The 115343-nt window shown below is 71.3% G+C and carries 102 protein-coding genes, 2 tRNA genes and 1 pseudogene (1 of these 105 cut by a window edge); 69 read left to right on the forward strand and 36 right to left on the reverse strand.

Translation table 11 applies throughout. The features are described 5' to 3' along the window. Positions 1-458: the 5' end (the start) of an FkbM family methyltransferase gene (locus ACRQ4C_RS07365; RefSeq protein WP_439690671.1), read on the reverse strand. It extends 517 nt beyond the left edge of the window; only the first 458 of its 975 coding nucleotides appear in the window; its start codon is at positions 456-458; its stop codon lies beyond the left edge, outside the window. Between the two features lie 48 nt (positions 459-506). Between ACRQ4C_RS07365 and hisD the strand changes: the two genes are divergently transcribed. The 3 genes from hisD to ACRQ4C_RS07380 are packed head-to-tail and all read left to right on the forward strand — an operon-like array spanning position 507 to position 3379. Continuing rightward, the gene (gene hisD, locus ACRQ4C_RS07370) at positions 507-1814 is read left to right on the forward strand and encodes a histidinol dehydrogenase (RefSeq protein WP_439690672.1); all 1308 of its coding nucleotides are present in this window, start codon (positions 507-509) and stop codon (positions 1812-1814) included. 12 nt (positions 1815-1826) lie between these two features. Then, a complete protein-coding gene (gene nrdR, locus ACRQ4C_RS07375; RefSeq protein ID WP_290132081.1) occupies positions 1827-2306 on the forward strand; it encodes a transcriptional regulator NrdR in 480 nt (159 codons plus the stop codon). Beyond that, the gene (locus tag ACRQ4C_RS07380; RefSeq protein ID WP_439690673.1) at positions 2303-3379 is read left to right on the forward strand and encodes a quinone-dependent dihydroorotate dehydrogenase; all 1077 of its coding nucleotides are present in this window, start codon (positions 2303-2305) and stop codon (positions 3377-3379) included. The genes nrdR and ACRQ4C_RS07380 overlap by 4 nt, the downstream gene beginning before the upstream one ends. Before the next feature lie 591 nt (positions 3380-3970). Here ACRQ4C_RS07380 and ACRQ4C_RS07385 read toward each other — a convergent pair. After that, a complete protein-coding gene (locus ACRQ4C_RS07385) occupies positions 3971-4546 on the reverse strand; it encodes a DUF3043 domain-containing protein (RefSeq protein WP_290132079.1) in 576 nt (191 codons plus the stop codon). Between the two features lie 52 nt (positions 4547-4598). Between ACRQ4C_RS07385 and ACRQ4C_RS07390 the strand changes: the two genes are divergently transcribed. The 6 genes from ACRQ4C_RS07390 (at position 4599) to ACRQ4C_RS07415 (ending at position 11569) form a co-directional block, all read left to right on the forward strand. Continuing rightward, positions 4599-6047, forward strand: coding sequence for a dipeptidase (locus ACRQ4C_RS07390; RefSeq protein WP_439690674.1), 1449 nt, complete (start codon positions 4599-4601; stop codon positions 6045-6047). Between the two features lie 241 nt (positions 6048-6288). Further along, the gene (locus tag ACRQ4C_RS07395; protein WP_058725877.1) at positions 6289-6669 is read left to right on the forward strand and encodes a HesB/IscA family protein; all 381 of its coding nucleotides are present in this window, start codon (positions 6289-6291) and stop codon (positions 6667-6669) included. A 234-nt stretch (positions 6670-6903) separates the two neighbouring features. After that, positions 6904-7803, forward strand: a complete 900-nt coding sequence (ctaC, locus tag ACRQ4C_RS07400) for an aa3-type cytochrome oxidase subunit II (RefSeq protein WP_290132076.1) — start codon at positions 6904-6906, stop codon at positions 7801-7803. Positions 7804-7815: 12 nt separating this feature from the next. Next, positions 7816-9555 carry an aa3-type cytochrome oxidase subunit I gene (gene ctaD / locus ACRQ4C_RS07405; protein ID WP_290132075.1) on the forward strand — a complete coding sequence of 580 codons (1740 nt, stop codon included), beginning with the start codon at positions 7816-7818 and terminating at the stop codon, positions 9553-9555. 4 nt (positions 9556-9559) lie between these two features. Further along, positions 9560-9979 (forward strand): cytochrome c oxidase subunit 4, encoded by a 420-nt coding sequence (locus ACRQ4C_RS07410; RefSeq protein ID WP_290132074.1) that lies wholly within the window; start codon positions 9560-9562, stop codon positions 9977-9979. A 216-nt stretch (positions 9980-10195) separates the two neighbouring features. Further along, entirely contained in the window at positions 10196-11569 is a 1374-nt protein-coding gene (locus tag ACRQ4C_RS07415; protein WP_439690675.1) for a glucose-6-phosphate dehydrogenase, read from the forward strand. Positions 11570-11662: 93 nt separating this feature from the next. Here the strand turns inward: ACRQ4C_RS07415 and ACRQ4C_RS07420 are convergent, their stop codons facing one another. Then, entirely contained in the window at positions 11663-13558 is a 1896-nt protein-coding gene (locus tag ACRQ4C_RS07420) for a glycoside hydrolase family 15 protein (protein WP_439690676.1), read from the reverse strand. Positions 13559-13650: 92 nt separating this feature from the next. Then, the gene (locus tag ACRQ4C_RS07425) at positions 13651-14700 is read right to left on the reverse strand and encodes an App1 family protein (RefSeq protein WP_290132071.1); all 1050 of its coding nucleotides are present in this window, start codon (positions 14698-14700) and stop codon (positions 13651-13653) included. Between the two features lie 199 nt (positions 14701-14899). Between ACRQ4C_RS07425 and ACRQ4C_RS07430 the strand changes: the two genes are divergently transcribed. The 13 genes and pseudogenes from ACRQ4C_RS07430 to holA all read left to right on the forward strand — a co-directional run bounded on the left by ACRQ4C_RS07430 (position 14900) and on the right by holA (position 32147). Next, complete coding sequence (locus ACRQ4C_RS07430) at positions 14900-15547, forward strand: TetR/AcrR family transcriptional regulator (protein ID WP_290132070.1); 648 nt, start codon at positions 14900-14902, stop codon at positions 15545-15547. A 180-nt stretch (positions 15548-15727) separates the two neighbouring features. Then, positions 15728-16642, forward strand: a complete 915-nt coding sequence (locus ACRQ4C_RS07435; RefSeq protein WP_439690677.1) for an ABC transporter ATP-binding protein — start codon at positions 15728-15730, stop codon at positions 16640-16642. Next, complete coding sequence (locus ACRQ4C_RS07440) at positions 16639-17355, forward strand: ABC transporter permease (protein WP_290132068.1); 717 nt, start codon at positions 16639-16641, stop codon at positions 17353-17355. Before ACRQ4C_RS07435 ends, ACRQ4C_RS07440 begins: the two co-directional genes overlap by 4 nt. Further along, the gene (locus ACRQ4C_RS07445; RefSeq protein WP_290132067.1) at positions 17352-18080 is read left to right on the forward strand and encodes an ABC transporter permease; all 729 of its coding nucleotides are present in this window, start codon (positions 17352-17354) and stop codon (positions 18078-18080) included. The genes ACRQ4C_RS07440 and ACRQ4C_RS07445 overlap by 4 nt, the downstream gene beginning before the upstream one ends. After that, positions 18077-18997: an ABC transporter substrate-binding protein gene (locus tag ACRQ4C_RS07450; protein WP_290132066.1), complete on the forward strand. Its 921-nt coding sequence runs from the start codon at positions 18077-18079 to the stop codon at positions 18995-18997. The genes ACRQ4C_RS07445 and ACRQ4C_RS07450 overlap by 4 nt, the downstream gene beginning before the upstream one ends. Before the next feature lie 279 nt (positions 18998-19276). Beyond that, the gene (locus ACRQ4C_RS07455; RefSeq protein WP_290132065.1) at positions 19277-20689 is read left to right on the forward strand and encodes a cytochrome ubiquinol oxidase subunit I; all 1413 of its coding nucleotides are present in this window, start codon (positions 19277-19279) and stop codon (positions 20687-20689) included. Next, positions 20689-21693, forward strand: coding sequence for a cytochrome d ubiquinol oxidase subunit II (cydB, locus tag ACRQ4C_RS07460; RefSeq protein WP_290132064.1), 1005 nt, complete (start codon positions 20689-20691; stop codon positions 21691-21693). The genes ACRQ4C_RS07455 and cydB overlap by 1 nt, the downstream gene beginning before the upstream one ends. Before the next feature lie 40 nt (positions 21694-21733). After that, positions 21734-23383, forward strand: coding sequence for a thiol reductant ABC exporter subunit CydD (gene cydD / locus ACRQ4C_RS07465; RefSeq protein WP_439690678.1), 1650 nt, complete (start codon positions 21734-21736; stop codon positions 23381-23383). Beyond that, positions 23380-25068, forward strand: a complete 1689-nt coding sequence (gene cydC / locus ACRQ4C_RS07470) for a thiol reductant ABC exporter subunit CydC (protein WP_439690679.1) — start codon at positions 23380-23382, stop codon at positions 25066-25068. The genes cydD and cydC overlap by 4 nt, the downstream gene beginning before the upstream one ends. Before the next feature lie 84 nt (positions 25069-25152). After that, on the forward strand, positions 25153-27708 hold the full coding sequence (leuS, locus tag ACRQ4C_RS07475) for a leucine--tRNA ligase (RefSeq protein WP_439690680.1): 2556 nt from the start codon (positions 25153-25155) through the stop codon (positions 27706-27708). 240 nt (positions 27709-27948) lie between these two features. Further along, a complete protein-coding gene (locus tag ACRQ4C_RS07480) occupies positions 27949-28617 on the forward strand; it encodes a helix-hairpin-helix domain-containing protein (protein WP_439690681.1) in 669 nt (222 codons plus the stop codon). A 724-nt stretch (positions 28618-29341) separates the two neighbouring features. Further along, positions 29342-30352: pseudogene (locus tag ACRQ4C_RS07485) on the forward strand (ComEC/Rec2 family competence protein); the annotation flags it as partial. 775 nt (positions 30353-31127) lie between these two features. Further along, on the forward strand, positions 31128-32147 hold the full coding sequence (holA, locus tag ACRQ4C_RS07490) for a DNA polymerase III subunit delta (RefSeq protein ID WP_439690682.1): 1020 nt from the start codon (positions 31128-31130) through the stop codon (positions 32145-32147). A 338-nt stretch (positions 32148-32485) separates the two neighbouring features. Here holA and rpsT read toward each other — a convergent pair whose 3' ends face one another. Then, positions 32486-32746 (reverse strand): 30S ribosomal protein S20, encoded by a 261-nt coding sequence (gene rpsT / locus ACRQ4C_RS07495; protein WP_022904294.1) that lies wholly within the window; start codon positions 32744-32746, stop codon positions 32486-32488. Between the two features lie 236 nt (positions 32747-32982). On the opposite strand from rpsT, the gene ACRQ4C_RS07500 reads away from it, so the two are divergent. Both ACRQ4C_RS07500 and lepA read left to right on the forward strand, forming a co-directional pair. Further along, a complete protein-coding gene (locus ACRQ4C_RS07500; protein WP_439690683.1) occupies positions 32983-34149 on the forward strand; it encodes a pyridoxal phosphate-dependent aminotransferase in 1167 nt (388 codons plus the stop codon). Positions 34150-34379: 230 nt separating this feature from the next. Beyond that, on the forward strand, positions 34380-36227 hold the full coding sequence (gene lepA, locus ACRQ4C_RS07505; protein ID WP_290132055.1) for a translation elongation factor 4: 1848 nt from the start codon (positions 34380-34382) through the stop codon (positions 36225-36227). Between the two features lie 4 nt (positions 36228-36231). On the opposite strand, the gene ACRQ4C_RS07510 is transcribed toward lepA, so the two are convergent. Beyond that, positions 36232-36720, reverse strand: coding sequence for a hypothetical protein (locus ACRQ4C_RS07510; protein WP_439690684.1), 489 nt, complete (start codon positions 36718-36720; stop codon positions 36232-36234). 328 nt (positions 36721-37048) lie between these two features. On the opposite strand from ACRQ4C_RS07510, the gene ACRQ4C_RS07515 reads away from it, so the two are divergent. Further along, positions 37049-37696, forward strand: a complete 648-nt coding sequence (locus tag ACRQ4C_RS07515) for a DUF1990 family protein (protein ID WP_439690685.1) — start codon at positions 37049-37051, stop codon at positions 37694-37696. A 118-nt stretch (positions 37697-37814) separates the two neighbouring features. On the opposite strand, the gene ACRQ4C_RS07520 is transcribed toward ACRQ4C_RS07515, so the two are convergent. Continuing rightward, positions 37815-38507, reverse strand: a complete 693-nt coding sequence (locus ACRQ4C_RS07520) for an HAD family hydrolase (RefSeq protein WP_439690686.1) — start codon at positions 38505-38507, stop codon at positions 37815-37817. A gap of 28 nt (positions 38508-38535) precedes the next feature. On the opposite strand from ACRQ4C_RS07520, the gene hemW reads away from it, so the two are divergent. Continuing rightward, the gene (gene hemW, locus ACRQ4C_RS07525; protein WP_439690687.1) at positions 38536-39753 is read left to right on the forward strand and encodes a radical SAM family heme chaperone HemW; all 1218 of its coding nucleotides are present in this window, start codon (positions 38536-38538) and stop codon (positions 39751-39753) included. Positions 39754-39776: 23 nt separating this feature from the next. Here hemW and ACRQ4C_RS07530 read toward each other — a convergent pair whose 3' ends face one another. Further along, positions 39777-40175 (reverse strand): DUF4870 domain-containing protein, encoded by a 399-nt coding sequence (locus ACRQ4C_RS07530; RefSeq protein WP_439690688.1) that lies wholly within the window; start codon positions 40173-40175, stop codon positions 39777-39779. A gap of 109 nt (positions 40176-40284) precedes the next feature. On the opposite strand from ACRQ4C_RS07530, the gene hrcA reads away from it, so the two are divergent. From hrcA to era, 8 genes are all read left to right on the forward strand, one after another. Continuing rightward, positions 40285-41304 (forward strand): heat-inducible transcriptional repressor HrcA, encoded by a 1020-nt coding sequence (gene hrcA / locus ACRQ4C_RS07535; RefSeq protein ID WP_439690689.1) that lies wholly within the window; start codon positions 40285-40287, stop codon positions 41302-41304. 87 nt (positions 41305-41391) lie between these two features. Beyond that, positions 41392-42501 carry a molecular chaperone DnaJ gene (gene dnaJ / locus ACRQ4C_RS07540; protein ID WP_290132048.1) on the forward strand — a complete coding sequence of 370 codons (1110 nt, stop codon included), beginning with the start codon at positions 41392-41394 and terminating at the stop codon, positions 42499-42501. After that, positions 42501-43238, forward strand: a complete 738-nt coding sequence (locus ACRQ4C_RS07545; RefSeq protein ID WP_290132047.1) for a 16S rRNA (uracil(1498)-N(3))-methyltransferase — start codon at positions 42501-42503, stop codon at positions 43236-43238. Before dnaJ ends, ACRQ4C_RS07545 begins: the two co-directional genes overlap by 1 nt. A 34-nt stretch (positions 43239-43272) precedes the next feature. Further along, positions 43273-43626 carry a histidine triad nucleotide-binding protein gene (locus tag ACRQ4C_RS07550; protein WP_439690690.1) on the forward strand — a complete coding sequence of 118 codons (354 nt, stop codon included), beginning with the start codon at positions 43273-43275 and terminating at the stop codon, positions 43624-43626. Further along, positions 43616-44740, forward strand: coding sequence for a PhoH family protein (locus ACRQ4C_RS07555; protein WP_400415114.1), 1125 nt, complete (start codon positions 43616-43618; stop codon positions 44738-44740). The genes ACRQ4C_RS07550 and ACRQ4C_RS07555 overlap by 11 nt, the downstream gene beginning before the upstream one ends. Then, entirely contained in the window at positions 44737-45198 is a 462-nt protein-coding gene (ybeY, locus tag ACRQ4C_RS07560) for an rRNA maturation RNase YbeY (RefSeq protein WP_290132045.1), read from the forward strand. Before ACRQ4C_RS07555 ends, ybeY begins: the two co-directional genes overlap by 4 nt. A 4-nt stretch (positions 45199-45202) precedes the next feature. After that, positions 45203-46525: a hemolysin family protein gene (locus ACRQ4C_RS07565; RefSeq protein WP_439690691.1), complete on the forward strand. Its 1323-nt coding sequence runs from the start codon at positions 45203-45205 to the stop codon at positions 46523-46525. Then, the gene (gene era / locus ACRQ4C_RS07570; RefSeq protein WP_439690692.1) at positions 46522-47451 is read left to right on the forward strand and encodes a GTPase Era; all 930 of its coding nucleotides are present in this window, start codon (positions 46522-46524) and stop codon (positions 47449-47451) included. The genes ACRQ4C_RS07565 and era overlap by 4 nt, the downstream gene beginning before the upstream one ends. A 42-nt stretch (positions 47452-47493) precedes the next feature. Here the strand turns inward: era and ACRQ4C_RS07575 are convergent, their stop codons facing one another. Next, positions 47494-49518 (reverse strand): acyltransferase family protein, encoded by a 2025-nt coding sequence (locus ACRQ4C_RS07575; protein ID WP_439690693.1) that lies wholly within the window; start codon positions 49516-49518, stop codon positions 47494-47496. A 93-nt stretch (positions 49519-49611) separates the two neighbouring features. On the opposite strand from ACRQ4C_RS07575, the gene ACRQ4C_RS07580 reads away from it, so the two are divergent. The 7 genes from ACRQ4C_RS07580 (at position 49612) to ACRQ4C_RS07610 (ending at position 57749) form a co-directional block, all read left to right on the forward strand. Further along, entirely contained in the window at positions 49612-50847 is a 1236-nt protein-coding gene (locus ACRQ4C_RS07580) for a sensor histidine kinase (RefSeq protein WP_439690694.1), read from the forward strand. Further along, a complete protein-coding gene (locus ACRQ4C_RS07585; RefSeq protein ID WP_290132041.1) occupies positions 50844-51530 on the forward strand; it encodes a response regulator in 687 nt (228 codons plus the stop codon). The genes ACRQ4C_RS07580 and ACRQ4C_RS07585 overlap by 4 nt, the downstream gene beginning before the upstream one ends. Before the next feature lie 173 nt (positions 51531-51703). Beyond that, positions 51704-52456, forward strand: coding sequence for an ABC transporter ATP-binding protein (locus ACRQ4C_RS07590; protein WP_290132040.1), 753 nt, complete (start codon positions 51704-51706; stop codon positions 52454-52456). 5 nt (positions 52457-52461) lie between these two features. Then, positions 52462-53856 (forward strand): ABC transporter permease, encoded by a 1395-nt coding sequence (locus tag ACRQ4C_RS07595; protein WP_439690695.1) that lies wholly within the window; start codon positions 52462-52464, stop codon positions 53854-53856. 361 nt (positions 53857-54217) lie between these two features. Next, positions 54218-55993 (forward strand): 2-isopropylmalate synthase, encoded by a 1776-nt coding sequence (gene leuA / locus ACRQ4C_RS07600; protein ID WP_439690696.1) that lies wholly within the window; start codon positions 54218-54220, stop codon positions 55991-55993. A 122-nt stretch (positions 55994-56115) separates the two neighbouring features. Continuing rightward, complete coding sequence (gene recO, locus ACRQ4C_RS07605; RefSeq protein ID WP_290132037.1) at positions 56116-56955, forward strand: DNA repair protein RecO; 840 nt, start codon at positions 56116-56118, stop codon at positions 56953-56955. Further along, positions 56952-57749, forward strand: a complete 798-nt coding sequence (locus tag ACRQ4C_RS07610) for an isoprenyl transferase (protein WP_290132036.1) — start codon at positions 56952-56954, stop codon at positions 57747-57749. Before recO ends, ACRQ4C_RS07610 begins: the two co-directional genes overlap by 4 nt. A 196-nt stretch (positions 57750-57945) precedes the next feature. Here the strand turns inward: ACRQ4C_RS07610 and ACRQ4C_RS07615 are convergent, their stop codons facing one another. Beyond that, positions 57946-58953 (reverse strand): LysR family transcriptional regulator, encoded by a 1008-nt coding sequence (locus ACRQ4C_RS07615; protein WP_439690697.1) that lies wholly within the window; start codon positions 58951-58953, stop codon positions 57946-57948. A 70-nt stretch (positions 58954-59023) separates the two neighbouring features. On the opposite strand from ACRQ4C_RS07615, the gene ACRQ4C_RS07620 reads away from it, so the two are divergent. Further along, positions 59024-60073 carry an aminotransferase class V-fold PLP-dependent enzyme gene (locus ACRQ4C_RS07620; protein WP_290132034.1) on the forward strand — a complete coding sequence of 350 codons (1050 nt, stop codon included), beginning with the start codon at positions 59024-59026 and terminating at the stop codon, positions 60071-60073. A 66-nt stretch (positions 60074-60139) separates the two neighbouring features. On the opposite strand, the gene ACRQ4C_RS07625 is transcribed toward ACRQ4C_RS07620, so the two are convergent. The 3 genes from ACRQ4C_RS07625 to ACRQ4C_RS07635 are packed head-to-tail and all read right to left on the reverse strand — an operon-like array spanning position 60140 to position 63257. After that, the gene (locus ACRQ4C_RS07625; protein ID WP_439690698.1) at positions 60140-60883 is read right to left on the reverse strand and encodes an ABC transporter ATP-binding protein; all 744 of its coding nucleotides are present in this window, start codon (positions 60881-60883) and stop codon (positions 60140-60142) included. Further along, entirely contained in the window at positions 60799-62838 is a 2040-nt protein-coding gene (locus ACRQ4C_RS07630; RefSeq protein ID WP_439690699.1) for a hypothetical protein, read from the reverse strand. Before ACRQ4C_RS07630 ends, ACRQ4C_RS07625 begins: the two co-directional genes overlap by 85 nt. A 53-nt stretch (positions 62839-62891) precedes the next feature. Beyond that, complete coding sequence (locus ACRQ4C_RS07635) at positions 62892-63257, reverse strand: lactococcin 972 family bacteriocin (RefSeq protein WP_439690700.1); 366 nt, start codon at positions 63255-63257, stop codon at positions 62892-62894. Positions 63258-63425: 168 nt separating this feature from the next. Here ACRQ4C_RS07635 and ACRQ4C_RS07640 point away from each other — a divergent pair, with 168 nt between their 5' ends. The 3 genes from ACRQ4C_RS07640 (at position 63426) to ACRQ4C_RS07650 (ending at position 65838) form a co-directional block, all read left to right on the forward strand. Beyond that, positions 63426-64811, forward strand: coding sequence for a glycine--tRNA ligase (locus ACRQ4C_RS07640; protein ID WP_439690701.1), 1386 nt, complete (start codon positions 63426-63428; stop codon positions 64809-64811). A gap of 77 nt (positions 64812-64888) precedes the next feature. Continuing rightward, positions 64889-65623 (forward strand): DsbA family oxidoreductase, encoded by a 735-nt coding sequence (locus ACRQ4C_RS07645; protein WP_439690702.1) that lies wholly within the window; start codon positions 64889-64891, stop codon positions 65621-65623. After that, entirely contained in the window at positions 65620-65838 is a 219-nt protein-coding gene (locus ACRQ4C_RS07650; RefSeq protein ID WP_439690703.1) for a hypothetical protein, read from the forward strand. The genes ACRQ4C_RS07645 and ACRQ4C_RS07650 overlap by 4 nt, the downstream gene beginning before the upstream one ends. A gap of 31 nt (positions 65839-65869) precedes the next feature. On the opposite strand, the gene ACRQ4C_RS07655 is transcribed toward ACRQ4C_RS07650, so the two are convergent. Further along, positions 65870-66355, reverse strand: coding sequence for an aminoacyl-tRNA deacylase (locus ACRQ4C_RS07655; protein WP_439690704.1), 486 nt, complete (start codon positions 66353-66355; stop codon positions 65870-65872). Between the two features lie 47 nt (positions 66356-66402). On the opposite strand from ACRQ4C_RS07655, the gene dusB reads away from it, so the two are divergent. The 11 genes from dusB to ACRQ4C_RS07710 all read left to right on the forward strand — a co-directional run bounded on the left by dusB (position 66403) and on the right by ACRQ4C_RS07710 (position 80432). Further along, on the forward strand, positions 66403-67557 hold the full coding sequence (dusB, locus tag ACRQ4C_RS07660; protein ID WP_439690705.1) for a tRNA dihydrouridine synthase DusB: 1155 nt from the start codon (positions 66403-66405) through the stop codon (positions 67555-67557). Further along, entirely contained in the window at positions 67554-68843 is a 1290-nt protein-coding gene (locus ACRQ4C_RS07665; protein WP_439690706.1) for a deoxyguanosinetriphosphate triphosphohydrolase, read from the forward strand. Before dusB ends, ACRQ4C_RS07665 begins: the two co-directional genes overlap by 4 nt. A gap of 166 nt (positions 68844-69009) precedes the next feature. Next, complete coding sequence (dnaG, locus tag ACRQ4C_RS07670) at positions 69010-70947, forward strand: DNA primase (protein ID WP_439690707.1); 1938 nt, start codon at positions 69010-69012, stop codon at positions 70945-70947. A 922-nt stretch (positions 70948-71869) separates the two neighbouring features. Then, positions 71870-73486 carry an ABC transporter substrate-binding protein gene (locus tag ACRQ4C_RS07675; protein WP_290132024.1) on the forward strand — a complete coding sequence of 539 codons (1617 nt, stop codon included), beginning with the start codon at positions 71870-71872 and terminating at the stop codon, positions 73484-73486. Between the two features lie 70 nt (positions 73487-73556). Further along, positions 73557-74663 (forward strand): ABC transporter permease, encoded by a 1107-nt coding sequence (locus tag ACRQ4C_RS07680; protein WP_439690708.1) that lies wholly within the window; start codon positions 73557-73559, stop codon positions 74661-74663. Between the two features lie 2 nt (positions 74664-74665). Then, a complete protein-coding gene (locus ACRQ4C_RS07685) occupies positions 74666-75661 on the forward strand; it encodes an ABC transporter permease (protein WP_439690709.1) in 996 nt (331 codons plus the stop codon). Beyond that, positions 75658-77364 (forward strand): ABC transporter ATP-binding protein, encoded by a 1707-nt coding sequence (locus ACRQ4C_RS07690; RefSeq protein ID WP_439690710.1) that lies wholly within the window; start codon positions 75658-75660, stop codon positions 77362-77364. Before ACRQ4C_RS07685 ends, ACRQ4C_RS07690 begins: the two co-directional genes overlap by 4 nt. Before the next feature lie 146 nt (positions 77365-77510). Further along, complete coding sequence (locus ACRQ4C_RS07695) at positions 77511-78497, forward strand: ATP-binding cassette domain-containing protein (protein WP_290132021.1); 987 nt, start codon at positions 77511-77513, stop codon at positions 78495-78497. Beyond that, on the forward strand, positions 78494-79522 hold the full coding sequence (locus ACRQ4C_RS07700) for a D-isomer specific 2-hydroxyacid dehydrogenase family protein (protein WP_439690711.1): 1029 nt from the start codon (positions 78494-78496) through the stop codon (positions 79520-79522). The genes ACRQ4C_RS07695 and ACRQ4C_RS07700 overlap by 4 nt, the downstream gene beginning before the upstream one ends. 111 nt (positions 79523-79633) lie before the next feature. Further along, positions 79634-79706: transfer RNA gene (locus ACRQ4C_RS07705), tRNA-Asn, on the forward strand. A gap of 243 nt (positions 79707-79949) precedes the next feature. After that, complete coding sequence (locus ACRQ4C_RS07710; RefSeq protein ID WP_439690712.1) at positions 79950-80432, forward strand: hypothetical protein; 483 nt, start codon at positions 79950-79952, stop codon at positions 80430-80432. 51 nt (positions 80433-80483) lie between these two features. On the opposite strand, the gene def is transcribed toward ACRQ4C_RS07710, so the two are convergent. After that, a complete protein-coding gene (gene def, locus ACRQ4C_RS07715; RefSeq protein ID WP_290132018.1) occupies positions 80484-81059 on the reverse strand; it encodes a peptide deformylase in 576 nt (191 codons plus the stop codon). Between the two features lie 39 nt (positions 81060-81098). Between def and ACRQ4C_RS07720 the strand changes: the two genes are divergently transcribed. The 6 genes from ACRQ4C_RS07720 (at position 81099) to ACRQ4C_RS07745 (ending at position 86068) form a co-directional block, all read left to right on the forward strand. Continuing rightward, positions 81099-82013 (forward strand): DMT family transporter, encoded by a 915-nt coding sequence (locus ACRQ4C_RS07720; protein WP_290132017.1) that lies wholly within the window; start codon positions 81099-81101, stop codon positions 82011-82013. 120 nt (positions 82014-82133) lie between these two features. Continuing rightward, positions 82134-83345: a glycosyltransferase gene (locus tag ACRQ4C_RS07725; RefSeq protein WP_290132016.1), complete on the forward strand. Its 1212-nt coding sequence runs from the start codon at positions 82134-82136 to the stop codon at positions 83343-83345. Positions 83346-83359: 14 nt separating this feature from the next. After that, positions 83360-83434: transfer RNA gene (locus ACRQ4C_RS07730), tRNA-Ile, on the forward strand. Between the two features lie 53 nt (positions 83435-83487). Continuing rightward, positions 83488-84618 (forward strand): AI-2E family transporter, encoded by a 1131-nt coding sequence (locus ACRQ4C_RS07735; protein WP_290132015.1) that lies wholly within the window; start codon positions 83488-83490, stop codon positions 84616-84618. Then, complete coding sequence (locus ACRQ4C_RS07740) at positions 84615-85421, forward strand: DUF1684 domain-containing protein (protein ID WP_439690713.1); 807 nt, start codon at positions 84615-84617, stop codon at positions 85419-85421. The genes ACRQ4C_RS07735 and ACRQ4C_RS07740 overlap by 4 nt, the downstream gene beginning before the upstream one ends. A gap of 167 nt (positions 85422-85588) precedes the next feature. After that, positions 85589-86068 (forward strand): DUF3145 domain-containing protein, encoded by a 480-nt coding sequence (locus ACRQ4C_RS07745; RefSeq protein ID WP_290134250.1) that lies wholly within the window; start codon positions 85589-85591, stop codon positions 86066-86068. A 418-nt stretch (positions 86069-86486) separates the two neighbouring features. Here ACRQ4C_RS07745 and fabF read toward each other — a convergent pair whose 3' ends face one another. The 6 genes from fabF to aceE form a co-directional block, all read right to left on the reverse strand. Continuing rightward, complete coding sequence (fabF, locus tag ACRQ4C_RS07750) at positions 86487-87731, reverse strand: beta-ketoacyl-ACP synthase II (protein ID WP_290132013.1); 1245 nt, start codon at positions 87729-87731, stop codon at positions 86487-86489. A 178-nt stretch (positions 87732-87909) separates the two neighbouring features. Then, entirely contained in the window at positions 87910-88158 is a 249-nt protein-coding gene (locus ACRQ4C_RS07755) for an acyl carrier protein (protein WP_022903951.1), read from the reverse strand. Between the two features lie 83 nt (positions 88159-88241). Continuing rightward, positions 88242-89231, reverse strand: coding sequence for a beta-ketoacyl-ACP synthase III (locus tag ACRQ4C_RS07760; protein ID WP_290134249.1), 990 nt, complete (start codon positions 89229-89231; stop codon positions 88242-88244). Positions 89232-89275: 44 nt separating this feature from the next. Then, positions 89276-90217 (reverse strand): ACP S-malonyltransferase, encoded by a 942-nt coding sequence (locus ACRQ4C_RS07765; protein WP_439690714.1) that lies wholly within the window; start codon positions 90215-90217, stop codon positions 89276-89278. 133 nt (positions 90218-90350) lie between these two features. After that, a complete protein-coding gene (locus ACRQ4C_RS07770) occupies positions 90351-91553 on the reverse strand; it encodes a PucR family transcriptional regulator (protein WP_290132011.1) in 1203 nt (400 codons plus the stop codon). A 28-nt stretch (positions 91554-91581) separates the two neighbouring features. Next, positions 91582-94326, reverse strand: coding sequence for a pyruvate dehydrogenase (acetyl-transferring), homodimeric type (aceE, locus tag ACRQ4C_RS07775; protein WP_439690715.1), 2745 nt, complete (start codon positions 94324-94326; stop codon positions 91582-91584). 241 nt (positions 94327-94567) lie between these two features. On the opposite strand from aceE, the gene ACRQ4C_RS07780 reads away from it, so the two are divergent. Then, complete coding sequence (locus tag ACRQ4C_RS07780) at positions 94568-95056, forward strand: peroxiredoxin (RefSeq protein ID WP_439690716.1); 489 nt, start codon at positions 94568-94570, stop codon at positions 95054-95056. Between the two features lie 167 nt (positions 95057-95223). Further along, positions 95224-96039 (forward strand): alpha/beta fold hydrolase, encoded by an 816-nt coding sequence (locus ACRQ4C_RS07785; protein ID WP_439690717.1) that lies wholly within the window; start codon positions 95224-95226, stop codon positions 96037-96039. Positions 96040-96138: 99 nt separating this feature from the next. On the opposite strand, the gene ACRQ4C_RS07790 is transcribed toward ACRQ4C_RS07785, so the two are convergent. From ACRQ4C_RS07790 to ACRQ4C_RS07810, 5 genes are all read right to left on the reverse strand, one after another. Then, positions 96139-97710, reverse strand: a complete 1572-nt coding sequence (locus ACRQ4C_RS07790; RefSeq protein ID WP_439690718.1) for an alpha/beta hydrolase — start codon at positions 97708-97710, stop codon at positions 96139-96141. After that, positions 97707-98672, reverse strand: coding sequence for an amino acid--[acyl-carrier-protein] ligase (locus ACRQ4C_RS07795; protein ID WP_439690719.1), 966 nt, complete (start codon positions 98670-98672; stop codon positions 97707-97709). The genes ACRQ4C_RS07790 and ACRQ4C_RS07795 overlap by 4 nt, the downstream gene beginning before the upstream one ends. After that, positions 98669-100027 (reverse strand): acyl-CoA dehydrogenase family protein, encoded by a 1359-nt coding sequence (locus tag ACRQ4C_RS07800; protein ID WP_439690720.1) that lies wholly within the window; start codon positions 100025-100027, stop codon positions 98669-98671. The genes ACRQ4C_RS07795 and ACRQ4C_RS07800 overlap by 4 nt, the downstream gene beginning before the upstream one ends. After that, positions 100024-100311, reverse strand: a complete 288-nt coding sequence (locus tag ACRQ4C_RS07805) for an acyl carrier protein (protein ID WP_290132004.1) — start codon at positions 100309-100311, stop codon at positions 100024-100026. Before ACRQ4C_RS07805 ends, ACRQ4C_RS07800 begins: the two co-directional genes overlap by 4 nt. 133 nt (positions 100312-100444) lie before the next feature. Then, the gene (locus ACRQ4C_RS07810; RefSeq protein WP_439690721.1) at positions 100445-100822 is read right to left on the reverse strand and encodes a holo-ACP synthase; all 378 of its coding nucleotides are present in this window, start codon (positions 100820-100822) and stop codon (positions 100445-100447) included. Positions 100823-100954: 132 nt separating this feature from the next. Between ACRQ4C_RS07810 and ACRQ4C_RS07815 the strand changes: the two genes are divergently transcribed. Both ACRQ4C_RS07815 and ACRQ4C_RS07820 read left to right on the forward strand, forming a co-directional pair. Next, positions 100955-101992: a hypothetical protein gene (locus ACRQ4C_RS07815; protein ID WP_439690722.1), complete on the forward strand. Its 1038-nt coding sequence runs from the start codon at positions 100955-100957 to the stop codon at positions 101990-101992. Further along, entirely contained in the window at positions 101989-103575 is a 1587-nt protein-coding gene (locus ACRQ4C_RS07820) for a phenylacetate--CoA ligase family protein (protein WP_439690723.1), read from the forward strand. The genes ACRQ4C_RS07815 and ACRQ4C_RS07820 overlap by 4 nt, the downstream gene beginning before the upstream one ends. A gap of 30 nt (positions 103576-103605) precedes the next feature. On the opposite strand, the gene ACRQ4C_RS07825 is transcribed toward ACRQ4C_RS07820, so the two are convergent. The 7 genes from ACRQ4C_RS07825 to ACRQ4C_RS07855 form a co-directional block, all read right to left on the reverse strand. Continuing rightward, positions 103606-104202, reverse strand: a complete 597-nt coding sequence (locus ACRQ4C_RS07825) for a hypothetical protein (protein WP_439690724.1) — start codon at positions 104200-104202, stop codon at positions 103606-103608. Continuing rightward, positions 104199-105179, reverse strand: coding sequence for an aldo/keto reductase (locus ACRQ4C_RS07830; protein ID WP_439690725.1), 981 nt, complete (start codon positions 105177-105179; stop codon positions 104199-104201). Before ACRQ4C_RS07830 ends, ACRQ4C_RS07825 begins: the two co-directional genes overlap by 4 nt. A 105-nt stretch (positions 105180-105284) precedes the next feature. Next, a complete protein-coding gene (locus ACRQ4C_RS07835) occupies positions 105285-105812 on the reverse strand; it encodes a hypothetical protein (protein ID WP_439690726.1) in 528 nt (175 codons plus the stop codon). 154 nt (positions 105813-105966) lie between these two features. Further along, the gene (locus tag ACRQ4C_RS07840; protein ID WP_412880536.1) at positions 105967-106791 is read right to left on the reverse strand and encodes a carbohydrate ABC transporter permease; all 825 of its coding nucleotides are present in this window, start codon (positions 106789-106791) and stop codon (positions 105967-105969) included. Further along, positions 106788-107744 (reverse strand): carbohydrate ABC transporter permease, encoded by a 957-nt coding sequence (locus ACRQ4C_RS07845; protein ID WP_439690727.1) that lies wholly within the window; start codon positions 107742-107744, stop codon positions 106788-106790. The genes ACRQ4C_RS07840 and ACRQ4C_RS07845 overlap by 4 nt, the downstream gene beginning before the upstream one ends. Before the next feature lie 11 nt (positions 107745-107755). Further along, positions 107756-109114: an extracellular solute-binding protein gene (locus ACRQ4C_RS07850; RefSeq protein ID WP_439690728.1), complete on the reverse strand. Its 1359-nt coding sequence runs from the start codon at positions 109112-109114 to the stop codon at positions 107756-107758. A gap of 51 nt (positions 109115-109165) precedes the next feature. Beyond that, positions 109166-110131, reverse strand: coding sequence for a carbohydrate kinase family protein (locus tag ACRQ4C_RS07855; protein WP_290131992.1), 966 nt, complete (start codon positions 110129-110131; stop codon positions 109166-109168). A gap of 173 nt (positions 110132-110304) precedes the next feature. Here ACRQ4C_RS07855 and ACRQ4C_RS07860 point away from each other — a divergent pair, with 173 nt between their 5' ends. Together ACRQ4C_RS07860 and ACRQ4C_RS07865 are read left to right on the forward strand one after the other, a co-directional pair. Further along, the gene (locus ACRQ4C_RS07860; protein WP_439690729.1) at positions 110305-111114 is read left to right on the forward strand and encodes a DeoR/GlpR family DNA-binding transcription regulator; all 810 of its coding nucleotides are present in this window, start codon (positions 110305-110307) and stop codon (positions 111112-111114) included. Beyond that, complete coding sequence (locus ACRQ4C_RS07865; protein ID WP_439690730.1) at positions 111111-112469, forward strand: 6-phospho-beta-glucosidase; 1359 nt, start codon at positions 111111-111113, stop codon at positions 112467-112469. Before ACRQ4C_RS07860 ends, ACRQ4C_RS07865 begins: the two co-directional genes overlap by 4 nt. 322 nt (positions 112470-112791) lie before the next feature. Here the strand turns inward: ACRQ4C_RS07865 and ACRQ4C_RS07870 are convergent, their stop codons facing one another. Further along, on the reverse strand, positions 112792-113472 hold the full coding sequence (locus tag ACRQ4C_RS07870; RefSeq protein WP_439690731.1) for a hypothetical protein: 681 nt from the start codon (positions 113470-113472) through the stop codon (positions 112792-112794). Positions 113473-113525: 53 nt separating this feature from the next. On the opposite strand from ACRQ4C_RS07870, the gene ACRQ4C_RS07875 reads away from it, so the two are divergent. After that, positions 113526-113828, forward strand: coding sequence for a hypothetical protein (locus ACRQ4C_RS07875; RefSeq protein ID WP_439690732.1), 303 nt, complete (start codon positions 113526-113528; stop codon positions 113826-113828). A 3-nt stretch (positions 113829-113831) separates the two neighbouring features. On the opposite strand, the gene ACRQ4C_RS07880 is transcribed toward ACRQ4C_RS07875, so the two are convergent. Both ACRQ4C_RS07880 and ACRQ4C_RS07885 read right to left on the reverse strand, forming a co-directional pair. After that, on the reverse strand, positions 113832-114677 hold the full coding sequence (locus ACRQ4C_RS07880) for a PHP domain-containing protein (RefSeq protein ID WP_439690733.1): 846 nt from the start codon (positions 114675-114677) through the stop codon (positions 113832-113834). A 73-nt stretch (positions 114678-114750) separates the two neighbouring features. Then, positions 114751-115182 (reverse strand): hypothetical protein, encoded by a 432-nt coding sequence (locus ACRQ4C_RS07885; protein ID WP_439690734.1) that lies wholly within the window; start codon positions 115180-115182, stop codon positions 114751-114753. Positions 115183-115343 lie beyond the last annotated feature (161 nt).

Here is a 115343-nt window from a genome sequence, read left to right on the forward strand (position 1 = left end):
CTGTCGAGCGTCGTCGACCGGACCGTGACCGACGATGCGGTCCCGTCGGTCACGACGCGGCTCTTCCCGGACCACGAGGTGTTCGGTGCGAAGTTCACCGAGGTGTCGGGGACGCGCCCGACCGCGACGGGGCGGAGTCGCACGTCAGCCGCCAGAGCGCCGAGCGTGCGTCGGAGCGCCGGGAGGAGTCGCTCGTTCGGCTCGTACGCCAGAACCGTCTGAGCCTTCGACAGGTCGATGCTCGCGAGCATCTCGCCGTAGTTCGCGCCGACATCGACGATGCAGTCGAACTGGGCGAGTTCGACGGCCGCTCGCCACAACCGTGTTGAGGAGGGGTTGACGTCTCCGCGGGCCCGCGCAAGGGCTTCACCGCGTCGATCCGATGAGTCGTACCAGATACGGGTCCCGTCGGTGGTGATGACGTCCCGCAACGTTGAATCGTCCATGATCCCCTCCACGATCGGGAGGATAGCGTGACAGTGGTGCTCGGTAGGCTTGGCGACCTGATGATGCAGCGAATCGACCTCCGCGGCGGCCTGCCCGCCCGTGCCGAACTCCTCCGACTCATGCCCCGCGCCGCCGGCGACGTCTCGCACGCCGTCGACGCCGCTCGCGAGCTCGTCGACGCGGTCCGGGAGCACGGTGCGACGGCGCTCCGCGAGCAGGCCGAGCGGTTCGACGGGGGAGCGCCGTCGCACGTCCGCGTCCCCGCTGCCGAGATCGCCGCCGCGGTCGCCGGGCTCACCCCCGAGCTCCGCGCAGCCCTCGACGAGGCGATCCGCCGTGTCCGTGCCGCGAGTGCCGCGCAGGTGCCCGCCGGCTCGGTGACGACCCTCGCCGACGGCGCCGAGGTCCACCAGCGCTGGCAGCCGATGCGCCGCGTCGGCCTCTACGTCCCCGGCGGCAAGGCCGTGTACCCGTCGAGCGTCGTCATGAACGTCGTCCCGGCACAGGTCGCCCGCGTCGGCTCGATCGCGCTCGTGTCCCCGCCGCAGCGCGACCACGGTGGGCACGTGCACCCGACGATCCTTGCGGCGGCCGGACTCCTCGGTGTCGACGAGGTCTACGCGATGGGCGGTGCCGGGGCGATCGGCGCGCTGGCGTACGGCGTGCCGGAGATCGACCTCGAGCCCGTCGACCTCGTGACCGGTCCGGGCAACAACTACGTCGCGGCGGCGAAGCGGATCGTCCGCGGCACCGTCGGCATCGACTCCGAGGCCGGCGCGACCGAGATCCTCGTGATCGCCGACGACACGGCCGACGCCGGCTACGTCGCGGCCGACCTCGTCAGCCAGGCCGAGCACGACGAGCAGGCGGGCGCCGTCCTCGTGACCACCTCGGCGACGTTCGCCGACGCGGTGGAGGCGGCGATCCCGGAACGCACGGCGCGCGTCGGGACCGCCACGCGCCTCCAGGCCGCACTGGACGGACCGCAGTCGGCGGTCGTCCTCGTGGACTCGCTCGCGGACGCCGCGACCGTGAGCAACGCGTACGGGCCGGAGCACCTCGAGATCCAGACCGCCGCCGACGACGCGGTGCTCGCCGACATCGACGCTGCCGGGGCGGTCTTCGTCGGGCCGAGCACGCCGGTCAGCCTCGGCGACTACCTGGCCGGGTCGAACCACGTCCTGCCGACCGGTGGGCAGGCCCGCTTCGGTTCGGGGCTCTCCGCGTCGACGTTCCTCCGGCCGCAGCAGGTCATCCGGTACTCGCCGGAGGCCCTCGCCGAGGTCGCGCCGCACATCGTGGCGCTCGCGACGGAGGAGCAGCTGCCGGCGCACGGGGCCGCCGTGACGGAGCGCACGAGCCGGTAGCCTGGGTCCGACATGTTCTGCCCCTTCTGCCGCCACCCGGACTCCCGCGTCGTCGACTCCCGCACGAGTGACGACGGCACCTCCATCCGTCGCCGTCGCCAGTGCCCGAACTGCGGGCGCCGCTTCTCGACCACCGAGACCGCATCGCTCAACGTGGTGAAGCGCAACGGCGTGACCGAGCCGTTCAGCCGCGACAAGATCGTCTCCGGTGTGCGGAAGGCGTGCCAGGGCCGCCCCGTGACCGACGGTGATCTCGCGGTCCTGGCGCAGCGGGTGGAGGAGACCGTGCGCTCGTCCGGGTCGAGCCAGATCGACGCCAACGACATCGGGCTCGCGATCCTCGTCCCGCTCCGAGAGCTCGACGAAGTCGCCTACCTCCGCTTCGCGAGCGTGTACCAGGCCTTCGACTCCCTCGAGGACTTCGAGGACGCCATCGGGCAGCTCCGCCTCGACCACCACGCAGCCTCCCGCGCCGAGGGTGCTGACGCGTGAGCGTCGGCGTCGAGCGGGCCATCCGCGGCGGGTACGAGGTCGTCTTCCGCTCGGTGTTCGCGAACATGGACCCGGAACGGGCCCACCACCTCGCGTTCGCCGTGATCCGGGTGATCCCGCACGTGCCGTTCATCGGTCGGCTCGTCGAGCGGTCCTCGCGCCCGTCGGCGGCGGACGGCATCACGACGATGGGGATCCACTTCCCGTCGCGGTTCGGCCTCGCCGCCGGGTTCGACAAGGACGCCAAGGGCATCCGGGGGCTCGGGGTGCTCGGATTCGGGCACGTCGAGGTCGGCACGATCACGGCGAAGCCGCAGCCAGGCAACGAGAAGCCCCGGCTCTTCCGGCTCATCCCGGACCGCGCGCTCGTCAACCGCATGGGGTTCAACAACCACGGCGCTCCCGCGGCGTCGCGCCGGCTCGAACGGGCCCGGCGCAACCCCGGCCGCCCGGTCATCGGCGTCAACATCGGCAAGAGCCGCGTGGTCGACGTCGCGGACGCCATCGACGACTACCTCGAGTCCACCCGGCTCCTGGCGCCGTTCGCCGACTACCTCGCCGTCAACGTGAGCTCGCCGAACACCCCGGGGCTCCGCGGCCTCCAGGAGCTCGACCAGCTGCGGCCGCTCCTGACCGCCGTGCGGGACGCCGCCGGCCGGACGCCCGTGCTCGTGAAGATCGCGCCGGACCTCACGGACGAGCAGATCGACGCCATCGCCGGGCTCGCGGTCGAGCTCGGGCTCGCCGGGGTCATCGCCAACAACACCACGATCGACCGCTCGGGGCTGAAGACACCCGCGGCCGACGTCGAGGCCATGGGCGCCGGGGGACTCTCCGGAGCGCCCCTCGCCGCGCGCTCGCTCGAGGTCCTGCGCCGCGTCCGTGCGGCCGTGCCCGAGGACTTCTGCGTGATCGCGGTCGGCGGGGTCACGAGCGAGCGGGACGTGCAGGACCGGATCGACGCGGGGGCGACGCTCGTGCAGGGCTACACGGCGTTCCTCTACGAGGGGCCGACCTGGGCGGCGCGGATCAACCACCTACGTCGTCGGCGGCTGCGGCGCGCCGCGCGCTGACGCCGCCGGGGTGGGGCGGGGTGGGGTGGTCATGACACCCCGCTCGGTTCCGGCGAGTGGTCGCGGAGTGTCGCTCTCGGCGTGGTCAAGCGACGGTTCGTGACCGTCGGCCGTCTCGGTGACGGGGAGTCGCGACCGTCCGGAGGGCGGCCATGCGGCCATGCGGCCGTGCGGCCGTGCGGCCGCGTCGACGAAAGACGTCGTGCTCGCTGGCGGTCTCGTGGACGGCGAGTCGAGGAACCGCGCCGACCGACCACCGGCCGGGAGGCACGGTGCCGGTCCGCCCCGCGCCTCCCGTCCGGTGTCGTGTCGTGTCGTGTCGTGACGTGACGCGTTGTCTCGCGTTGTCCACGCCGTTTGGTCGCACGACGTGCCGTGCGCGGGTCGAGTTGGTCGCACGATCGGTCGGCCCAGCCGAACGTGAGCGGCATGTCGTGCGACCAACCCACGTCACCCGCCGGGTGCGCCCGGGCCCGCACACGACGGGCCGCCCGCGCCGCCCGCGCCGCCCGCGCCGCCCGCGCCCTCGCCCGACACGCAGGAGCGCCGCCCGACCGAGGTGGAGCGGCGCTCCGCGGGGGACGAGCCAGGTCAGACGGCGGGGTACTGCCCGCGACGCACCTGCGGCTTCGGCAGGCGGAGGAACCGCAGCTGCCACGCCCGCGTGAGGATGTAGAGGAAGGTCCCGCGCTGCATCGAGCCGAACTTGTTCGTGAGCTTCTTGCGGAGGGACAGCCAGAGGACGACGCAGTCGAGCACGAACAGCGCGACGAACGCCCACACGAGCAGCAGCGCGTACGAGGCGAGCACGGTCTGCGCGGCGGCGAACCCGAGGATGAGGAAGATCACGAGCACGGGCATCATGACCTCGCCCACGTTCCAGCGGGCGTCGATCCAGTCGCGCACGAACCGACGCTGCTCGCCGCGGTCCTTCGCCGGGAGGTAGCGCTCCTCGCCGTTGGCCATGCCGACGCGGGCCTTCTCGCGCTCGGTGTTCAGTCGGGCGCGCGCGGCCTTCTTGTCGGCGGGGGAGTTGCCGACGAGCGGACGACGGTTCGCGGCCTCACGCTCACGACGGCTCGGCGTCGGCCGGCCCTTGCCCTGCTCGAGGAGTTCGTCCTCGGTGGGGTTGACGGTCGTGTTGGTCTTGGGGGCTGCCTTCGCCACGGTGCGTTCCTGACTGCGGTTGCGTGCTGGATCGTCCTCTAGATTACGGGACATGACCGACACCGACCAGCACGCAGCAGCCACCGACCCCGCACTCCTCGACGCCCTGCGCGAACACGTGCAGGGGGCGCTGCCGGCGACCATCGCCGACCTGTCCGCCCTCGTCCGCCTGCCCTCGGTGTCGTGGTCCGCGTTCGACCCGGCGAACGTCCGGGCGAGCGCCGAGGCCGTCGCGGACCTGGCCCGGTCGACCGGGGTCTTCGCCGCGGACGACGTCCGGATCGTCCGCTCCGCGTTCGAGGGCGCCACGTCGGACGTCGCCGAGGAGCACGCGGACGAGCAGCTCGGCCAGCCCGCCGTGCTCGCGGTCCGCCCGGCACGGAACGGCAAGCCGACGGTGATGCTCTACGCGCACCACGACGTGCAGCCGCAGGGCGACGACGCGCTCTGGGAGACGCCGCCGTTCGAGCCGACCCTCCGCGGCGACCGCCTCTACGGCCGCGGCGCCTCGGACGACAAGGCCGGCGTGATGACCCACATCGCCTCGCTCCGCGCCCTGCACGCCCAGTTCGGCGACGACCTCGACCTCGGTGTGGTCCTGTTCGTCGAGGGCGAGGAGGAGTTCGGCTCCCGGTCGTTCCGCACGTTCCTCCGGGAGCAGAAGGAGCACCTCGCCGCCGACGTCATCGTCGTGGCGGACAGCGACAACTGGTCGGCCGAGGTGCCCTCGATCACGGTGTCGCTCCGCGGCAACGCCACGTTCAAGCTGACCCTCACGACGCTCGAGCACGCGAGCCACAGCGGGATGTTCGGGGGAGCGGCGCCCGACGCGATGATCCCGATGGTGCGCCTGCTCGCCTCGCTCCACGACGACGACGGCTCGGTCGCGGTCGAGGGGCTGACCTCGTACGACGCGGACGTCCCCGAGCGCACCGACGAGGAGCTCGCGGCGGACGCCGCCCTGCTGCCCGGCGTCCGCCCGGTCGGCACCGGTCCGGTCCTCAGCCGGATGTGGTTCCAGCCGTCGATCACGGTGACCGGCATGGACGTGCCGAGTGTCGCGAACGCGTCGAACACCCTGCTGCCCACGGTCTCCGCGCGGGTCTCGGTCCGGATCGCCCCCGGGCAGTCCGCCACCGACGCGTACGAGGCCGTCGAGCGCCACCTCCACGCCCACGTGCCGTTCGGCGCCCGCCTCGAGATCAGCGAGCCCGACGCCGGTGACGGCTTCCTCGTCGACACCGCCGGCTGGGCCGTGCAGGACGCGCGGACGGCGATGCGCGAGGGATGGGGCGCCGACGCCGTCGAGCAGGGGATCGGTGGGTCGATCCCGTTCGTCTCCGACCTCGCCGCGGAGTTCCCGGACGCGCAGATCCTCGTCACGGGCGTCGAGGACCCGGACACCCGCGCGCACAGCCCGAACGAGTCGCAGCACCTCGGCGTCCTGCACCGCGCGATCGCGTCCGAGACGATCCTGCTGGCGCGGCTCGCGACGCGCTGACGCGCTGCAGGACGGACGGGAGGCCCGTGGCGGCGCCGCCACCGGCCCCACGCCCGCCGGTGCCGGCGTGACGCGCCAGCGGCACGTCGGCCGTGCCGGGTGGGGAGCCTCCCGTCCGCCCGTGCTCTCCACAGGGCCGCGTCCCTCCACAGCGCGCACCCGCCTGCTGCGCGCGTCGGTGGCGCGTGCTTACAATCGTCACGAGGCGCGGTGATCCGCACCGCCCGGAGGGAGACGCGCGATGAGCGACACCATCACCGAAGCGCAGACCGCCACGGCGACCGAGACGCCGACGCACGGCGTGCAGCTGAGCGACGCGGCCGCGGCGAAGGTGGCGAGCCTCCTCGAGCAGGAGGGCCGTGACGACCTCCGCCTGCGCCTCGCCGTGCAGCCCGGTGGCTGCTCGGGACTCATCTACCAGCTCTACTTCGACGAGCGCATGCTCGACGGCGACACCACCGCCGAGTTCGAGCCCGGGGTCGAGGTCGTCGTCGACAAGATGAGCGTCCCGTACCTCGACGGCGCCACGATCGACTTCGAGGACACCATCCAGAAGCAGGGCTTCACGATCGACAACCCCAACGCGCAGGGCAGCTGCGCGTGCGGCGACAGCTTCCACTGACGCCCACCAGCCGACACGCGAGCGGGGAGTGACCGGACAGGTCGCTCCCCGCTCGCGTTCGTCCCGGTCAGAGCGGCGTCGACGGCTGCGGATCGGGGGCACGCGGGACCCGGGTTGGCACGAGCTGTCCCCGGCTGCGAGTAAGCTAGGAGTGTTCCAACCAAGCTGGGAGCGGGCCATGAGCGACCTTCGTGTCGCGGCCGCTCCGGGTTCACGTCTTTGCGAGAGGTCATAGTGCGTTCGAATCGCCGTATACGTTGGGCGGCCATCCCGGTGGCCGTCGGTCTGGTCGTCGCACTGGCTGGCTGCACGCAGCAGCAGCTCAACGGATGGCTCCCCGGCACGGAAGAGACGCGCGACGTCACGAACCACACCAGCCGCATCGTCGGTCTGTGGACCACCAGCTGGGTCGTCCTCCTCGCGGTCGGTCTGATCGTCTGGGGCCTCATCATCTGGGCCGCCATCGTCTACCGCCGCCGCAAGGGCCAGACCGGCCTGCCGGTGCAGATGCGGTACAACATGCCGCTCGAGATCTTCTACACGATCGTCCCGCTCATCCTCGTGCTCGGCTTCTTCGCCTTCACCGCGAAGGACCAGGCCGCGATCGAGCAGCCCTTCGCCAAGGCCGACGCGACGATCCACGTCTACGGCAAGCGCTGGGCGTGGGACTTCAACTACATCAACGAGGACGACAAGTCCAAGAGCGTCTACTACCAGGGCATCCAGGCCCAGGAAGAAGAGAACGCCAACGGCGCGATCGACGAGTCGCAGCTCCCGACGCTGTACCTGCCCCAGGGCAAGAAGGTGCACATCGAGCTGTCCTCGCGCGACGTCAACCACTCCTTCTGGGTGATCGACTTCCTCTACAAGAAGGACATGATCCCCGGCAAGCAGAACGACGAGTACTTCATCCCCGAGAAGCTCGGCACGTACCAGGGCAAGTGCGCGGAGCTCTGCGGTGAGTACCACTCCCTCATGCTCTTCCAGGTGAAGGTCGTCACGCCGACCGAGTACCAGAAGTACCTCGACTCCCTCGCGGAGCAGGGCAAGACGGGGCTCCTCGGCGACGAGTACAACACCAACACGAACGAACCGAACAACAAGGCGCCCGTGACGGCGTCCGAGAACGATTAGGGGCTCCGTCAGATGACCACGTCGCTCGTCGGCCAGCCGGCGGCAGGCACCACGACCCTGGACTTCCAGGCGTCGAAGGTGGGCCGCAAGGGCAACATCATCGTCCGGTGGATCACCTCCACCGACCACAAGACCATCGGGTACATGTACCTGATCGCGTCGTTCATCTTCTTCCTGCTCGCGGGTGTGATGGCGCTCGTCATCCGCGCCCAGCTCTTCGAGCCCGGCCTGCACGTGGTCGCGACGAAGGAGCAGTACAACCAGCTCTTCACGATGCACGGCACGATCATGCTGCTGCTCTTCGCGACGCCGCTCTTCTCGGGCTTCGCGAACGCGATCATGCCGCTGCAGATCGGTGCGCCGGACGTCGCCTTCCCGCGACTCAACGGCTTCGCCTTCTGGCTCTACGTCTTCGGCGCGCTCATCGCGGTCGGCGGCTTCCTCACCCCGCAGGGTGCGGCCTCGTTCGGTTGGTTCGCCTACGCGCCACTGAGTGACACGACGTTCACACCAGGACTCGGTGGGACGCTGTGGGTCTTCGGTCTCGGCATGACCGGCTTCTCGACCATCCTCGGCGCCGTGAACTTCATCACGACGATCATCACGATGCGTGCCCCGGGCATGACGATGTTCCGCATGTCGATCTTCACGTGGAACACCCTCGTGACGGCGCTCCTCGTCCTGATGGCCTTCCCGGTCCTCGCGGCGGCGCTGTTCGGCCTCGGCCTCGACCGCGTGTTCAACGCCCAGATCTTCAACCCGGCGAACGGCGGGGCGCTCCTCTGGCAGCACCTGTTCTGGTTCTTCGGCCACCCGGAGGTCTACATCATCGCGCTGCCGTTCTTCGGCATCGTGTCCGAGATCTTCCCGGTGTTCAGCCGCAAGCCGATCTTCGGCTACAAGACCCTCGTCTACGCGACCATCTCCATCGCGGCCCTTTCGGTCACGGTGTGGGCGCACCACATGTACGTCACCGGTGGCGTCCTGCTCCCGTGGTTCTCGCTCATGACGATGCTCATCGCGGTCCCGACCGGCGTGAAGATCTTCAACTGGGTCGGCACGATGTGGCGCGGCTCGGTGACCTTCGAGACGCCGCTGCTCTGGTCCGTCGGCTTCCTCATCACCTTCACCTTCGGTGGTCTCACCGGTGTGATCCTGGCGTCGCCGCCGCTCGACTTCCACGTGTCCGACTCGTACTTCGTCGTCGCGCACTTCCACTACGTGGTGTTCGGCACCGTCGTGTTCGCGATGTTCGCCGGGTTCTACTTCTGGTGGCCGAAGTGGACCGGCAAGATGCTCAACGAGCGCCTCGGCAAGATCCACTTCTGGCTGCTGTTCATCGGCTTCCACACGACGTTCCTCATCCAGCACTGGCTGGGCGTCATCGGCATGCCGCGTCGCTACGCGACCTACCTGCCGAACGACGGCTTCACCTGGATGAACCAGCTGTCGACGATCGGCTCGATGATCCTGGCGATCTCGTTCCTGCCCTTCATCTACAACATCTACGTCACCGCGCGGAACGCGCCGAAGGTCGCCGTGAACGACCCGTGGGGCTACGGCCGCTCGCTCGAGTGGGCGACCAGCTGCCCGCCGCCGCGCCACAACTTCACGTCGATCCCGCGGATCCGTTCCGAGTCCCCGGCGTTCGACCTGAACCACCCCGAGGCCGGTGTGCCGATCGGTGTGGGCCCGGCGAAGGACGCCCCCGACGCCCCGACCTACGACGCCGCGAAGGGCGAGGTGAAGTAACGCCATGCGCGCCAACAAGAACCTGTTCTGGATCCTGTTCGTCTTCTTCATCCTCGCGGATGCCGCGTACACGATCTGGTCGATCATCTACTACAACGGCGTCATCGAGTGGGTCGGCACGGTGTCGATCGGCCTCACCGGGATCATGTCCGCGTTCATCGCGTTCTACCTCGGCAAGGTCATGTCTTCGCAGGGCGGTGTCCTCCCCGAGGACCGCGCCGACGCGAACATCGAGGACGGTGACGCCGAGCTCGGGCACTTCAGCCCGTGGTCGTGGTGGCCGATCCTCCTGGCCTTCGCCGTGGGCATCTGCTTCCTCGGCGTCGCGGCCGGCCTCTGGCTCGTCCCGATCGGCATGGCGTTCGTCGCCGTGACGCTCGTGGGCTGGGTCTACGAGTACTACCGCGGGAACTTCGGACACTGACGTTCCTCAACCCCTGACGGACTTCGGGCGGCACCACATCCGGTGCCGCCCGAAGTGCGTCCGGACCACGGCCGCCGGTCGCTCGACCGAGCGGCAGCGCCCCACCCGGGCGACACACCAGAACGACTCCCCGGCCCCGAACCGGGAACAACCCGGCCCGCAAGCGGCTTGACTCGAAGCGGACCACCCCCACCACAGCGAAAGGAGTCACCTCAGGTGACCGACAAGCGCACCCTCATCATCTTCGGCGCGACGGGCGACCTCGCCTCCCGCCTGCTGCTGCCGGGCCTCGGCACGTTCCTGCAGAGCGGTCGAGCGGTCCCCGTCCAGCTGATCGGTACGGGCCGCAGCGCCCGGAGCGAGGAGCAGTGGAAGGACGTCGTCACGAATTCGTTCGCGTCGCAGGACGTGAAGGGCCCGGAGGTCGACGCGACCCTCGAGTCGACGCAGTTCATCCAGGGCGACCCGACCGACCCGAAGCACCTCGAGGCGCTCCTCGCGGCCGCCGACGCCGAGCCGATCCTCTACTTCGCGCTCCCGCCGCAGATCGCCTCGGACATCTGCGAGGCGCTGCAGGAGGTCGAGCTCCCCGAGGGCACGACGCTCGCGTTCGAGAAGCCGTTCGGCACCGACGTCGCCAGTGCCGAGGCGCTCAACAAGACCGTCCTCGAGCTCGTCCCCGAGGAGCGCGTGCACCGCACCGACCACTTCCTCGGTCGCACCACGGTGCTCAACATCATCGGCCTGCGGTTCGCGAACCGCCTCTTCGAGCCGATCTGGAACGCGGACAACATCGAGAAGGTCGACGTCTTCTACGACGAGACCCTCGGCCTCGAGAACCGCGCGCAGTACTACGACGAGGCCGGCGCCCTCGTCGACATGATCCAGTCGCACCTGCTGCAGATCCTCGGACTCGTCACGATGGACGCCCCGGCCGCCATCGACGCCGTCGAGTTCCGTTCCTCGCTCGCCCGTGTGCTGCGGTCGACGCGGCTCAAGGGCGACGACCCCAAGGTCGCGTCCCGCCGTGCCGTCTACACCGAGGGCACGATCGACGGCAAGGAACTGCCGTCCTACCAGGACGAGGACGGCGTCGACAAGACGCGCGGCACCGAGACGCTGGCCGAGATCGAGGTCGAGGTCGACACCGCTCGCTGGGCCGGTGTGCCGTTCACGCTCCGTTCCGGCAAGGCGCTCGGCGCCAGCCGCAAGGAAGTGCTCATCACCTTCAAGCCCGTCACGCGCCTGCCCTCCGGTCTGACCGGTCGGCCGAAGCAGGACACGCTGCGCATCGTCCTGAACCCGGACGAGATCGAGCTGAGCGTGTCGGCGAACGGCGGCGGCAACCCGTTCGAGATGGGCCAGGTCACGCTGTCCTCGTCGTTCGACGACGGCGAGCTCACGCCCTACGGCGAGGTCCTCAACGGCATCTTCCACGACGACCCGCTGCTCTCCATCCGCGGTGACGTGGCGGAGCGCTGCTGGGAGATCGTCGAGCCGGTCGTCGACGCCTGGAAGGCGAACGACGTCCCGCTCGAGGAGTACCGCGCCGGTTCGCGCGGCCCGGCGGACTGGGTGAGCTCGTCCTGACGGACGCACCTGTCGTGCCCTGAACGGGCGCAGGAGACGGACGGGAGGCACGGCGCCAGCTGGCACCGTGCCTCCCGTCCGTTGCGTGCGGTCTCAGGACGCGGTGCCGGCGCGCTCGCCCTCACCGGTCCAGGAGCGCGTGCCGCCGTCGTGGACGGCGAGGCGCGTCCGGTGCCCCGCCGACGCGCCGCGGGCGCGCGCGATCGCGTCGGCCGCCGAGACGAGCGTCAGGTGCGACAGCGCCTGCGGGGTGTTGCCGATGTGGTGCCCCGTCGCGACGTCGATCTCCTCGGAGAGCATGCCGACTTCGTTCGCGAAGCCGACGAGCACGTCCATGAGGCGTTCGGCGTCCTCGATCCGGCCGGAGGCGGCGTACTGCTCGACGAGCCAGAACGAGCAGGCGAGGAACGGGTGCTCGCTGCCGGACAGGCCGTCGAACCCGGCCTCTGTGCGGTAGCGGAGGACCAGTCCGTCGTCGCCGGTGCGGAGGTCGTGCTCGATCGCGGCGACCGTGCCCGTCATGCGTGGGTCGTCGGCCTTCACGTAGCCGATCTGCGGGAGCACGAGCAGGCTCGCGTCGACCTCGTCGGTGTCGTAGTGCTGCCGGTAGCTGTTCCGCTCCGGGTTCCAGCCGTGCTCCTCGATCTCGGCGCGCACCTGTTCGCGGAGCGTGCGCCAGCGGTCGACCGGGCCCTCGAGGCCGAACTCCTCGACGGCTGCGACGCCGCGGTCGAACGCCGCCCAGATCATCGCGCGGGAGTGCGTGAAGTGGCGCCGGGGTCCCCGCATCTCCCAGATGCCGTTGTCCGGCTCCTGCCAGTGCTCCTCGACGTACCCGAGCAGGGCCCGCTGGAGCGCCCAGGAGTCGGCGTTCTCCTCGACGCCGAGCTCGCGGGCGTCGTGCAGGGCCGCGAGGACCTCACCGAACACGTCGCCCTGGTACTGCGTGTAGGCCCCGTTGCCGATCCGGACCGGCGTCGAGTGCGCGTACCCGGGCAGCTCGTCGAGGGTGCGCTCGGGCAGGTCCCGCTCGCCCGCGACGCCGTACATGATCTGCACGTCGGCCGGGTCGCCGGCGATCGCGCGGAGCAACCAGCCGCGCCAGTGCGCGGCCTCGTCGCGGTACCCGTGCGCGATCAGCGAGGCGAGGGCGAGCGAGGCGTCGCGCAGCCACACGTACCGGTAGTCCCAGTTGCGTTCGCCGCCGGGGTCCTCCGGGAGGCTCGTGGTCGCGGCCGCCACGACGCCGCCGGTCTCACCGTGGGTCATGGCGCGGAGGAGGAGCAGCGACCGTCGTGTCGCGTCGACGTACCGGCCGTGCGTGCGGACCGGCGTCATCCAGTCCTCCCACCAGCGCGTGGTCCGGTGCAGTGCCGCGGTCACGTCGAGGGGCTCCGGCGGCTCGCGGTGGGACGGGTACCAGGTCAGGACGGTGTCGAGGACCTCGCCGTCCCGCACGGTCGTGGTCACCCGGTGGTGGCGGTCGTGCGAGCGGAAGCGCGGACCGCGCACGACGACCGAACCGGGGCCGGCCGTGGCGAGGAGCGCGGGGTCCTCCTCGCCGCCGATCTGCCGCACCCACGGCAGGGCCCGTGCGTAGTCGAACCGGATCGTCAGGACCTGCTCGACCTCGACCTCCCCTCGGAGTCCGCGGACGCGACGCACGATCGAGGCCCGGTGTGCGCCCATCGGCATGAAGTCCGTGACCTCGACGACGCCGGTGCTCGTCGTCCAGACCGTGGAGAGGACCAGGGAGTCACCGACGTAGCGACGGTGGACGGTGGCGTCCTGGTCGGTGGGACGCAGTGACCAGCCGCCGTGCTCGGCGGACCCGAGCAGCGCCGCGAAGGTGGACGGGCTGTCGAAGCGGGGGAGGCAGGCCCAGTCGACCGTGCCGTCCCGCGTGACGAGCGCCGCGGTGTAGGTGTCGCCGATCAGGGCGTGGTCCTCGATGCGCGCAGAGTGCATGCCCCGATCGAACCACGCCACCGCCCGGCGGACGCTGCGCTGAAGAGGTGCTCAGCCGGGTGCGCCGACGTCGTGCATGAGGTCGGGCCGCCGCGAGCGTCTCCGCGGGCGTGTCAGTCCGCCTCGACGACCCCGACGCGCTGCAACTCCGTCCAGAGTCCGGCGCCGTCCGGCGCGAACACCCACGGTGCCGCCGAGTCACGCGACCGCTCCTGCGCCTTCGAGCGGCCACCGGCGAGGACCGCCTCGCTCGTGGAGAGCTGCCGGATCGCCACCGCGGCGACGTTGTCCGGGTGCTCCCGCGAGAACTCGCCGTACAGCGACTCGTCGTGCTGGCCGTCGTCGCCGACGAGCAACCACTGCACGTCCGGGAAGTCACGGGCCAGACGCCGGAGGTTCTCCTGCTTGTGGAGCTGACCGCTCCGGAAGAAGCGGTCGTGCGTCGGACCCCAGTCCGTCAGCAGCAGGGTGCCGGTCGGGTACATGTTCCGGGTGAGGAACCGCTGCAGGGTCGGCGCGACGTTCCACGCGCCCGTGGACAGGTAGACCGTCGGGGCACCGGGGTGCTGCGCGAGCACGCGTTCGTAGAGGACGGACATGCCCGGGACCGGACGTCGTGCGTGCTCGGTGAGGACGAACGAGTTCCACGCCGCGAGCATCGGGCGGGGGAGGCTCGTCACCATCACGGTGTCGTCGATGTCCGAGAGCAGCCCGAAGCGGGTGTCCGGGTGCACCACGAAGACGTCGGCCTGGACGGCGCGCGTGCCCCCGGCGGAGAGCTCGATCGTGCGCCACCCGGGCTCGAGGTCGATCGGGACGATGGCGTCGACCACACCGCCGCGGTCCGACTGGACGACGTGGCTGCGACCGCCGGCCGTGATCGTGACCTCGGCCGAGTCGACCGCCACGCTCGTGAAGCTGCGCCACCCGCGGACCCCGATGTACGAGGCGTCCGAGGCGAGGCCGCGGCGGGTGAGCAGCACGCGCGCGAGGACGCGGACCCAGCCCGGGGCACCGTACCCGGTGTAGGGGATCACGGTGGGGACGAGTCCGCGGCGACGGGCGCGCTGCTCGCGGAACTCCTGCACGGCGTCCTCGATGCGTGCCGCTCGGTGCAGGATCGGCTCGGCCAGCGACGGCTCGTGGGGAGTCGGGTCGGGCATCGCTCCATCATTCCACGCCGGGGCGTCGCCGGACCCGAGGTTGCTCATCCTCGACCGGGAGAGTCGCAGCCGAGTTCCAGACGAAGTCTGCGACCATGGGCCGGACACCACCGTGCACCTGTCGTGTGGACGGTGAAACACAACGCACCGCGCGGGCCACCGCGTGGGGAGCGCGTCGAGGACGCGAGAAGGAGTACACGTGCTCGTCACCGAGGTTTCGAACGCACTGCCGGGGGGATCATCACTGCTCAGGAACGAGCCGGTCCAAGCCCGCAGTTCGGCGCGCCTCGCCGGTCTCCTCGACGCCGCCGCCGCGGTCATCGACGAGATCGGGTTCGAGCGCCTGACCACGGCCATGGTCGCCGAGCGCGCCGGGGCGTCGATCGGCACCGTCTACCGCTACTTCCCGGACCGCATCGCCGTGGTCGAGGCCCTGGCCATCCGCTGCACCCAGCGTCTGGCCGCGCGCTTCGTCGACGCGCTCGAGTCCAGCGGCGCGACCGACTGGAAGGCCGGCTGCGACGCGCTCATCGACATGACGGCCGAGATGTACCGCACCGAGCCCGGGTTCCGTGCGATCGGCTTCGGCGACACCGCCGACGCCGGCACGGGGGACGACGAGGACCGGATGGCCGCGCTCGGGGGCGCCGTGAGCCAGGTCATGCGCGAGCGCTTCGACCTGCCCGCGGGCGAGGCGGTGGACCGGGCGTGGACCGTCCTCGCCGAGTCGGGGCACGCCGTGCTCGCGCGGGCGCACGCCGACCGCGACCAGCCCGACCGGGCGCTGGTCGAGGCCTACCGCACGATGACGCACAGCTACCTCGAGACGGTCCTCCGCGACGCCTGAGTCGCAGCCGCCCATCCGCCGACGCCCGCGCTCCGAAGAGGAGTCGCGGGCGTCGTCGCGTCGGCGTCCCGGTCGTGCTCGCTGTCCCTGAGGCGACACGGGGCGTCACGACGGAACCCGTGTCGGTCCTCGCGGGTACTCTCGTGCGGAGTCGGGCTACCTCCGAACAGAAGGGCACCCATGATCGAGTTCCGCTCGGTACGCAAGACGTACCCGGACGGCACCACCGCGGTCGAGGACTTCCACCTCGTCATCCCCTCCCGGACCACCACGGTCTTCGTGGGGTCGAGCGGTTGTGGCAAGACGACGCTCCTCCGGATGATCAACCGCATGGTCGATCCGACCTCGGGCTCGGTGTCCATCGACGGCGAGGACGTCGCCTCCGTCGACCCGGTGCAGCTCCGCCGCCGCATCGGCTACGTGATGCAGAACGCCGGCCTCCTGCCGCACCGTCGCGTCGTCGACAACATCGCGACCGTGCCGCTCCTGACCGGCGTGTCCAAGGCGAAGGCGCGCGAACGTGCCCTCGAACTGATGGACACCGTCGGGCTCGACCGCGCGTTCGCCAACCGGTACCCCTCGCAGCTCTCCGGTGGCCAGCAGCAGCGCGTCGGCGTCGCCCGCGGGCTCGCGGTCGACCCGAACGTCCTGCTCATGGACGAGCCGTTCGGAGCCGTCGACCCGCTCGTGCGGAACGACCTCCAGGACGAGCTCATCCGCCTGCAGCGCGAGCTCGGCAAGACCGTGGTCTTCGTCACGCACGACATCGACGAGGCGTTCAAGCTCGGCGACCAGGTCGTCATCCTGAAGAAGGGCGGCGAGATCGCGCAGCAGGGCACCCCGGCCGAGATCCTCGCCGAACCCGCCGACGACTTCGTCGCGAACTTCATCGGTGCCGGCCGTGGTCGTCGCGCACTCCGGGTCGAGCAGACGCCGACCGGGCCGATCGTCGTGGACGGCGACGGCCGTGCTGCCGGGGTCCTGACGGGCCCGGTGCAGGTGGTGGACGCCGCGGCCGCGGTGCCGCAGGGAACAGAGGCCGGGGCGCGTGACACCGCCCCGGGTGCTCCGGCGCAGGGTGGGGGGCCCCGGTGAACTGGGTCCTGTCGAACCTCGACACCATCGGCGACGCGACCGTCGCGCACCTCGCGATCGCCATCCCGCCGATCTTCATCGCGTTCCTGCTCTCGATCCCGATCGGGTGGATCGTCGTCCGGTTGCAGCGCCCCGGGGGATCCCGTTTCTCGTCCGGTCTCGGCAGCGGCATCGTGACGTTCGCCGGGCTGCTCTACGCGATCCCGTCGCTCGCGCTCTTCGTCGCGCTGCCGGGCATCATCGGCACGAGCCTGACCAGTCCGGTGAACGTCATCATCAGCCTGACCATCTACGGCCTGGCCCTCATGGTGCGGTCGACGGTGGACGGTCTGACCTCGGTGGACGCCGCGACCGCTTCTGCCGCGACCGCGATGGGGTACTCGTCCGGTCAGCGGTTCTTCCGCGTCGAGCTCCCACTGGCCGGTCCGGTCCTGCTCGCCGGCCTCCGCGTCGTCGCCGTGTCCACGATCTCGCTCACCACCGTCGGTGCCGTGCTCGGCATCCAGAGCCTCGGGTCGCTCTTCACGGACGGGCTCGCCCGCGGGATCTACGAGGAGATCATCTCGGGGATCGTCATGGTGCTCGTCCTCGCGTTCGCGCTCGACGGGTTGCTCGTGCTGCTCGGGAGGCTCGTGATGCCGTGGACCCGCCGAGTCCAGACCGGTCGGCGGTCTGCCCGACGAGTGCTCCAGCAGGCGGAGGTGACGTCGTGATCATCGGCAGCGCGTTCGCTTGGGTGTTCGACCCGCAGAACTACTCCGGCTACAACGCCATCCCCGGCCGCCTCTGGGAGCACGTCTGGATCACCCTCCTCGCAGTGCTGATCGCCTCGCTCATCGCGGTGCCCCTCGGGTACGCGATCGGGCACACCGGGAAGCTCCGGGGCTTCTCCATCGCGACCTCTGGTGGCGTCCGAGCGCTCCCCACGCTGGGTGTCCTGTCGCTGTTCGGGCTCCTGCTCGGCATCGGGCTCGAAGCACCGCTCCTCGCACTCGTGATCCTCGCGATCCCGTCGGTCCTCGCCGGCGCGTACTCGGGGATCGAGTCCGTCGAGCCGGTCACCGTCGACGCCGCGAAGGCCCAGGGCATGACCGGCTGGCAAGTGCTGTGGAAGGTCGAGATCCCGCTCGGGCTCCCGCTGCTCATCGGGGGCATCCGAGCCGCCGTCCTGCAGGTCGTCGCCACCGCGACGCTCGCCGCATACGTGGGGGCCGGCGGGCTCGGCGGGTACTTCTTCCTCGGGTTGAAGACCCAGGACTACGCCGAGATGCTCGGCGCCTCAATCCTCGTGATCGCACTCGCGATCGCGTTCGAGATCGTGTTCGCCGCACTCCAGCGGGCGGCGGTGCCCAAGGGCACCGCCGACCCGTCGGCTCGGCGGCGCCAGGGGTCGCGCGAGCGGTCCCGCAATCCCATCCCGGAAGGAAATCCATCGTGATCACAGCAAAGATCCGTGCCGGCGTCGCAGCAGCGCTGGCACTGGGCGTCGCGGCAGCCCTGACCGGTTGCGCGTCGAGCAACCCGCTCGACAGCGGCTCCAGCGCCTCCAGCGACTCGAAGACGATCGTCATCGGGTCGCAGCAGTACTACTCGAACGAGATCATCGCCGAGATGTACGCGCAGGTCCTCGAGAAGGACGGCTTCCAGGTGAAGCGGAACTTCAACATCGGGCAGCGCGAGATCTACCTCCCGCAGCTCCAGAAGGGCGCGATCGACGTCATGCCCGAGTACAGCGGCAACCTGCTGCAGTACTACGACAAGAACTCCGACGCGAAGACCTCGTCGGAGATCGACTCCGCCCTGACCAAGGCGCTGCCGTCCGGCCTCCGCGTGCTCGACGAGGCCGAGGCGACCGACCAGGACAGCTACACCGTCACCAAGAAGTTCTCCGAGGACAACGACGTCACCAGCCTGGCGGACCTCAAGAACGTCAAGGAGAAGCTGACCGTCGGCGCGAACTCCGAGTTCCAGACCCGTCCGTACGGGCCGAAGGGCCTCAAGTCGGTCTACGGCGTGGACGTGGACTTCAAGGCCGTCGAGGACTCCGGCGGAGCGCTCACGGTCAAGGCCCTCAAGGACGGCACGGTCCAGCTCGCGGACATCTACAGTGCCGACCCGAGCATCAAGGCGAACGACTTCGTCTCGCTGAAGGACCCGGAGAACCTGATCCTCCCGCAGAACGTCATCCCGGTCGTCTCGAAGAAGGTCGACGACAAGGCGGCGGCCGACATCGACAAGGTCAGCAAGGTCCTCACGACCGACGCGCTCATCGACCTCAACGCGAAGAGCGTGAACGACAAGGAGAAGGCGTCCACCATCGCCAAGGACTTCCTCACCGAGAAGGGTCTCCTCTAGGCGTACCGGCACGGCACGAAAAGCGACAGGCGTCGGGCTTCGGCCCGGCGCCTGTCGTCGTTCCGCGAGACATCGTCGCAGCACGCTTGTTCCGCACAACCGTGCCGTGCAGTTCTTCTGCACGTTCGTGCAGAGGGCGGTTCTACAACTTGTCGAAGCAGGTGTCCGAACGGTAGCGTGGAGGTGTCCCAACGGCCTGTGACACCAGAAGTTCCCCCTTCCACAGGAAGCAACTGACGTGCACCAACAGCGCGCGGCGACCCGGCTCGGAAACGCCGCATGAACGACATCCTCGATCCGCTCATCCTGTCGCGGTGGCAGTTCGGTCTGACGACGATCTACCACTTCCTCTTCGTGCCCCTGACCATCGGCATGGCCGTGGTCGTCGCCGTGTTCCAGACCGCCTGGGTCCGGACGGGGCGGGCGCACTACCTGCAGCTCACCCGGTTCTTCGGGCGAATCTTCCTGATCAACTTCGCGATGGGTGTCGTCACCGGCATCGTGCAGGAGTTCCAGTTCGGCATGAACTGGTCGAACTACTCCCGCTTCGTCGGTGACGTCTTCGGTGCGCCGCTCGCGCTCGAGGGCATCCTGGCGTTCTTCTTCGAGGCGGCGTTCATCGGCCTCTGGATCTTCGGCTGGGACCGCCTGCCGAAGAAGGTGCACCTCGCGACGATCTGGTGCGTGAGCATCGGCACGATGCTGTCGGCGTACTTCATCCTCGCGGCGAACGCGTTCATGCAGCACCCGGTCGGTTTCGCGATCAACGAGGCCAAGGGCCGCGCGGAGCTCACCGACATCTGGGCCGTGCTGACGAACAAGGTGGCCCTCGCTGCCTTCCCGCACACGCTGTTCGGGGCGTTCATGGTCGCGGCGTCGGTGATCATCGCGGTCGCCGCCTGGCACCTGGCGCGCAACCAGAACCTCGAGACGATGATGCCGGCGCTCAAGTTCGGCATGTGGACGATGCTGGCGTCCGGGGCACTCACGGTCCTCACCGGCGACCAGCTCGGACTGACGATGGTCGACACCCAGCCGATGAAGATGGCGGCGGCCGAGGCGCTCTACAACACCTCGACCGGCAAGGACGCCTCGTTCTCGATCTTCACGCTCGGGACGCCGGACGGGGTGCACGAGCTGTTCTCGATCCGCATCCCGTACCTGCTGTCGTTCCTCTCGACGCACACGTTCAACGGCACGGTCGAGGGCATCAACGACCTCCAGGCGCAGTACTCGCAGGTGTACGGCGCCGGCGACTACAAGCCGATCATCTGGGTGACCTACTGGGCGTTCCGCTGGATGATCGCCCTCGGCGTGGGTGCCGTCCTGGTCTCGCTCGTCGGGCTGTGGCTGACCCGCAAGGGCCGCTTCCCGCAGCAGCGCTGGGTCTGGCGGATCGCCACGTGGGCGATGCCGCTGCCGATGGCCGCGATGATCATGGGTTGGATCTTCACCGAGATGGGTCGCCAGCCGTGGCTCGTCTTCGGGCTGCTCAAGACCGCGGACGGCGTCTCGCCGAACGTGACCGGGCTCGAGGTCCTCATCTCGCTCGTCGTGTTCACGCTCATCTACGGCGCCCTCGCGGTGGTCGAGTTCCGGCTCATCAAGAAGGTCGCACAAGAGGGCCCCGCCGCCCCGGCGGAGGTCGACGAGGAGACCGGTGAGGTCAAGCACGAAGTGACGGTCTACTGATGGATCTGCCGGTTCTCTGGTTCGCGATCGTCGCGCTGTTCTTCGTCGGCTACTTCGTCCTCGACGGCTTCGACTTCGGCGTCGGGATGTCCCTGCCGTTCCTCGGCAAGGACGACACCGACCGTCGGGTGCTCATCAACACGATCGGCCCCGTCTGGGACCTCAACGAGACGTGGGTCATCGTCGCGGGCGCCTGCCTGTTCGCGGCCTTCCCCGAGTGGTACGCCACGATGTTCTCGGGGTTCTACCTGGCGCTGCTCCTCATCCTCGCGGCGCTCATCGCCCGCGGCGTCTCCTTCGAGTACCGCCACCAGGAGAAGCACCTGGAGTGGAAGCGCCGCTTCGACCTCATGATCATCGTCGGCAGCGCGCTCCCGTCGTTCCTCTGGGGTGTCGCGTTCGGCAACGTCGTCCGGGGCATCCCGATGGACGCCGGCCACAACTTCACGGGCACGCTGTTCGACCTGCTCAACCCGTTCGCGCTGCTGACCGGCCTCGCGACCCTGATGGTGTTCTTCACGCACGGCGTCGTGTTCGTCGCGCTGAAGACCGAGGGCGAGATCCGGGTCCGCGCGAAGCGCCTCGCGACCCGTGCGGGCATCCTCACGATCGTCGTCGGTGCGGCGTTCCTCGTCGCGATGGCGTTCGTCCGGGCGACGCCGGCGAGTCTCGTGCTGTCCGTGGTGGCGGCGCTGGCCCTCGTCCTCGCGGTCCTCTGCAACGTGTGGGGCAAGGAGGGGCGGGCGTTCACACTCATGGCGGTGACGATCGCGGCGGTCGTCCTGGCGATGTTCACGGCGATCTTCCCGAACGTGATGCCCGCGTCGAACGACCCGGCCAACAGCCTGACCGTGGTCAACGCTGCGAGCGGGCAGTACACGCTGACCGTGATGAGCTGGGTGGCGCTGATCTTCGTGCCGCTCGTGCTCGCTTACCAGGCCTGGACCTACTGGGTGTTCCGCAAGCGCGTCTCGCGGGCACACATCGGCCAGGCGGCCCACTAGCCGGCAACCCGGACGAAGCACGCAGACCAGGAGGACGCTCGTGAAGCCGCTCGACCCGCGACTGCTGCGACTGTCGCGCACGGCGCGCGGCTTCATCGTCGCGGCCGCGGGCACCGGTCTGCTCCGGACCCTGGCGACCATCGCGATCGCCTGGGGCATCTCCGCTGCCGTCACGATCGGGGTCGACGCGGTCCGTGACGGTGCGCTCCCCACGACGTTCGCACAGGCGCTCGGCCTGCTCGGCGCAGCGTTCGTCGTGCGGGCACTCGCCGCGTGGGCGACGGACGACCTCGCCGCCCGTGCCGCGGCGCGCGTGAAGAGCGAGCTGCGCGCGACCGTCCTCACCCGGGCCGCCGAGCGTGGTCCGACGTGGCTCGCCGAACGGTCGAGCGCCGGGTTCGCCACGACGCTCGGGCCGGGCCTCGACGCCCTCGACGCCTACTTCGGCCGGTACCTGCCGCAGCTCGCCCTCACGGCCGTCGCGACCCCGGCGCTGCTCGTGTCGATCGGCATCGGAGACCTCACGAGCGGGCTCATCGTGCTGTGCGCGCTGCCGGTCATCCCGGTGTTCATGATCCTCATCGGCCTCGCGACCCAGGCGCTGCAGCGGAAGCAGTCGGACGCCCTCGCGACCCTCGGTGGCGCGTTCACCGAGGCCGTCGAGGGCCTCGCCACGCTCAAGGTGTTCGGGCGGGCGCGGCGCCAGGTCGGACGGATCGGGACGCTCACGGACGCGTACCGGAAGCAGACGATCGGCGTCCTCAGGCTCTCGTTCGTCAGCGGGTTCGCCCTCGAGCTCGCGGCGAGTCTCGCGGTCGCGCTCGTCGCCGTGTCGATCGGCGTCCGGCTCGTCGACGGGTCGCTCGGGCTCGGCGCCGCGATGTTCGTGCTCGTCCTCGCCCCGGAGGCCTTCGCTCCGATCCGACAGGTCGGCGCCGACTTCCACGCGGCGCAGGACGGTGTCGAGGCCTCGGCAGCGGTCCTCGACGTCCTCGACGACGACACGGCCGGTGGCGTGCACCGAGCGCCCGCGGTCGCCACCACGCAGGCGACCGCCCTCGTCCTCGACGGGCTGAGGATCCACCGTCCGGACGTCGTCATCGGGCCGATCGACCTCCGCGCCGAGCCCGGCACCGTGGTCGCGCTCTCCGGCCCCAGCGGCTCCGGCAAGTCGAGCGTCATCGCCGCGATCCGCGGCGCGCTCCCGCACGAGGGGTCCGTGACGCTCCCCGGACCGGCCGGCAGCACCGCAGCGGAGCGCACGGCCTGGGCGGACCAACGGCCGCGCCTCGTCCGCGGGACCATCGCGGAGAACGTCGCGCTCAGCGCGACCCCCGACGGAGCGGCCGTGAGGTCCGCGCTCGGTGCGGCGGGGCTGGGACTCGACCCGGGCCTCCCGGTCGGATCCGGCGGCGCCGGCCTGTCCGGCGGGCAGGCGCAGCGCGTCGCCGTCGCGCGCGCCCTGTACCGCGCCGCGCGCGCCGACACGCCGCTCGTCCTGCTCGACGAGCCGACCTCCGCGCTCGACGCGGACGCCGAGGCGCACGTCGTCTCCACCATCCGTCGGCTCGCCGCCGACGGCCGCGTGGTCGTCGTCGCAAGCCACCGACCGGCCGTCCTGGCCGCGGCGGACGTCCGGCTCGACGTCGGATCCGCGTCGGTCGCCGTGACGAGCGGGGCACGAGCATGAGCCGGGAGGCCCGACCCGCGTCCGTCCTGCGGCTCGCCATGCCCCACGGGGCCGGCTGGGGCAAGGCCGTGGCAGCCGGCGCGCTCAGCGCACTGTGCGCGGTCGCGCTGCTCGCCGCGAGCGGCTACCTCATCACGCGGGCGGCGGAGCACCCGCCGATCCTGTACCTGACGCTCGTCATGGTCGGGGTGCGCGCGTTCGCACTCGGCCGCGCCGCACTCCGCTACGTCGACCGGCTCGCGGGGCACGACGCGTCGTTCCGGCAGCTCGCGGTCGTGCGCACGGAGATGTACCGCCGGCTGTCGTCGGTCGCGCCGGCCGGGCTCGGGTCCACCGGACGCGGCGACCTCCTCACCCGACTCGTCACCGACACCGACCGACTGCAGGACCTGCCGATCCGGGTCGTCAGTCCGCTCGTATCCGCCGGGATCGTCGCCGTGCTCTCGGTGGTCGCGGTCGCGCTCGTGTCGGTGTGGGCCGCGGTCGTGCTGCTGCTCGCGCTCGCGGTCGCGGCGCTGCTCGGCTCGGTCGTGACCGCCGCGGTGGCCCGGCGCTCCGACGAGCGGACAGCGGCGGAGCGGGGTCGGGTCGCGGACCTCGTGCTCGACACGGTCCGCACCCTCGACGTGTTCACCGCGTACGGCACCCTCGGCGAGCGGCTCGACCACATCGCACGGCTCGACGCCCGCGTCACCGCAGCCGTGCGTCGTCGCGGCGCCGTCGAGTCGCTCGTGGGTGCACTCGTCGGGCTGATCGGCGGCGGTGCGGTCGTGGGGATCCTCGCGGTCGGGGCGCCCGCCGTCGTGTCCGGCGCGCTCGACGGCCCGCTCTGGGCGCTCGCGGTCTTCGTCCCGCTCGCCCTGTTCGAGGTCGTCGGGGGCGTGCCGCTGGCGGTCCTGACCCTCCGCCGGGTCCGGGCGGCAGCGGACCGCGTCGAGCAGGTCGTGCCCGCGACCGTGCCGGACGGCATCGTGCCGGAGCCCTCGGCGCCCGCCGACCCCGCCTCGCTCGAGGTCGACGGCCCGGTGTCGGTGTCGGTGCGTGACCTCTCGGTGCGCTGGCCGGGTGCGAGCGTCGACGCCGTGTCCGGGGTCTCGCTCGACCTGCGGCCCGGCGAGGTCGTGGTCCTGGAGGGACCGAGCGGCGCGGGCAAGAGCACGCTCGTGGACGCGCTCGTGCGGTTCGTCGACCACCGCGGCTCGTTCACGATCGACGGGGTGCCGGCGAAGGACCTGCACCCCGACGTGGTTCGTGCACGCATCGGGCTGATCGAGCAGGACCCGTTCGTCTTCGACCAGTCCGTGCGGCAGAACCTGCTCTTCGCGCGCGACACCGCCACCGATGCCGAGCTGCTCGACGTGCTCGACCGGGTCGGCCTCGGGTCGTGGGTCGCTGCCCGCGGCGGTCTCGACGCCGGCGTGGGGGAGCGCGGCGTCCTCGTCTCCGGTGGTCAGGCGCACCGGCTCGCCCTCGCGCGGGCGCTCCTGCACGCGTTCCCCGTACTCGTGCTGGACGAGCCCACGGCCGACATCGACCCCGACCTGGCGGACGCGCTGCTGCGTGACCTGGTCGGCGCGGCCCGGCGGGCCGGACGGACCATCCTCGTCGTGTCCCACGTCCCGGTGGCGGCCGACCTCGTCGACCGGACCCTGCGGATGCGGGACGGACGACTCGTCGGGGCCTGACGCGGTGCCCGCCCGCCACCTGGCGGGCCGGTGCCGGCGTCACGGGGCCGGGCCGTGCCTCCAGGCCTTGTAACCTTGGTGACCGTGACCACCGAGCAGTACGCCGAGGACCCGAACGCCTACGACTTCCGTCGTCTCCAGGAGAAGTGGCAGCCCCGCTGGGAGGAGCTCGGGCTCTTCACCACGGACCTCGACGACACCCGGCCGCGCAAGTACATCCTCGAGATGTTCCCGTACCCCTCCGGCGACCTCCACATGGGGCACGCCGAGAACTGGGCGCTCGGCGACTTCGTGGCGCGGTACTGGCGGCAGCAGGGCTTCAACGTGCTGCACCCCATCGGCTGGGACTCATTCGGCCTGCCCGCGGAGAACGCGGCGATCAAGCGCGGTGTGGACCCGAAGGAGTGGACCTACGCGAACATCGAGCAGCAGAAGGCCTCGTTCAAGCGGTACGCGCCGTCCTTCGACTGGACGACCGAGATCCACACCTCGGACCCCGAGTACTACAAGTGGAACCAGTGGCTGTTCCTCAAGATGTACGAGAAGGGCCTGGCGTACCGGAAGGACAGCTGGGTCAACTGGGACCCGGTGGACCAGACCGTGCTCGCGAACGAGCAGGTGCTGCCCGACGGCACATCCGACCGCTCCGGGGCCGTCGTCGTCAAGAAGAAGCTGACGCAGTGGTACTTCAAGATCACGGAGTACGCGGACCGGCTGCTCGACGACCTCAACCAGCTCGAGGGGCGGTGGCCGGCGAAGGTCATCGCGCAGCAGCGGAACTGGATCGGCCGGTCCGTCGGTGCCGACGTCGACTTCGTGATCGAGGGGCGCGACGAGCCCGTCACCGTGTTCACCACGCGGCCGGACACGATCCACGGGGTGACGTTCCTGGTCGTGGCGCCGGACTCGGACCTGGCGGCGTCGCTGGTGGCCGACCCGTCTGTGTCGTCCTCGGTCCGTGACGACTTCGACGCGTACCTGACCGCGACCCAGAAGACCTCCGAGATCGACCGGCAGAACGCCGACCGCCCGAAGACCGGTGTGCCGCTCGGCCGCTTCGCGATCCACCCGCTGACGGGGGAGCGCCTGCCGATCTGGGCCGCCGACTACGTCCTCGCCGACTACGGCCACGGCGCGGTCATGGCCGTGCCCGCGCACGACCAGCGCGACCTCGACTTCGCGCGGGCGTTCGACCTGCCCGTGAAGGTCGTGGTGGACACGAACGCTCCGGTGACCGGGGCGATCCCGGTGATCCCGGACGGCGCGACGCTCGAGGACCTGCCGGCGCTCGACCCGGTGGCGACGGGCGAGGCCCTGACCGGCACCGGTCGGATGATCAACTCCGGGCCGCTCGACGGCATGTCGAAGCAGCACGCCATCACGGCGGCGATCCGCCTGCTCGAGGAGCGCGGCACCGGCCGTGCTGCCAAGACCTACCGCCTGCGCGACTGGCTCATCTCGCGCCAGCGTTTCTGGGGCACCCCCATCCCGATCATCCACGGCGCCGACGGCACCGAGCACCCGGTGCCGATCGACCAGCTGCCGGTCCGGCTGCCGTCGACCGAGGGGCTCGACCTCAAGCCGAAGGGCACCTCGCCGCTCGGTGGTGCGACCGACTGGGTGAACGTCCCGAACCCCGTCGACGGCACCCCGGCGACGCGCGACACCGACACGATGGACACGTTCGTCGACTCGTCGTGGTACTTCTTGCGCTTCCTCGCCGCGAACGACGACACGCAGGCGTTCGACCCGGAGATCGCGCGGAAGTGGGCGCCGGTCGACCAGTACATCGGCGGCATCGAGCACGCGATCCTGCACCTGCTCTACGCGCGCTTCGTCACGAAGGTCCTGTTCGACCTCGGCTACCTCGACTTCACCGAGCCCTTCACGGCGCTGCTCAACCAGGGCATGGTGCTGTCGGGCGGCTCGAAGATGTCGAAGTCGAAGGGCGGCGTGTCCCTCGGTGACGAGCTCGACGCGAACGGTGTCGACGCCATCCGCCTCGTCATGGGCTTCGCCGGGCCGCCGGAGGACGACATCAACTGGGAGGACGTCTCCCCGTCGGCGTCCGCGCGCTTCCTCGCCCGCGCCTACCGGCTCGCACTCGACGTCACGTCCTCGAAGGACGCCGTCTGGGCCGACGGCGACCGGGCGCTCCGTCAGGTGACGCACCGGTTCCTCGCCGACGCACCCGGGCTCATGGAGTCGTTCAAGTTCAACGTCGTGATCGCGCGGCTCATGGACCTCGTGAACGTGACGCGCAAGGCGATCGACAGCGGCCCCGGCGCGGGTGACCCCGCCGTCCGCGAGGCCGTCGAGACCATCACGCTCGGGCTCGCCGTGTTCGCGCCGTACGTCGGCGAGGAGATGTGGGAGAAGCTGGGCTACGAGCCGACCGTCGCCACGTACGGGTGGCGCAAGGCCGACCCGACGCTGCTCGTGCAGGACACCCTGACGGCGGTCGTGCAGGTCAACGGCAAGGTGCGCGACTCGTTCGAGGTCTCGAAGTCGATCGAGCCGGCGGAGCTCGAGGCGCTCGCGCGGGCATCGGCGAACGTGCAGCGGTACATCGGGGACCGGGAGATCGTGAAGGTGATCGTGCGGGCGCCGAAGCTGGTGAACATCGCGATCAAGGGGTAGCGCGGGACTGCACGCCTTCCCGCATGCGTTCCTGCACTGCGGGGCGTTGCGGTGGGGTTGTCCACCGATCGCACTGACGGAGCCCGGCCGGACGGCCGGGCTCCGTAGCGTTCCGGCATGTCTTCGTCGCCGGGTCCTCAGTCGCCGGGGCCTTCGTCATCGTCGGGCTCGGGCTCGGGCTCGGGCTCGGGCTCGGGGTCGGGCTCGGGCTCGCGCTCGCGCTCGTGGTCGCGTTTCGCGTTGACGCCCCGGGCGGCGGTGCTGCTCGCCGGTGTCGTCGCCGCGGTCGCGCTGGCGGTCGTCGTCCTCGGTGGCGGTACCGGTGGGGGAGCGGGGCCGACGGAGGTCGTGGTGAGCGGGGCGTCCGGAGGTCCGGCGGCCTCGGGTCCGTCGGCATCGGGTGCTGCGGGGGCGGCCGGGTCGCCGGGATCTGGGCCAGTGGCTGCGTCGGCGTCGGTGGTCGTCGTGCACGTCGCCGGCGCGGTGGCCGATGCGGGCATCGTCACCCTGCCGGCGGGCAGCAGGATCGCCGCAGCCGTCGAACGAGCGGGAGGGGCTGCTCGTGACGCGGACCTCGGACGGCTGAACCTCGCCCGACCGGTCGTCGACGGGGAGCGCGTGTACGTGCCGCGGGTGGGCGAGGACGACCCGCCGCCCGAGGCCGCTCCGGGAGTCGGCACCCCGAGTGCGGCGGCCGGTGGCTCGGGCGCGGCGCCGGGTGTGGTCGACCTGAACAGCGCCGACGCCACCGTGCTCGAGACCCTGCCGGGGATCGGTCCGGCGCTCGCGGCACGGATCATCGCATGGCGGGCGGAACACGGGCGCTTCGCTTCGGTGGAGGACCTCCTCGACGTCAGCGGCATCGGCGACGCGAAGTTCGCGGACCTGCGAGACCGCGTCCGTGTCTGACGTCGTCACGCGTGTCGGGCGAGCAGTCGGCGCGCGGGTCGCTGACCTGCGCATCGCGGTCCCCGCGGCGTCCGCGTGGGCTGCGTCGGCGCTCCTCGTCGGCAGCCCGGACCGGGCGGTCATCGTGGCGGTCGCCGCGGGGGTGGTCGCGGCCGTCGGGATCGTGGTCCTGTTCGTCAGGTGCCTCGGGGGCGGCGGAGCCGTGTCGCTCGCGGCCGTGGTGACCGTCGTCGTGACGACCGCCCTGCTCGTCGCCCTGGTGTCGGTGGCGGTCGCCGTCGGCCAGGACCGCCGCTCGCCGGCCGTCCTGTCCGACCCCGGCGGTCGGCGTGCCGTACAGGTGACACTCGACCGTGACCTCGAACGGGGTGCACGATCGGTGACGGGGACGCTGACCGCAGCAGACGGCGCGACGTCGCTGCGCGTCCCGGTCCGGGTGGTCCCGGACGGCGACGCCGGTGCGCCGGGGCGACTCGCTGCCGGCAGTACGGTCCACGGGACGGCGTCGGTCGAGCAGGACGACCCCGGATCGCCGACCGCCTTCGTCGTGTTCCTGCGCGGCTCGGTGCGGGTGGACCGACCCACGGGCCTGCTCGCGGGCACCGATCGTTCGCGGCAGGCCTTCGTCGCCGTCACCGCGGACCTGCCCGAACCCGGGGCCGCGCTGCTCCGGGGCATGGCGATCGGCGACCGGAGCGGGCTCGACCCGGCGACCGAGGCCGCGATGGAGACCACTGCGCTCACCCACCTGACGGCGGTGTCCGGCGCGAACTGCGCCGTGATCGTCGGCCTCGTGGTGCTGCTCGGTCGGGCGCTCGGGCTGCTGCGGCTCGTCCGGGCCGTCGTCGCCGTGGGCTTCCTGCTCGCCTTCGTCGTGCTGGTACGGCCCGATCCCTCGATCGTCCGCGCCACCGTGATGGCGGTCGTCGTGCTCGTGGTGCACCTGTCGGGGCGTCCGGTCCGTGGCGTCCCGCTCATCGCCCTCGCCGTCGTGGGGATGCTCGTCGTCGACCCCTGGTACGCACGGTCGTTCGCCTTCGCCCTGTCGGTCCTCGCCACGGCCGGGATCGTCGTCCTCGCGCCGCCGCTGACGGAGCTGCTCGCCCGGCGGGTCTGGCCCCCGGTGGCCGCGGCGGTCGCGGTCCCCGTGGCTGCGCAAGTGGCGTGCTGGCCGGTGACGATCCTGCTGGCCCCGCAGCTGCCGACGTACGGGGTGCCGGCGAACCTGCTGGCTGAGCCGCTGGCACCGATCATCACGGTGGTGGGCCTCGGCGCGTGCGTCGTCGCGCCGGTGTGGCCGGGCGGAGCGGCGGTCCTCGCCGCGGTGGCGTGGGTGCCCGCGAGCATCGTCGGTCAGATCGCCCGGACGGCCTCGGCGTTCCCCGGGGCCTCGGCGCCGTGGCCGGTCGGACCGGTCGGGGTCGTGCTCGCGGTGCTGGTGTGCGCGGGCGTCGCCGTCGCCGTGTTCGTCGGGACGTCCGTGCGCGTCCGGCTGCTGCTCGTGTCGGCCGTCGTCCTGGTCGTCGGAGTCGGCGCGGTCGGCGTGCCGCGGCTCGTGGTGCGGGGGAGTGTCCCCACCGACTGGACGACCGCGGCGTGCGACGTCGGGCAGGGAGACGCGGTCCTGCTCCGTTCCGCCGGGGCGGTCGCGCTGGTCGACACCGGCGACGAACCGGAACTCCTTCGCGCGTGTCTCGAGCTCTTGCGGGTCGACCGGATCGCCCTGCTCGTGCTGACGCACTTCGACCGTGACCACGTCGGAGCCGTGACCGAGGTCCAGGCTGCGGTGACCACGGCGCTCGTCGGACCGGTCGGACGGCCCGCCGACGACGGTGTGGTGCGGGGGCTGCGACAGGCCGGGGTCGAGGTGCTCCGCGCCGCTGCCGGGACGTCCGTCGACCTCGGAGGCGTCCGCGCCGACGTCGTCTGGCCGCTGCCGACGTCGTCGGAGTCCGGGAACGACGCGAGTCTCGTCCTGCACGTCCGGGCAAGGGACGGCGACGCCGCGACGCTGTCCGCGCTGCTCCTGGGCGACCTCGGCGAGGCATCGCAGCGGCGGATGCGGACGTCGTCCAGCGGAGGAGCCGGGTCCGCGCCGGTCGACGTCGTGAAGGTGTCCCACCACGGGTCGGCGGACCAGGACGCCGGGCTCTACCGGGCGCTCCGGGCGCGCGTGGCGCTGATCGGCGTCGGCGCGGACAACTCGTACGGTCACCCGACCCGTCGGGTGCTCGACGTGCTCGCCGCGACCGGGACCGCCGTCTACCGCACGGACCTCCACGGCACGGTGGTGGTTGCGCCGGGAGTGGACGGGCCGCGCGTCTGGACCGAGCGGTCGCCCGGGCGCGCGTCGGGTGCGCCGCCCGGCACGTCGTCGGACGGTGCCCCCGTCGGCCGGGTCCGCGCGTCGCCGACGGCGTCGCTCGTCGGCCGGTCTCGGACGTCGCCGGTCGGCCGTAGGATCGTCAGCGCGACGGGAGCCCCGCCGTTCGCAGCACCGGAAGGACCGCATGCCCGCCAAGAAGCCAGCGCGCGCCGCCGCGAAGATCGACCAGGTCCCGTGGTCGGGCGTCCGACCGGCACCGGTGGTCCTCGTGACCGGGCCCGAGGCGTTCCTGGCCGATCGTGCGATCAGCGTGCTGCGCGACCTGCTCGTCGGCGAGGACCCAGCGCTCGAGATCCACGACCTCGAAGCCGACCAGTACGCGCCCGGGCTCCTCGCGACACTGGCCAGCCCGTCGTTGTTCGGCGAACCCCGGCTCGTGCGGGTGACCAACGTCGAGAAGTGCACGGACGCGTTCATCACGGAGACGATCGCGTACCTCGAGGGACCGGCGGACGACGTCACCCTCGTACTCCGGCACGGCGGTGGCATGCGCGGCAAGAAGCTGCTCGACACGATCCGCAGCGGGGTCGGCGGCGGCGTCGAGGTGCAGTGCGACGAGCTCAAGCGCGAGACCGACCGCATCGACTTCGTCAACGCAGAGTTCCGGGCCGCCCGTCGCAAGATCGCGCCGTCAGCGGTCCGGACGCTCGTCGCGGCCTTCGCGGACGACCTGGCGGAACTCGCTGCGGCGTGCCGGCAGCTGCTCGCCGACTCCGCCGAGGAGATCACGGACAAGGTCGTCGACAAGTACTACGGCGGACGCGTCGAGACGAACGCCTTCAAGGTGGCGGACATCGCCCTCGCCGGCCGGTCGGCTCCCGCGATCGTGGAGCTCCGGCACGCCCTCGCCACGGGTGAGGCGCCCGTGCCGATCGTCGCCGCGTTCGCGAGCAAGATCCGGACCATGGCGAAGGTCAGCGCGTTCCGCGGGCCGAGCGGGCAGGCCGCATCCGCGCTCGGCATGGCGCCGTGGCAGGTGCAGCGTGCGCAGCGGGACGTCGCGGGCTGGAGCGAGGCCGGGTTGGCGAACGCGATCCTCAGCATCGCCGCGGCCGACACGGCGGTGAAGGGCGGCTCGCGCGACGCCCACTACGCGCTCGAGGTCATGGTCCGCACGATCGCCCGGCGCGGCGAGGACCGCTGACCGGTCGACCCGGCGCACGGCCATCGCTGGTGGTCCTGGCCCGCTGACGTGGTGATGCTCGCCCGTGGCGCGGGTGGGCGGCGGCGTGCGCCCGACCTCGCGCGACGACCTCGAAGCCGACGATGCGCGTGTCGATCGGCGCGCGGAACGTCGCGGCCGATCATCCCCGGTCATCACGCACCACGTATGCGACCAACCAAGCGTCGATCGACCGGTGCATCGTCGAAACGCGCGCGTTTCGTCGCCCCCGCCCGAGGCCCCCCGCCCGCGCCGCCACACCCCGCGAACGACGAAGGCCCCACACCGAACGGTGCGGGGCCTTCGAGCAGGAGTCAGTCTCAGAGAGCCGAGACCTTCTTCGCGATGGCCGACTTGCGGTTCGCGGCCTGGTTCTTGTGGATGACACCCTTGCTCACGGCCTTGTCGAGCTTCTTCGACGCGAGGGCCAGGGCCGCGACGGCCTTGTCCTTGTCACCCGAGGCGATGGCCTCGTTGGTGTGGCGGATGTGCGTCTTGAGCTCCGAGCGGTACGCCTTGTTCCGCTCGGTGGCCTTGAGGTTGGTCTTGATGCGCTTGATCTGCGACTTGATGTTCGCCATGCGTGTTGCTCCTGTTCGTCTCTACGGGTGGTCGCGACCGCTGGGTAGAGGGGCCCTTGGTCGCATCGCGTTCCACCCGTGGGCGGGGAACGCGGAAGCCAGCCACCAACACTACCAGGAGCAGGCCCAGCGGCCAAAGCCCGACAGGCCGCGAACCGCCGCACGCCGACCACGACGACACGGCACCCGGACCGGCCGAAACCGCCCGGCAACACGCGGTCGCTACCGTGGCGAGCATGCCGTCCCTCGCACCACGCATCGACACCGTCCCCGCCTCCGGCATCCGGAGGGTCTTCGAACAGGCCGCACTGCTCCGCGCGGACGGCACGGACGTCACCATGCTCGTGATCGGCGAGCCCGACGTCCCGGTCGCACCGCACATCGGCGAGGCCGCCCGTCGCGCGTGGTCCGAGGACCGGACGGACTACACGCCGAACGGCGGCATCGCCCCGCTCCGGCAGGCGATCCGCGAGAAGCTCCTCCGTGAGAACCGCATCGAGGTCGACCTCGAGCAGGTCTGGATGACGATCGGCGCGACGCAGGCGCTGTTCCAGGCGATGACGCTCGTGCTCAGTCCAGGCGACGAGGTCCTCGTGCCGGACCCCGGCTACACGACGTTCACGATGAACGCGCACATCCTGGGCGCGACACCGGTGCCGTACCAGCTGACGCCGCAGCACGGCTTCGAGCCGGACCTCGCGGCACTCGAGGCGAGCATCACCGAGCGGACGCGGGCGATCATCGTGAACTCGCCGTCGAACCCGCTCGGCTCGGTGTTCGGCGAGGACACCCTGCGCGAGCTCCTCGCACTGGCGAAGCGGCACGACCTCTGGGTGATCAGCGACGAGGTCTACGAGTACTTCACCTACGGCACCCGCCACGTGAGCATCGCTGCGCTCGACGACGACGACCGGGTGTTCTCGGCGTTCTCGCTGAGCAAGACGTACGCGATGACGGGGGTCCGGGTGGGGTACCTCGTGACGCCGAAGAGCCTCGGGCCGACGATGCGCACCACCCAGGAGGCGATGATCAGCTGTGTCGCCGAACCCGACCAGTACGCCGCCCTGGCCGCGATCGTCGGGGACCACTCGGCGGTCCGTGACGCCCGGGAGCACTACCGAGCGAACCTCGAGGTGGCGAAGGAGGTCCTCGACGCCGCTGGTGTCCGCTACCTCGACCCGCGCGGCGCCTTCTACCTCTGGGTCGACGTCTCGCACGCTTCGGGAGGGGACGTCGCCGAGTGGGCGCTCGCGCTGCTGCACCGCGAGCACGTCGCGGTCGCGCCGGGGAGCGCGTTCGGGCGCACCGGCGAGGGGTGGATCCGCATCTCACTGGCCGCGACGGCGGAGGACCTGCGGAGCGGCCTGGGCGCGCTGCCCGCACCTGCCACGGCGGCCGTCTGACGAGACGGCGCGAGCAGCCGGCCATCGCCACCGCCCGAGGACACGGCGCGAGCCGCCGTGACGGCGACCATCCGTCGGCCTGGAGGCGCGGTGCGGGCCCGCCCCGCGCCTCCAGGCCGTCCTGCACAGCGTCCAGGGCCGCGCCCCGTCTCCACAGAGCGGCCCGCGGTGCGCGCCGCCGGCGCGCGGACGTGGGACAATCGTTCGACCGTCCCGACCCCTGAGGAACCGTGAGCCCACAAGCATCCGCGCCGCTCGAGCCCGCCGCGACCCCGGCCGAGGCGATCCGCAACTTCTGCATCATCGCGCACATCGACCACGGCAAGTCCACGCTGGCCGACCGCATGCTGCAGATCACCGGCATCGTCGAGGAGCGGGCGATGCGCGCGCAGTACCTCGACCGCATGGACATCGAGCGCGAGCGCGGCATCACGATCAAGTCCCAGGCCGTCCGCATGCCGTGGGAGCTCGACGGCAAGACGTTCGCGCTGAACATGATCGACACGCCTGGGCACGTCGACTTCTCGTACGAGGTCTCACGATCGCTCGCCGCGTGCGAGGGCGCGATCCTCCTCGTGGACGCCGCGCAGGGCATCGAGGCGCAGACGCTCGCCAACCTGTACCTGGCGCTCGAGAACGACCTCGAGATCATCCCGGTCCTCAACAAGATCGACCTCCCCGCAGCGGAGCCGGACAAGTACGCGGCCGAGCTCGCGCAGCTCATCGGCGGCAAGCCGGAGGACGTGCTGCGCGTCTCCGGCAAGACCGGTGTCGGCGTCCCCGAGCTCCTCGACCGCGTCGTCGGCACGGTCCCGCCGCCCGTCGGCACGGTCGACGCCCCGCCCCGCGCGATGATCTTCGACTCCGTCTACGACAGCTACCGCGGCGTCGTCACCTACGTCCGCATGGTGGACGGCACCATCTCGCCGCGCGAGAAGGTCCAGATGATGTCCACGAAGACGACGCACGAGATCCTCGAGATCGGGGTGTCGTCGCCGGAGCCGAAGCCGACGAAGGGCCTCAGCGTCGGCGAGGTCGGCTACCTCATCACCGGCGTGAAGGACGTCCGCCAGTCGAAGGTCGGCGACACCGTCACGAGTGCGCAGAAGCCCGCGACCGATCCGCTGGCCGGCTACACCGACCCGAAGCCGATGGTGTTCTCGGGCCTGTACCCGATCGACGGCTCCGACTACCCGGACCTCCGCGAGGCGCTCGACAAGCTCAAGCTGTCCGACGCCGCCCTCGTGTACGAGCCCGAGACCTCCGTGGCGCTCGGGTTCGGGTTCCGCTGCGGGTTCCTCGGCCTGCTGCACCTCGAGATCATCACCGAGCGCCTGAGCCGCGAGTTCGGCCTCGACCTCATCACCACCGCCCCGAGCGTGATCTACGAGGTCACGAACGAGGACAACTCCGTGACCGAGGTCACGAACCCCTCCGAGTTCCCCGGCGGCCGCATCGTCGAGGTCCGCGAGCCGATGGTGCGCGCGGCCATCCTCGCGCCGAAGGACTACGTCGGCGCGATCATGGAGCTCTGCCAGTCGCGCCGCGGCTCCCTCCTCGGCATGGAGTACCTCGGCGAGGACCGCGTCGAGATCCGCTACGAGATCCCCCTCGGCGAGATCGTCTTCGACTTCTTCGACCAGCTGAAGAGCAAGACGCAGGGCTACGCGTCGCTCGACTACGAGCCCACGGGCGACCAGGCGGCCGACCTCGTCAAGGTCGACATCCTATTGCAGGGTGAGCAGGTGGACGCGTTCAGTGCGATCGTCCACCGCGACAAGGCGTACGCGTACGGCACGCTCATGACCGAGCGACTCCGCAAGCTCATCCCGCGGCAGCAGTTCGAAGTGCCGATCCAGGCCGCCATCGGCGCACGCATCATCGCGCGCGAGAGCATCCGGGCGATGCGCAAGGACGTCCTCGCGAAGTGCTACGGCGGTGACATCACCCGCAAGCGCAAGCTCCTCGAGAAGCAGAAGGAGGGCAAGAAGCGCATGAAGATGGTGGGTCGCGTCGAGGTGCCGCAAGAAGCCTTCATCGCGGCGCTCTCGGGCGACGTCGAAGAGAAGAAGAAGTAGCGGCTCAGCGGGTGCGCTCGGCGCGCGCCCGCAGGGCTGCCAGGCAAACGGCCGGGAGGCACGCGGCGGCCAGTCCCGCCAGTGCGGTCCGCCAGGTGCTCCACTCCGTCATCGCGACGAACGTGGTCTGCTCGCTCGCCACCACGGACGCGACGGCCGCGCCGAGGGCGAGCAGGACCGCTCCGCCGACGAGCCAGGGGACGACCGGGCGTCGGCGGGAGCGTCGGACGACGACCACGAGCAGCGCGCCGAACAGCAGGACGCCGACGCCGATGCTCGCGACGGCGACCTGCGCGAGCAGGGTACTGACGACCGGGTACCGGTCGACGGGGAGCTCGCTCGTGTACCGGACGGGGAGCGCGGCGCTCGCCTCGTACCGGTCGAGGGCGAGCCGCGCGATGACCGCGATCGCGAAGGCGATCGCGGTGAGGGTGCCCAGCGTCCGCGGGGTGCGGCCGGTCCGAGGTCGGGGGACGGCGGTCGCGGTGGGCACGGACCGACGATAGCGGTGTGGCGGGAGCGATCCGAGCCTCCAGTTCGGGGTTCGCCCGTCAACCTCTGTGTCGTCATCGCGAGGAGGCTGGTCGGCATGCGTTCCCGCGGCAGCTGGGTCGTGACGGTTCGCACCGCCGAGGAGGCTGGTCGGTATGCGTTCCCGCGGCAGCTGGGTCGTGACGGTTCGCACCGCCGAGGAGGCTGGTCGGTATGCGTTCCCGCGGCAGCTGGGTCGTGACGGTTCGCACCGCCGAGGAGGCTGGTCGGCATGCGTTCCCGCGGCAGCTGGGTCGTGACGGTTCGCACCGCCAAGTAGGCTGGTCGGCATGAGTTCCCGCGGCAGCTACCGGACCGCCCTGACGTACGGCGCGGTCGGCGCGACCCAGGCGTCGGACCTCATGACGTACCCGCCGGAGGGCTTCACGCCCACCGAGTCCCGCGCGCGGATCGGCCACGGCGACGCCCGCTTCGAGACCGCCGTGACGCAGGCGTTGTCCTGGCAGATCCAGGAGCGCAGCGGGATCCGCGTGCAGGTCGACGACCAGCCCGACGACGACGAGGTCCGCTACAACCCGGTGACCTTCGACGAGCACGGCGTCCCGATCGCCCCCGCGTCGATCGGCACATCGAAGGTCGAACGGTTCGCGCCCGACGGCACGCCGCTGTTGACCGCGGGGACGACCGCGACGCTCACGATGCACGCGTTCGGGCAGACCGTGCACGCGCCGGTCCGGGTCGTGTCGATCATCGACGAGACGGACCGGAAGGGCTTCGCGTACGGCACGCTCGAGGGCCACCCGCTCTCTGGCGAGGAGTCGTTCGTCGTCGAGCGCACGTCGGACGGTTCGGTCTGGCTGCAGTTGCGGCAGTTCTCGCAGCCGGCGAGCCGGAAGTGGCGCCTCGTGGAGCCGCTGCTCCGCCGGCAGCAGCGGGTCATGGCGGAGAAGTACCTCGCGGCGCTGCGCGGAGACTGACCCCTCCGCGCCTGACATCGCCCACGCCGAGACTCCGCTCGGCGGACAGCTCCGCGGCCCGGACAGCGCGCAGGTGTCCGCGGAGCGGAGTCTCGGTGGCCGCCCGGGCCACTGCCCGTCAGCGCAGGGGCGCGAGCGCGGCGATCGCGTCCTCGATCAGCTGCACGTCCTGCACGCAGTCGCGCGCGACCGCGACCGCACTCGTCGACCGGAGCGCCTCGACGTCGTAGACGCCTGTCGCGACCGCCAGGAACGGGATGCCCGCCACGTCGGCGGCCTCGCCGTCCCGCGGGGTGTCGCCGACGATCACGGCCCGCTCGCCACGGAGCGCAGCGGCAGCACGTCCGGTCACGCCGGCTCGGTCGACCTCTTCGTCGCCGAAGAACGAGTGGGCCCAGTCGAACGCCTCGAGGTCGAACCCCGCGCCACGAAGCTTGACGCGTGCCCGGTGCTCGGAGTTGCCGGTGAGCAGCCCGTTGCGCCAGCCCAGCACGGCGAAGCGTCGGAGGAGGTCGCGGGCACCCGGCGCCGGCTTCCGGTGGTCACCGGCACGGAAGCGTTCGTCGGTGAGGTCGCGCAGGTGCCCGGACACGGTCGGGATGAGTGCGTCGTCGAGGTCGTGCGCCCGGACGTGCTCGGCGATGAGGCCGGCGTCCGTCCGTCCGTGCTGGTGCCCGACGCGCAGGGTGAGGTCACGGCCGACCGCCCGCTCGAGCGCCAGGTGGTACAGGTTGCCCGGCGAGGAGGCGTTCAGCACGAGGGTGCCGTCGATGTCCCACAGCACCGTGGTGGGGACGGTGTGGTGCTCCATGCCTCCATCATGACCGAGAATGGAGTCCATGCCGAGCGCCCTGCCGATCGCCGATCCTGCTCCGTCGGACGGGCTGATCACCCCCGGACCGGGAGCGGGTGACGTCCCGTTCGGCGTCTACGTGCACGTGCCGTTCTGTCGGGTCCGGTGCGGGTACTGCGACTTCAACACGTACACGGCGTCCGAGCTGCGCGGGGTCCGTCGTGACGACTACGCGGGCCACGCGGTGCAGGAGATCCGCTTCGCCGCCTCGGTGCTCGAGCGCTCCGGTGTCCCGCGTCGTCCGGTGTCGACGGTGTTCTTCGGCGGTGGGACCCCGACGATGCTGCCGGCCGACGACCTCGTGATGATCCTCCGCGCGATCGACGAGACGTGGGGCATCGTGCCCGGCGCCGAGGTCACCACCGAGGCGAACCCCGACTCGGTGGACGGCGCATCCCTGCAGACGCTCCGCGAGGGCGGCTTCACCCGGGTGAGCTACGGCATGCAGTCGGCGGTGCCGCACGTCCTCGCCACGCTCGACCGCACGCACGACCCGGAGCGGGTGCCGCTCGTGGTGGACCTCGCGAAGCAGCAGGGCCTCGACGTGTCGCTCGACCTCATCTACTCGACGCCGGGGGAGTCCCTCGCCGATTGGCGGACCTCGCTCGACGCGGCGATCGCCTGTGCGCCCGACCACGTCTCGGCGTACTCGCTCATCGTCGAGGAGGGCACCGCGATGGGGCGGATGGTCGCCCGGGGCGAACTGCCCGCTCCCGACGACGACCTCGCCGCCGACATGTACGAGCTCGCCGACGACGTCCTCGGTGCGGCCGGGTACTCCTGGTACGAGGTCTCGAACTGGGCACGGGGCGAGGCCCACGCGAGCCGCCACAACCTGTCCTACTGGAAGGGTCACGACTGGTGGGGCGTCGGCCCGGGCGCGCACTCCGCGGTCGCCGGCACCCGCTGGTGGAACGTCAAGCACCCGGCCGCGTACGCGAACCGGGTGCTCGCGGGGGAGTCGCCGGCAGCCGGCCGCGAGACCCTCGACGACGAGACACGGTACGTCGAGCGCGTGCTCCTCGCGGCGCGGGTCCGCGGGGAGCTCGCCACGTCGGAACTCCGCCGGGAGGCCCGTGGCCGCGTCGCCGGGCTCATCGCACGTGGTCTCGTGGACGGCTCGGCCGCGGTGCGCGGTCGGGTCGAGTTGACCAGGCAGGGCCGGCTGCTCGCGGACGCGGTGGTCCGCGAGCTGCTCGACTGAGCCCTCGGCGCCCGGGTGATCCGCTACTGCTTGATGAACTCGATCGACAGCGGGTACTTGTAGAAGCGGCCCTGGTTGGCGGCGATCGCGGCGAGGATCGAGAACACGATCACGAGCACACCCAAGATCGGCAGCAGGATCAGGCCGATGAGGATGATCGAGAGCAGGCCGCACACGACTCCGGCGATCGCCGCGGTGATGTGGAAGTTCAGTGCCTGGCGAGTGTGTTCGCGCACGAACTGGCCCCGATCGCGCAGCACGAGGTACGCGACGATCGGCACGAGCAGGCTGAAGAAGATCGCGCCGACGTGCGTCAGGGTCGCCCAGAGTCGCTGGTCCTCGGGGCTCATCGGCTGGGGCGCCTGGTAGTTCGGCGGGTACTGGGGGCCGCCTGGGCCGCCGGGCTGCTGTCCGTAGGTCATGCGGGAAGCGTACCGACGAGCGCCGACGGACGTCCCGTGTTGTCGGCCGTCGGGCGTAGGATCAGCAGTCGACACACGAGAGTGCCAACGCGAACGGAAAGGGGATCGAGTGGTCAGCGAACGCAGCCTCGAGGTCCTCAAGGCCATCGTGCGGGACTACGTCGCTTCCCGCGAGCCGGTCGGGTCGAAGTCCATCGTCGACCGCCACGCCTTCGGGGTCAGTGCGGCGACCATCCGCAACGACATGGCCCAGCTCGAGGACGAGCAGCTCATCGTCGCCCCGCACACGTCGTCCGGACGGGTACCGACCGACAAGGGGTACCGGGTGTTCGTCGACCACCTGGCCGCCGCCCGCCCGCTCTCCAGTGCACAGCGTCACGCGATCGAGACGTTCCTCGGTGCGTCGGGTGACCTCGACGACGTCCTCGGCCGCACGGTCCGCCTGCTCAGCCAGCTGACGAACCAGGTGGCCCTCGTGCAGTACCCGTCGATGGTGCGCGCCCGGGTGCAGCACGTCGAGCTGGTCCGGCTCGGTGACACACGGCTCATGGTCGTGCTCATCACCGACACCGCGCGCGTCGAGCAGCGCGTCGTCGAGAGCGACGTCAGCCTGGACGAGTCGGCGCTCACCGAACTCCGCACGGTCGTCAACGGCGCCACGGTGGGGCTGCTCCTGCAGGACGTGCCCGGGGCGCTCCGGGCGGTGCCGCAACAGCTCCGCCCCGACGTCCAGCCCCTCGCCGGGGTCGTCGTCGCGACCCTCATCGAGCAGGTGGCGGCGAACCGCCAGGACCGCCTGCTCATGGCCGGCGCGGCGAACCTCGCGAAGAGCGAGTCCGACTTCTCCGGCGGACTCTTCCCCGTGCTCGAGGCGATCGAGGAACAAGTCACCCTGCTCCGACTGTTCGGGGAGATGCAGGTGGACGACATCGCCGTGGCCGCGCGCATCGGGGTCGAGAACGCCGAGTACGGCCTCGACGCCACGAGCATCGTCGCGGGCGGGTACCTCGCCGGCGGCGAGGTGGCACGGCTCGGGGTGCTCGGGCCGACGCGGATGGACTACGGCAGCAACATGGCCGCCGTCCGGGCCGTCGCACGGTACCTGTCCAAGCTCCTGGGCGAACATTGACCGGCCCGCACCGCGATCGGCGCGACCCACGCGCACGACCCGCACCGGGCCTCCAGACCGACCGAACCGAAACTCTCTGAGGGATACGTGGCAGACCACTACGACGTCCTCGGCGTCCAGCCGGACGCCTCCGATGCCGACATCAAGAAGGCCTACCGTCGCCTGGCGCGGGAACTCCACCCGGACGTGAACCCCAGCCCGGAGGCCGCCGAGCGCTTCAAGGACGTGACGCACGCGTACGACGTGCTGAGCGACCCCGAACAGCGCCGTCGGTACGACGCCGGACCGCAGGCGGACAGCCCGTTCGGTGGCGGGGCCGGTGGCTTCAGCGACATCTTCGACGCCTTCTTCGGTGGTGGTGGCGGCGGTCGGGGCTCCGGTCCCCGCAGTCGTGCCGAGCGGGGGCAGGACGCCCTGCTGCGCATCGACGTCGACCTCGACGAGGTCGTCTTCGGCACCCACAAGGAGGTCGAGGTCGACACGGCCGTCCTGTGCGAGACCTGCCACGGCTCGTGCTGCGCGCCGGGCACGAGCCCGCGCACGTGCGACATCTGCGGCGGCTCCGGCCACATCCAGCGCCAGGTCCGTTCGCTCCTCGGCAACGTCGTCACGAGCGCGCCGTGCGGCACCTGCCGCGGCTACGGCACCGTGATCCCGAACCCGTGCCCGACGTGCCAGGGCCAGGGCCGCGTGCGTGCCCGTCGCTCGATCCCGGTCGACGTGCCCGCCGGTGTCGACTCCGGGCTGCGCCTGCAGATGCCGGGTCAGGGCGAGGTCGGTCCGGCCGGCGGCCCCTCGGGTGATCTCTACCTCGAGATCCGGGTGCGGCACCACGACGTCTTCAGCCGCGACGGCGACGACCTGCTCGCGACGCTCGAGGTCGGGATGACCGACGCGATCCTCGGCACCACCGCGACGATCGACGGTCTCGACGGGCCGGTCGAGCTCGAGATCCGTCCCGGTGTCCAGAGCGCGGACGTGCTCGTGCTCAAGGACCGCGGCGTCACGAAGCTGCGCGGCGCCGGGCGCGGTGACCTCCGCGTCGGCGTGCAGGTCGTGACGCCGACGAAGCTCTCGCACAAGGAACGCCAGCTGGTCGAGCAGCTCGCGAAGTCGCACAAGGCGACGAAGCCGCAGCTCGCCCGGTTCCAGCAGGGCATGTTCGGCAAGCTCCGCGACCGCTTCTTCAACTTCTGATGGCCTCGCTGTACCTCGTGCCCGCGCTCGACGGCGTGACCGTCGGCGACCAGGTGTCGCTGGGCGGGGCGGAAGGCCGTCACGCGGTGTCGGTCGCGCGGGTGCGGGTCGGCGAGACGCTGCGCCTGGGCGACGGGAACGGCACCGTGGTGACCGGACCGGTGGTGACCACCGACCGCGACGCCCTCGTGCTCGAGGTCACGGCGGTGGACGTCTCCCCGGCGCCGTCGCCCACGCTGACGCTCGTGCAGGCCCTGGCCAAGGGCGGTCGCGACGAGATGGCCGTGCAGGCGTCGACCGAGATCGGCGTCGATCGCATCGTCCCGTGGTCGGCGGCCCGCAGTGTCTCCCGGTGGGAGGGGGCGAAGGTCGAGAAGGGCCGTGCGCGGTGGGAGGCCATCGCGCACGAGGCCTCGAAGCAGGCGATCCGTCCGCGGGTGCCGGCCGTCGAGGCGCCGGTGACGACCGCGCAGCTCGTGGGGACCGTCGGCGTCGGACGGGCGGTGCTCGTGCTCGACCCGGTCGGCGACGTCCGGCTCTCCGCGTGGGAGCCGCCGGCCGACGTCGAGGACATCGCGCTCGTCGTCGGGCCCGAAGGCGGCATCGACGGCAGCGAGTTCGACCGGTTGGTCGCCGCGGGCGCCGTGCGGGTGCGACTCGGCGACACCGTGCTCCGGACCTCGACCGCGGGTCCGGCGGCACTGTCGATCCTCCAGACGCGGCTCGGGCGCTGGTAGGCCCGCCGTCGGCGGCGCGTTCTACGATGGGGACATGAGCACCAGCACGCCCAGCGTCTTCTCGAAGATCATCGCGCGCGAGATCCCGGCGATCGTCGTCGCCGAGGACGACCGCGTCATCGCGTTCGAGGACATCGCGCCGAAGGCTCCCGTCCACGTGCTCGTCGTCCCGAAGACCGAGCAGTACCGCAACGTGACGGAGCTCGCCTCCGGGGACCCCGACCTCCTCGCCCACGTGGTCGCCACCGCGCAGCGCATCGCCGACGAGCGTGCCGGCGGCCAGTACCGTCTCGTGTTCAACACCGGCGAAGCAGCCGGTCAGACCGTGTTCCACGTGCACGCGCACGTACTCGCAGGTGAACTGCAGGAAGGCACCCTTGCCGGATAACGAACCACTCGAGCAGGACGCCACGTCCGAGCTCACCGTCGACGGCATCGCCATGGTGCAGCTGCTGGGTCCGCAGGACCGGCTGCTCAAGACCGTCGAACGTCAGTACCCCGGGGTCCGCGTCGTCGTGCGCGGCAACGAGGTCAGCCTCACCGGCCCGGAGCGCGACGTCGCCCGCGCCCGAGCCCTCGTCGACGAACTCGTCGGCATGGTCAAGCGCGGTCAGGACATCGGCCCTGCCGACATCCCGATGTCGGCGCGCATCCTCGACGACGACCGCAAGCCGTCGGACACCTTCGGGACCCCGATCGTGTCGAGCCGGGGCAAGTCGGTCCGCCCGAAGACCGACGGCCAGCGGGCGTACGTCGACGCGATCGACGCGAACACCATCACGTTCGGGATCGGACCGGCGGGTACCGGCAAGACGTACCTGGCGATGGCGAAGGCCGTGCAGGCGCTGCAGCGGCGCGAGGTCACCCGCATCATCCTCACGCGTCCGGCGGTCGAGGCGGGCGAGCGGCTCGGGTTCCTGCCCGGCACGCTCACCGACAAGATCGACCCGTACCTGCGGCCGCTGTACGACGCCCTCAACGAGATGATGGACCCCGAGCTCGTGCCGAAGCTCCTCGCGGCCGGCACCGTCGAGGTCGCGCCGCTGGCGTACATGCGCGGGCGGACGCTCAACGACTCGTTCGTGGTCCTCGACGAGGCGCAGAACACCACGCCCGAGCAGATGAAGATGTTCCTCACGCGCCTCGGGTTCGGGTCGAAGATGGTCGTCACGGGTGACATCACCCAGGTCGACCTGCCCGGCAACCTCTCCGGGCTCCGGCTCGTGACACGGATCCTCGACAAGGTCGACGACATCCACTTCGCCCGCCTCGGCAGCGAGGACGTCGTCCGGCACACGCTCGTCGGGCGCATCGTGGACGCGTACACCGTCTACGACGAGGAGCGCCTCGCCGAGCAGGCCGGATACCGTCCCGGCGGTCGCGGCTCGGCAGCGGAGGGCAACCCCGCCGGCGTCAACCGCGCGGAGCGTCGCGGCCGTCCGCCGCAGGACCGGCAGCGCTCCCCGTACCCGCAGAACGACTCCCGAGGAGGGAACCGGTGAGCATCGAGCTCAACAACGAGTCCGGGGTGGAGGTGGACGAGGCCGCGATCCAGCGCCTCGCCTCCTTCGCGCTCGACGCGATGCACGTCCACGCCGACGCGGAGCTCGCGATCGTGCTCGTGGACGAGGGCGCGATGGAGCAGCTGCACGTGCGGTGGATGGACGAGCCCGGTCCGACCGACGTCCTGAGCTTCCCGATGGACGAACTGCGCCCGGGCACCGAGGACGACCCGACGCCCGCCGGACTCCTCGGCGACATCGTGCTCTGCCCGCAGGTGGCGGAGGAACAGGCGAAGACGGCCGGACACTCCACGACCGACGAGATGTTGCTGCTCACGTGCCACGGGATCTTGCACCTCCTCGGCTTCGACCACGCGGAGCCGGAGGAGAAGGCCGAGATGTTCGGCATCCAGGGCGAGATCCTCTCCGCGTTCGCCGCCCAGCACCGAGGGCGGTGACCTGATGCTGCTCGTCGCCGTCCTGCTCGCGGTGGCGTTCGTGCTGGTCGTCGGCGGCGGTGTGCTCGCGGCGTCCGACGCGGCGCTCTCCGTGCTGTCCCGCGCCGACCTCGACGAGATCGCGCGGGGCGCCAAGCGTCGTCGTGCGATCGAGGCGATCGGCGATGACGTCGGCGCGCACGTCAACGCCCTGAACTTCGTCCGCGTGCTCGCCGAGACGGCCGCCGCGGTGCTCGTGACGATCGCCCTCGTGACCGTCTTCGACACCTGGTGGGTGGCGCTCATCGTTTCCGCCGCCGTGATGACCGCGGTGTCGTTCGTCCTCGTCGGCTCGAGCCCCCGGAGTGTCGGACGTGCGCACGCCGAGCGCCTGATCGCGGTCACGGGCGGCCTCGTCCGCGCCGTTCGCATCGTGCTCGGGCCGCTCGCCGGACTCCTCGTGGCCATCGGCGACCGGGTCACCCCCGGCCGTGGTCGCAGCGCCTCGACGGTGTCGAGCGAGGAGCAGCTGCTGTCGCTCGTCGACGAGGCCGCCGAGAGCAACGTCCTCGAAGCGGACGACCGCGAGCTCATCCACTCCGTGTTCGAGTTCAGCGACACGCTCGTGCGCGAGGTCATGGTGCCGCGCACCGACATGATCACCGTCGACGGCGCCGACGCGCTGGCGGCCGCCATGGAGCAGTTCCTCGTCGCGGGCGTGTCCCGGATGCCGGTCACGGGGAAGGACAGCGACGACGTGCTCGGCGTCCTGTACCTCCGTGACGTGTCCCGTGCGCTCTACGAGCGTCCGGGAGCCGGCGCCGAGCCGGTGACGGGTCTGCTGCGCCCGGCCGGGTTCGTCCCGGAGTCGAAGGCCGCGGACGACACGCTGCGTGCGATGCAGGCGGGCAAGAACCACCTGCTGCTCGTGGTCGACGAGTACGGCGGGGTCGCCGGGCTCGTCACGATGGAGGACCTCATCGAGGAGCTCGTCGGCGACATCTCGGACGAGTACGACCGCGCCGTGGTCGACCGGGTCGAGGTGGAGCCCGGCGTCTGGCGCATCTCGGCCCGGATGCCCGTCGACGAACTGGGCGACCTCTTCGGCATCGAGCTCGATGACGACGACGTCGACACGGCGGGCGGCCTGCTCGTCAAGGAACTCGGCCACCTCGCCACCCGTGGCGACCGCGTCACGGTCGACGGCATCGTGCTCGTCGCCGAGCGGGTAGAGGGCAAGCGCCGCCACCTCGTCTCCGTCCTCGCGGAGCGGACCGACGCCCTCGCCGACGTCGAGCACGCCCTCGACGACTCCACGCCCACCACGACAGGGAACACCTCCGCATGACCGACACCACCACGCCCGAGGGCCAGCCGTACCGAGCGGGCTTCGTCTCCTTCGTCGGCCGGCCCAACGTCGGCAAGTCGACGCTGACGAACGCGCTGGTCGGCGAGAAGGTGGCCATCACCTCGTCGAAGCCGCAGACCACCCGTCGGGCCATCCGTGGCGTCGTGCACCGGCCGAACGGGCAGGTCATCATCGTCGACACACCCGGTGTCCACCGACCGCGGACGCTGCTCGGGGAACGGCTCAACGACCTCGTGCAGTCGACGCTCGGTGACGTCGACGTGATCGGCTTCTGCGTGCCGGCGAACGAGCCGATCGGCCCGGGCGACCGCTTCATCAACGATTCGCTCGACCAGTACCCGCGGGCGAAGAAGATCGCCATCGTCACGAAGATCGACCGCGTCCCGAAGGACAAGGTCGGCGAGCAGCTCCTGGCGGTGTCGCAGCTCCGCGATTGGGACGTCATCATCCCGACGTCCGGCACCCGCGGGCTGCAGCTCGAACCGCTCCTCGACGAGATCACGGCGCTGCTGCCCGAGTCGCCGCAGCTCTACGACGACGCGACCGTCACGGAGGAGACCGACGAGGACCGCATCGCCGAACTCATCCGCGAGGCCGCGCTCGAGGGCGTCCGCGACGAACTCCCGCACTCGCTGGCCGTCGTCGTCGAGGACGTCGTCGAGCCGGACGAGGACGACGACCCCGACGGTCCGCTGCGCATCTTCGCGAACCTCTTCGTCGAGCGCGACAGCCAGAAGGCGATCGTCATCGGCCGCGGCGGCGAACGTCTCAAGGACGTCGGGTCGCGCGCCCGGACCGAGATCGAGGCGCTGCTGGGCGGTCGGCACGTGCACCTGAACCTCCGGGTGAAGGTCGCGAAGGAGTGGCAGCGCGACCCGAAGCAGCTCGGCCGCCTCGGCTTCTGAGCGGGCCGTCGTCGGAACGGACCACCCCCGTGCAGCGGGCGCTCACCGCCCGACGGCGCGGAACTCGGGGACGGCCTCGGCGATGAGCTGCCCCAGTGCGTCACTGCTCGATCGGGCGTAGGAGCGGTCGAGGTGGACCCGGTCCATCCGGACAGCCTGACGACCGACGAACGCCGGTGTCAGGCCGTCCCTCGCCACGAGGTCGGTCGTGTCGACGACGACGTCGCCGTGTTCAGCAGCGACGGACCGGATCATCGCTGTCCGGTCGTGCCAGGATCGTGAGACCGGGGCGACACAGGCGGCCGGCGTTCCGAGTGGTGACCGGCATGCGCGGAGGTCGGAGCCGGCCGGCGGTGGGAGCAGGTGGACGAGCCGACCGGTGAGCGGACGGATCTCCCGGAGCCACCGGACGGTGCCGTCACGGACTTCCCGCTCTGACGCAGCTCGCAGCGTGCCGTCGAGCCCGAACGGGTCCTCCAGCTTGCTCGTGAGGAGGACGACCTCCGGGCGGAGTGCGGCGACGGTTTCCATCGCAGCTGCCGTCGCGGCCGAGCAGTCCGCCCGGAGTCCGCGGAGCGGGAGGTCGATGGCCGGACACCCGTCGGTGGGGACCGCCACGAGTCGCCAGCCAGGGAGCGCCCGCTCGAACCAGGGGACGAGTGCGTCGAGCCAGGTCGCGGCCAGCGAGTCACCGACGACCACGACCGTCGGACCGGACGTCGCGGCTCCGAACGTGCACTCGGCGAGGGACGGCCGGTCCACCACGGATCCGCAGGAACGGGGGAGCGTCGCGGTCCCCTCCGCCACGCGTGCCGTCAGGTCGACATCGCTCCACCGCAGCGTCCGGAGGGCTTCGCCGATCGACTCTTGCCGCTCGCGCACCGCTCCGTCGGCGACGACCGGTGCGAGCTCCGGGACGAGTGGTGTGGGTCGGGTGAGCCCGACGACCGCGACCAGACCGGCCGCTGCCAGCGTGGCGAGGATCGCGCGCTGCCAGGTCGACCTCGTCGGACGGTGCCGGCCTCGGCGGGCCGAGATGCCGTGGCGGAGTGGTTGTTCGACCAGGAGGTGCGTCGGGATCGCCAGGAGGACGGCGACCGGCAGGCTCGCCCACGTTGCTCCGGGTGCGACGACCTTGATGAAGGCCAGGACGGGGAAGTGCCACAGGTACAGGACGTAGCTGATGGACGCGAGACGGTCGGACAGCGGGTTCTCGAGCAGACGGAGGCGCTTCGCGGACCGGCCCCCGACGAGGACCGCACCGGTGCCGACCACGCAGAGCAGGGCGGCCGGCGCCGGTGCCGGTGTCTCGGCGTCGATGACCAGGAGCCCGAGCACGATGGTGGCCAGTCCGGCCCAGGAGACGACGGTTCCGAGGGTCTTCGAGAAGCGCCAGCGTCGTCCGAGGCCGGCGAGGAGTGCTCCTGCTCCCAGTTCCCAGATGCGGGTGATCGTCGAGAAGTACGCGGTGGACGACTCGCTCTGCCCAGTCCTCAACGCCACGAGGAGTGATGCAGCAGACGCCGCTGCGAGGACGACCGAGAGGACGAGGACCGCCGCGCGGTGCCGGGTACGCGGACCGGACCACTTCCAGCACAGGGCACCGACGACCGCGACGATCGGTGGCCACACGACGTAGAACTGCTCCTCCACCGAGAGTGACCACGTGTGCTGGAACGCCGACACCGGTCCCAGCGCTGCGAAGTAGTCGGTACCCAGACGGAGGTAGTACCAATTGGCCACCGACGCGATCGCGGCGACCGCGGCGGCCAGGTCGCCGCGCGCCGCACCAGGTGTGATGCAGAGCGAGAGGCCGACGGTCGCCACGACGACCACGAGGAACGACGGCGCGAGCCGCCAGAACCGTCGCCGCCAGAACGCGAGGAGCCGGATGCCGCCGGCCTCCGCCAGCTCACGGTGGAGCAGGGACGTGATGAGGAAGCCGGACAGCACGAAGAATACATCCACGCCGAGGTAGCCACCGGACGGTGCGCCGAAGGTGTGCTCGAGCAGGACAGCGGAGACCGCGATCGCCCGGAGGCCCTGGATGTCCGTGCGCATCTGCATACTGAAATGTTATCAGGTGAGATGCAATCCGCATCGCCACGGCTCACTCTCCAGGCGGACGCGGCATCGCCCCGTGCGTCGTACCGTGGTGTGGTGTTCCGTCCCGTGCTGCGCTCGCAGGTCCTCTTCGACGTCGTCGTCGCGGTCCTCCTCGGCGTGGTGCTGCTGCTCCTCCGGACCGGTGTGGGCAACGGCCTGCTGAGCATCGTCGTCGTCGCCGGGCTCACGGTGTCCCTGGCGCTCCGTCGACTCTCCCCGGGCCTCGCGCTCGGCATCGCGTGGCTGTTCGCCGTCCTGCAGATGGCGACCTGGCAGACCCCTGATCCCGCCAACGTGCTCATCGCGGGCGTGATGTTCACCACGAGCGCGTACGGCAGCAGTCGGGTCCGGCTCGCCGGGCTCCTCTCGGCGGTCGGCGGGGCACTCGTCGCCGCGGGCTACACCGGGCTGCAGGACGTGCAGCAGCAGCACGACGTCGGCTTCACGCGGACCCCGATGGAGTTCGCCCAGCTCGTGCTCGGCACGTTCGCTGGCGTGCTGCTGGTCCTCCTGCTCCCGTGGCTCGCGGGACTGGTCCGGCGGACCCGTCGGCTCGCGAGCGTCAGCCGTGAGGCCCAGCTCCTCGCCGAGCGCGACGCCGCACGGGCCGACCGTGCGGTCGCCGTCGAGCAGGAGCGCGTCCGCATCGCCCGCGACATGCACGACATCGTCGCGCACTCCCTCGCGGTGGTCATCGCCCAGGCGGACGGTGCCCGCTACGCGCTCAAGGCCGACCCCGCGATCGCCGACCAGGCCCTGACCACGATCTCCGGCACGGCCCGTCGGGCACTCGGCGACGTCCGCGAACTGCTCGGGACGCTGCGGCACGAGCAGGGCACCGCGCCGACGCCGGACATCGACGACATCGAGCACCTCGTGACGGAGATGCGCGACATCGGGCTCGACGTCGACGTCGAGCGTGAGGGCGATCCCTCGACCCTGCCGACGACCACCCAGCTCGCGGTGTACCGGATCGTGCAGGAGAGCCTCACGAACGCGTACAAGCACGGGCAGCGTGGCGCTCCCGTGCGTGCTCGTCTCACCTACCGACCGGACACGGTCGAGATCCAGGTCGTCAACGAGCGCGCCGACGACGGCCGCGCCGGCCCGGGGACCGGCCACGGCCTGGTGGGCATGCGCGAGCGTGCCACCATGACGGGCGGGACGATGACCGCCGGGCCACGCGGTGACGACTTCGTCGTGGCGGTCCGGATGCCCTCGGTCCCCGCCAGCGGGCAGATGCCCCGCGACCGCATCACCTCGATCCAGCAGGAGCACACCGCACGATGACCACGACCCCGAACCCCGAGGCCCGCATCCGTGTGGCGCTCGTCGACGACCAGGCGCTCTTCCGCACCGGGATCCGCATGCTCATCGACTCGCAGCCGGACCTGCAGTTCGTGGGTGAGGCCGGCGACGGCGCCGAGGGCGTCGAACTCGTCCGGCGTGCCCGTCCCGACGTGGTCCTCATGGACGTGCGCATGCCGGTGATGGACGGCATCACGGCGACGTCCCGCATCGTGGAGCAGTCGGGCACCGACGGCGCGAAGGTCCTCGTGCTCACGACGTTCGACTTCGACGAAGCTGCCGCGAAGGCGATCAGGGCGGGAGCCAGCGGCTTCGTGCTGAAGGACGCGGACCCCGAGTTCCTGCTCGCGGCGATCCGCACGGTGCACGCGGGGACCGCGGTCTTCGCGGCGTCGGCGACCCGGGAGCTGCTGCGCCGGTACGAGGACTCGACGCCGTCGGCCGCGACGATCCCGCCCGCGTTCGCGGAGCTGACGCCGCGGGAGCGGGAGATCTTCGACCTCGCGGCGAAGGGCATGAGCAACAGCGAGATCGCATCGCACGAGTTCGTGAGCGAGGCCACCGTCAAGACCCACATCTCGCGGGTGCTGACGAAGCTCGAGCTGCGGGACCGGGTGCGGCTCGTGGTGTTCGCGCACGAGCACGGGCTCGTCGCGAAGGACTGACACCGACGCGCCAGCGCCGCCTCGCGACGGCACGTCGCCCCGCGCAGCGCCCGCAGCACGACGGCCCGTCATCCGGAGGGATGACCCGTCCACAGGGGAGCAAGCCGAGCGGACCATCCACAGGAGCCGACCGACCGACGCGGGACGAGCCTCCAGGCCGTCATCGTGGAGTCATGACCAGCAGCCACGCTCCGATCATCCGCCTCGACCACGTGTCCAAGCACTACGGCGACGCCGCGCGCCGGGTGACGGCGCTCGACGACGTCAGCGTCGACATCGGCTCGGGGGAGTTCACCGCGGTGATGGGGCCGTCCGGGTCGGGGAAGTCGACGCTCATGCACGTCGCCGCCGGCCTCGACGCGGTCTCGAGCGGCCGGATCCAGATCGACGGGGTGGACATCACCGGCCTCGGCGACCGCGACCTCACCGAACTCCGACGCCGTCGTCTCGGGTTCGTGTTCCAGTCCTTCAACCTCGTGCCCACCCTCGACGTCGGCGAGAACATCCGGTTGCCGTTCCTGCTCGGCGGACACCGGACGTCGCGCGAGGAGAACGCGTGGATCGACCGGCTCGTCGACATGCTCGGGCTGGGCAACCGGCTGACGCACCGGCCGCACCAGCTCTCCGGCGGTCAGCAGCAGCGCGTCGCGATCGCCCGCGCACTCGCCTCGCGGCCGGCCGTCGTCGTCGCCGACGAACCGACCGGCGCGCTCGACTCGCGGACGGGGCGGGACGTGCTCGGCATCCTGCGCGGCGCCGTCGACGAGTGGGGACAGAGCGTCGTCATGGTCACGCACGACCCGGTCGCCGCCGCGAACGCTGACCGGATCCTGTTCCTCGCCGACGGACGCATCGTGGGCGACCGTCCCGCGATGGACGCCGCCGAGATCTCCGCGACGATGCTCGGGATGGAGGCGGCAGCGTGAACACCATGACCTCCCTGCGGGAGTTCCGCCCGACGATCCTCGTCGCGGCACTCGGCACGACGTTCGGCTCCGCCCTGGTGATCGCGCCGGGCATCGTGTCCGCGGCACTCGCGACCACCGGACTCGACGGCATCGCCACCGTGAAGGCGATCCTGTCGGTGATCGGGTGGTTGTTCCTCGGCATCGCGCTGTACGTCGGCGCCATCGTCACGGCGAACACGTGCGCGACGCTCATCGCAGGGCAGACGCGTGTGATCGCCCTGCAGCGACTGGTCGGCGCGACCGGCGCCACGCTGCGGTCCCGGATCACCCGGGCGGGGCTCGTCGTCGGCGTCGTTGGAGGGCTGCTCGGTGCCGTCGTCGGCACCGGCCTGAGCGCGGTCTTCGTCATGGTGCTGCGGGGCAACGGGTTCCTCCCGGACACCGCGTACACGCTCGTCCCGTGGGAGCTCGTGCTGCCGATCGTGGCGGTCGTCCTCGCCACGTGGGGTGCCTTCGCGGTGGGGTCGCGACGGGTCCTCACGGTCACGCCGCTCGAGGCCCTGTCGTCGAGCGTCGAGCCGAGCCACGACGTCGTCCGGTCGGGTCGTGCCCGCAGCGTGTGGGCGGTCGTGCTCATGGTCCTCGGCGGCGGTCTGATGGCCATCGGCCTCGCTGCCAGCGCGGCGTCACCCATCGCGGTGCTGCCGGCCGCACTCGGCGGCTTCGTGTCGTTCGCGGGGGTGGCCATCGGTGCGACGATCGTCATGCCGCCCGTGCTCCAGCTGATCGGTCGGATCGGCGCGAAGGACCCGGTGGTCCTGCTCGCCGGACGCAACGCGATGCGTGCGCCGGGTCGGTCCTCACGTGCCACGATCGGGCTCGTCATCGGCGTGACACTGCTCGTGACCTTCGCGGTCGCGCTCGGCATCATGCAGCACACCCTCGAGACCGTCACCTCCGGGCAGGACGGCATGACACCCGCGATGGTCGAAGCGCAGCGCGACTTCTTCGCCCAGCTCAACGGCGTGGTCAGCGTGATCGTCGGGTTCTCCGCCGTGATCGCCGCGGTCGGTGTCGTGAACGCCCTCGCCCTCGGCGTGCTGCAGCGTCGTCGCGAGCTCGGCCTGCTCCGTGTCCTCGGCCTCACCGGCGCGCAGGTCCGTCGGATGATCGTCACCGAGGCGGTGCAGATGGTCGTCGCGGCCGTGGTGACGGGGCTCGTGCTCGGCACCGTGTACGGGTGGGTCGGCGGGCAGACGCTGCTCGGCACGCTCGGCACCGTCGTCACGCCCGTGCTGCCACCCATGACGGTCGGCATCGTGGTCGTCGGTACGTTGGTCCTCGCGGTCGTCGCGACGATCGCGCCGGTGCGGCGCGCGATGCGCGTGCCGCCGACGGAGGCGCTGGCGGTCGACTGACCGTGCGGGTCGCCGCCGGCGAGGGCGCTGGCGGTCGACTGACCGTGCGGGTCGCCGCCGGCGAGGGCGCTGGCGGTCGACTGACCGTGCGGGTCGCCGCCGACGGGGGGCGCTGGCGGTCGCTCGACCGTGCGCGTCGCCGCCCGGTCGGGTGACCACGTCCCGGCCTGGAGGCGCGGTGCGGACCCGCCCCGCGCCTCCAGGCCGCTTGCACACGCCTGGTACACCAGTGCTACGGTGGTCCCGATGTACTCGGCACTCCTCCTCCTTCGCTGCCGCGACGAGGCCTGACACAACGGCCCACCTCGTCGCGGAGTCCGTCGTGGCCTGACCCACACCTGACGACGAAAGCGACGAAACGATGCAGAACACGCAGCGGCCCTCCGGGATGCCGATCCACAAGTACGTCCCGTTCCACGAACAGATCCGCGTCGAGCTGCCCGACCGCACCTGGCCGACGAAGCGGATCGACCGAGCGCCCCGGTGGTGCGCGGTGGACCTCCGCGACGGCAACCAGGCCCTCATCGACCCGATGGACTCCGAGCGCAAGCGGGCGATGTTCGACCTGCTGGTCCGGATGGGCTACAAGGAGATCGAGGTCGGGTTCCCAAGCGCCTCGCAGACCGACTTCGACTTCGTCCGCTCCCTCATCGACGAGGGCGCCATCCCCGACGACGTCACGATCCAGGTCCTGACGCAGGCGCGCGAGCACCTCATCAACCGCACCTACGAGGCGATCGACGGTGCGAAGCAGGCCATCGTCCACCTGTACAACTCGACGTCGATCGTGCAGCGCGAGGTCGTCTTCCGGACCGACGTCCAGGGCGTCGTCGACATCGCGGTCCACGGTGCCGAGCTCTGCAAGGCGGCCGAGGCGAACCTGCAGCACGACACGCAGGTGTTCTACGAGTACTCGCCCGAGTCCTACACGGGCACCGAGCTCGAGGTCGCGGTGCGGATCTGCAACGCGGTGCTCGAGGTCTTCCGTCCGACGCCCGAGCGCAAGGTGATCATCAACCTGCCCGCCACGGTCGAGATGGCGACGCCGAACGTCTACGCCGACTCGATCGAGTGGATGTCCCGCAACCTGGCCCACCGCGAGGACGTCATCCTCTCGCTGCACCCGCACAACGACCGCGGCACCGCAGTCGCGGCCGCCGAGCTCGGCTACATGGCCGGAGCCGATCGCATCGAGGGGTGCCTGTTCGGCAACGGGGAGCGCACCGGCAACGTCGACCTCGTCGCGCTCGGCATGAACCTGTTCACGCAGGGCATCGACCCCGAGATCGACTTCAGCGACATCGACCAGGTCAAGCGCACGGTCGAGTACTGCAACCAGCTGCCGGTGCCCGAGCGGCAGCCGTGGGCCGGCGACCTCGTCTACACGGCGTTCAGCGGCTCGCACCAGGACGCCATCAACAAGGGCTTCGACGCCATGCGGGCCAAGGCCGACGCCGGGGGGAAGTCGATCGACGAGATCGCGTGGGCGGTGCCGTACCTGCCCGTCGACCCGAAGGACATCGGCCGCTCCTACGAGGCCGTGATCCGCGTGAACTCGCAGTCCGGCAAGGGCGGCGTCGCGTACCTGCTGAAGACCGACCACGCGCTCGACCTGCCCCGCAAGCTGCAGATCGAGTTCTCGGGCGTCGTGCAGCAGCGCACCGACTCCGAGGGCGGCGAGTTCTCGTCGGAGCGCATCTGGGACCTGTTCCGCGACGAGTACCTGCCCGCCGACGACGAGTCGGACAAGTGGGGCCGCTACGAGATCACGAAGACGGCGACCGCTTCGGACTTCGACGGCACGACGAAGCTCTCGGTCGCGATGCGCGTCGACGAGGGAACCGTCACCGCCGAGGCCGTTGGCACCGGTCCGATCGACGCCTTCCTGCAGGTCCTCGAGGGGCAGGGCATCGACGTGACGCTCTACGACTACTCGGAGCACACGATGAGCGCCTCCGGTGACGCGCAGGCCGCCTCCTACGTCGAACTCGACGTCGACGGCACGCGGTTGTGGGGCGTCGGCATCGACGCGGACATCGCCACCGCGTCGCTCAAGGCGATCGTCAGCGCGGTGAACCGCGCGGTCCGTGCCGGGGCCGCGTCCGGCACGCCGTCGCCGGAGATGGTCTCCGCGTAGTCGCGTCCACCGCCGAGAGGCGCGGTACGGGTCCGTCCCGCACCGCGCCTCCCGTGCGTTCTGCACCGCGCCTCTCGTGCGTTCTGCACCGCGCCGTCGGTGGCGAGGGGGATACTGGAGCAATGCCGCTGTACCGGGACGAGTGCGTCGTGTTGCGCACCCACAAGCTCGGTGAAGCCGACCGCATCGTCACGATGCTCAGCCGCCAACACGGCAAGATCCGCGCGGTCGCGAAGGGCGTCCGCAGGACCGCGTCGAAGTTCGGCAGCCGCCTCGAACCCTTCATGGTCGTCGACGCGCAGTTCTACGAGGGCCGGTCCCTCGACATCGTGACGCAGGCGGAGTCGCTCGGCTCGTACGGTGCCCAGATCGTCGCCGACTACGGTGCGTACACCGCCGCGAGCGCGATGGTCGAGACCGCCGACCGGCTGAGCGAGGCCGACGCCGGACTCCAGCAGTACCTCCTGCTCGTCGGAGCCCTCCGTTCCCTCGCACGCGGGGAGCACGCGGCGACGGCGACGCTCGACTCCTACCTGCTCCGGGCGATGAGCATCGCGGGGTGGGCGCCCTCGTTCGGCGACTGCGCGGTCACGGGGGAGCCGGGGCCGCACTCGGCGTTCGTCGTGCAGCTCGGCGGGGTCGTCGCGGACCACGCGGCGCCGCCCGGGACGCCCCGGCTCGACCCGGTGACGCTCGGACTGCTCGGGTCCCTGCTCGCGGGCGACTGGGCCACGGTCGACGCCGCAGACGAGCGCACCCGTTCGCGGGCGTCCGGCGTGGTCGCGGCGTACGCCCAGTGGCACCTGGAACGATCGCTCCGGTCGTTGCCGCACGTCGACCGCACCGAGCACCCGGCCCCGGTCGCGCCGACCCCGGGTGGGGTCCCGGCAGCCGTGGCGGCCACCCCGACCCCCGCGGTGCCCACCCCGACCCCCGCCGACGCCGAAGGAACCCCTGCATGAGCCCACGCCGGTACGCCGAGTCCGAGCCGCTCCGACCCGTGGACTGGACGGGGGAGCAGCCGCCCGCGATCCCGGCGCGGTTCGTGCCGCAGCACGTGGCGATCGTCATGGACGGCAACGGCCGGTGGGCGAACCAGCGCGGGCTGACCCGGGTCGAGGGGCACAAGGCCGGCGAGGCCTCGCTGCTCGACGTCGTCGCCGGCGCCGTGCAGATCGGCGTCAAGCACGTGTCGGCGTACGCCTTCTCGACCGAGAACTGGAAGCGCTCCCCGGAGGAGGTCCGCTTCCTCATGGGCTTCAACCGCGAGGTCCTGCACCGACGCCGCGACCAGCTGAACGCCTGGGGTGTGCGCATCCGCTGGGCCGGTCGCGCGCCGAGGCTCTGGCGCAGTGTCGTCGACGAGTTGCAGACGGCAGAGCGGATGACCGCCCACAACGACGTGTGCACGCTGACGATGTGCGTCAACTACGGCGGTCGCAACGAGATCGTCGACGCGGTCCGGGGCATGGCCGAGGACGTCGCCGCCGGGCGCCTCAAGCCGAGCCAGGTGACCGAGAAGGCCCTCGCGAAGCGCCTCTACGTGCCCGACCTGCCGGACGTCGACCTCTTCCTCCGGAGCTCGGGCGAGCAGCGGACGTCGAACTTCATGCTCTGGCAGTCGGCGTACGCCGAGATGGTCTTCCTCGATCGGCTCTGGCCGGACTTCCGCCGCACCGACCTGTGGGGAGCGATCGAGGAGTACGCGCGCCGCGACCGACGGTACGGCGGTGCCGTGGACGCGCCCACCGCCTGACGGGAGGCCCGTGGCGGCGCCGACCCGCGCCTCCCGTCCGACGCCAGGCAGCCGAGCAGGTGCGCCGCCGCGCCGCGGCTCGCGGTTCGGGTTGGTCGCGAGAGGTGTCGCCTCGCTCGGACTCCGACGGCATGTCGTGCGACCACGGCGACCGGCGCGCGGTACGTCGTGCGACCAACACCCGGAGCCTCGCCGGTCAGCCGAGCAGGTGCGCCGCCGCGCCGACCGCCGTCAGCGCGGCGCCGACGCTCGGTACGCGTTCGGCGCCCCGGGCGACGACCACCTCCACCCGGCGGGCGAGCTCGTCGCGCGCCGGCGTCACCGTCACACCCGGTGGCACGATCGTCGTCGTGAGCGCGAGCCGCGGGAGGAGCGCGACGCCCAAGCCGGCCGCGACCAGACCGACCACGGCCGCCGCGTTGTCCGTCTCGAGCACGATCTCGGGGGTGAAGCCCGACGCCGCGCACGACGCCAGCAGGTGTCCGCGGCAGCGGGGGCAGCCCCCGATCCAGCGCGCGTCCCGTTGCGCCGCGAGGTCGGCGACCACGTCGTCGCCGCGCTCGTCGACGGTCGCCGCGGAGACAACGCTCGCCGCGCTCGCCGCGCTCGCCGTACTCGTCGCGCTCGTCGAACTCGTCGCGCTCGTCGAACTCGTCGCGCTCGCCGGGGTCACGAGCGCGAGCGGGTCCCGGCCGAGGACCTGCGCCGTGAACGTCGGATCGGCGAGCACGTCGTCGTCCTGCGGCGCGTGCGAGAACGTGATCGCGACGTCGACCTCGCCGCGGCGGAGGAGGTCGAGGGCCTCGGGCGGCTCGGCCTCGACGTAGGACGTGACGACGCCGGGGCTGTCGGCGGCCAGCGTCGCGAGCACCGGCGGCACGAGCGTCGACGACGCACTCGGGAACCCGGCGATCCGCACCCGCCCGCGGGCGAGCCCTCCGACGGCCTCGAGGTCCTCGCGAGCGGCGGCCAGGGCAGCCTCGACCGAGAGGGCGTGCTCGGCGAGGACCCGACCGGACTCCGTCAGCGTTACGCCCCGTGCCCCGCGCAGTACGAGGTCGTGCCCGAGCCGCCGCTCAGCCCGTGCGAGGAGCTGACTGACGGCGGGCTGGCTGTACCCGAGGGCTGCCGCGGCGCGGCTGATCGAGCCCGTGTCGCGGACGGTGCGGAGGACACGCAGGAGCTGGGGATCGAGACCTTCCACAATGCCATGTTATGGGGGATCGAACGAAGCTGCCCTGGTGTGATGGAGAGTCCGACGCCACCGTGGAGGCATGGACTCCTTCGTCGACGGCTCCGGCTACCTCGCCGCCTGCACCGCAGGACTCCCGACGCTCGGGACGCTCGCGGCCATGCGCGCGGACCTCGACGAGTGGGAGCGCGCTGCGTCGTCCCCGGTGGCGTACGGCGCCCTCGTCGAGGAGGGCCGCGCGCTCTTCGCCCGCATCGTGGGGGTCGACCCCGCGCGGGTCGCCACGGGTTCCCAGACCTCCGCGATGGTCGCGGTCGCCGCGGCCGCGCTGCCCGACGGCGCCGAGGTCGTCGTCCCCGACGGCGACTTCAGCTCGGTCGTCTTCCCGTTCCACGCACAGGCGCACCGCGGTGTCCGCGTCCGGAGCGTGCCCATCGACCGGCTCGCCGACGCGGTCGGCCCCGGGACCGCCATGGTCGCGTGGTCCGCGGTGCAGTCCTCGAGCGGCGCCGTCACGGACCCGGAACCGGTGCTCGCCGCAGCCCGTGCCGCCGGGGCGCTGACGCTGTGCGACCTGACGCAGGCCGCCGGGGTGCTCCCGGTGTCCGCAGCACCGTTCGACGTCACGGTCACGCACGCCTACAAGTGGCTCTGCGCGCCGCGCGGCGTCGCGTTCGCCACCTTCTCCGACGCAGCGCTCGAGCGGCTCCGCCCGGTGCAGGCCGGCTGGTACGCGGGCGCGGACGTGTGGTCGTCCTGCTACGGCCCGACGATGCAGCTCGCCGACGACGCGCGCCGGTTCGACGTGTCGCCGGCATGGCAGGCCTGGCCCGGGGCGGTCGCCGCACTGCGGCACCTCGCGTCCGTCGACGCGGCCTCGGCCTGGAGGCACGCCACCGGACTCACGGACCGGCTCGCGGACGCGCTCGGATCGCCTCGGAGCGGTCAGGCGATCACGACGTTCCCGGACCCGGCCGGTGCGGCGCTGTGGGCGCTGACGGACGCGGGGGTGACCGCGAGTGGGCGGGCGGGGCGGCTCCGCCTGGCGTTCCACCTCTGGAACGACGACGAGGACGTGACGCGCGTCGTCGACGTGCTCGGGGGACTGCCCGGCTTCAGACCTGTGGGGTGAGACGACCTGTCCACAGGTGCCGCGCTTCCCGTCCGCCGACGGCAGATCCGTGGTCGATGCGGCTCCTCATGATGCTGCACCGAGATCGAGGACACGATCGCAGGCTCCTGCCGCGGCACCCGAGTGCGTCGCGAGGAGCACCGTCGCGCCCTCGTCGGCGAGCTCGCGGAGCAGATCGAGGACGCACTGTTCGTTCACCGGGTCGAGTGACGCAGTCGGCTCGTCCGCGAGGACCACGAGCGGGCGCTTGACGAGGACCCGAGCGATCGCCACGCGCTGGCGTTCACCCCCGCTGAGCGTGTGGACCAGATCACGCTCTCGGCCGCCGAGCCCGACAGCGTCCAGCGCTCGCGGGATCCGGGGCGCTCGCACACGGCGGGACCGTCGGTCCGGGGACACGAGTTCGAGGTTGTCCAACAGCGTCGTGTCCTCGACGAGTCCGCCGTCCTGGAAGAGGTAGCCGATGACGTCTCGCCGGAGACGTCGCCGAACCCGCGGGGGAGCGCTGGCCGTGGGCGTTCCCAGCACGTCGATCTGGCCGTCGTCGACCACACCGAGCTGTCCGACGCATTGGAGCAGGGTCGACTTCCCACAGCCGCTGGGACCGACGATCGCGGTCATGGTCCCTGCCTGGGCGTCGTGATCGAGACCGGACCAGAGCACGCGGCCAGCACGGCGTGCCGTGACGTTGCGGATACGCACCGCCGGTGAGCGATCTGGATGACTCATGAGAGTTCCTCCCTGATGGTTGCGGTGATCCGGCGGTGTGCGAGCCACTCTGATGCGATCGCCGCTCCGCCGAGTGCGCATGCGCAGGCGACGGTGACGAGGAAGGCAGTGGTGGCGTGGGCGACGACCGGGTCGAGTTCGAGATTCAGCCCTTCGACGTCGGGCGCGAGCGATGCCCGCTCGTACCAAGCGACCAGGCCGACGAACCCGACGAGGGTGCTCTCGACGAGGACGGCCCCGCGTCGACTTCGGAGGAACGACCAGCCGTGCGCGTGCTGGACGGACACCCGCCGCCGGTCCCGCTGCACCCGCGCGGTCACACTCGTCGCGGCGACCAGCGCTGCGATCACGAGCGCGGTGATCGCAGCGCTCCAACCGATCGCTGCCTCTTCCGCGAGCCGACGTTCCGCGTCCGCTGCGGCCTGAGCGACGAGCTGGACCGAGAGCACCGCTGTCGTCAGCTCGTCCGCTTCGATCGACGCTCTCGCCCACCGGTCATCGGCGATCACGATGTCGCCCGTCGAGATCCAGGATGCCAAGTCGACGCGGTTCTCAGCGCGCTGCAGGACCGCTGAGGAGACGACGACGAGGACGGGATCATCGACCCAGGTCGGCGCGACCCTCCCGGGGGTCGCGTAGGTGAAGAGTCGACGTGGCATCGATGCTCGTTCGATGCTCGTCTCCGCCTGGCCGACCCTGAGCTTCAACGCGGCTCCGTCGATGAGGGCGGGACCCACCTCCGACTCCCGCAGGGGCGACCGTTCCGGGACCACGAAGCGGACCCCCTCGGCCGGAGCCCTGACGCCGTTGATGCCCTGTTCCTGCAGGTACCGGTCGTTCACGAAGACGACGGGGACGTCCGGTCCGGACCAGGACCCGAGCTCACGGAGGCCGAACGCGGCGGTCAAGACCAGCTCGCCCCCGCGTTCGGCACGCTGGGCCCAGGAGCCGAACCGTTCCCAGACCGACCCGGGCCCGTCACGGAGTTCGGATTCGCCCAGACTCCCGCTGATGCCCACCGTGACCGCGCTGCCGGCGGCCTCCCGCGTCAGCTCGGACGTCCGGAAGCCATGGAGTTGTGCACTGGCTGCGACCGCCACGCTCAGCGATGACGCCACGAGGATCAGCGCTGGCAGCCGGACCGCACCGATGGCTCGAGCGCTCCACCGCGGCGGCCGGCGGTTGGACAGCGAGGTGACGATCGTCTCCGAGCAGCCGAGGAACGTCGTGCCGACGTGCCCGATGACGAGCAGAGCGACCGCGACCACGGTGAACACCCCAGCCATCGGGATCAGCACTTCTGCTTGTGGCGAGCCACTCGCTGCGTACGGGAGCCCGACGCCGACCCAGGCCGCCGGGAAGGACAGGAGCCATGGACGCGCTCCGCGGAGATCTCGAGCAAGAACTGAACCGACGCCTCCGCCGTGCAGTCGCACGACGGCTCGTTCGCGGTGACGCGACACTGCGCCTGCGGAGCCGAGGGCGACGATGCCCAGAGCGGTGGCGCCCAACAGTGCCGCGGTCGGTGCGGGGAGCAGCACGAACAGGTCGGTGATCGCCGAGGGGTGAGGAAGGAGTGTCCCCGTCAGGCCGAGATCGCCCAGCCGAAGTTCGAGCGCCCGTGCTTGGTCGATCGTGCCGAACACGTAGTAGTAGCCGCGTGGATCCGTCGGGCCGATGGCGGACAGGGGCGCGACGGCCGTCGAGACGAGCTCGGTCAGGTCCGGGTAGCCGTCTTCGAGCCACCCGGCGCGCGGCCCGTCCCGTTGTCCGAGGGCGAGGAACAGGTGTCGCTTCGTCTCCGGTGATCGCAGATCGACCACCTCGCGAGCAACGTCGAACCGGCGTCGCTCAGCAACGTCCGAGACTGCCGCGAACACTTCCTCGGCGCTCACCGCGCCCGCGTTCTCAGTGATCTTGAGGACCGTCGAAGCGCCGACGTACGACTGGCGCTCGACAGCGAGGTAGGCCACCGCGGCCAAGAGGACGGGCACGATCGCCACGACGACGATCCCGTAGCGGGTCAACCGGTTCACGCAGTTCCTTCGGTTCGCGTGCTGGGCCGACCGCGGTCGGCCCAGCACCTCGGTCAGCAGGTGTGGTAGTAGGCCTTGTTCCCGCTGGCGGCCGACGGGACGGCCGCCTTGGCCCACTTGCCCCCCGGGACTCTCGTCACCCGATGCGTTCGCTTGCCGACAGCCGTGGCCCCGTGACAGGAGCGCTCGCGGAAGTAGTGCGAGAACGTCTTGCCGCCGATGCCGCCCGCTCCCCAGACCCAGTGCGAGCCGTCTGCGGCCCTACCGCCACCGCTCGAGACGGACTGCGTCTCGAGAGTCGCCTCTGCCGCTCCGCTGTCCGCGTCGAACAGGTTCGTGCCGTTCGCGGCCGCAGCTGTTGCCGGCCCGACCACCGCCCCGACGACGATGATCGCGGCTGCGACGGTCTTCCAGTTCACCTGCATCGTTCCTCCATCTCCGCCCCGTTCGGAGCAGGAGCAGACTGGCATGGAAGATGTAGAACATCAAGTCTACGGGCCGTTACTTGCCCGGTGGTCGGGTCCCGGTACGCTTGGCCGGTACCTTCCCGCACCGGGCACCCAGTCCGGCGAACCATGGAGTCCCTCTTGGCACAGTCCTCCCGTCTCGACAGCGTCATCGCCCTGGCCAAGGGCCGTGGCTTCGTCTTCCAGTCGGGGGAGATCTACGGCGGTTCCCGCTCCGCGTGGGACTACGGGCCCCTCGGCGTCGAGCTCAAGGAGAACATCAAGCGCCAGTGGTGGCAGCGGTTCGTGCGCGGCCGCGGCGACATGGTCGGCCTCGACTCCGCCGTGATCCTGCCCCGCAAGGTGTGGGAGGCCTCCGGTCACGTCGCGACCTTCACCGACCCGCTCGTGGAGTGCCTGCACTGCCACCACCGCTTCCGTGAGGACCACCTGCTCGAGGCCTTCGCGTCGAAGAAGGGCCGGAAGCCCGAGGGCGGCATGGCCGAGATCGCCTGCCCGAACTGCGGCACCCGTGGCGAGTGGACCGAGCCGCGCGAGTTCTCCGGCATGCTCAAGACCTACCTCGGCCCGGTCGAGTCCGAGGAAGGGCTGAACTTCCTCCGCCCCGAGACCGCGCAGGGCATCTTCGTCGACTTCGCCCAGGTCGTCACGACGAGCCGGCAGAAGCCGCCGTTCGGCATCGGGCAGGTCGGCAAGGCGTTCCGCAACGAGATCACGCCCGGCAACTTCATCTTCCGCACGCGCGAGTTCGAGCAGATGGAGATCGAGTACTTCGTCCCGCCGGCCGACGCCGAGATCCACTACGAGCAGTGGATCGCGGACTCCGTGGCGTTCTACACTGACCTCGGCATCGACCCGGAGAACCTGCGCCGCTTCGACGTGCCGGACGGCGAGCGGGCGCACTACTCCGACGCGACCGCCGACATCGAGTACCGCTTCGGGTTCCAGGGCTCCGAGTGGGGCGAGCTCATGGGTGTCGCGAACCGCACCGACTTCGACCTCAAGAACCACATCGAGGCCTCCGGCAAGGACCTCCGCTACTTCGACCAGGCGGCGAACGAGAAGTACGTGCCGTACGTCATCGAGCCGTCCTTCGGTCTCACGCGTGCGCTCATGGCGTTCCTCATCGACGCCTACCACGAGGACGAAGCTCCGAACGCGAAGGGCGGCGTCGACAAGCGCACGGTCCTGCGGCTCGACCCGCGCCTGGCCCCGGTCAAGGCCGCGGTGCTGCCGCTGTCGCGCAACGAGCAGCTCTCGCCGGTCGCCCGCGGGCTCGCCGACGACCTGCGGAAGCACTGGAACGTCGAATTCGACGACGCCGGTGCCATCGGCCGTCGCTACCGCCGCCACGATGAGATCGGCACGCCGTTCTGCATCACGGTCGACTTCGACACGCTCGACGACAAGGCCGTGACGGTGCGCGAGCGCGACACGATGGGCCAGGAGCGCGTCTCGCTCGACCAGCTGCAGGGATACCTCGCGGCACGGCTGCTCGGCGCGTAGCACCCGGCCGACTGACCTGGCCGACACACGCGGCCGCGCCCCGGGAATGCCCGGTGCGCGGCCGCGTTGTCGTCGGGGTGAACGATTCAGTGAAGGTCGATGTCTGGTCCGACATCGCGTGCCCCTGGTGCTACATCGGCAAGCGGAAGTTCGAGTCCGGCGTGGCCGCGTTCGCCGCGTCGGGTGACGCCCGTCCGGTCGAGGTCGAGTACCACTCCTTCGAGCTCAGCCCCGACACCCCCGTCGACTTCGAGGGAACCGAGGCCGAGTTCCTCTCCGGCCACAAGGGCATGCCGGTCGAGCAGGCGCAGCAGATGCTCGACCACGTGACCGGCATCGCGAACTCGGTCGGGCTCGCGTACGACTTCGAGGCGATGCACCACACGAACACGGTGAAGGCGCACCAGGTCATCCACCTCGCCAAGGAGCACGGCAAGCAGCTCGACATGGTCGAGCGCCTGTTCACCGCCTACTTCGAGCGCGGCGAGCACGTCGGGCAGGACGAGTCGCTCGCCGAACTCGCCGCCGAGGTCGGTCTCGACCGCGACGAGGTGCTCACGACCCTCCGTGACGACACCCAGCTCGCCGCCGTCCGCGCCGACCAGGCGCAGGCGCAGGCGTTCGGGATCAACGGCGTCCCGTTCTTCGTCATCGACGGCAAGTACGGCGTCTCCGGGGCGCAGGACCCCGCCGCCTTCGCACAGGTCCTACAGCAGGTCGTGCAGCTGCGCGAGACGACGCCCGAGGAAGTCGCGGAGGCGGCGCAGCGCGCCGCGGACGACGCTCACGCGGACGCCGAGGCGACCCGATGACGGCCCTGCGGCCGACCGGTGCCGTCGAGCCGCGCCTCCAGGCCGCGCCGCCGGTCTCGGTGCCGGACGCACTCACGGGTGCGTTGACGGTGATCGACCTGGAGGCCCGCCCCGGCCTGTTCACGCTCGTCACGCCCGGCGGTGCACCGGTCTGCGAGGGCGACACCTGCTTCGTCCCCGGCGCGGAAGGCGTCTGGGCCGAGGTCCCGGACTGATCGTCGGCTGCTGACCGTCAGCTGCAGAGCGTCAGGCGCGGGCGGGCTCCTCGTCGGTGATGTCGGCGACCGTGGCGGTGTACGCCGCGACGAGCTCGTCGGCGTCGACGAAGGCGCTCGCCCCGTGCCGCCCGGCGCCGAGCGCGACCCGACGCCCGAGGATGCGCTCGTCGCCGTAGACCGGCAGCTCGCCGGTCGCTCCGATGGGCGTGATCGTCCCGCGTTCGTAGCCGGAGACCTCGAGGGCGGTCGCGGCGTCGGGCATCGAGAGCTTGTTCACGCCGACGACGGTGCGGAGCTTCTTCCACGCGATGCTGCGGCCGCCGGGGACGAGCACCAGCAAGAAGCCACCGTCGTGGCGCTTCACCACGAGCGTCTTGACGATGTCGCCGGGTTCGATGCCGAGCAGGTCCGCGGCTTCCTCGAGGGAGTTCGCGGCGGGCCGTTCGACGACGTCCACACGGAGCCCACGGGCGGTGGCGTCGGCGTCGAAGCGGGCGATCGCGGTGTCGGTCATGTGGAGAACGCTACCGGCGCGCACCGACGTGGGAGAATGAGCAGCGTATGACGATCACACAAGCGCCTCCGAAGGGTTTGCGCATCGGCCCGATCGAGGTCGAGGCGCCGGTCGTGCTCGCGCCGATGGCGGGCATCACGAACATGGCGTACCGCCGACTGTGCCGTGAGTACGGCGCCGGCCTGTACGTCTGCGAGATGATCACGTCGCGGGCGCTCGTCGAGCGGACCCCGGTGTCGATGCAGCTCATCCAGCACCACGAGTCCGAGACCCCGCGTTCGATCCAGCTCTACGGCGTCGAACCGAACACCGTGGCCGAGGCCGCGACGCTCCTCGTGGGCGAGGACCGCGCCGACCACATCGACCTCAACTTCGGTTGCCCGGTCCCGAAGGTCACCCGCAAGGGCGGCGGGGCAGCGCTGCCGTGGAAGCTCGACCTCTTCAAGGACCTCGTCGAGAAGACCGTCCGCGCGGCAGGTGACGTCCCGGTCACGGTGAAGATGCGCAAGGGGATCGACGCCGACCACCTCACCTACCTCGACGCCGCCCGCATCGCCCGGGACGCCGGCGTCGCCGCGATCTCGCTGCACGCCCGCACGGCGAACGAGCACTACTCCGGCCACGCCGACTGGTCCGCGATCGCCACCCTCAAGGAGACGATCACCGACATCCCGGTGCTCGGGAACGGCGACATCTGGTCCGCTGCCGACGCACTGCGGATGGTCGAGGAGACCGGCTGCGACGGCGTCGTCGTCGGGCGCGGGTGCCTGGGGCGTCCGTGGCTGTTCGGTGACCTCGCGGCGGCGTTCCGCGGCGAGGACGTCCGCGCGATGCCGACCCTGGGCGAGGTCGCGGTCGCGTTCCGGCGGCACGCCGAGCTCCTCGTCGAGTTCTTCGGGTCCGAGGACCACGGGTGCCGCGACGCCCGGAAGCACGTGTCCTGGTACTTCAAGGGGTACCCGATCGGCGGCGACGTCCGGTCGGCGCTCTCGATGGCGTCGAGCCTGCAGGAGATCGACGACCTCCTCGGACAGCTCGACTGGTCGGCACCGTACCCGGGTGCCGACGTCGAGGGGCCCCGCGGTCGTGCGGGTCACCCGAAGCGGACCGCCCTGCCCGACCGCTGGCTCGAGTCACGCGACGTCGACGCCGAGTTCCGCAAGGTGCTCGCCGCCGCCGAGCTGCACCACAGCGGCGGATGAGCGCCACCGCCTCGTACGGTCCGGCCGACGCCGAGCGCTGGCTCCCCGAGCAGCACTCGAACCGCCGGTCCGATTTCGCCCGCGACCGCGCCCGACTGCTGCACTCCAGCGCGCTCCGACGCCTCGCCGCGAAGACCCAGGTGCTCAGCCCCACGACGGGGCTCGACTTCGCCCGCAACCGCCTGACGCACTCGCTCGAGGTCGCCCAGGTCGGCCGTGAGCTCGCGGACTCGCTCGGGCTCGACCCCGACGTCGTGGACACCGCCTGCCTCGCGCACGACATCGGCCACCCGCCGTTCGGGCACAACGGCGAGACGGCCGTGAACGCCTGGGCCGCGGGCATCGGCGGGTTCGAGGGGAACGCGCAGACCCTGCGACTCCTCACCCGCCTCGAGCCCAAGGTGTACGGCTCCGGGCCGGACGACGACCGCGCGTACGGGTTGAACCTCACGCGGGCATCGCTCGATGCGAGCTGCAAGTACCCGTGGCCGGCGTCGCAGGGAGTGTCGGAGGCGTCCTCCGGTCGCACGAAGTTCGGCTTCTACGACGACGACCACGCGGCGTTCGAGTGGCTGCGTGCCGGTGCTCCCCGCCGACAGCGGTGCATCGAGGCGCAGGTCATGGACCTCTCCGACGACATCGCGTACTCGGTGCACGACTTCGAGGACGCCGTCGTGGCGGGCTTCATCGACGTCGCGGCCCTCGGCGACCGCGTGGGGGAGAACGACATCGTCACCGCCATGCACGCCTGGGTCGGGGACGACCTCAGCCGCGAGGAACTGCTCGAGGCGTTCGACCGGCTCCGGTCGCTGCCACTGTGGATGACGTCGTACGACGGCTCCCGGCGCGACCTCGCCCGGCTGAAGAACCTCACCTCGCAGCTCATCGGACGGTTCGCGCGGACAGCGACGGCGGCGACGCGGGAGTCCTACGCGTCGGGGTCGCTCGTGCGCTTCGCCGCCTCGGTGGTCACGCCGCCGGAGATCATCGGCGAGATCGCGGTGCTCAAGGGCATCGTCGCGGCGTTCGTGATGACGCACGGCGACCGGCAGCCCGTGTACGAGGAGCAGCGTCGGGTCCTCACCGAGTTGCTCGACGCCCTCGCGGCCACCGGCAGCGCGGACCTCGAACCGGGCTTCGCGGCCGACTGGCGTGCAGCGTCCGACGACTCCGGACGACTGCGGGCCGTGGTCGACCAGGTCGCGAGCCTGACCGACCAGGGTGCGCTCGCGTGGCACCGGCGGCTCGTCGTGGGGGAGCAGGAGCGCACGCACATCGCGGTGTGACGCGCGACGGGACGGGCGCGTGGGTCGCGGGGAGCGCACCGCGCCCGACGGGCGTCCCTGCCCGCTGGACGGGCTGACGGTCCTGCACCGTGCCTCCAGGCCGGAGCGCCGTCCACAGGCCGACTGACGGCCAGCGGGGGTCGGTCGCACGAACTAGGATCGAGGGGTGGCTGGCAGGATCGCGCGGAACGACATCGACGAGGTCCGCTCGCGTGTCAACATCGCGGACGTCGTCGGCGACTACGTCACGCTGAAGCACGCGGGCGTCGGTTCGATGAAGGGCCTCTGCCCGTTCCACGACGAGCGGTCGCCGTCGTTCCACGTCCGACCGCAGGTCGGGCGCTACCACTGCTTCGGCTGCGGCGAGGACGGCGACGTCTTCAGCTTCATCATGGCGCAGGACCACACCACCTTCGCCGAGGCCGTCGAGCGCATGGCCGCGAAGATCGGGTACACCCTCCACTACGAAGAGGGCGAGGGGCCGCGCACCGACTACAACACGCGTGCACGACTCATCGCCGCGAACGAAGCCGCGCTCGAGTTCTTCACGTCGCAGCTCACCACCGGCGCCGCCGACCCCGCGCGACGCTTCCTCGGTGAGCGCGGCTTCGACCCGGGTGCGGCGCAGCACTTCGGCGTCGGCTTCGCGCCGAAGTCGTACGACGCGCTGAAGGACCACCTGCGGGGGCGCGGCTTCACGCTCGAGGAACTCACGAGCGCCGGACTCGTCAGCCAGGGTGACCGTTCGCCGTACGACCGCTTCCGTGGTCGGCTCATGTGGCCGATCCGCGACGTCACCGGGGCCACGATCGGCTTCGGTGCGCGGCGGCTGCTCGACGACGACAAGGGCCCGAAGTACCTCAACACCCCCGAGACGCCGATCTACCACAAGAGCCAGGTGCTCTACGGGATCGACCTCGCCCGGCGGGACATCTCGAAGCAGAAGCAGGTCGTCATCGTCGAGGGGTACACCGACGTCATGGCGTGCCACCTCGCCGGCGTGACGACCGCGGTGGCGACGTGCGGGACCTCGTTCGGCGTCGACCACATCAAGGTGCTGCGGCCGATGCTCGGCGACGTGAGCGGCGCGGACCCGAACGCCAACGGCGAGGTCGTGTTCACCTTCGACCCGGACGACGCCGGTCAGCGTGCCGCCTCGCGGGCGTTCGCGGAGGAGCAGCGGTTCGCCGCGCAGACCTTCGTCGCGGTCGCGCCGGAGGGGCTCGACCCGTGCGACCTCCGGCTCGCGCGCGGCGACGACGCGATCCGACGCCTCGTCACGAACAAGCGGCCGATGTTCGAGTTCATGATCCGGCGCACGCTCGACGGGCACGACCTCGAGACCGTGGAGGGACGGGTCGGCGCGCTGCGTGCCGCGGCCCCGGTGCTCGCGACGATCCGCGACCGTTCGCTGACCCAGGGCTACGTCCGGGAGCTCGCCGGCTGGCTCGGCCTCGACATCCCGGAGGTCCGTCGTGCCGTCGAGAACGCGCGGCAGCGTGCGCGCGGCGCACAGGACGACCGGACTGGAGGCACGGTGCCGGTCGCGCAGGCGGGCCCCGGCGGCGAGCTGGTCGCGCCCGTCGACGAGCCCGTGGCGGGTCTCCGGTCCCTCCCGAACGACCCGATCACCCGCATGGAACGCGACGCGGTGATGGCGATGGTGCAGCAGCCGGGGCACGTCGGTGCGCCGTTGCTCGGCCTCGCAGCCGCCGCGACCTTCTCGGCGCCGATGCTCGCCGTCGTACGGGACGCCGTCGTGGCGAACGTGGACGCGATCGGAGCGGGTGACTGGCTCGACCGCTTGATCTCCGATGTGCCGGCGCCGCTCCGTGGCCTCGTGCAGGAGCTCGCACTGTCACCGATCCCGGCCCGCACCGACGAAGACCTCGCCCTCTACTGCCGGAGCATCGTCGTGGCCCTGGTCGAGCGGGACCTCCTCGCGCGCAAGGCGTCGTTGCTCGGGCAGTTGCAGCGGGCGGACCCGCACGAGCAGGCCGACCGTCGTGCGGAGATCCAGCGGCAGCTCGTCGACATCGACGCGCAGCGGATGCGGTTGCGCGCCGACTCCGAGGCCGCTGCGGCCGCGGCCGGCCAGCGCTGACGCGAACCCGCACTGCGCTCCGCCGGGCGGACTGCGCTCCGCCGGGCGCACGGCGCGGACGCCGAGCGCACGGCGCTCCGCCGGGCGCACGGCGCTCCGCGCTCCGCGCTCCGCGCTCCGCCGGGCGCACGACGCGGACGCCGAGCGCGCCGGACCCGACGGACCCGACGGACCCGACGGACCCGCCGGACCCGACGGACCCGGCGGGGCGGAAGGACCCGACGGACCCGGCGGGGCGGAGGCGAGCCGTGCCTCCCGGCCGGGCGCAGTCGGTCGCAGGAAGTGTCGGCCACGGTGTGCGTGCGCGGCGTGGTGCGCGACCAGCGCGGCACGCACGCGGCATGTCGCGCGACCAACTGCTCGGGCGCGCCCAGCCGTGCCGCGCCCAGCCGTGCCGAGACGGGCGCGTCGAGACGTGCGAGGCGGAGGCGAGCCGTGCCTCCCGGCGGGGTGCGGTCGGTCGCAGGAAGTGTCGGCCCCGGCGGGCGCGAACTGCACGTTGCGCGACCAGCGCAGCACGCGTGCGGCACGTCCTGCGACCACGCGCGCCTGCCCAGGGTCACGAATCCCCGCCCGCTCGACGTCGAGTGGTCACGATCGGTCGGTCACGCGCGCCCGGAGCGACAGGTCGTGACCGACCGGCGAAGCTGAGCGGGGAGTCATGACCCCCCCCGACCGGCCCGACACGCCCGGCCACCAGCCACTGTTGCACGACGCAACAATCCTGCGCGACACGCCGCTCAGAACCGGCGAGATGATGCGCCACGCGACGCGGTCCTGCATTACAGCGGTGTAAACAAATCGCCCTCGGTTCGTTCGGTTCCGTGACAGGGTGGTACCAATGAGCGTTCCTGACCGGGCACACAGTCGTTCCACCCGCCGGCCAGGACTCCTGCAATCATCACCAGAGAGGTACACGGACATGGCATCCGTCACCAAGTGGGGCAAGCGCGGCATCGCGCTCGGCGCCGGGGCAGCAGCGACGGCGCTGGTGCTCACCGGCTGCGCGAGCGGCAGCGTGTCGTCCACCGACCTGAACGGCATGACGATCGGTACGACCGACAAGATCACGTCGCTCGACCCGGCCGGCTCCTACGACAACGGCTCCTTCGCCGTGCAGAACCAGGTGTTCCCGTTCCTGATGAACACCCCCGTCGGCAGCCCGGACGTCAAGCCGGACATCGCGACCAAGGGCGAGTTCACGAACGACACCACGTACACGGTGACGCTCAAGAAGGGCCTGAAGTTCGCGAACGGGCACGACCTCACGTCGAGCGACGTGAAGTTCTCGTTCGACCGCGAGCTCAAGATCAACAACGAGAACGGCCCGCAGTCGCTGCTCGCGAACCTCAAGAGCATCGACACCCCGGACGACACCACCGTCGTGTTCAACCTCGACCACGCCGACCAGACCTGGCCGCAGGTGCTCTCGAGCCCCGCCGGTCCGATCGTCGACGAGCAGGTCTTCTCGGCCGACAAGCTCACCCCCGCGGCCGACATCGTCAAGGGCAAGGCGTTCGCCGGGCAGTACGAGATCACCTCGTACAAGGAGAACGACACGATCCAGTACAAGGCGAACAAGGAGTACGACGGCCTCCTCGGCAAGGCGAAGACCGACGAGGTCACCGCCAGCTACTACACCAAGGAGACCGACCTCAAGCTCGCCGTGCAGCAGGGCGACGTCGACGTGGCGTACCGCTCGCTCACGCCGACCGACATCGCCGACCTGCGCAAGGACAAGGACGTCAAGGTCACCGACGGCCCCGGTGGCGAGCTCCGCTACCTCGTCTTCAACTTCAAGACGCAGCCGTTCGGCACCGGCCAGTCCGACGCCGACGAGGCGAAGGCACTCGCGGTGCGCCAGGCGGTCGCGGACGTCGTGGACCGCGAGAAGCTCGCGAAGGACGTGTACAACAACACGTACTCGCCCGTCTACTCGATGGTCCCGGACGGCCTGACCGGTGCGGCGACGCCGTTCAAGACGCTCTACGGCGACGGCGACGGCGGCGCGGACGTGGACAAGGCGAAGAAGACGCTGTCCGACGCCGGTGTCACCGGCAAGGTGCAGCTCGACATCCAGTACGCGCCGGACCACTACGGTTCGACCTCGGACGACGAGTACGCCGAGCTCAAGACGCAGCTCGAGAACTCGGGCCTGTTCACCGTGAACATCCAGTCGACGGTCTACACGACCTACGCGGTCGACCGCACGAAGGACGCCTACCCGGTGTACCAGCTCGGTTGGTTCCCGGACTTCTCGGACGCGGACAACTACCTGTCGCCGTTCTTCACGAAGGACAACTTCGTGCAGAACCACTACGACGACCCGACGATCCAGAAGCTCATCTCCGAGGAGCAGGCGGAGTCCGACGCGTCGAAGCGCGCCGACCTCATCGAGCAGGCGCAGCAGCGCGAGGCCGAGCAGATCTCGACCCTCCCGCTCCTGCAGGGCAAGTCGATCGCCGTCGCCGGCAAGGACGTCAAGGGCCTGACCCTCGACGCCTCGTTCAAGTTCCGCTACGCGACCCTCTCCAAGTAACACCGATGTGACCCCAGGGGGCGCTCCACGACGGAGCGCCCCCTGACCACGTCCCGAAAGGCACCCACCCGTGACCCTCAGCACCCCGGAGGCGAGCTCGGACCTGGCCACCGACCCCACCAAGCCCCAGGCACAGCGACGTGCCAAGGGGCAGGGCGGCGGACTCGGCCGGTACGTCCTCGTCCGGTTCCTCCTGATCTTCCCGACCGTCTTCATCCTCGTGACGCTCGTGTTCTTCCTGATGCGCGTCATCGGGAACCCGATCACCGCGTCCGTCGGCGGTCGCCTCACGCCCGACCAGCTGCAGGAACGCCTGCACGCGGCGGGCTACGACCGGCCGGTCCTCGTGCAGTACTTCGAGTACCTCGGCAACATCGTCCGGCTGGACTTCGGCGAGACGACGACGGACCACCGACCGATCACCGAGATCATCCTGCAGTACGGCGGCGCGACGGCCGAGCTCGTGTTCTACGCGCTCATCGTCGCCCTCGTCCTCGGCATCCCGCTCGGCATGCTCGCGGCGTACGTCCGCGACAAGTGGCCGGACGTGCTGTTCCGTGCCCTCGCGATCCTGACGTACGCGACGCCGGTGTTCTTCGGCGGCCTGCTCCTCAAGCTCGTGTTCTCGGTGTGGCTCGGTTGGTTGCCGCTCGGTGACCGCGCGTCGACCCGGGTCAGCCTCGTGCTCGACAACATCCCCGGCGCGAGCGGCATCTACATCGTCGACGCGCTCCGCACCGGCAACGCCCAGATCATCGGCGACGTGCTCGCGCACGCCGTCCTGCCCGCGCTGACGCTCGGTCTGCTCACAGCCGGCATCTTCCTCCGCCTCGTGCGCGCCAACATGATCGGCTCGCTCGGTTCCGAGTACGTGGATGCGGCCCGCTCGCGCGGCGTCCGGGAGGCACGGCTCGTCCGGACGCACGCCTTCCGTCCCGCCCTCGTGCCGATCATCACGGTGATGGGGCTCCAGATCGCCATGCTGCTCGGTGGTTCCGTCCTGACCGAGACCACCTTCGGGTGGCGCGGGCTCGGCTTCGAGCTCAACCAGTACCTGTCGGCCCGCGACTTCGTCGCGGTCCAGGGCATCGTCGCGATGCTCGCGGTGATCGTCGCGGTGACGAACTTCGTCGTCGACGTCGTCGCCGCGCTCATCGACCCGAGAGTGAGGTTCTAGCGATGGCCGACACCGCCCTCGTCGACCGCCACGAGCCGCTGTGGAAGCGCCTGCCCGTGGTCGTCCAGCTCCGCAGGAGCACCGGCTGGCAGCGTGCCATGCTCATCACCGGCGTGGTCATCTGCGCCCTGTACCTCATCGTCGCGATCGCCGCGCCGCTCATCGCCCCGTACGGCTTCGGCCAGCTGCAGGGTGCAGACGGCCAGGGCTTCCCGCGTACGGCGGCGCCGAGCCCCGAGCACATCTGGGGCACCACGGTCGGTGGGTTCGACGTGTTCAGCCGCGTCGTCTACGGCGCTCGCACGGCCGTCCTCGTCGTCATCGTCGCGGTCATCGTGTCGATCACGATCGGTGTGATCCTCGGCATGGTCTCCGGCTACCTCGGCGGCTGGCTCGACCGGATCCTGGTCGTCGTCGCGGACGCGATCTACGCCTTCCCGTCGCTGCTCCTCGCGATCGTCGTCTCGATCGTGGTCTCCGGCGGGAACTCGAGCTACGCGGGCGGCATCATCGCCGCGGCGATCTCGATCACGGTGGTCTACGTGCCGCAGTACTTCCGGGTCGTCCGCGCCGAGGCCGTCCGCCTGAAGAACGAGGCGTTCGTCGAATCGGCCCGCGTCATGGGGACCAACCCGTGGCGGATCATGACCAGGCACGTCCTGCGCAACAGCACGCGGAGCCTCCCGCTCATCCTCACCCTCAACGCGAGCGACGCGATCCTGACGCTCGCGGGCCTCGGCTTCCTCGGGTTCGGCATCGGCCCGACCGCCGGCGCCGAGTGGGGCTACGACCTCAGCCGCGCGCTGTCCGACGTCGCGTCGGGCGTGTGGTGGACGGGTGTCTTCCCCGGTGTCGCGATCGTCGTGCTCGTGCTCGGCGTGACCTTCATCGGTGAGAGCCTCAACGACATCTCCGACCCCCGTCTGCGCGCCCGCCGCCGGCTGAAGCAGCTCGTGTCGCGCAAGCAGGCGGCCAGCACGGAAGGAGCGGCCGCATGACGGACGCAACCACGGGCCTCCCGGCCGACGCCCGCGCACCGCGCGCCGAGCCGGTCGCCGTCGTCGACGACCTGACCGTGACCTTCGCCACCGACAACGGTGCCGTCGACGCCGTCAAGGGCGTCAGCATCGACGTGCGGCCGGGTGAGGTCCTCGCCCTCGTCGGCGAGTCGGGCTCGGGCAAGTCGGTCACCGCGCGGAGCATGCTCCGGCTCATGCCCGAGACCGCGACCCTCGGCGGGGCCGTGTACCTCGACGGCACCGACGTGGTGAGCGTCGGCGCGCAGAAGCTCCGTGAGCTCCGTGGCACCGCGGGCGCGATGGTCTTCCAGGAACCGAGCACAGCGCTCAACCCGGTCTTCACGGTCGGGTGGCAGATCGCCGAGGGACTCCGCGCCCACGGCGGGGTCTCGAAGAAGGACGCCCGGGCGAAGGCGATCGACTACCTCCGCCGCGTCGGGATCCCCGACCCGGAGGAGCGCGTCGACCACTTCCCGCACCAGTTCTCCGGCGGGCAGAAGCAGCGCGTCGTGATCGCGTCGGCGCTGGCCCTCGAGCCGAGCGTCATCATCGCCGACGAGCCGACCACCGCGCTCGACGTGACCGTGCAGGCGGAGATCCTCGACCTCCTCCGGCGCTGCCGCGACGAGTTCGGCGCGGCGATCGTCATCATCACCCACAACATGGGCGTGGTGGCCGACCTGGCCGACCGCGTCGCCGTGATGTACCAGGGCGAGATCGTCGAGGAGGCCCCGGTCCGCGAGCTCTTCGCGAACCCGCAGGCCGACTACACGAAGCGTCTGCTCGCTGCGGTGCCCCGACTCGAGGCCTCGACGGGCACGGCGCGCCGAGCCGCGATCTCGGAGGACGTCGAGCCGCTCGTGTCGGCGAAGGGACTCGAGATCGAGTACCCCGGCCGGCTCGGGTCGCACGCGTTCAAGGCGGTCAAGGGCGTCGACCTCGCGATCCGCCCCGGCGAGGTCCTCGGCCTGGTGGGGGAGTCCGGCTCGGGCAAGACCACCATCGGTCGGGCGATCGCCGGGCTCACCCGGGTCACGGGCGGCTCGCTGAACGTCCTCGGCACCGAGATGCTCGGCTACCGGGAGCGGGACTTCAAGCGGCACCGCAAGGACATCGGGTTCGTGTTCCAGGACCCGGCGACGTCGTTCAACCCACTGCTCACGATCGCGGAGTGCGTCGCCGAGCCGCTCGTCGTGCACGGCGAGGTCCGCAGCCCGCGAGGGGCCCGGAAGCGCGTCGACGAACTGCTCGAGGCGGTGCAGCTGCCGGCGGCGTACGGCGACCGCTACCCACACGAGCTGTCCGGCGGACAGCGTCAGCGCGCGTCGCTCGCCCGGTCGCTCGCGCTCCGGCCGAAGCTCCTCATCGCCGACGAGCCGACGAGTGCGCTCGACGTGTCGGTGCAGGCACGCGTGCTCGAGCTGTTCCTCGAGCTCCAGCAGGACCTCGGGTTCGCGTCGCTCTTCATCAGCCACGACTTGGCCGTGGTCGGCGCGCTCTCCGACCGGATCGCCGTGCTGTACCGCGGTGACCTCGTGGAGACCGGCGCGACCGCGCAGGTCCTCGGCGCGCCGCAGCACCCCTACACGCAGCGCCTCCTGGCGTCGCTCCCGGTGCCGGACCCGGCCGAACAGGCCGAGCGACGGCGTACGCTGGAGCGACTGGAGAACGTCGGGTCCTGACCCGACCGGGCCAGCCTGGAGGCGCGACCCGCGTCGACGACGCGCGTCGCGCCTCCAGGCGGTCGCCTCCACTGCTGTGCACACGCGGCGACGTCTCCCACGTCGCCGCGCGGACCGCCGCCAGGGGGCGGCGTGGAAGGGGACCCATGATCGCGGTGAACGGCCCGGCGGTCGTCGCGGACGACGTGTCGATCGAGTACCGGAGCGGCCGAGCGGGGGAACCGATCCGCGCGGTCGACGGCGTGAGCCTGTCGCTGCGACAGGGGGAGATCCTCGCCGTCCTCGGTGAGTCCGGATCGGGCAAGTCGACGTTGGCGGCGGCGATCGCCGGCCAGCTCGGCGCGCACGGCGAGGGCGAGGGCGCGTACCGGCGCCAGATCATCGGCGGCGAACTGACGGTCCTCGGGCAGAAGACCCGCGGCCTGCGGGCGTCGTCGCGGAAGCTCGACCGACTGAGCGGGCGGATCGGGTACCTCCCGCAGGACGCCGCTGACCGGCTGAGCCCCGACCTCACCGTCGGCGAGGCCGTCGCCGAGCCGATCTACGTGCGCGACCGCCGGTTCGACCGCAAGGAAGCGGGCCTCATGGTCGCTCGGCTGCTCGACGCCGTGCACCTGCCGCTCGGGTCGATGCGCCTCAACACGTGGGAGCTCTCGAGCGGTCAGCGCCAGCGTGTCGCGCTCGCCCGTGCGCTGATCCTCGAGCCGCAGCTGCTCGTCGCCGACGAACCGGCCCGTGGCGTCGACGTGCTCGTGCGGCAGTCGGTGCTCGAGGCCCTCGCCAACCTGCAGCAGGGTCGCCAGTTCTCGGCGGTCGTCGTGTCGAGCGACCTCCGCGAGGCACGCGCCCTCGCCGACCGAGTCGCCGTCATGGCCGACGGTCGGCTCGTCGGGCTCGGGACGTTCGACGAGGTGCTCGACAACCCGGTCGACCCCTACGTGAAGACCCTCGCCGCCACGGCCTCCCGCCCGGTCAAGCGCCGGCCGGCCGGAACCGGTGCCGCTGGTGCACCCGCGGCGCCCCGACGTTCGTCGGCTCCGCGACGGCCCGGCTCAGCACCGTCCGCCGGTGCGTCATCGCTCGGTGTGCCGGCCGCGACCGTCGCTCGGCTGGAACGGCAGGAGCAGGCGTGAGCGCCACGCACGGTCGCGTCGCCGCGCCGGAGGGGGTCCGCGGGCACCGCGCGGTCGTCACCGACGCCGGGGCTCCGCTGCCCGTCGCCCCGCCGCAGGCCGGCCCGGTGGCGATCCTGCCGACCGAGGCCGACCTGCATGTCTCCGCCGTCGTCGAGGCCGGCGGGACCGTCGCCCCGCTCGGTCCCGACACCCGCGGGATCGTCTGGCTCGACCCGCGCGACCCGGACGGACTCGCGTCGGCGCTCGACGACGCTCCCGACGTGTCCTGGGTGCAACTCCCGTTCGCCGGGGTCGACGCTTTCGCCGGGCTCATCGAGGCGCACGGGGACCGCGTCCTGTTCACCTCCGCCAAGGGTGCGTACGCCGAGCCGGTGGCCGAGCACGCCCTCGCGCTGACGCTCGGCACGCTCCGGGTGCTCCAGAAGCGGGCCCGGGCGACCTCGTGGGCGACCGAGCCCGAGGGCGTGTCGCTGTACGGCCGGAACGTCGTCGTGATCGGCGCCGGCGGCATCGCGCTGGAGTACATCCGGCTGCTGCGCCCGTTCGACGTGCACGTGACCGTCGTCCGGCGGTCGTCGGCGCCGGTGGAGTCCGCCGACCGCACGGTGCCGACCGACCAGCTCGACGAGGTCCTGCCCGACGCCGACGTCGTGATGATCGCCGCCGCGATGACCTCCGGGACGTCCAAGCTGTTCGGGGCGCACCAGTTCGCCGTCATGAAGGACTCGGCGCGGCTGGTGAACATTGCGCGCGGGGGCCTCGTCGACACCGACGCGCTGCTCACCGCGCTGCGGGACGGCTCGATCGCGGCCGCTGGACTCGACGTCACGGACCCGGAGCCACTGCCGGACGGGCATCCGCTCTGGAGCGAGCCAGGAGCGATCATCACCCCGCACCAGGCGGACACGCCGGAGATGGTGGCGCCGCTCCTGGCCGAGCGCGTCCGGACGAACACGACGGCGTTCCTCGGCGGGGACGGCTCGGGCTTCGTCGGCGTCGTGGACCCGGCCGCGGGGTACTGAGCCGGTCGTCCGGCGTCGCGGCGGCTCGCCACGCCCGGGGTGTGCTCCCGATGCGGTGGGCGGGGTCCGCGTACTGCTATGCTGTTACCCGTTGTTCAGCAGAGCAACTGATCCTCGATAGCTCAATTGGCAGAGCAGCCGGCTGTTAACCGGCAGGTTGTTGGTTCGAGTCCAACTCGGGGAGCGACAGACCCCCACCGTTCGCGGTGGGGGTCTTTTGCGTGCGCGGTGTGTAGCCTGCGTCCCGCTGCCGGTGTCGCGCCGAGTCTCGTTGTCGGCGACGTCTCTCGTGGTGGGCGACGTCTCTCGTGCTCCCCGGGCCGAGATGAGTCGCTGGAGCCGAGACTCGGGGGAAGGCTGACCGAGACTCGGGGTCGGGCGTGCCGAGACTCGGGTCGCACGCGGGGGAGCCTGTTAGCGTTCTCAGGTGCGCTCGATCCGGCCCGTCCTCACCCTGGCGCTCGTCGTCACGGCGGGCGTGCTGCTGAGCGCGTGCACGTCCGCCGAGGCCGAACCCGAGGAGCCGTCGAGCACCCGGGCCGCGGGCGCAGCGGTGACGGGGACCGCGCCGGTCATGTTCGCCTTCAGGTGCCGTACGGGGACGGGCGACGCGACCGAGACCTACACGACGTACTCCGCCGCGTGGGAGGACCGTCGTGCATCGTGCACGGCGACCCGCACCACCGGGAGCGCGATGTCCGACCAGCAGGCCGATGCGGTCCGTGCTGCCGACGGCACGGCGACGCTGGACGAACTCGCGGCGTGGTGCGCGGTGCGCGGTGCCGGCCCGTGGGTCGAGCGGGTCCGCACGGCGGACGCCGCGAAGCGTGCAGCGGGTCTGCTCGCCTACTGTCCCGGACACCCCGAACGCGACCGCCTGCAGGAGGCGTTGGCGACCTACCGGGGGTGAGCCGTGCCTCCAGGCCGGTGATCGCGCGTGCGGAGCGCGGGTGTGGGCCGCTCAGCCCTCCGGGTGGTCGCGACCGGGCAGCCACGACTTGCCCGGTCCGCCCCAGCTGTTCTTCCGGACGGCCTTCGTGACCTGCTTGCCGTACGGGTGCCCGAGTCGGTCCGCGTAGAGGTAGCCGTCGAGGTGGTCGTACTCGTGCTGGAAGACGCGGGCGAGCCAGCCGTGCGCCTCGACCTCGAACGGATCGCCGTGCTCGTCGAACGCGCGGAGGAGCGCACCCCCTGATCGCCGGAGCGGGAAGCGCTCACCGGGGATCGAGAGGCAGCCCTCGGACTCGTCGTCCTCGTCGAGTTCCTCCACGGCCTCGGGGACCGGGGGAGTGATCCACAGGACGGGGTTGATCGCCGCGCCGCGGTGCTGGACCTCGTCATCATCGGTCCATGAGTAGACGAAGAGCCGCTTGCCGATGCCGACCTGCGGACCGGCGAGTCCGACTCCGGGGGCCAGGTCCATCGTCTCGAACATGTCCGCCACGAGCTCGCGGAGCGCGTCGTCGAACTCGGTCACCTCCGTGGCGCGCTCGTGGAGGACGGGTTCACCGGTGATGCGGATCGGGAGGACGGCCATTCACCCAGGTTATCCGGCGAGGACCGGTAGCCTCGACGCGTGACGACGGACCTCCCGCTCCCCGACGCGGTCAGCAACCTGACCCCGTTCCAGGCGCTCATGATCCCCGTCGCACTGCTCGGTGCGGTCTTCCTGTCGCTCGGCGCGCAGTTCCAGAGTCGCGGCGTCCAGCGGGTCGAGGCCCGGCTCGGACGGCAGTCGAAGGGCCTCAGCATCCGGCACGTGCTCGCGCTGGTGTCGAGCGGCTACTGGGTGCTCGGCACGCTCATGCTCGGGTTGGCCGTCGTGCTGCAGCTGTTCAGCATCGCCAACGCGCCGCTCATCGTGGTGCAGCCGCTCGGTGCCGTCGCGCTCGTCATCACCACGTGGTTCTCCTCGCGTGCCAGCGGCGTCCCGCTCGGCCGTCGTGCGCGCCGGGCGGTGTGGACGTGCATCATCGGCGTCGGCATCTTCGTCGGCATCGCGGCCTTCGTCGGGCACGAGAGCGCGATCACGAGGCAGCAGCTCATCACGGTGCTCGTCATCCTCGCGGTCGTGCTGGCGCTCGTGCTCGTGTCCTTCCGGTTCGTGGCGCAGCACCGCAACGCGCTGTACTACATCGTCGGTGCCGGCGTGCTCTACGGTTTCGTGGCGACGCTGGCGAAGGTCGTCCTGAACCGCCTGCTCAACGGCACGTTCGATTGGCTGACGGTCGTCGCGATCCTCGGGGTCGTGGTCGCCGCGTCGCTCGGCGGATACTTCGTGCAGAACGCCTACTCGAGCGGCTCCGCCGACCTCGTGATCGCCGGTCTCACCGTCATCGACCCGATCGTGGCGGTCGGCATCGGCGTGATCGTCCTCGACGAGGCCACCGGCGCACCCGTCGGTGCCGTGCTCGGGTTCGTCGTCGCGGCCGCCATCGCGATCACCGGGGTGTTCCTCCTCGCGAAGCACCACCCCCAGACACGGTCCTGACGTGCAGGGTGGTGACGTGGGCGGCCCAGGGTCCACCGCGAGTCGGACGCCGGGCCGGGAGCGCGTACGGTAGCGTTCCACACCGACCAGGACACCGCCCACGAGAGGACCTTGCCCGCCGTGTCAGCAGATGCCACCACCGCCACCGCCGAGTCGACGGGTGCGACGGCCGGACGCCGACCGCTGCGGGTCCTCATCGCGGCGGACACCTTCCCGCCCGACGTCAACGGCGCCGCGACCTTCGCCGAGCAGCTCGCCGTCGGGCTCGCCGAGCGCGGCCACGAGGTCCACGTCGTCGCGCCCGCGTCCTCGAGCCACCACGGCACCGCCGAAGAGGAGCACCGCGGCGTCCAGCTCGTCGTCCACCGGTTGAAGTCGTACAAGTGGCCGACGCACGCCTGGCTCCGGTTCGTCTGGCCGTGGAGCGTCCGGAAGCTCACCGCGCCCATCCTCGACGCCGTCCGCCCCGACGTCGTGCACATCCAGTCCCACATCGTCGTCGGCCGCGGCGTCGCCCGTGAAGCACACGACCGCGGCATCCGCGTCGTCGCGACGAACCACTTCATGCCGGAGAACCTGCTCGACTACGTGCCGCTGAGCAAGTGGATCATCCCGACCGCGATCCGGATCGCCTGGCGCGACGCAGCGAAGACGTACCGCATCGCCGACGCGATCACGACGCCGACGAACCTCGCGGCCGACTACCTGCGGAAGGCCATCGCCGGGCAGCGCGTCCTCGCGATCTCCTGCGGACTCGACGTCACACGGTACGTCGCCCGCGAGGGCCGTCCCGTGAACAACGAGATCGTGTTCGTCGGTCGGGTCGCGCCGGAGAAGAACCTCGACGTCCTCGTCCGCGCGCTGCCGCTGCTCCCGGCGGAGCTGCACGCGCACCTGACCATCGTCGGCGGCGGCGAGATGATCCCGAAGCTGACCGCGCTCACCCGCGAGCTCGGCCTCGAGGACCGGGTGCGCTTCGCGGGGTTCGTGACCGACGAGGACAAGCGCACCGCACTGACCAACGCGACCGTCTTCGCGATGCCGTCGACGGCAGAGCTGCAGAGCATCTCGTCGCTCGAGGGCATGGCGTCCGGGCTGCCGGTGGTCGCGGCCGACTCGATGGCGCTGCCGCACCTGGTCGACGGCAACGGGTACCTGTTCCGTCCCGGTGACGAACGCGACCTCGCCGAGAAGCTCACGACCGTCCTCACCGCATCGGACGAGGACTACGTCGCCATGCGGCAGCGGAGCCTCGAGATGATCCAGCCACACGACATCAACCGCACGCTCGCGACGTTCGAGGCGCTGTATCGTGGGGAGCCGGTGGCCTGACGGGTCGCCGGCGAGGGGCGGTAGCCAAGCTGGTCAAGGCAGTCGGCTCATAACCGAACGATCCGCGGGTTCGAGTCCCGCCCGCCCTACGATCCCGACGCGGGTTCGAGCAGGCCCGCACAACGAGACAAGGCCGACCCGCATGCAGCTCCCACGGCGCAAGCCCCACGACCACGAACCACTCGGGCCGACCCCGAACGTCACGTTCGAGGTGACCCGCGGCGGCACCGGCGTCCGCGTCAACGCGTTCCGCATCGGCTTCATGGGCGCGATCGGCGTGCTCGTCGCCCTCGCGGCCGGCGCCGTCGTCCGCGAGCTCAGCACCGTCCTCGTCTACATCGGTGTCGCGCTGTTCTTGGCGCTCGGCATCGACCCCCTCGTGTCGTTCCTCGAACGGTTCATCCCGCGCTGGACGGCCATCCTCGCGGTGGTCGTCGCGGTGCTCGCAGCGTTCGTCGGCGTCATCTTCGCGGTGGTGCCGATCCTGATCCAGCAGGCGACGAACCTCATCCAGAACTTCCCGGACATCATCCAGGACATCTCGCAGCAGGACTGGTTCCAGGACCTCTCGAAGCAGTTCAGCGGGTCGTTCGACATCGACCACGCGCTGCAGTCCGTGCAGTCGTTCGTGGAGAACCCGAGCAACTTGCTCAACCTCGGTGGCGGCATCCTCGCGGTCGGTGGCGGCATCCTGTCCGGGCTCACGGGCGCGCTCATCGTGCTCATCCTGATGCTCTACTTCCTCGCGTCGATGCGTGGGCTGAAGTCGATGACCTACCGGTTCGTGCCCGCGTCCCGCCGCGAGAACTTCGTCGACGTCAGCGAGCAGATCACCCAGGCCGTCGGCCGCTACGTGGTCGGGCAGATCTCGCAGGCGCTCATCAACGGCGTCCTCAGCCTGGTCTTCCTCCTCATCATCGGCGCCCCGCTGCCGGTGCTGCTCGCGTCCTTCGCCTTCCTCGGCTCGCTGATCCCGCTCGTCGGGACGCTCAGCGCCGCGGTCGTGATCTCGTTGCTGTGCTTGTTCGCCTCACCGGCGACGGCGCTGACCGCAGCGGTGTACTACCTCGTGTACATGCAGGTCGAGGCGTACGTCATCTCCCCGCGCATCATGTCGCGTGCGGTGCAGGTGCCCGGCGCCCTCGTGGTCATCGCCGCGGTCGCGGGCGGCACCATCGGCGGTGTGCTCGGCGCACTCGTCGCGGTGCCGATCGCCGCGTCGGTGATCATCATCGTCCAGAAGGTCATCTACCCGCGGCAAGAGCAGCTGTGACCGACCTCGCCGACCACGTCGCGGACCGGGACCGTTGGGCGCGCGGACCCCGCGGCCCGCTCGCCCTCGTGAACGCACAGCAGGTCGACGTCGAGCAGCCGGTGTGGCCGGTGCCCGGCCGCTGGGCTCCGGCGCCGGGCGGCCTGACCGTCACCGCGGACTCCGCGGACGGGGTGGTCGTCGACGACGTCCCGGTCGACGGCACCGTCCTCGTCGCGGGTGACCAGGCCGTGGTGCCCTCGGTGGTGACCTTCCCGGACGGCCTCGCCGGCACCGTGACGGACCGCACGCTGCGCGTGTGGGACCCTGCCTCGGAGGCGATCGGTCGCTTCGCCGGGATCGCCCGCTTCGACCACGACGCCGCGTGGGTCACCGCCGGCAGGTACGTGCCGGTGCGTGACGGCCTGGAGGCCCGTGGTGCCGTCCTCGACGCTGCCGGCGTCCCGCTCCCGGTCGCCGGGCACGTCGACACCACGGTCGGCGACGTCGCCGTGCGCCTCGTGGTGGTCCGGTCCGCCGCGTTCCGCGGCGTCCCGCGGTTGCAGCTCATCGTGCAGGACGCCACGAGCGCCCTGCCCGAGACCGATCCGTCGAGCACGTACTCGATGGGCCGCTTCCTGTACCTCGACGACCCGGGCGAGGCCGCCGACGTCGTCCTCGACTGGAACACCGTCGTCCTGCCGCCGTGCGCCTTCTCGTACTTGTTCGCCTGCCCGGTGCCGCCCGCGGAGAACCGCATCGCAGCAGCGGTCACCGCGGGGGAGCGGCACCCCGTGGACACCTCCGGAGCGGTTCTGCACTGATGCCGGCGTCGACCTGGCGTTCCCAGCGCTGACGCTGCATAATGGGCGTGTCCGCCAGGACATCACAATCGCATACCGATGGTTCCGCGGACGGTTCCGAGTGCTCAGGTCGATGGGGAAGTCGCACCTGACGAATCGGAGGAATCGTGAACGGAACGACGACCGGGGTGCTCTACGTGCACTCCGCACCACGCGCGCTCTGCCCGCACGTCGAATGGGCAGCAGGTCGCGCCATGAGTCGTGCCGTGAACTTCTCGTGGCTCGACCAGCCCGCGCAGGACGGCGCGCGACGCACCGAGTTCACGTGGACCGGCTCGGTCGGTACCGGTGCGGCGATCGCTTCTGCCCTGCGCGGCTGGGAGCACCTGCGGTACGAGGTCACCGAGGAGCCGACCAGCACCTCGGACGGCGGCCGCTGGATGCACACGCCCGACCTCGGAGTGTTCTACGCGCAGACCGACGTGACGGGCAACATGGTCGTGCCCGAGGACCGCGTCCGCTACGCCATGGAGGTCGCCGGCAGCAACGCGCTCGAACTCCACCGCGAACTGCGCCTGGCGCTCGGTCAGGCCTGGGACGACGAACTCGAGCCGTTCCGTCACGCCGCCGAGGGCAACCCCGTCGTCTGGCTCCACCGCGTCGGCTGACCCGCTCCCGCGCTTCCTCCGCTCCCTCGAACGCCGCCCGGCCCCGTGCCCGGCGGCGTTCGTCGTCCCCGCACCGCCGGGAGCCGCGTACGACGCTGCCCGAGTCCGGCCGGCTTGCCCGATGCCGAAAACGACACTTCGTTGGCCTGCGCTCGCGCTCATCTGTCGCCTTCGCGATGGCGACAGGTCGCGGTCGACAAAAGCGACAGAAGGTCGTGACGGCACGCGCGGAACCTGTCGCTTTCGTGGGAGCGGGCTCGCGCTACCCAGGCCCGACCTGGCCGCCCGGCGGCACGGCACCAGACCGGCCACGGAACCAGCGGAGGCCCGCCCCGACGATGCGGGGCGGGCCTCCAGGCCGGAACGAACGCGACCGGCGCGACCGGCGTCACGGACGCGACCAGCGCGACCGGCGCGACTACGCGTTGCGGAACGCCACCACGGCGTTGTGCCCGCCGAAGCCGAACGAGTTGCTCACCGCGAGCAGGTCGCCGTCCGGCAGCTGGCGCGGCTCGCGCGCCACGTCCATGACGATCTCCGGGTCCTGGTCCGTGAGGTTGATCGTCGGCGGCGCCACCCGGTTGTGCAGCGCGAGGACCGTGAACACGGCCTCGATCGCGCCGGCGCCACCGAGCAGGTGCCCCGTCGACGCCTTCGTGGCCGAGACCACGACGTCGTCGAGGTGGTCGCCGAAGACGCGACGCATGGCGTGGTACTCGGCGACGTCACCCACCGGCGTGGAGGTGGCGTGCGCGTTGACGTGGACGACGTCCTCGCGGGCGGCACCGGCGTGCTCGAGCGCCTGGAGGACCGCACGGGCGGCGGCGCTGCCCTCGGGGTCCGGCGCGGTGATGTGGAACGCGTCCGACGTGATTCCGGCACCGGCGATCTCGGCGTAGATCTTCGCGCCGCGTGCCTCCGCGTGCTCCTTGGTCTCGAGGATGAGCGCCGCGGCGCCGTCTCCGAGCACGAAGCCGTCGCGCGTGACGTCGTACGGGCGCGAAGCCGTCTCGGGGGAGTCGTTGCGACGCGACAGCGCCTGCATCGCTGCGAACGCGGCGAGCGGCAGCGGGTGCAGCGCGGCCTCGGCGCCACCGGCGATGACGATGTCGGCCTCGCCGGTCGCGACGTGGCGGTACGCCTCGGCGAGGGACTCGGTGGAGGAGGCGCAGGCGGAGAGGTACGTGCGAGCACCGCCGCGGGCGCCGAACTCCATCTCGATGGCTGCGGCCGGGCCGTTCGCCATGAGCATCGGCACCGTCATCGGCATGACGCGGCGCGGACCCTTCTCGCGCAGGGTGTCCCAGGCGTCGAGGAGCGTGTTGACGCCGCCGATGCCGGTCGCCCAGTCGACGATGAGGCGCTCGGGCACGACGGACTCGGCGTCGATGCCGGCGTCGGCCCAGGCTTCGCGGGCGGCGATGAGCGAGAGCTGCGACGAGGGGTCGAAGCGCTTGGTCTCCGGACGGGTGAGCTGGTCGGTGACGAAGCGGCGCGCCTGGCCGGCGAACTCCACGGGGAGTTCGAGCTCGGCGTAGCGCGGGTCCTCGATGCGGGTGATGCCGGACTTGCCGGCGAGCAGCGCCTCCCACGTCTCCGGGGCGGTCGCGGCGAGGGGTGTGATCGCACCGATCCCGGTGACGACGACGGTCTTGTTGGTCATGGAACGACGTGTTCTTTCGTGAGGACGTCCGGCCGCTCGTGGCGGAGCCGGACGGAGCCGGGTCGGACCGACGAACGCCGGGCCGGGTCGGACCGGCGCTGCCGGTCCGGGGGTGGACGAGTCGAGCGCCGCGGCCCGCGGCTGTTCCGCCGGGGCCGCGGCGCTCAGGAAGCTCGCGTCAGGCCTGCGCCTTGACGATGTAGTCGACGGCGTCGCCCACGGTCTTGAGGTTCTTGACCTCTTCGTCCGGGATCTTCACGTCGAACTTCTCCTCGGCGTTCACGACGATGGTCATCATCGAGATGGAGTCGATGTCGAGGTCGTCGGTGAACGACTTGTCGGCGGCGACGGTGTCGGTCGCGATGCCGGTCTCGTCGTTGATCAGCTCGGCCAGGCCGGCGAGGACTTCTTCGTTGGACAGGGCCATGGGGATTCTCCTTGAGGGGGGTGTCGTTTGACCGTGGACCAGCCTAGGGCACGGGCAGTGCTCGTGCGCGGAGGCTCGGGGGACTAGGGGAGGACGACGACCTGGGCGCCGAACACGAGACCGGCACCGAAGCCGATCTGCAGGGCCAGGCCGCCGGACAGCTCGGGGTGTTCCTCGAGCAGCCGGTGGGTCGCGAGCGGGATGCTCGCGGCGGAGGTGTTGCCCGTGGTCGTGATGTCGCGGGCGATGGCCACCGTGTCGGGCAGACCGAGCTGCTTCGCGAACTCGTCGATGATGCGGATGTTGGCCTGGTGCGGCACGAACGCGGCGAGGTCCTCCGGGCGGACGCCCGCGGCCTCGATCGCCTCGCGGGCGACCTTCACCATCTCCCAGACGGCCCAGCGGAACACCGTCTGACCGGCCTGCCGCATCGTCGGGCGCGGCGCGCCGGCTGCCCACTCGTTGTAGGTCGCGGTCATGCCGATCGCGTCCCACTTCGAGCCGTCCGAACCCCAGATCGTCGGCGCGATGCCGGGGAACTCGCTCGGACCGACGACGGCCGCACCGGCGCCGTCCCCGAGGAGGAACGAGATCGAGCGGTCGGTCGGGTCGACGACGTCGCTCAGCTTCTCGGCACCGATGACCAGGACGTGGTCGGCGAGGCCGGACTTGATGAACGAGTCGGCCTGCGCGATGCCGTACGCGTACCCGGCGCACGCGGCGCTGACGTCGTACGCGGCGGCGGGGGTCGCGCCGATCCGCTCGGCGAGCAGCGAGGCCATCGACGGGGTCGCGACCGTGTGCGTCACGGTGCTCACCAGGACGACACCGATCTGCGACGGCTCGATGCCGGCCTTCGCGATGGCCTCACGTGCGGCGGCCTCGGCGAGGTCGACGGCCTCGGTGTCGGCTCCCGCACGCTTGCGCGTGACGATGCCGGTGCGCTGCCGGATCCACTCGTCGGAGGAGTCGATCGGGCCGACCAGGTCGTCGTTCGGCACGACGTTCTCGCCGCGGGCGGCGCCGTACGCGAGGATGCGGGTGAACTCGTGGCCGCGACGCTGCTGGAGCATCGGCCGGGAGGCACGGGTCGGGTTGGTGCTGTCGGTCGCGTCCGTCACGCGGTCGCCTCTGCTTCCGTCTTCGCGGCCTGCAGCAGCTCGATGGCTGCGGGCAGGTCGTCGGGGGTCTTGACCGCCACGGTCGGGGTGCCGCGGAGGCCGCGCTTGGCGAGGCCGACCAGCGCACCGGCCGGGGCCAGTTCGATGATGCCGGTGACGCCGGCGGCGGAGAACGACTCCATCACGGCGTCCCAGTGCACAGGGTTCGCGATCTGCTGGACCATCAGGTCGACGAAACGTCGGCCGTCGTCGACGCGGGAGCCGTCGGCGTTGGTCCAGATCGGGAGCGTGGGGTCCTGCACCGTGGCGGCCGCGGCCACCGGCGCGACACGGTCGACCGCCGGGGCCATGTACCGCGTGTGGAACGCACCGGCGACGGCCAGCGGCACGACCCGGGCCTTCGCCGGCGGGTCCGCAGCGAGGTCGGCGATCGCGTCGGCAGCTCCGGCGACGACGGTCTGGCCGCCGCCGTTGTGGTTCGCGGGCACGAGACCGCGGGCGTCGAGCGCTGCGGCGACCGCGTCCGCGTCGCCACCGAGGACCGCGGCCATGGAGGTCGGTTCGAGCGCTGCGGCGTCCGCCATCGCGCGGCCGCGTTCGGCGACGAGCGTCAGGGCGTCGGTCGGCTCGATGATGCCGGCGACGGCGGCGGCGGTGAACTCGCCGACCGAGTGTCCGGCCACGCCACCGACCAGCTCGCGGCGACCGTCGGCGAGCAGTGCGTCGGCGGTGATCAGCCCGGCGGCCACGATGAGCGGCTGCGCGAGCGCGGTGTCCTTGATCGTCTCGGCGTCCGAGACGGTGCCGTGTTCGACGAGGTCGACGCCGACGGCGTCCGACCAGGCTCCGACACGGTCACGGACTGCGGGGTCCTCGAGCCAGGGGGCGAGGAAGCCTGGGGTCTGGGAGCCCTGTCCGGGCGCGACGACGACGATCACCGGACAATCCTGCCGGGGACGGCACGCGGGGTCCGTGTGGGCTTCCCACACGAATCCCCGCGCGACATTGTGCGATGTCCTACAACTTGCGATGCGTTCCGAGTCCGACCCACGGCAGCGGGTGCCGTACGGCTCAACGGCGCTGCGGCAGACGACGCCGGCCGGACGCCGACTCGGACATGGCGCCGAGGATGAGTGCCGACTGGACGATGAGGGCGTCGCGGGCGTGCGTGGCGTCCCATCCGATGATGTCCGCCACGCGACGGAGGCGGTACCGGACGGTGTTCGGGTGCACGAAGAGCTCACGGGCGGTGGCCTCGAGCGAGCGCCCCGTGTCGAGGTAGCACCAGAGCGTCTGCAGGAGCTCGGTCGACTGGTCCTTGAGCGGGACGTAGATGCGCTGGACGAGGGCGGACCGTGCCAGCGGATCGCCGGCGAGGGCCCGTTCGGGCAGCAGGTCGTCGGCGAGTGCCGGACGGGGTGCCCCGCGCCACGCCCGCGCCACGGCGAACCCGGCCAGGGCGGCCTTGGCGCTGGTCGATGCGTCGACCACACCCGGGACCTCGTTGCCGAGCACGAGGTGACCCTCACCGAACGACGGCTCGAGGGCCTGGGCGATCGCGGTGAAGGACACCGGGTCCTCACCCTCGGGGACGTCGTCGCGAGGGGTGGCCCGGCCGATGACGACCACGAGCCGTGACCCCTGCACGCCGATGAGCACGTCGGCGTCCATGTGGCGCGCGGTCCGGCGGATCTGGTCGACCTCGAGCTGCTTCGGTGCGGTGCCGACGAGCACCGCGACCTCGCCGTGGCCGTGCCACCCGAGCGCTGCGATCCGGGAGGGCAGCTCGTCGTCGTACTCGCCCGAGAGGATCGAGTCGACCACCAGCGCCTCGAGTCGGGCGTCCCAGAGCCCGCGGGCCTCGGCCGCACGGGCGTAGACGTCGGCGGCCGCGAAGGCGATGTCCCGCGAGTACTTGAGGATCGCCTCCTGCAGCATCTCGTCGTCCTTGGCGCGCTCCTCGACCACGGTCACGACCACCCGGATGAGCTGCAGGGTCTGCTGCAGGCTCACCGAGCGGAGGAGTTCACGCGGTGCCGAGCCGAAGACGTCGGCCGCGGCGATCCACGGGGTGGACGCGGTGCCCTCGAGCCAGCTGATGAACGACGTGATGCCGGCCTGTGCGACGAGGCCCACGGCCGAACGACGACCCGGCGGCATCTCGCTGTACCAGGGCAGCGTGTCCTCGAGCCGCTTGATCGTCGCGGTGGAGAGTTCGCCCGACACCTGCCGGAGCCAGGAGAGCGCGCGGTCGCGGTCGCTCTGCTGGCTCACGGCAGGGTCGGTGCGGGGAGTCGACAACTCAGCTCTCGCCGCCCGCGCTGCCGGTGGTGCCGGCGGTGACGTCGTGCAGGCGGTACTTGTCGATGGCCTGCTGCACGAGGGCGTGGTCGACCTTGCCCTGCTTCGCGAGCTGCTGCAGCGTCCGCACGACGACCGAGGGGCCGTCGATGTGGAAGAAGCGGCGGGCTGCCGGACGGGTGTCCGAGAAGCCGAAACCGTCGGCGCCGAGCGTGGCGTAGTCGGTCGGGACGAACGGGCGGATCTGCTCCTGCACCTGGTGCATGAAGTCGCTCACCGCCACGACCGGGCCCTCGGTGCCGAGCAGGCGCTCGGTGACGTACGGCGTCCGAGGGGCCTCGTTCGGGTTGAGGAACGCGTGCTGCTCCGCGTCGAGACCGTCGCGGTACAGCTCACCCCAGCTCGTGACGCTCCAGACGTCCGCCGACACGCCCCAGTCCTCGGCGAGGAGCTCTTGCGCCTCGAGGATCCACGGCACGGCGACACCGGAGGCGAGGAGCTGTGCCTTCGGCCCGTCCTGCTCGCTCGGCTTGAGGAGGTACATGCCCTTGACGATGCCCTCGGCGTCGACGCCCTCCGGCTCGGCCGGCTGGACGAGCGGCTCGTTGTAGACCGTGAGGTAGTACATGACGTTCGGGTCGGCGTGCTTCGGCGAGCCGTCCTCGTTCGTGCCGTACATGCGCTCGAGGCCGGCCTTCACGATGTGGCCGATCTCGTACCCGTAGGCGGGGTCGTAGGACACGACGGCCGGATTCGTCGCCGCGAGGAGCAGCGAGTGGCCGTCGGCGTGCTGGAGGCCCTCACCCGTCAGGGTCGTCCGGCCGGCGGTCGCGCCGATCATGAACCCGCGGGTCATCTGGTCGCCGGCGGCCCAGATCGCGTCACCGGTGCGCTGGAACCCGAACATCGAGTAGAAGACGTAGACCGGGATGAGCGGCTCGCCCTGCGTCGAGTACGAGGTGCCGACCGCGGTGAACGCCGCGAGGGCGCCCGCCTCGTTGATGCCGACGTGGATGATCTGGCCCTGCGGGCTCTCCTTGTAGGCCAGGAGGAGCTCGCGGTCGACCGACGTGTAGTGCTGACCGTTCGGGTTGTAGATCTTCGCGGTCGGGAAGTACGCGTCCATGCCGAACGTGCGCGCCTCGTCCGGGATGATCGGGACGACGCGGTCGCCGAAGTCGGGCGAGCGCAGCAGGTCCTTGAGCAGGCGGGCGAACGCCATCGTGGTGGCGACCTCCTGCTTGCCGGAGCCCTTCTTGACGACCTGGTACTTCGAGTCGTCGGGCAGGGTGACCTGCGTGTACTTCGTCCGGCGCTCCGGCACGTAGCCACCGAGTTCGCGGCGGCGCTCGTGCATGTACTGGATCGCCTCGTCGTCGTTCCCCGGGTGGTAGTACGGCGGCGTGTAGGGGTTCTCCTCGAGCTGCGCGTCGGAGATCGGGATGCGCATCTCGTCGCGGAACTGCTTGAGGTTGTCGAGCGTGAGCTTCTTCATCTGGTGGGTCGCGTTGCGGCCCTCGAAGCTCGGGCCGAGGCCGTAGCCCTTGACCGTCTTCGCGAGGATGACGGTCGGCTGGCCCTTGTGCTCGGTCGCGGCCTTGAACGCGGCGTAGACCTTGCGGTAGTCGTGGCCACCGCGCTTGAGGTTCCAGATCTGGTCGTCGGTGTAGTCCTTGACCAGCTCGAGCGCCTTCGGGTCGCGCCCGAAGAAGTTCTCGCGGACGTAGGCGCCGTTCTCGGCCTTGTACGTCTGGTAGTCGCCGTCCGGCGTGGCGTTCATGAGGTTGAGCAGCGCACCCTCGGTGTCGCGGGCGAGCAGGTCGTCCCACTCACGGCCCCAGACGACCTTGATGACGTTCCAGCCGGCACCGCGGAAGAACGCCTCGAGCTCCTGGATGATCTTGCCGTTGCCGCGCACCGGGCCGTCGAGACGCTGCAGGTTGCAGTTGATCACGAAGTTCAGGTTGTCGAGACCGTCGTTCGCGGCGACCTGGAGCTGCCCGCGCGACTCGACCTCGTCCATCTCGCCGTCGCCGAGGAACGCCCAGACCTGCTGGTCGGACGCGTCCTTGATGCCACGGTTCGACAGGTACTTGGCCTGCTGCGCCTGGTAGATCGCGTTGATCGGGCCGATGCCCATCGACACGGTCGGGAACTGCCAGAAGTGCGGCATGAGACGCGGGTGCGGGTACGAGGACAGCCCGCCGCCGGCGTGGGACTTCTCCTGCCGGAAGCCGTCGAGCTGGTCCTCGCTGAGGCGGCCCTCCATGTAGGCGCGGGCGTACATGCCGGGGGAGGCGTGGCCCTGGAAGAAGACCTGGTCGCCGCCGGAGGGGTGGTCCTGCGCGCGGAAGAAGTGGTTGTAGCCGACCTCGTACATCGCGGCGCTCGACGCGTAGGTCGAGATGTGCCCGCCCACGGCGATGCCCGGGCGCTGGGCACGGTGCACCGTGATCGCGGCGTTCCAGCGGATCCACCGGCGGTAGCGGCGCTCGAGCTCCTCGTCGCCGGGGAACTCGGGCTCGTTCTCCGGAGCGATGGTGTTCACGTAGTCCGTCGTGGGGACCATCGGCACACCGAGGTGCAGTTCCTTGGACCGCTTGAGCAGGCTGAGCATGATCTCGCGGCCACGCTGGTGGCCGTGGGTCTGCACCAGACCGTCGAGGGACTCACGCCACTCGGCGGTCTCCTCCGGGTCCTGGTCGTTGCTGCCGGCGCTGTACGGGTCCTGGTCGTTCACCGTCACCCTTGACCTCGTTCGTTCTCGTGGTGGTGGACATGGCGGGTTCCGGCGGTCGGGTCGGACCTGAGGGAAACCCCCACCACTCTAGGCCCCACCACCGACCGTGAGCCTGATGGTGACGTGCACGTGGACGTGCGCTTGCATTCGGGTGACGTCGGCGTACGATTGCCGATCGTGCACGCGTGACCCGCGCCTGCACGGGACACGGGCACACACCACGCCCGAGGAAGAAGCACACGCACCGATGGCACTGGAGATCGGCTCCCTCGCGCCGGACTTCGAGCTCCCGAACCAGTTCGGCGAGCACGTCCGCCTCAGCGACTTCCGCGGCATCCGCCCCGTCGCCCTCGTCTTCTTCCCCCTCGCGTTCTCGTCCGGCTGCACCAACGAGCTCTGCGTCCTGCAGGACAACATCGCGATGTTCCAGGACCAGCGTGTCGAGCTCATCGGCATCTCCGTCGACTCGAAGGCCACGCTCCGCTCCTTCGCCGAGGCCAACGGCTACGACTTCGAGCTCCTCGCGGACTTCTGGCCGCACGGCGCGGTGTCGAAGGAGTACGGCGTGTTCCTCGACAAGAAGGGCTTCGCCACCCGGGCGACCTTCGTCATCGACGTGCAGGGGCGCATCAAGGCGTCGATCATCACCGAGCCCGGCCTGCAGCGCGACGTCGCCGAGTACCGCTCTGCCCTCGACCGGCTCGCCGCCTGCGCGGCACCCGTCGCCGTCGGCTAGCGTTCCGAACCCCTCCGGAGGACGCTGACGCGTCCGGACGGACTGGAGGCACCGTGCGGCTCACCGACGGACGACCGGTCGACGGCGCGGTCGCTCCGCGCGACGGCGCCTACGCGCCGTCCCCGCTCCGGGACGACCCCGCTCGCTGGTCGCTCGACCGTACGACCGTGTCCACCCCGGTCGGCTCCGTGGTGGTCCACCACCGGCCCGGTCCGGACCCCGTCCTGCTCCTGCACGGCGTCGCCGGGTCGTGGACCACGTGGACACCGCTGCTCGACGCGGCTGACGGCTTCCGCGGCCGCGGGGTGGTCCTGCTCGACCTGCCCGGCTGGGGCGCGTCACCGACCCCGCCGGCGCCGGTGACGATCGACGACGCTGCCGTGGCCGTGTCGACGGTCCTCGACGCGCTCGGCACCGGGCCCGTACAGGTCATCGGGCACTCGATGGGCGCGTTCGTCGGACTCCACCTCGCGGTCGTGCTGCCGGCGCGCGTGCACTCGCTCCTGCTCGTCTCGCCGACGACCGCCGCCACGGTCCGTGCTGCCCGGCACCCGTGGCGGGCCCTCCGGACGCTCCCGGCCTACACGCTCCTCCGCGCCGGACTCCTCGTGACCGGGCGTGCAGCGGTCCCGCTCCTCCGCGGACTCGCTGCCGTCGGGCTGCTGCGGCTGTTCGCGGCGCCGGTGTTCACGCACGTCGGTCGGCTCGACCGCAGCGTGCTCGACGCGTTCGTGCGCGAGCTCCGGCCGCGGGGGTTCACGGCCGCTGCCCGCTCCGCTGCGGCGTACGACACCGGGCGCTGGGCGACGATCGGGTGCCCGGTGGTCGCCGTGCTCGGGCGCGACGACGTGTTCGCACGCCCCGCGGACCTCGACGAGCTCCGCGCACTCGTCCCCGATGCCCGGACGGTGCTCCTCGACGACTGCGGCCACTTCGCCCACGTCGAGCACCCTGCTGCGGTCGCCGCGCTCCTCGCCGCCTGACCCGGACCTCGGGGCCCACGAAACGCGCGCGTTTCGACGTGCCACGTGTCGAACGACGGGCGGGACGTCGAAACGCGCGCGTTTCGTGGAGCAGGGACGTCAGACGTGGGCGGGGAACGTCGCGGCGACGCGGGAGCGGACCTCGGCCCGTACGGCGGCGCGCATGGCGGGGGAGAACAGCGCGTGGTCGCCCTCCGGCACCCGCACGACGTCCACCTGGCCCGACCACCGCTTCACCGCGCGGCGGCCACCGAGCCGGTCGAACAGCTCGGCGTCCTCCGGTGCCACGACGAGCACGACGTCGGTGCCGTGCTGCACGAGCGGACGGACGTGGCCCACCACACCGCCCACCCGGTCCCGACGAGCGATGCGTGCACGGAGTCGTCTGGGCACCCAGCGGTTGTAGAGCTCCCGGACCCGGAGGCGTCGGGCGGACGGGGAGTCCACCGCACGGACGTGGTCCGCGTAGCTCCCCGGGGCCGCCGGCGTCCGTCGGTAGTCGTTCGGGCTGATCTCCACGACGAGCCGCGGGGCCTCCTCGACCGCACGACCGGCGAGCCAGGCGCCGGCGCACATCCCGACGAGGGCGAGCCGCTCCGGCGGGACGTCGAGCGCGTCGACGACCGCCGACTGGTCGTCGATCCACTCCTGCGCGAACATGAAGTCCCGCTCGTCCGCCCGCACCACCGAGCTCTCGCCGGTGCCGCGTCGGTCGATGCGGAGCACCCGTGCACCGTCGCGCGCGAGGTCCCGGGCGAGTGCGACCTGGTAGTCCGTGGCACCCACCCGGTGCTCGGCCGAGCCGTTGTGCAGCAGGACGGTCGGAGCGTCGTGGTGCTGCGCGGACGAGACCGTCTCGATGCCGAACAGGGCCTCGGGACCGATCCGGACCATGCGCTCCGACACCCGCCCGTCGACGTCGAGCACCTCGTGCAGTGCGGGTTCCCGGACGGGCACCGGGGCCGCCGGGGCCCAGGTGTCGAGCCAGGAGACCACGGCGTCCACCGCGGCGTCGGGGATCCGGGCGTGCATGCTCGTGCGGTCGAGGAGCTCGGCGCTGCCGGTGACCTCGATGCGCTCGACCGGGCCGAGCGCACGGGGCGCCGGAGCACCCTCGCGGACGAACGCCACGGTCGGCGCGGACCGCGGGGTGTAGGCGAGCGCGCCGAGCACGTCCGCCTCGGCCGCGTCCACGTCGATGCCGACGAGCGTCTCGTACCCGTCGACCACGCGGTCGGGACCGATCGTCATGGTCGCGAGCGCCCGTTGGCCGCGGAGCCACGCACGACCGGACGCCGGCGCGTCCCACACGACGAGCGCGTCGTCGTCCCCGGCAGCCTCGGCGGCGATCAACGCCGCGGAGGCCAGCCCGACGAAGGCGATCCGCTCGACACCCGTGCTGCGGAGCAGCGCGGCCGCGTGTCCCGCGGACCGGACCTGCGCGTGCGGGTCGGTGTCGGGGGCGGCGTCACCACGTCCGGACGGGTCGTAGCGCACCGCGGCCACGCCACGGGCCTCCAGGCGGTCCGCCAGCAGGCGGAGGGTGCGGTACGCGATCACGCCCTCCTGTCCGAGCGGTGGGACGACCACCACCCCGGCCCGCGCGGCGGGCGGCAGCTGCACGGCCACGCGGACGGCTGGGGAGCCGGACCAACCGTGCAGGGTGCTCACAGCGCCAGCGCCGAGCGGACGGCAGCCGGCCACTCGTCGGGGTCGGTGCCGTGCGCGGCGAAGAGCGCGATGGTGATGCGCTCCAGACCGAACGCGATGCAGGCACTGTGGGCGACGGCGCCGTCCGCGCTCCGGATACCGAACGCGGTGCCGAAGTGGTCCTCGTGCAGGTTCGCGGAGCTGATGGCGGTCGCGTCGTGGTCCGGGCCGTAGACCGGGGTCACGAACTCGAACTTCAGCGCCTGCTCGACCTGGTTGCGGGCGAGCATCTGGCCGACCCGGCCGAAGAACGGGTCGTTCGCGGGAACGACGTCGATCTCGAGGCCGAACGACTCGAGCAGTGCGCGCATCACCGGGATGCGGTCGTCGCGGTGCGCCTTCGCGGACGCGGGTGTCCCGACGTGCACGAACTCGTGCATGTGGAACGCCTGGAGTCGCATCGGGTCGAGTGACGGCTCACGGCGGAACGAGTCGCCGAGGATGTCGAACGAGCGGCCGCCCTCGGGCACTGAGTCACCGACCAGGCCGTACACGGGGTGGCAGACGGCCGGCGTCAGCATGAGGTCCGCGGGTTCGAGGAAGCCCTCCCAGCGCTCCCCGCGCTCGCGGGCGGCCAGGAGCGCCCGGTGCGTCCGGTCGTCCCCGGTGAACCCGGAGATGGAGGCGGCGAGGTCCGGGAACGAGGCGATGTAGTCGGTCCGCTCGAAGGACGCCAGCGGCTCGACCGGCGGGAAGCGCAGGACCTCGGCGTCGAGGTCGGCCTGGCTGCGGACCGCGGCGGCGTCGACGGCGGAGTACACGCGCTCGAACACCCCCGTGCGGCCGTAGAGGCCGGGGGAGCCGAGGTCGAGGAGGACGCCGTCGGCGAGCAGGCGGCCGCGCAGCTCGGCGCGGGCCGCGCCGAGGGCGTCGGCGCTGTCCACGGCGGGGGCGGCGGTGTCGTGGTCGAGGTGGATGGTCACAGGAGTGCTCCCGTCATGAGCGCCATGCCGGCGTCGTTGTGGAGGAGACGGTCGTTGCTCACCATGACGGCGGCTCCGTGGGCGTCTCGGAGGTGTCGGGCGATGCTGGCGGGACCGCTCGCGGCGTACCCTGCAATCCCGACGATGCGCAGGGACCGGGTGACGAGGTCGGTGACGCGCTCGGACGCCCCGATCTTGAGGGCGTTCGCGGAGAGTGCGTACGCCGTGGAGTCGAGGACGTCGGTGTCCTGGGCGACGACGTCGTACCGTTCCGCGGCGTGCCGGACGGTGTCGGCGAGCGACTGCAGCTCGACGAGCAGCTCGGCGAGCCGGAGCGCGCCGGGCGGGGTCGACCCGACGGTGGCGCGTGCCTGCTTCCGGACGGCCGTGCGGGCGCGGTCGGCGGCGTCGGCGGCGATGCCGAGCCACACCGACGCCCAGAGCACGTGCGACACCGGGAGCACCGTGCGGGCACTGACGGCGGCGTAGTCGTCACGGAGGACGTGGTCCGCCGTGGTCTCCGCGTCGAGCACCCAACCGTTGCTGCAGGTGCCCCGGAGTCCGAGGGTGTCCCACGTCGAGGTCTGCGTGAGCGTGGTCTGCTCGGGCAGGCAGACCACGACGCGCTGGTCGGAGGCCGCGGCGTCGACGTCCCGGCGAGCGGTGACGAGGATCGCGTCCGCCTCGGTGGCGTAGGAGATGACCGGGGCGTCCTTGCGGAGCCGGATGCGTCCGTCGGCGTCGGGCTCCAGGGCGCAGGTGCTCCGGCGGGCGTCGCCGCCGATGCCGCGCTCGGTGGTCGAGGACGCGAGCAGCGCACCCTCGCGCACCCGTGCCACGAGGTCGGTCACGCCGGCACCGTCGCCGCCGTGCCGCCACAGGGCCATCGCCTGGCCCTGGTGCATCGCGAAGACCATCGCGGTGGCGGCGCAGGCCCGTCCGAGCTCGGTCGCGATGACCGACAGCTCGGCGACCGTGGCGCCTTCGCCACCGAGCTCCACCGGGACGGCCGCGGCGAGGAGGCCGTGCTCCTTCATCGCGGCGATCGCCTCGCGCGGGGGTCGGGCGTCCCGGTCCACCTCGTCGGCGAACAGCCGTGCGACGTCGGCGACGAGCGCGGCGCGGGCCGCGAACCGGCCGCAGGGGTCCGTGCCGGTGACGGCCGCCTCGGCGGCGCTGGCTGCGCTCGCGACCGGAGAAGCGGCGGCGGCGGGAGCCGCAGCGGCGGAGGAGCCCGCGGCGGCGGGAGCGGTGGCCGGGGTCGCCGCACGGCGAGCGCGACGTCCGGACCCGCTGCGCGCAGCAGTGACGACCGGGACGGGCGCGGTCGGCGGAGCCGTGTCGATCACGGTCACGACGCGAGCCCGGCGGCGTGCACGATCGACTCCACGGTCGCGAACGTCGATCGGTTGAGCACGGCGTCGGGGAACTCCACGTCGAGTTCGTTCTCGACCGCGAGCATCACGTTCACGGTGGCGTGCGACGTCAGCCCGAGCGCGTAGAGGTCCGCGATCGAAGCCACGTCCCACGCGTCGACGACGAGGCGTCCGTGGTCGGCGAGGGCGCGGCGGACGGCCTGTTCGGTGCTGGGGTCGGCGAGCGCGACGGCGGTCGCGCTGGTCTGCTGGTCCTGGTCCATGCGGCAACCGTAATGAGGATGGCTCCCCGGAAAGCCGCTTCCCGGGTGCGCGAAACCGCACGACCCCGCGAGGCGCCTGAGCGGACGCACAGGGACGTCGAGGGCGGGCGGCGCCGGGCCCCGCGTCGCGACGTCAGCGCTCGGACAGTGCCACGGCCGTCGCGACGGCGAGGCCGCGCTCGTGCGACAGCGAGATCGCGATCGGTCCGCAGCCGATCGCCCCGGCGAGGGCCGCGGCCGCCCCGGCGAGTTCGACGGTGGGTGCTCCGTGCTCGTCGAGGACGACCGCGACGTCGGTGAGGGGAACGGGGTCGGTGCGCGTCGGGCGGAGGAGCTTGACGACCGCCTCCTTGCCGGCGAAGCGGGCGGCGAGGCGCTCGGGGTCGTCGCCGGTGTCCACGCGCTCCTGCACGGTGAACACCCGGGCGAGGTAGCGCTCGCCGTGGGTCGCGATGCCGCGGATGACGTCCTCGACGTCGGCCAGGTCGGTCCCCGTCCGGATCACGGTCATGCCGTCAGGCTACGCGCGGTCCTGCCTCGTGTGGCCGCCCACGTGGCGCGTGGGGGCCCCGTGCATGTCGCCGGGGGCATGCGCGTCGGAGGGGTGTGGGTAGCATCGGCGCACGACCACCGAGGGGGAACGATGGCATCACCGTGGACCGGCATCGTCGAGGACGCCCGGCACTACCCGTCACCGCACAACTCGCAGCCGATCGTGCTCCGCGTCGAGGACGACCGGACCGCGACCGTGCACTACGACCTGCGGCGAGGCTTGCCGGCCGAGTCGTTCGGCATCCCGTTCGGGCACGTGTGCGCCGGGGTCTTCCTCGCGGGGCTCGACGTCGTGGCCCGCGCGCACGGCTTCGCGGTGACCGAGGACCTCGACCACGCCGAGATGGACTTCTCCCGGCTCGACCGTGACCCGACGGACCACCTGCACCGGCTCGGTCGGGTCACGTTGCGTTCGCACGCGGTCACCGCGGACGACCGGGAGGCACTGGCCCGGTTCTCCGCGCGGCGCACGTCGCGCAGGCCCTACGACGCGACCCTCGTGGACGCCGCCGTCGTGTCCGCCGCCGCCGACATCGCGGCGGCCTCCGGGCACCGCTTCCGGTCGACCGCCGACCGTGCGACGGTCGACGAGATCGTGCGGGTCAACCAGGAGACGCTGTTCGACGACCTCCGGAACGACGCCGTCCACGAGGAGATCCTGCACTGGTTGCGCTTCTCGAAGCGGCAGGCCGCGGAGACCGGTGACGGTCTGTCCGCCGAGACGATGCTCATGCCCGGCCCGGTGCTGCGGTTCGCGATGGAGCACCGCGGGCTGTGGGAGGCGCCCGGTGTCGGCGGGCTGTTCAAGCGCGTGTACCTGGCGACCATGCGGGGCGTCCGGCAGCTCGGCTGGTTGGAGGGCCCGTTCTCCTCGCCGGCCGAGTACGTCGAGGCCGGCCGGGTCTTCATGCGCATCTGGCTCGACTTCACGGCGCGGGGCATCGCGCTGCACCCCTTCGGCACGGTGATCACGAACCCGCGCTCGCACGCAGCGTTCGTGGAGCGAGCGGGCGTCGACGAGTCCGGCGGTGACATGGCCTGGATGCTCTTCCGCTTCGGGCACAGCGCGCCACCGCCGCTGGCGCACCGGCGTCCGGCGTCGGCGATGACGATCGGGGCGGACTCGTGAAGCGCGCGGCGGTGTTCTCCGTCGTGTGGGTCGTGGAGACCTTCGTCGCCCTGTTCATGCCGCGGGTGCAGACCCACAAGCTCCTGCTCGCCCCGGGGATCGAGCCGCTGCGGTGGACCCTCGGGCGGTGGCGTGCCTGGCGGACGGCGGAGCGCGCGGCGAAGCGGGTGCCCGCGTACCGGGCGTTCCTGGCGGAACAGGGGCGTGCCTCCCGTCTGGACACCCGCGGTGGCATCGCCGCCGCGCTCGCGGGCCTGCCCGAGATGGACAAGGACTCGTACGTCAAGCGGTGGAGCATCCCGGAGCGCTGCCTCGACGGGCGGCTCCCGCGCCGCGGCGTGGTCGTCGACGAGTCGAGCGGTTCGAGCGGCACGCCGACGAGCTGGGTGCGCGGCCCGGACGAGCGCCAGGCGACCCGGCAGCTGTTGCAACTCGGGTTCTCGCGGACGGCGAAGGACCTCCCGAAGCAGCCGTTCGTGCTGAACGCCTTCTCGCTCGGGGCGTGGGCGACCGGCATGAACGTGACGGCGTCGCTCACCGAGTCGTCGATGATCAAGTCGATCGGTCCGGACCGCGACAAGATCGTGCAGACGATGCGGGAGTTCGGCCCCGACTTCACGTACATCATCTGCAGCTACCCGCCGTTCCTGAAGGCGCTGTTCGAGGACGACCGGCTCGACTGGAGCCGCTACACGATCGTCGCGGCGTTCGGCGGCGAGGGCATCAGCGAGAACATGCGCGCCCACATCGAGCAGTACGCGCAGGCGGTGCTCGGGTCGTACGGGGCGAGCGACCTCGAGATCAACCTCGGGATCGAGACGCCGTTCTCGGTCGCGCTGCGGCGGGCGATCGCGGCGTCGCCGGAGCTGTCGGCGGCGCTCACGAAGCAGGGGGAGTACGGCGTCCTGCCGATGGTGTTCCAGTTCAACCCGTTCGGCTACCTCATCGAGACGAACGACCGCGGCGAGCTCGTCGTGACGATCACCCGGTCGGAGAACATCAGCCCGCGGATCCGCTACAACATCCACGACCGTGGGCACGTCGTGCGGATGCGCTCGCTGCAGCAGACCCTCCGGTCGCACGGGTTCGACGAGCTCGCGGACTCCGCCGAGCTCGACCTGCCGCTGCTGTTCCACTACGGACGCTCGGACCTCTCCGTCGACTACAACGGCGCGGTGGTCGCGCCCGACGTGGTGCGGGACGTCGTGTACGGCGATCCGGGGCTCCTCGAGGCCGTGGAGAACCACCGGCTCATCAGCTACGAGGACGACCGCGGGGACCGCCAGCTGCATATCGCGTTCCAGTTGGCATCCGGTGCGAGCGGACACGCGGACGGCTTCGACGCGGACGCCGCTCGCCCCGCGGTGGTCGCCGAGCTGCGGCGGTTGAACAAGGACTTCTCGAACGCGATCCGGACCGCGCCGCCCGGCACCCTGCCGACGGTGGCGTTCTACCCGTACCGGACGGGGCCCTTCCGCGACGACGGGCGGAAGCTCAAGAACGAGTACGTGTGGCAGCTCGGTGCCGATGCCGTCGCGGAGTGGGAGCTCGACCTGTCCTGGACAGCCCCGAAGGAGGCCTGAACCCGCGGCAGCCGCGGCCGGGAGAGCGCGTCAGTGGTACTGCGGCGGCCAGTCGAACGGGGCCGGGCGGCGCGGGACCTCACCGATCGTGGTGACCTCGAGCACGACCTGCCGCAGGTTCGTCAGCTCGATCGACCGCGGGTTGCCGAAGAACCGGCGCCCGTCGATCCAGACGGTGAGGTCGCCGTGCAGGCCGCCGACGTGCGCGGGCCCGATCGACACCCCCCACTCGTCGAAGAACTGCCCGAGCGTGAACGTGTCCTTCGTGGGCGACTCGACGTGGATGATCCCCGAGGTGTCGTGCGTGTGGATCTGCGCCGCGAACTTCGCCCGGTCGGAGTGCCCGATGTTCCCCGGCACCGTGACCGGTTCGCCGCCGTCGAGGATCGTCAGGTGCGTGTGCACGTGCTCGGCGAGCTTCTGCCCCCAGACGTTCGACAGCCCGGCGGCCTCGGCGCGGGCCGTCAGGTCCGTCGGGGCGGGCCACGGCGGCGCATCGGTCGAGGTCCTCGCGGTCACGCCGCCGTGCGTCGCGCCGACGACGGCACCGTTCGCGCACCCGCCGAGGAGCAGCACGGCGGCGACACCCGCGACGAGGACCCGGCCGACGCGCCGCACCGGGCTCACCACCGGTCGTGGACGGTGGCGCGGAACCACTCGTCGTAGAGCTCGTGCACCGTCGTGTCGAGGCCGTCGACCTCGGGGAGCGACGCGGCCTCGGCGTTCGACCGTGCCTGCTCGGGGTTGCGCGCGCCGGGGATCGCCGCGGTGACCCCGTCCTGCGCGATCACCCACGCGATGGCAGCCTGCGGGACCGAGACGCCCTCGGGGAGTGACGCCGCGAACGCCTGTGCGGCGCGGACGCCGTCCTCGAAGTCGACGCCGCTGAAGGTCTCGCCCTGGTCGAACGCCTCGCCGTGCCGGTTGTAGTTGCGGTGGTCCTGCTCGGGGAACGTCGTCTCCGGTGTGTACTTGCCGGAGAGCAACCCCGATGCCAGCGGGACGCGCGCGAGGACGGCGACCCCTGCCTCCCGTGCGGCCGGGAGGACGCGGTCGAGCGGCTTGAGCCGGAACGCGTTGAGGATGATCTGGACGCTGGCGACGCCGGGCCGGGCGATCGCGGTGAGCGCCTGGTCGGCGGTCTCGACCGAGACGCCGTAGGCGGCGATCGAGCCGTCGGCGACGAGGGCGTCGAGGGCGTCGTACACGGCGTCGTCCTCGAAGACCGGCGTCGGCGGGCAGTGCAGCTGCACGAGGTCGAGGGTGTCCTGACGGAGGTTCGTCCGGGAGCGGTCCACCCACCCGCGGAAGTTCGCGGCGACGTAGTTCGCGGGTTCCTGCTCGGCGCGACGACCCATCTTCGTGGCGATGGTCAGCGGCACCTCGGGGTTCGACGCCCGCCAGACACCGATGAGCTGCTCGCTGCGGCCGTCGCCGTACACGTCGGCGGTGTCGAAGAGGGAGACGCCGGCTTCGACGGACGCGTCCATCACGGCGTTCGCGTCCTGCTCGCTGACGGGTCCCCAGTCACCACCGAACTGCCAGGTGCCGAGGCCGACGGGGGAGACTGCGCGGCCGGTGCGGCCCAGGGTGCGACTCTGCATGCTGTCGAGCGTAGTCACGCGGTCCCGCCCGGCTGCCGGGCAGCGCGCAGGGCGGACCGTGCTCGGCCGCGGTCGGACAGCGCGTGGGGACCGGCGGGCGTGGGGTCAGGAGAGCGCGGCGACCCGCTCACGCAGCAGCGCCCGCGCCGCTCGGGCCCGGGGGACGACGACCACGCCGCCCCACAGCGCCAGCCCGACCCAGAGCCCGATGAGCATGGTCGTCACGAGCGGCCCGTGCTGGTCGCGCATCGACCACGACATCGCGATCCACAGCACGCCGAGCAGCACCTTGCCCCACCCCGCGCCTTCGCGGTCGGCCTGCGCCTGGAGCATCGGGATCCAGACCTCGGCGGGCACGCCGGCGGGGACCACCCCGTCAGCCACCCAACGCTGCGCCTCGACCGAACGTTCGTAGCCGCCGTCGAGTCGCCACGAGCGCATCGTCGTCAGCACGCCGATCGCGGCGCCGGCGGCACCCGCGGGCACGCCGACGACGACCAGCACCGTCGGGGTCGCGGGCGTCCACGACGACAGCACGAGCACGACGAGGACCACGCCGAACGCCGCTCCCGCAGCTCCCGCGCCGATCAGGCGGAGCCGTCCCGCCTCGTCGACCATCCCGATGCCCTGCACGGGGTCGACGGTACCCGCCGTCCCCGCGACCCACCAGGTCGCGCTGCGCGACCGCGACACGGACGGGAGGCACGGTGCGGGCCCGCACCGTGCCTCCCGGCCGGTGGTCGGTACGATCACGGCGCGCAGCCCGCGGCGGGCCCCGGCCACCTGCTCAGCGGTCTGCGATGCCGCCGAGCATCCCGGAGATGAAGCGCTTCTGCAGGAAGAAGTAGAGCAGGACGATCGGCAGGGCCACGATCACCCCGGCGGCGGAGAGCAGCGAGAAGTCCGTGAGGTGCGCGCCCTTGAAGAAGGCGAGGCCGAGCGGGGCGGTGCGGTGGTCCTCGCTGGTGATGAGGACGAGGGGGAGCAGGAACTCGTTCCACGTCCACATCGTGATGAGGAGCGCCATGGTCATGATCGGCGCGACCGACGACGGCACGATGACCTGCCAGAGGAGTCGGACGTCGCGGGCACCGTCGAGGCGTGCTGCTTCGATGACCTCGCCGGGGAAGCTGCGGAACTGGTTCCGCATCCAGAAGATGCCGAACGCGAGGGACTGCGCGGTCTGCGGGAGGATCAGGCTCGTGTAGGTGTCGGTGAGGCCGACGGACCGCAGGTTGAAGTAGAGCGGGATGATGAAGGCCTCAGCGGGGAGCATGAGGCCCGCGAGCATGACGAAGAAGATGACGTTCGAGCCGAAGAAGTCGAGCCGGGCGAAGGCGAACCCGGCGAAGACGGCGAGGACCGCGGTGAGCACGACCACCGACACCGTCACGAGGACGCTCGAGAGCATGTACGACGCGAAGTGGCCCTGGTTCCACGCGGCGCCGAAGTTGCCGAGGTCGATCGTCGTGGGGACCGTGAACCCGCCCGAGTTCTGGGCCGAGGGCGTGACGGAGGAGAGCAGCACCCCGACGAGCGGGATGATCGCGAACAGGGCGAAGAGCGACAGGATGACGTAGTCGACGGTCTTCTCGCGGAGGGAGAGCCTCATGCGACGTCCTTCGGCTGGAGACGGCTGATGAGAGCCGTCACGATCATGATCACGACGGTGAGCGACACCGCCACGGCTGCGGCGGATCCGACCTGCCCGGTCTGGAACGCCCGGTTGTAGGCCTCGAACGCGGGCACCGACGTCGAGTTCCCGGGGCCACCGCTCGTCGTCACGTAGACGAGGTCGAAGGTCTTCAGGGCGGACACCACGGTCAGCGTGAGCGCCGCGGCGATCTGCCCGCGGAGCGACGGCAGGGTGATGGACAGGAACTCCCGGGCAGCGCCCGCGCCGTCGATGCGAGCAGCCTCGAACAGGCTCGGGTGGATGTTGCCGACCCCGGACAGGAACAGCACGAGGCAGAGGCCGACGTTCAGCCAGGTGCCGACGAAGCCGATGGCGGGGAGGGCCGTGTCGTACCCGCCGAGCCAGACCTGGGCGAACTGCCCGAGGCCGACGAGCCGGAGCGCGTCGTTGAGGAGTCCGTCGGCCGAGTAGATCGACACCCAGATCGTCGCGACGACCACGGACGCGATCACCTGGGGGAGGAACAGCACGGTGCGGAAGAACGACATGCCCCGGAGGGCGTTGGCCCGGGAGATGAGGGCGGTGAGGAAGAGCGCGACCACGACGGGCACCGCGGCGTAGAAGACCATGAGGACGAGCGCGTGCCCGAACGACGCCCGGAGCTGCGCGTCGGTGAACACGCTGGCGTAGTTCGCGAACCCGGCCCACGTCGCCACGGACAGGCCGTCCCAGTCGTAGAACGAGTACTGCACGCTCTGCAGGAACGGCACGCCGAGGAACACAGCGAACACGACGAACGCGGGGAGGACGTAGAGGTAGGCGACGAGGCTCCGCCGCCGCTTGCGGACACCGCCGGTGGCCTGGCGGGTCCGGCCACGGCGGGTGCTGCGGTCGGCAGCGCCCGCCGTGGTGCCGGTGAACTGGGTCACGGTGCTCCTGCCTACTGCTTCACGAAGCCGGCGTAGTCGTCCTGGAGCGTCTTCGTGTACTGCTCCGGGGAGGCCTTGCCCGCGACGAGGTCCTGCATCGCCGCCGTGATGGTGTCGTAGAAGGTCGGGGTCGCGTAGTCGAGGTACGGGGTGATGCTGTTCGACGACGAGATCGACTCGTAGTTGCTCGTGATGTCGCCCGCGATCGTGCCCGACTCCGGCCGGTCGCCCTCGGGGACCACGGTCGGCAGGTTGCCCTTGTCGACGAGCACCTTCGCGGCGTCCTTGTTCGAGACGAAGTCGATGTAGGCCGCGGCGGCGTTCGCGTTCTTCGTCTTCGAGGTGATCGCCCACGCGAGGCCTTCGCCGCCCATCGTCACCGGGCCGCTCGCGCCGTCCGGCGTGAGGGCGGTGAACCCGATGTCCTTCGCGGAGGACGCCGCCTCGAGGGTGGCCTGGTACCAGGTGCCGGTGATGAGGAACGCCGACTGGCCCTTGCCGAACGCGGCGACCGCGTCGTCGCGGGAAACGCCGTTCGCGCCCTCGGTCACGTAGCCGTCGTCGACCCAGCCGGCGATGGTCTTCGCGGCCTGGACCTCGTCGTCACCGGTCCAACTGCCCGACTTGCCCGCGACGAGGTCGTTCACCGCGTCGTGACCGGCCAGGGCGGAGAGCACCAGTCCGTAGAGGTGGATGCCGGGGCTCTTCTCGACGTCGCCGTAGCTCAGCGGCAGCGTGCCCGCGGCCTTCACCTTCTGCATGTCCTCGGTGAGCTCCGCGACGGTCTTCGGCGGGCTGTCGATGCCGGCCTTCCGGAGGACCGCCTCGTTGTAGTACAGCCCGACCAGCTCACCGGTCTGGGAGACACCGTAGAGGTCGTCGCCCTGCCAGGTCTTGCCGTCCGAGGAGAACGAGTTGAGCTTCAGCAGACTCGACGGGTAGTGGTCGTCCCAGCCGTAGAGCTTCGCGTAGTCGTCCACGGGTCGGAGGAACCCGGCCTTCACGAACGCCCCCATGTCCGGGTAGCCCTGGTTCGCCTGCACGACGTCCGGCGGGGTGTTGCCCGAGAGTGCGAGCTTGAGGGTGGTCTTCAGGTCGGCGAAGGACCGGGACACCCGCTTGATGGTGATGTTCGGGTGCGCCTTCTCGAACTCGTCGTTGAGCTCCTGCTGCGCGTCGTTGATGCCGGTGTCGGTGTTCTGGTCCCACACGGTGAGGGTGGTCTTCCCCGACCCGACGTCCTTCGACACGGGGCCGAGGCTCTGCGAGGCGGCCGGCGCTGCGGATCCGCCCGGCGTGCAGCCGGTGAGACCGAGGGCGACGACCGCCGCGACACCGAGGAGGAGCGTCGCCTTGCTGGAGTGCTTCATGGTGGTCCGTTCTTCGGGTGGGAGGGAGCGAATCGGGTGTGGGCGGGAGGGTCAGGCGTCGGTGAGGGCGACGGCGTCCAGGAACGACCAGTCGTCGTCCGGGGCCGCGCGGCGGACGAACGTCCGGAGCTGGTCGGGGTGCGGGGCGCTCGCCGCACCACCGAGTCCGGTGACGGCGAACGCGGCGGAGGCTGCGCCGAAGCGCAACCGCGTCGGGAGGTCCCAGCCGTGGTGGTCGCCGGCCATGAACGCGGCGACGAACACGTCACCGGCGCCGGTCGGGTCGACCACGTCGACCGGGATCGTGCTCGCGGTGACGACCGTGTTCGCGGAGTCGACCGCGACCACGCCGTCGGCACCGCGGGTGACGACGGCGAGCGGCACGCGCTCGGCGAGGACCTTCGCAGCGTCGAGCGCCGTGTCGGTGCGCGTGTACCGCATCGCCTCGACGTCGTTCGGCACGAAGACGTCGACCTCGGCGAGCCGGTCGAGCACGTCGCCGGACCACTCGCCGGTGTGGTCCCAGCCGACGCCGCCGACGACGGTCGTGCCGCCGCGTCGGAGGGCGGCCACCCAGTCGGGGAGCGGGCGGGCGATGCCGACGTGCGTCGCCGCGACCGGGCCGAGGTCGTCGGGCACGTGGAGGGGGCCGGGGTGTTCCTCGTAGGTGATGAAGCTGCGGTCCTCGGGGCCGGTGAGCGCGACCGAGACGGCGCTCTGCAGACCGGGCACGAGCTCGAGCAGGGTGGTGTCGAGCAACGGTTCCTCGGTCAGCACCTGGTGGACGTGCCGCCCCAGGACGTCGTCACCGAGTCGGCTGAGGAGCTTCGTCGGTGCTCCGGCCCGCGCTGCGGCGACCGCACGGTTCGCCACACCGCCCGGCGTGACCGTGAACGCGTCGGCGAACACCTCCGCGCCCTGCTCGGGGGCGGTCACACCGGCGAAGACCAGGTCGCAGTACACGTCGCCCGCGAAGAGCAGCGCTCCGGGGACCGGCGTCGGGTTCGGCTGGGTCACGGCTGCTCCTCGTCATCGCGGATCAGGGGATCGACCGCGTGTGTTCGAGCCTGCGCGATCGGTGTTGCGGCGACGTTACTCGATTGCGCCAGATTTGTTAAGTCTGTTCGAGTGCGCCATTTTGGATGTCCATTTGTGCGTGAATCTGCGCGATCGGGGTTATGGTGGGCGCCATGATCCTGCGCGAGCGGCAGAACCGCATCATCGACGCCCTGCGTGCCGACGGCGCGGCCTCGGTGCAGGAGCTCGCGCTCGCGCTGCGGGTCAGCGCGGCGACCATCCGGCGGGACCTCGAGATGCTCGACCGGAACGGCGAGCTCGTCCGGACCTGGGGCGGCGCGGTCGTCGCTCCTCGCCGGACCTCGCTCGATCCCGCTCCCGGCCCGTCCGGGAGCGCTGGCGACCCGGGCGACGAGGTGGTAGAGGCCCCGTTCGAGGCCGCCGGCGACCACGACCTGAAGCACCGCATGGCGGTCGCGGCGGCGGGCATGGTGCAGGACGGCCAGGTCGTCATCCTCGACATCGGCACCACCACGCCGCTCGTGGCCGAACTCCTCCGCGGGCGCGACATCACCGTCATCACGACGAACCTGGCCGTCTTCGACGTGCTGCGCGACGACGACGCCGTGCGGCTGGTCCTGCTCGGCGGGGTCGTCCGCCGCAACTACCGCACGCTCGTCGGGTCCCTCGCCGAGGCCGCGCTCGAGCAGGTCAGCGCCGACGTCCTCTTCCTGTCGTGCACTGGTGTCCGCGCGAACGGGCACGTCGTCGACAACATGGCGGTCGAGGCGCCCATCAAGCAGTCCATGATCGCCGCGGCGGAGCGTGTCGTCCTGCTCGCCTCCGAAGCGAAGTTCCCCGGGAGCGGAGCGCTCCGGCTCTGCTCCCTCACCGACGTCGACACGCTGATCACCACGACCGGCGCGCCCGACGACACACTCGCCCACAGCCGGAACGCCGGCGGAGAGGTCATCGTCACATGAAGCTCTGCATCCTCGGGGGCGGCGGGTTCCGCACGCCGTACGTGTACCAGGCCCTGCTCCGCGACACCGGCAGCCCCCGGGTCGACCGGGTCGCGCTCTACGACGTCGACGAGGTCCGGCTGCACGCCATGGTCGCGATCCTCACCGAGCTCGCCGCCGAGTTCCCGGACGCACCCGTGCTCGAACCGACCACCGACCTGCACCGCGCGGTCGAGGGCAGCGACTTCGTGTTCGCGGCGCTCCGGGTCGGCGGGCTCGAGGGGCGCCGCTGCGACGAACACGTCGCGCTCGACCTGGACGTCCTCGGGCAGGAGACCACCGGCCCCGGCGGGCTCGCGTACGCGATCCGCACCGTGCCGGTGATGGTCGACGCCGCGAAGGTCATCCGTGACCTCGCCCCGGACGCCTACGTCATGAACTTCACCAACCCGGCCGGCATCATCACCGAGGCCATGCAGACGGTCCTCGGCGACCGTGTCCTCGGCATCTGCGACACCCCGTCCGGACTCGGTCGTCGGGTCGCGGGCATGCTCGGGCTCGACCACACGCGGGTGCAGATGGACTACGTCGGGCTGAACCACCTCGGCTGGATGCGCCGTGTCATGTACGACGGCCGTGACGTCCTGCCGGAGCTGATGGCCGACGACGGCCGGCTGGGCGCGATGGAGGAGGGCCACGTCTTCGGCCTCGACTGGATCCGCTCGCTCGGGTCGATCCCGAACGAGTACCTGTACTACTACTACTTCAACCGTGACGCGGTCCGGTCGATCGTCTCGTCGGGGAAGACCCGTGGCGACTTCCTCGCCGAGAGCCAGTCCGCCTTCTACGACCGCGCCACCGCCGCGGGTGACGGCGTGGCCGACCTCTGGCGGGAGACCGTCGCTCGGCGCAGCGCCTCGTACATGGCCGAGGCGAAGGGCGGCACGCAGGACGACCCGGTCGACCCGAAGGAGCGTGAGACCGACCCGTCGCACCAGGGCTACGCGGGTGTCGCGCTCGGCGTGATGGCCGCGATCAGCCGGAACGAGCGCCAGACGATGATCCTCAACGTTCGGAACAACGGCACGATCGCCGGGCTCCCGCGGGACGCGGTGGTCGAGGTCCCCACGATGGTCGATGCGAACGGCGTCCACCCGATGACGACCGACCAGCCCGACCTCCACCAGATCGGGCTCATGTCCCAGGTGAAGGCGGTCGAGCGGCACACGATCCAGGCGGCGCTCACCGGCTCGAAGGACGAGGCCCTCAAGGCGTTCGCGCTCCACCCGCTCGTCGACAGCGTCAGTGTCGCGCGCGACCTGGTGCGCGGCTACGTCGACCGCATCCCCGAGGTGGCGGCGGTGCTCACGAAGTAGGAGGTGTGCGCTGAGGCGGCGGTCCTCGCGCAGTGGGTCGTGCTCACGCGGGACTCGGAGGCCACGGGAGAGACCGGGCCGCGACCGCGGCCCCCACGACCGCGGTCGCGGACGACCGGATTCCCCTCACCGCGACCAGCATCGCGCGGGTCGCGACGACGGCGCATCATCCGGAGGGATGAGAAGTCGACGCACCCTCAGTCGGATGACGGGCACGCGACGCAGGCGCGGTGGGGTGCTGGCGTCCTGGCGTGGCGAGGGCGCAGCGGACGGGAGGAACGGTGCGGGGCCGACCCGTGCCTCCCGTCCGGCCCTGGTCGCGTCAGCGACCCCGCGTCCGTGCGTCCGCCGCGGCGAGCGCCGCTCGCATCCGTTCGGCGTCGCCGGGCGCCCACCCGCCGGAACTCGCGAGCGGGAGCTCGGTCATGTGCCGGCGGAGGTGCTCGGGGTAGTCACGGACGATGCGGTCCGGGTCGCTGCGTACGGTCGCGTACAGCGCTGGGCCGTCGGCGTAGTACAGGTCGGCGACGACGATCCGGCCGTCCGGTCCGCGCATGACGTTCGCGGGGTTGTCGTCGAGCGGTCCCCACCACGGCTGCTCGGCCCGGCCCAGGGCGTGCACGTCCTCGATGTGGGCGGCGAGCTCGGCCACCGACGGGTCCCGCGTCGCGAGGGCGCGGTGGAACGCGGTGCCGACGTCCTCGGGGACGGGTTCGAGGTACTCCATCACGGTGAGGTCGGCGCCGCCCTCGAGGACGCGGTGCTCGACGAGCGCGGGCACCTGCCGGGTGTGGGCCGCGCGGCGGTACAGCAGGGCGGAGTAGGGCCCGGCGGGGTCGAACGGGCTGATGCGCGCGGCGAGGGTGCCGGACGGGGAGCGGAGCGCCGTCGCCCAGTCGCCGGTCCCGCAGGGCGTCCAGCCGAGTCGCTCCAGTGTGGCGACCACGTCGGTCCACGGCTGCTCGCGGGCGAGGTGGTGGAGGAACGCGTCGGCGGGGTCCATGTCGCCATCCTGCCGTTCGAACGTGTGTTCGAATCCGTGGCACGATGGTCGGCATGGGTCAGAACCGACGGTACGGAACCGATGTCTCCCGCGCCGCGGTCAACGAGTTCCTGACGCGCCCGTACCCCGTGACCCTGACGCGCGAGGAGATCGGTCCGGGGCCCGCGGTCCCGGTGTCCGACGGCGAGGTGGTCGACGTGTGGTTGCGGTTCGTGGAGGTCCGCGTGCAGGAGCGGGCGGTGGTCGTCGCGTACACCGATCGTGCCGTGCAGGTGGAGGTCGCGCGGCGGGACGGTTCCCGGTACCGGGTGTGGGTGTGGCAGGGGGCGGTCACGACGCCCGGCCGGGGCCGCTGAGCGTCAGCGCGTCCAGAAGTCCTCGGGTCGGCGGCCGGGGCGGAACCCGAAGTGCTCCACCATCGCGACCGCTTCGGGGAAGCCCGACGCGAGGCCGTCCGCGCTGTGGGCGTCGCTCCCGAAGGTCACGGCGCGTCCGCCCTCCTCGGCCCACCACTGCGGTACCCACGGCCAGAGCCGCCGGGTGTTCATCTCGAGCGCCCGACCGGAGGCAGCGAGTGCGCGCATCCCGGCGCGGAACCCCTCCTCGAACGCGCGCGGGTCGAACGGCCCGGCGGTGGCGGTGGGCCATGCCCGGGCGGCGTAGTCGATGTGCGTGAGGACCGCGAAGGAGTCCGAGCCGGCGATCATCCGTGGGAGTTCCTCGAGGTACGCCCGCACCACATCTGACGGTGACCGGTGCCGGTAGAGCGTGATCGGCTCGGTGCGGTCCGTTCCCTCGAACGGCAGCATGTGCAGCGACCCGTTCACCCGGTCGACCCGTTGCAGCACGTCGGCTGCGGCGGTGTCCCACAGATGGGGTTGACCGAACTCGACGCCGGTCAGGATCGTGAGCTCCGGGAAGTCGTGGCGGCAGCGCTCGACCGTGTCCAGGTAGCCATCGACGTCGAAGGGCGGCAGCCGGACCGCTCCCTGCTCGTCGACGAGTGCGCGGGCGTGCGGTCCGAGGTCGTCCGGTTCGGCTCGCCAGTGGTCCTCGAGGTCGAGGTGCTCGGTGAACACGAGGGCGGGGAGCCCGATCCGGACCGCTCGTTCGCAGGTGCGTCGCATCGAGCCGGCCGAAGCCGGGTCCGATCCGGCGTCCCAGGAGAACTCGCTGTGCACGTGCGCGTCGGCGGGCAGCGTCATGCGACCGACCCTGCCAGTCCGGACCGTGGCGGACAAGCCCGTGACGCAGAGCAGGACGCGCGCTCCGCGACGGTCAGCGGCGGCGGCGCAGGCCCCCGACGGCGGCCGTGCCGTCGATCGTCACGGCGGTGTCCGCGGTCGCGCTCGAGGTGCCCGACGACGAGCCGGAGCCCGAGTCCGCGCCCGAGCCGGAGCCCGTGCCCGTCGTGGCCGATGCCGTCGCTGATCCGGCGGGCCCGCTGCCGGTCGAGCCGGTCGCTGCCGGACCGGCGTCCGTGGTCGGACCCGTGTCACCGGACCCGGTCACCTGCTGATCGGGCTGCTGGTCCGTCTCCGGGTCGACGCCGGTCACGCCGGAGGCCCCGGGGATGCCGGAGGTCGCGGCGGTTGCCTCCTCCGCTGCGGCGGCCGGGGACGTCGCGCCGAGCAGGATCCCGAGCGTCACGACGGCGACGATCGCTCCGGTCGTGCAGGCACGGCGACGGTTCGGGGTTCGGTGCAGCAACGGGGGTCCTCCTCGGTCGTCGGACACCACGCGTCGCTGTCCGTTCGCGCAGCATACGGTCGGGACGGCCGTCGACCAGTGTCACGCGTTCGAGGGGGTCCGTGGAAATCCCTGGTCAGGATGCGTGAGCACCAGGACATCTGAACGACCCTTCAGGACCG

Origin of the sequence: Curtobacterium sp. SP.BCp (assembly GCF_051903255.1) — a bacterium.
Taxonomy (GTDB): Bacteria; Actinomycetota; Actinomycetes; order Actinomycetales; family Microbacteriaceae; genus Curtobacterium.

What these genes read in the sequence shown, in the direction of transcription:
- ACRQ4C_RS07425 (WP_290132071.1), bottom strand. Translation starts at nt 14,700, where the DNA reads ATGCCCGACCCGACTCCCCACGAGCCGTCGCTGGCCGAGCCGATCCTG.
- nrdR (WP_290132081.1), top strand. Translation starts at nt 1,827, where the DNA reads ATGTTCTGCCCCTTCTGCCGCCACCCGGACTCCCGCGTCGTCGACTCC.
- ACRQ4C_RS07870 (WP_439690731.1), bottom strand. Translation starts at nt 113,472, where the DNA reads ATGGACCCCGCCGACGCGTTCCTCCACCACCTCGCCCGCGAGCAGCCG.
- ACRQ4C_RS07695 (WP_290132021.1), top strand. Translation starts at nt 77,511, where the DNA reads ATGATCGCGGTGAACGGCCCGGCGGTCGTCGCGGACGACGTGTCGATC.
- ACRQ4C_RS07515 (WP_439690685.1), top strand. Translation starts at nt 37,049, where the DNA reads ATGAGTTCCCGCGGCAGCTACCGGACCGCCCTGACGTACGGCGCGGTC.
- ACRQ4C_RS07410 (WP_290132074.1), top strand. Translation starts at nt 9,560, where the DNA reads ATGCGCGCCAACAAGAACCTGTTCTGGATCCTGTTCGTCTTCTTCATC.
- ACRQ4C_RS07620 (WP_290132034.1), top strand. Translation starts at nt 59,024, where the DNA reads ATGGACTCCTTCGTCGACGGCTCCGGCTACCTCGCCGCCTGCACCGCA.
- ACRQ4C_RS07780 (WP_439690716.1), top strand. Translation starts at nt 94,568, where the DNA reads ATGGCACTGGAGATCGGCTCCCTCGCGCCGGACTTCGAGCTCCCGAAC.
- ctaD (WP_290132075.1), top strand. Translation starts at nt 7,816, where the DNA reads ATGACCACGTCGCTCGTCGGCCAGCCGGCGGCAGGCACCACGACCCTG.
- ACRQ4C_RS07650 (WP_439690703.1), top strand. Translation starts at nt 65,620, where the DNA reads ATGACGGCCCTGCGGCCGACCGGTGCCGTCGAGCCGCGCCTCCAGGCC.
- ACRQ4C_RS07610 (WP_290132036.1), top strand. Translation starts at nt 56,952, where the DNA reads ATGAGCCCACGCCGGTACGCCGAGTCCGAGCCGCTCCGACCCGTGGAC.
- ACRQ4C_RS07805 (WP_290132004.1), bottom strand. Translation starts at nt 100,311, where the DNA reads ATGGACCAGGACCAGCAGACCAGCGCGACCGCCGTCGCGCTCGCCGAC.
- ACRQ4C_RS07530 (WP_439690688.1), bottom strand. Translation starts at nt 40,175, where the DNA reads ATGACCTACGGACAGCAGCCCGGCGGCCCAGGCGGCCCCCAGTACCCG.
- ACRQ4C_RS07755 (WP_022903951.1), bottom strand. Translation starts at nt 88,158, where the DNA reads ATGGCCCTGTCCAACGAAGAAGTCCTCGCCGGCCTGGCCGAGCTGATC.
- ACRQ4C_RS07840 (WP_412880536.1), bottom strand. Translation starts at nt 106,791, where the DNA reads ATGAGGCTCTCCCTCCGCGAGAAGACCGTCGACTACGTCATCCTGTCG.
- ACRQ4C_RS07550 (WP_439690690.1), top strand. Translation starts at nt 43,273, where the DNA reads ATGAGCACCAGCACGCCCAGCGTCTTCTCGAAGATCATCGCGCGCGAG.
- holA (WP_439690682.1), top strand. Translation starts at nt 31,128, where the DNA reads ATGCCCGCCAAGAAGCCAGCGCGCGCCGCCGCGAAGATCGACCAGGTC.
- hisD (WP_439690672.1), top strand. Translation starts at nt 507, where the DNA reads ATGATGCAGCGAATCGACCTCCGCGGCGGCCTGCCCGCCCGTGCCGAA.
- rpsT (WP_022904294.1), bottom strand. Translation starts at nt 32,746, where the DNA reads ATGGCGAACATCAAGTCGCAGATCAAGCGCATCAAGACCAACCTCAAG.
- era (WP_439690692.1), top strand. Translation starts at nt 46,522, where the DNA reads ATGACCGACACCACCACGCCCGAGGGCCAGCCGTACCGAGCGGGCTTC.
- ACRQ4C_RS07520 (WP_439690686.1), bottom strand. Translation starts at nt 38,507, where the DNA reads ATGGAGCACCACACCGTCCCCACCACGGTGCTGTGGGACATCGACGGC.
- ACRQ4C_RS07675 (WP_290132024.1), top strand. Translation starts at nt 71,870, where the DNA reads ATGGCATCCGTCACCAAGTGGGGCAAGCGCGGCATCGCGCTCGGCGCC.
- ACRQ4C_RS07735 (WP_290132015.1), top strand. Translation starts at nt 83,488, where the DNA reads ATGCAGCTCCCACGGCGCAAGCCCCACGACCACGAACCACTCGGGCCG.
- ACRQ4C_RS07565 (WP_439690691.1), top strand. Translation starts at nt 45,203, where the DNA reads ATGCTGCTCGTCGCCGTCCTGCTCGCGGTGGCGTTCGTGCTGGTCGTC.
- ACRQ4C_RS07585 (WP_290132041.1), top strand. Translation starts at nt 50,844, where the DNA reads ATGACCACGACCCCGAACCCCGAGGCCCGCATCCGTGTGGCGCTCGTC.
- ACRQ4C_RS07595 (WP_439690695.1), top strand. Translation starts at nt 52,462, where the DNA reads ATGACCTCCCTGCGGGAGTTCCGCCCGACGATCCTCGTCGCGGCACTC.
- leuA (WP_439690696.1), top strand. Translation starts at nt 54,218, where the DNA reads ATGCAGAACACGCAGCGGCCCTCCGGGATGCCGATCCACAAGTACGTC.
- ACRQ4C_RS07875 (WP_439690732.1), top strand. Translation starts at nt 113,526, where the DNA reads ATGGGTCAGAACCGACGGTACGGAACCGATGTCTCCCGCGCCGCGGTC.
- ACRQ4C_RS07880 (WP_439690733.1), bottom strand. Translation starts at nt 114,677, where the DNA reads ATGACGCTGCCCGCCGACGCGCACGTGCACAGCGAGTTCTCCTGGGAC.
- ACRQ4C_RS07685 (WP_439690709.1), top strand. Translation starts at nt 74,666, where the DNA reads ATGGCCGACACCGCCCTCGTCGACCGCCACGAGCCGCTGTGGAAGCGC.
- ACRQ4C_RS07830 (WP_439690725.1), bottom strand. Translation starts at nt 105,179, where the DNA reads ATGCAGAGTCGCACCCTGGGCCGCACCGGCCGCGCAGTCTCCCCCGTC.
- ACRQ4C_RS07690 (WP_439690710.1), top strand. Translation starts at nt 75,658, where the DNA reads ATGACGGACGCAACCACGGGCCTCCCGGCCGACGCCCGCGCACCGCGC.
- ACRQ4C_RS07545 (WP_290132047.1), top strand. Translation starts at nt 42,501, where the DNA reads ATGGCCTCGCTGTACCTCGTGCCCGCGCTCGACGGCGTGACCGTCGGC.
- ACRQ4C_RS07760 (WP_290134249.1), bottom strand. Translation starts at nt 89,231, where the DNA reads ATGCTCCAGCAGCGTCGCGGCCACGAGTTCACCCGCATCCTCGCGTAC.
- ACRQ4C_RS07665 (WP_439690706.1), top strand. Translation starts at nt 67,554, where the DNA reads ATGAGCGCCACCGCCTCGTACGGTCCGGCCGACGCCGAGCGCTGGCTC.
- ACRQ4C_RS07860 (WP_439690729.1), top strand. Translation starts at nt 110,305, where the DNA reads ATGATCCTGCGCGAGCGGCAGAACCGCATCATCGACGCCCTGCGTGCC.
- hemW (WP_439690687.1), top strand. Translation starts at nt 38,536, where the DNA reads ATGCCGAGCGCCCTGCCGATCGCCGATCCTGCTCCGTCGGACGGGCTG.
- ACRQ4C_RS07850 (WP_439690728.1), bottom strand. Translation starts at nt 109,114, where the DNA reads ATGAAGCACTCCAGCAAGGCGACGCTCCTCCTCGGTGTCGCGGCGGTC.
- ACRQ4C_RS07865 (WP_439690730.1), top strand. Translation starts at nt 111,111, where the DNA reads ATGAAGCTCTGCATCCTCGGGGGCGGCGGGTTCCGCACGCCGTACGTG.
- ACRQ4C_RS07575 (WP_439690693.1), bottom strand. Translation starts at nt 49,518, where the DNA reads ATGCAGATGCGCACGGACATCCAGGGCCTCCGGGCGATCGCGGTCTCC.
- ACRQ4C_RS07590 (WP_290132040.1), top strand. Translation starts at nt 51,704, where the DNA reads ATGACCAGCAGCCACGCTCCGATCATCCGCCTCGACCACGTGTCCAAG.
- cydB (WP_290132064.1), top strand. Translation starts at nt 20,689, where the DNA reads ATGGATCTGCCGGTTCTCTGGTTCGCGATCGTCGCGCTGTTCTTCGTC.
- ACRQ4C_RS07455 (WP_290132065.1), top strand. Translation starts at nt 19,277, where the DNA reads ATGAACGACATCCTCGATCCGCTCATCCTGTCGCGGTGGCAGTTCGGT.
- def (WP_290132018.1), bottom strand. Translation starts at nt 81,059, where the DNA reads ATGGCCGTCCTCCCGATCCGCATCACCGGTGAACCCGTCCTCCACGAG.
- recO (WP_290132037.1), top strand. Translation starts at nt 56,116, where the DNA reads ATGCCGCTGTACCGGGACGAGTGCGTCGTGTTGCGCACCCACAAGCTC.
- ACRQ4C_RS07810 (WP_439690721.1), bottom strand. Translation starts at nt 100,822, where the DNA reads ATGACCGTGATCCGGACGGGGACCGACCTGGCCGACGTCGAGGACGTC.
- ACRQ4C_RS07500 (WP_439690683.1), top strand. Translation starts at nt 32,983, where the DNA reads ATGCCGTCCCTCGCACCACGCATCGACACCGTCCCCGCCTCCGGCATC.
- ACRQ4C_RS07390 (WP_439690674.1), top strand. Translation starts at nt 4,599, where the DNA reads ATGACCGACACCGACCAGCACGCAGCAGCCACCGACCCCGCACTCCTC.
- ACRQ4C_RS07655 (WP_439690704.1), bottom strand. Translation starts at nt 66,355, where the DNA reads ATGACCGACACCGCGATCGCCCGCTTCGACGCCGACGCCACCGCCCGT.
- fabF (WP_290132013.1), bottom strand. Translation starts at nt 87,731, where the DNA reads ATGACCAACAAGACCGTCGTCGTCACCGGGATCGGTGCGATCACACCC.
- ACRQ4C_RS07395 (WP_058725877.1), top strand. Translation starts at nt 6,289, where the DNA reads ATGAGCGACACCATCACCGAAGCGCAGACCGCCACGGCGACCGAGACG.
- ACRQ4C_RS07815 (WP_439690722.1), top strand. Translation starts at nt 100,955, where the DNA reads ATGGCATCACCGTGGACCGGCATCGTCGAGGACGCCCGGCACTACCCG.
- dusB (WP_439690705.1), top strand. Translation starts at nt 66,403, where the DNA reads ATGACGATCACACAAGCGCCTCCGAAGGGTTTGCGCATCGGCCCGATC.
- cydC (WP_439690679.1), top strand. Translation starts at nt 23,380, where the DNA reads ATGAGCCGGGAGGCCCGACCCGCGTCCGTCCTGCGGCTCGCCATGCCC.
- ACRQ4C_RS07435 (WP_439690677.1), top strand. Translation starts at nt 15,728, where the DNA reads ATGATCGAGTTCCGCTCGGTACGCAAGACGTACCCGGACGGCACCACC.
- ACRQ4C_RS07625 (WP_439690698.1), bottom strand. Translation starts at nt 60,883, where the DNA reads ATGCGCACTCGGCGGAGCGGCGATCGCATCAGAGTGGCTCGCACACCG.